This window comes from Duganella vulcania, assembly GCF_009857655.1.
GTDB classification, from domain to species: domain Bacteria; phylum Pseudomonadota; class Gammaproteobacteria; order Burkholderiales; family Burkholderiaceae_D; genus Rugamonas; species Rugamonas vulcania.
Genome location: NZ_WWCX01000018.1, coordinates 1 through 98,510, shown reverse-complemented (window position 1 = coordinate 98,510; position 98,510 = coordinate 1). Strand labels below are relative to the sequence as shown.

Annotated in this window: 93 protein-coding genes; 61 read left to right on the top strand and 32 right to left on the bottom strand. The window is 64.4% G+C overall.

Going from position 1 to position 98,510, the window contains the following annotated elements:
- Positions 1 to 224 (bottom strand): hypothetical protein (locus GTP90_RS13525; protein WP_161084032.1); only part of this gene is annotated, 224 nt, incomplete at its 3' end.
- 142 nt (positions 225 to 366) lie between these two features.
- Between GTP90_RS13525 and GTP90_RS13520 the strand changes: the two genes are divergently transcribed.
- The 25 genes from GTP90_RS13520 (at position 367) to GTP90_RS13400 (ending at position 29,372) form a co-directional block, all read left to right on the top strand.
- Positions 367 to 1,422, top strand: a complete 1,056-nt coding sequence (locus tag GTP90_RS13520; protein WP_161084031.1) for a DUF3667 domain-containing protein — start codon at positions 367 to 369, stop codon at positions 1,420 to 1,422.
- 158 nt (positions 1,423 to 1,580) lie between these two features.
- Positions 1,581 to 2,489 carry an NAD kinase gene (locus GTP90_RS13515; RefSeq protein WP_161084030.1) on the top strand — a complete coding sequence of 303 codons (909 nt, stop codon included), beginning with the start codon at positions 1,581 to 1,583 and terminating at the stop codon, positions 2,487 to 2,489.
- A gap of 15 nt (positions 2,490 to 2,504) precedes the next feature.
- Positions 2,505 to 4,157, top strand: coding sequence for a DNA repair protein RecN (gene recN / locus GTP90_RS13510; RefSeq protein ID WP_161084029.1), 1,653 nt, complete (start codon positions 2,505 to 2,507; stop codon positions 4,155 to 4,157).
- A 75-nt stretch (positions 4,158 to 4,232) separates the two neighbouring features.
- Positions 4,233 to 4,472, top strand: coding sequence for a FitA-like ribbon-helix-helix domain-containing protein (locus GTP90_RS13505; RefSeq protein WP_161084028.1), 240 nt, complete (start codon positions 4,233 to 4,235; stop codon positions 4,470 to 4,472).
- Positions 4,469 to 4,711 (top strand): PIN domain-containing protein, encoded by a 243-nt coding sequence (locus GTP90_RS13500; protein WP_371875051.1) that lies wholly within the window; start codon positions 4,469 to 4,471, stop codon positions 4,709 to 4,711. Before GTP90_RS13505 ends, GTP90_RS13500 begins: the two co-directional genes overlap by 4 nt.
- 222 nt (positions 4,712 to 4,933) lie before the next feature.
- Positions 4,934 to 6,043: a ferrochelatase gene (gene hemH, locus GTP90_RS13495; protein WP_161084027.1), complete on the top strand. Its 1,110-nt coding sequence runs from the start codon at positions 4,934 to 4,936 to the stop codon at positions 6,041 to 6,043.
- Positions 6,044 to 6,457: 414 nt separating this feature from the next.
- The gene (gene grpE / locus GTP90_RS13490) at positions 6,458 to 7,000 is read left to right on the top strand and encodes a nucleotide exchange factor GrpE (RefSeq protein ID WP_161084026.1); all 543 of its coding nucleotides are present in this window, start codon (positions 6,458 to 6,460) and stop codon (positions 6,998 to 7,000) included.
- 100 nt (positions 7,001 to 7,100) lie between these two features.
- Positions 7,101 to 9,053, top strand: a complete 1,953-nt coding sequence (gene dnaK / locus GTP90_RS13485; protein ID WP_161084025.1) for a molecular chaperone DnaK — start codon at positions 7,101 to 7,103, stop codon at positions 9,051 to 9,053.
- 133 nt (positions 9,054 to 9,186) lie between these two features.
- A complete protein-coding gene (gene dnaJ / locus GTP90_RS13480) occupies positions 9,187 to 10,314 on the top strand; it encodes a molecular chaperone DnaJ (RefSeq protein WP_117014047.1) in 1,128 nt (375 codons plus the stop codon).
- Between the two features lie 101 nt (positions 10,315 to 10,415).
- Positions 10,416 to 11,093, top strand: a complete 678-nt coding sequence (gene can / locus GTP90_RS13475) for a carbonate dehydratase (protein WP_161084024.1) — start codon at positions 10,416 to 10,418, stop codon at positions 11,091 to 11,093.
- Between the two features lie 102 nt (positions 11,094 to 11,195).
- On the top strand, positions 11,196 to 11,819 hold the full coding sequence (locus GTP90_RS13470) for an ANTAR domain-containing response regulator (RefSeq protein WP_117014234.1): 624 nt from the start codon (positions 11,196 to 11,198) through the stop codon (positions 11,817 to 11,819).
- A gap of 382 nt (positions 11,820 to 12,201) precedes the next feature.
- On the top strand, positions 12,202 to 13,374 hold the full coding sequence (locus GTP90_RS13465) for a CmpA/NrtA family ABC transporter substrate-binding protein (RefSeq protein WP_161084023.1): 1,173 nt from the start codon (positions 12,202 to 12,204) through the stop codon (positions 13,372 to 13,374).
- A 12-nt stretch (positions 13,375 to 13,386) separates the two neighbouring features.
- Complete coding sequence (gene ntrB / locus GTP90_RS13460; protein WP_161084022.1) at positions 13,387 to 14,289, top strand: nitrate ABC transporter permease; 903 nt, start codon at positions 13,387 to 13,389, stop codon at positions 14,287 to 14,289.
- A 12-nt stretch (positions 14,290 to 14,301) separates the two neighbouring features.
- Positions 14,302 to 15,108 carry an ABC transporter ATP-binding protein gene (locus GTP90_RS13455; RefSeq protein WP_161084021.1) on the top strand — a complete coding sequence of 269 codons (807 nt, stop codon included), beginning with the start codon at positions 14,302 to 14,304 and terminating at the stop codon, positions 15,106 to 15,108.
- Entirely contained in the window at positions 15,108 to 15,779 is a 672-nt protein-coding gene (locus GTP90_RS13450; RefSeq protein WP_161084020.1) for a methyl-accepting chemotaxis protein, read from the top strand. Before GTP90_RS13455 ends, GTP90_RS13450 begins: the two co-directional genes overlap by 1 nt.
- A 24-nt stretch (positions 15,780 to 15,803) precedes the next feature.
- Positions 15,804 to 16,622, top strand: coding sequence for a uroporphyrinogen-III C-methyltransferase (cobA, locus tag GTP90_RS13445; protein ID WP_254451848.1), 819 nt, complete (start codon positions 15,804 to 15,806; stop codon positions 16,620 to 16,622).
- Between the two features lie 181 nt (positions 16,623 to 16,803).
- Positions 16,804 to 18,108, top strand: coding sequence for an MFS transporter (locus GTP90_RS13440; RefSeq protein WP_161084019.1), 1,305 nt, complete (start codon positions 16,804 to 16,806; stop codon positions 18,106 to 18,108).
- A gap of 17 nt (positions 18,109 to 18,125) precedes the next feature.
- Positions 18,126 to 20,657 (top strand): nitrite reductase large subunit NirB, encoded by a 2,532-nt coding sequence (gene nirB, locus GTP90_RS13435; protein WP_161084018.1) that lies wholly within the window; start codon positions 18,126 to 18,128, stop codon positions 20,655 to 20,657.
- A gap of 10 nt (positions 20,658 to 20,667) precedes the next feature.
- On the top strand, positions 20,668 to 21,015 hold the full coding sequence (nirD, locus tag GTP90_RS13430; RefSeq protein WP_161084017.1) for a nitrite reductase small subunit NirD: 348 nt from the start codon (positions 20,668 to 20,670) through the stop codon (positions 21,013 to 21,015).
- Positions 21,016 to 21,044: 29 nt separating this feature from the next.
- Positions 21,045 to 22,226, top strand: coding sequence for an NAD(P)/FAD-dependent oxidoreductase (locus tag GTP90_RS13425; protein WP_175048083.1), 1,182 nt, complete (start codon positions 21,045 to 21,047; stop codon positions 22,224 to 22,226).
- A gap of 17 nt (positions 22,227 to 22,243) precedes the next feature.
- Positions 22,244 to 24,967, top strand: a complete 2,724-nt coding sequence (locus tag GTP90_RS13420; RefSeq protein WP_161084015.1) for a nitrate reductase — start codon at positions 22,244 to 22,246, stop codon at positions 24,965 to 24,967.
- Between the two features lie 51 nt (positions 24,968 to 25,018).
- On the top strand, positions 25,019 to 26,389 hold the full coding sequence (locus GTP90_RS13415; protein ID WP_161084014.1) for a glutamine synthetase family protein: 1,371 nt from the start codon (positions 25,019 to 25,021) through the stop codon (positions 26,387 to 26,389).
- 93 nt (positions 26,390 to 26,482) lie between these two features.
- Positions 26,483 to 27,604, top strand: coding sequence for an ABC transporter ATP-binding protein (locus GTP90_RS13410; protein WP_161084013.1), 1,122 nt, complete (start codon positions 26,483 to 26,485; stop codon positions 27,602 to 27,604).
- Between the two features lie 14 nt (positions 27,605 to 27,618).
- Positions 27,619 to 28,530: an ABC transporter permease subunit gene (locus tag GTP90_RS13405; RefSeq protein WP_161084012.1), complete on the top strand. Its 912-nt coding sequence runs from the start codon at positions 27,619 to 27,621 to the stop codon at positions 28,528 to 28,530.
- Positions 28,527 to 29,372 (top strand): ABC transporter permease, encoded by an 846-nt coding sequence (locus GTP90_RS13400; protein WP_161084011.1) that lies wholly within the window; start codon positions 28,527 to 28,529, stop codon positions 29,370 to 29,372. Before GTP90_RS13405 ends, GTP90_RS13400 begins: the two co-directional genes overlap by 4 nt.
- On the opposite strand, the gene GTP90_RS13395 is transcribed toward GTP90_RS13400, so the two are convergent.
- Both GTP90_RS13395 and pdxR read right to left on the bottom strand, forming a co-directional pair.
- Complete coding sequence (locus tag GTP90_RS13395; protein WP_161084010.1) at positions 29,369 to 30,514, bottom strand: MFS transporter; 1,146 nt, start codon at positions 30,512 to 30,514, stop codon at positions 29,369 to 29,371. The two genes, GTP90_RS13400 and GTP90_RS13395, sit on opposite strands and share 4 nt — an antisense overlap.
- Positions 30,511 to 32,010, bottom strand: a complete 1,500-nt coding sequence (pdxR, locus tag GTP90_RS13390; RefSeq protein WP_371875052.1) for a MocR-like pyridoxine biosynthesis transcription factor PdxR — start codon at positions 32,008 to 32,010, stop codon at positions 30,511 to 30,513. The genes GTP90_RS13395 and pdxR overlap by 4 nt, the downstream gene beginning before the upstream one ends.
- 87 nt (positions 32,011 to 32,097) lie before the next feature.
- Here pdxR and GTP90_RS13385 point away from each other — a divergent pair, with 87 nt between their 5' ends.
- The 9 genes from GTP90_RS13385 to GTP90_RS13345 all read left to right on the top strand — a co-directional run bounded on the left by GTP90_RS13385 (position 32,098) and on the right by GTP90_RS13345 (position 42,727).
- A complete protein-coding gene (locus tag GTP90_RS13385; RefSeq protein WP_161084009.1) occupies positions 32,098 to 32,850 on the top strand; it encodes a gamma-glutamyl-gamma-aminobutyrate hydrolase family protein in 753 nt (250 codons plus the stop codon).
- A 14-nt stretch (positions 32,851 to 32,864) separates the two neighbouring features.
- Positions 32,865 to 34,235: a glutamine synthetase family protein gene (locus tag GTP90_RS13380; RefSeq protein WP_161084008.1), complete on the top strand. Its 1,371-nt coding sequence runs from the start codon at positions 32,865 to 32,867 to the stop codon at positions 34,233 to 34,235.
- A gap of 22 nt (positions 34,236 to 34,257) precedes the next feature.
- The gene (locus tag GTP90_RS13375) at positions 34,258 to 35,709 is read left to right on the top strand and encodes an aspartate aminotransferase family protein (protein WP_161084007.1); all 1,452 of its coding nucleotides are present in this window, start codon (positions 34,258 to 34,260) and stop codon (positions 35,707 to 35,709) included.
- Between the two features lie 18 nt (positions 35,710 to 35,727).
- Positions 35,728 to 37,215 carry an aldehyde dehydrogenase gene (locus GTP90_RS13370; protein WP_161084006.1) on the top strand — a complete coding sequence of 496 codons (1,488 nt, stop codon included), beginning with the start codon at positions 35,728 to 35,730 and terminating at the stop codon, positions 37,213 to 37,215.
- Positions 37,216 to 37,220: 5 nt separating this feature from the next.
- Positions 37,221 to 38,576 carry a type III glutamate--ammonia ligase gene (gene glnT / locus GTP90_RS13365; RefSeq protein WP_254451846.1) on the top strand — a complete coding sequence of 452 codons (1,356 nt, stop codon included), beginning with the start codon at positions 37,221 to 37,223 and terminating at the stop codon, positions 38,574 to 38,576.
- An 8-nt stretch (positions 38,577 to 38,584) separates the two neighbouring features.
- Positions 38,585 to 39,922, top strand: coding sequence for a glutamine synthetase family protein (locus tag GTP90_RS13360; protein WP_161084004.1), 1,338 nt, complete (start codon positions 38,585 to 38,587; stop codon positions 39,920 to 39,922).
- A 2-nt stretch (positions 39,923 to 39,924) separates the two neighbouring features.
- On the top strand, positions 39,925 to 41,286 hold the full coding sequence (locus GTP90_RS13355; RefSeq protein WP_161084003.1) for an aspartate aminotransferase family protein: 1,362 nt from the start codon (positions 39,925 to 39,927) through the stop codon (positions 41,284 to 41,286).
- Positions 41,287 to 41,367: 81 nt separating this feature from the next.
- Positions 41,368 to 42,435, top strand: coding sequence for a helix-turn-helix domain-containing protein (locus tag GTP90_RS13350; protein ID WP_161084002.1), 1,068 nt, complete (start codon positions 41,368 to 41,370; stop codon positions 42,433 to 42,435).
- A complete protein-coding gene (locus GTP90_RS13345) occupies positions 42,416 to 42,727 on the top strand; it encodes a PIN domain-containing protein (RefSeq protein WP_161084001.1) in 312 nt (103 codons plus the stop codon). The genes GTP90_RS13350 and GTP90_RS13345 overlap by 20 nt, the downstream gene beginning before the upstream one ends.
- Here GTP90_RS13345 and panB read toward each other — a convergent pair.
- The 6 genes from panB to GTP90_RS13315 all read right to left on the bottom strand — a co-directional run bounded on the left by panB (position 42,724) and on the right by GTP90_RS13315 (position 48,156).
- Positions 42,724 to 43,575 carry a 3-methyl-2-oxobutanoate hydroxymethyltransferase gene (gene panB / locus GTP90_RS13340; protein ID WP_161084000.1) on the bottom strand — a complete coding sequence of 284 codons (852 nt, stop codon included), beginning with the start codon at positions 43,573 to 43,575 and terminating at the stop codon, positions 42,724 to 42,726. The two genes, GTP90_RS13345 and panB, sit on opposite strands and share 4 nt — an antisense overlap.
- A gap of 95 nt (positions 43,576 to 43,670) precedes the next feature.
- Positions 43,671 to 44,222 carry a 2-amino-4-hydroxy-6-hydroxymethyldihydropteridine diphosphokinase gene (gene folK, locus GTP90_RS13335; RefSeq protein WP_175048080.1) on the bottom strand — a complete coding sequence of 184 codons (552 nt, stop codon included), beginning with the start codon at positions 44,220 to 44,222 and terminating at the stop codon, positions 43,671 to 43,673.
- A 16-nt stretch (positions 44,223 to 44,238) separates the two neighbouring features.
- Positions 44,239 to 45,657, bottom strand: a complete 1,419-nt coding sequence (gene pcnB / locus GTP90_RS13330) for a polynucleotide adenylyltransferase PcnB (protein ID WP_161083999.1) — start codon at positions 45,655 to 45,657, stop codon at positions 44,239 to 44,241.
- On the bottom strand, positions 45,650 to 46,321 hold the full coding sequence (locus tag GTP90_RS13325) for a histidinol-phosphatase (RefSeq protein WP_161083998.1): 672 nt from the start codon (positions 46,319 to 46,321) through the stop codon (positions 45,650 to 45,652). The genes pcnB and GTP90_RS13325 overlap by 8 nt, the downstream gene beginning before the upstream one ends.
- Before the next feature lie 11 nt (positions 46,322 to 46,332).
- Positions 46,333 to 47,019 (bottom strand): DnaA regulatory inactivator Hda, encoded by a 687-nt coding sequence (gene hda / locus GTP90_RS13320; RefSeq protein ID WP_161083997.1) that lies wholly within the window; start codon positions 47,017 to 47,019, stop codon positions 46,333 to 46,335.
- Positions 47,020 to 47,067: 48 nt separating this feature from the next.
- Positions 47,068 to 48,156, bottom strand: coding sequence for an AI-2E family transporter (locus tag GTP90_RS13315; protein ID WP_161083996.1), 1,089 nt, complete (start codon positions 48,154 to 48,156; stop codon positions 47,068 to 47,070).
- A gap of 161 nt (positions 48,157 to 48,317) precedes the next feature.
- Between GTP90_RS13315 and purM the strand changes: the two genes are divergently transcribed.
- The 3 genes from purM (at position 48,318) to hepT (ending at position 50,298) form a co-directional block, all read left to right on the top strand.
- Positions 48,318 to 49,361 carry a phosphoribosylformylglycinamidine cyclo-ligase gene (purM, locus tag GTP90_RS13310; protein ID WP_161083995.1) on the top strand — a complete coding sequence of 348 codons (1,044 nt, stop codon included), beginning with the start codon at positions 48,318 to 48,320 and terminating at the stop codon, positions 49,359 to 49,361.
- A gap of 126 nt (positions 49,362 to 49,487) precedes the next feature.
- Entirely contained in the window at positions 49,488 to 49,895 is a 408-nt protein-coding gene (mntA, locus tag GTP90_RS13305; RefSeq protein ID WP_161083994.1) for a type VII toxin-antitoxin system MntA family adenylyltransferase antitoxin, read from the top strand.
- A complete protein-coding gene (gene hepT, locus GTP90_RS13300) occupies positions 49,885 to 50,298 on the top strand; it encodes a type VII toxin-antitoxin system HepT family RNase toxin (protein ID WP_161083993.1) in 414 nt (137 codons plus the stop codon). Before mntA ends, hepT begins: the two co-directional genes overlap by 11 nt.
- Positions 50,299 to 50,362: 64 nt before the next feature.
- Here the strand turns inward: hepT and GTP90_RS13295 are convergent, their stop codons facing one another.
- The 4 genes from GTP90_RS13295 to GTP90_RS13280 form a co-directional block, all read right to left on the bottom strand.
- Complete coding sequence (locus GTP90_RS13295) at positions 50,363 to 51,310, bottom strand: family 43 glycosylhydrolase (RefSeq protein ID WP_161083992.1); 948 nt, start codon at positions 51,308 to 51,310, stop codon at positions 50,363 to 50,365.
- Positions 51,311 to 52,825: a glycoside hydrolase gene (locus tag GTP90_RS13290; RefSeq protein WP_217431964.1), complete on the bottom strand. Its 1,515-nt coding sequence runs from the start codon at positions 52,823 to 52,825 to the stop codon at positions 51,311 to 51,313.
- Complete coding sequence (locus tag GTP90_RS13285) at positions 52,822 to 54,345, bottom strand: tryptophan halogenase family protein (RefSeq protein ID WP_161083991.1); 1,524 nt, start codon at positions 54,343 to 54,345, stop codon at positions 52,822 to 52,824. Before GTP90_RS13285 ends, GTP90_RS13290 begins: the two co-directional genes overlap by 4 nt.
- Before the next feature lie 74 nt (positions 54,346 to 54,419).
- Positions 54,420 to 57,275: a TonB-dependent receptor gene (locus GTP90_RS13280; RefSeq protein ID WP_161083990.1), complete on the bottom strand. Its 2,856-nt coding sequence runs from the start codon at positions 57,273 to 57,275 to the stop codon at positions 54,420 to 54,422.
- A 472-nt stretch (positions 57,276 to 57,747) separates the two neighbouring features.
- Here GTP90_RS13280 and GTP90_RS13275 point away from each other — a divergent pair, with 472 nt between their 5' ends.
- Entirely contained in the window at positions 57,748 to 58,044 is a 297-nt protein-coding gene (locus GTP90_RS13275; RefSeq protein ID WP_161083989.1) for an SEL1-like repeat protein, read from the top strand.
- A 5-nt stretch (positions 58,045 to 58,049) separates the two neighbouring features.
- On the opposite strand, the gene GTP90_RS13270 is transcribed toward GTP90_RS13275, so the two are convergent.
- The 9 genes from GTP90_RS13270 to GTP90_RS13230 all read right to left on the bottom strand — a co-directional run bounded on the left by GTP90_RS13270 (position 58,050) and on the right by GTP90_RS13230 (position 68,818).
- Positions 58,050 to 58,334, bottom strand: coding sequence for a hypothetical protein (locus tag GTP90_RS13270; protein ID WP_161083988.1), 285 nt, complete (start codon positions 58,332 to 58,334; stop codon positions 58,050 to 58,052).
- A 9-nt stretch (positions 58,335 to 58,343) separates the two neighbouring features.
- Complete coding sequence (locus GTP90_RS13265) at positions 58,344 to 59,558, bottom strand: 6-phosphofructokinase (protein WP_161083987.1); 1,215 nt, start codon at positions 59,556 to 59,558, stop codon at positions 58,344 to 58,346.
- 52 nt (positions 59,559 to 59,610) lie between these two features.
- Positions 59,611 to 61,593 (bottom strand): S9 family peptidase, encoded by a 1,983-nt coding sequence (locus GTP90_RS13260; RefSeq protein ID WP_161084035.1) that lies wholly within the window; start codon positions 61,591 to 61,593, stop codon positions 59,611 to 59,613.
- Entirely contained in the window at positions 61,593 to 63,611 is a 2,019-nt protein-coding gene (locus GTP90_RS13255) for an alpha/beta hydrolase family protein (RefSeq protein ID WP_161083986.1), read from the bottom strand. Before GTP90_RS13255 ends, GTP90_RS13260 begins: the two co-directional genes overlap by 1 nt.
- Positions 63,612 to 63,684: 73 nt before the next feature.
- Positions 63,685 to 64,257: a hypothetical protein gene (locus tag GTP90_RS13250; protein ID WP_161083985.1), complete on the bottom strand. Its 573-nt coding sequence runs from the start codon at positions 64,255 to 64,257 to the stop codon at positions 63,685 to 63,687.
- Positions 64,258 to 64,313: 56 nt separating this feature from the next.
- A complete protein-coding gene (locus GTP90_RS13245) occupies positions 64,314 to 66,368 on the bottom strand; it encodes a sodium:solute symporter family protein (RefSeq protein ID WP_161083984.1) in 2,055 nt (684 codons plus the stop codon).
- Positions 66,365 to 66,631, bottom strand: coding sequence for a DUF4212 domain-containing protein (locus GTP90_RS13240; protein WP_161083983.1), 267 nt, complete (start codon positions 66,629 to 66,631; stop codon positions 66,365 to 66,367). The genes GTP90_RS13245 and GTP90_RS13240 overlap by 4 nt, the downstream gene beginning before the upstream one ends.
- Positions 66,624 to 68,141 (bottom strand): sensor histidine kinase, encoded by a 1,518-nt coding sequence (locus GTP90_RS13235; RefSeq protein ID WP_161083982.1) that lies wholly within the window; start codon positions 68,139 to 68,141, stop codon positions 66,624 to 66,626. Before GTP90_RS13235 ends, GTP90_RS13240 begins: the two co-directional genes overlap by 8 nt.
- The gene (locus tag GTP90_RS13230; protein WP_161083981.1) at positions 68,138 to 68,818 is read right to left on the bottom strand and encodes a response regulator; all 681 of its coding nucleotides are present in this window, start codon (positions 68,816 to 68,818) and stop codon (positions 68,138 to 68,140) included. Before GTP90_RS13230 ends, GTP90_RS13235 begins: the two co-directional genes overlap by 4 nt.
- A 181-nt stretch (positions 68,819 to 68,999) precedes the next feature.
- Between GTP90_RS13230 and recA the strand changes: the two genes are divergently transcribed.
- From recA to GTP90_RS13195, 7 genes are all read left to right on the top strand, one after another.
- Entirely contained in the window at positions 69,000 to 70,103 is a 1,104-nt protein-coding gene (gene recA, locus GTP90_RS13225; protein ID WP_161083980.1) for a recombinase RecA, read from the top strand.
- A gap of 73 nt (positions 70,104 to 70,176) precedes the next feature.
- Positions 70,177 to 70,629, top strand: coding sequence for a recombination regulator RecX (recX, locus tag GTP90_RS13220; RefSeq protein ID WP_161083979.1), 453 nt, complete (start codon positions 70,177 to 70,179; stop codon positions 70,627 to 70,629).
- A 255-nt stretch (positions 70,630 to 70,884) separates the two neighbouring features.
- On the top strand, positions 70,885 to 71,469 hold the full coding sequence (locus GTP90_RS13215) for a DUF2889 domain-containing protein (protein ID WP_117014001.1): 585 nt from the start codon (positions 70,885 to 70,887) through the stop codon (positions 71,467 to 71,469).
- A gap of 77 nt (positions 71,470 to 71,546) precedes the next feature.
- Entirely contained in the window at positions 71,547 to 72,716 is a 1,170-nt protein-coding gene (gene sucC / locus GTP90_RS13210) for an ADP-forming succinate--CoA ligase subunit beta (protein WP_161083978.1), read from the top strand.
- A gap of 13 nt (positions 72,717 to 72,729) precedes the next feature.
- On the top strand, positions 72,730 to 73,611 hold the full coding sequence (sucD, locus tag GTP90_RS13205) for a succinate--CoA ligase subunit alpha (protein WP_008452531.1): 882 nt from the start codon (positions 72,730 to 72,732) through the stop codon (positions 73,609 to 73,611).
- Between the two features lie 70 nt (positions 73,612 to 73,681).
- Positions 73,682 to 74,257 (top strand): FHA domain-containing protein, encoded by a 576-nt coding sequence (locus GTP90_RS13200; RefSeq protein ID WP_161083977.1) that lies wholly within the window; start codon positions 73,682 to 73,684, stop codon positions 74,255 to 74,257.
- Positions 74,258 to 74,450: 193 nt separating this feature from the next.
- On the top strand, positions 74,451 to 74,918 hold the full coding sequence (locus GTP90_RS13195) for a pilin (protein WP_161083976.1): 468 nt from the start codon (positions 74,451 to 74,453) through the stop codon (positions 74,916 to 74,918).
- A 91-nt stretch (positions 74,919 to 75,009) separates the two neighbouring features.
- Here the strand turns inward: GTP90_RS13195 and GTP90_RS13190 are convergent, their stop codons facing one another.
- The 4 genes from GTP90_RS13190 to moaC form a co-directional block, all read right to left on the bottom strand.
- Positions 75,010 to 75,720, bottom strand: coding sequence for a flagellar brake protein (locus tag GTP90_RS13190; protein WP_117013997.1), 711 nt, complete (start codon positions 75,718 to 75,720; stop codon positions 75,010 to 75,012).
- 134 nt (positions 75,721 to 75,854) lie between these two features.
- Positions 75,855 to 76,298, bottom strand: coding sequence for a PIN domain-containing protein (locus GTP90_RS13185; RefSeq protein WP_161083975.1), 444 nt, complete (start codon positions 76,296 to 76,298; stop codon positions 75,855 to 75,857).
- The gene (locus GTP90_RS13180) at positions 76,289 to 76,483 is read right to left on the bottom strand and encodes a hypothetical protein (RefSeq protein ID WP_161083974.1); all 195 of its coding nucleotides are present in this window, start codon (positions 76,481 to 76,483) and stop codon (positions 76,289 to 76,291) included. Before GTP90_RS13180 ends, GTP90_RS13185 begins: the two co-directional genes overlap by 10 nt.
- 113 nt (positions 76,484 to 76,596) lie before the next feature.
- The gene (gene moaC, locus GTP90_RS13175; protein ID WP_161084034.1) at positions 76,597 to 77,100 is read right to left on the bottom strand and encodes a cyclic pyranopterin monophosphate synthase MoaC; all 504 of its coding nucleotides are present in this window, start codon (positions 77,098 to 77,100) and stop codon (positions 76,597 to 76,599) included.
- A gap of 143 nt (positions 77,101 to 77,243) precedes the next feature.
- On the opposite strand from moaC, the gene GTP90_RS13170 reads away from it, so the two are divergent.
- A complete protein-coding gene (locus GTP90_RS13170) occupies positions 77,244 to 78,881 on the top strand; it encodes a M48 family metallopeptidase (protein ID WP_161084033.1) in 1,638 nt (545 codons plus the stop codon).
- On the opposite strand, the gene GTP90_RS13165 is transcribed toward GTP90_RS13170, so the two are convergent.
- Genes GTP90_RS13165 through GTP90_RS13150 form a run of 4 tightly spaced genes read right to left on the bottom strand, consistent with a single transcriptional unit; the run spans position 78,856 to position 81,084 of the window.
- Entirely contained in the window at positions 78,856 to 79,440 is a 585-nt protein-coding gene (locus tag GTP90_RS13165; RefSeq protein ID WP_161083973.1) for a DUF2946 family protein, read from the bottom strand. The genes GTP90_RS13170 and GTP90_RS13165 overlap by 26 nt on opposite strands.
- The gene (locus tag GTP90_RS13160) at positions 79,433 to 80,401 is read right to left on the bottom strand and encodes a YheT family hydrolase (RefSeq protein ID WP_161083972.1); all 969 of its coding nucleotides are present in this window, start codon (positions 80,399 to 80,401) and stop codon (positions 79,433 to 79,435) included. The genes GTP90_RS13165 and GTP90_RS13160 overlap by 8 nt, the downstream gene beginning before the upstream one ends.
- A gap of 8 nt (positions 80,402 to 80,409) precedes the next feature.
- Positions 80,410 to 80,835 (bottom strand): YybH family protein, encoded by a 426-nt coding sequence (locus GTP90_RS13155; RefSeq protein ID WP_161083971.1) that lies wholly within the window; start codon positions 80,833 to 80,835, stop codon positions 80,410 to 80,412.
- 42 nt (positions 80,836 to 80,877) lie between these two features.
- Positions 80,878 to 81,084, bottom strand: coding sequence for a zinc-finger domain-containing protein (locus GTP90_RS13150; RefSeq protein WP_117014229.1), 207 nt, complete (start codon positions 81,082 to 81,084; stop codon positions 80,878 to 80,880).
- Positions 81,085 to 81,221: 137 nt separating this feature from the next.
- Here GTP90_RS13150 and GTP90_RS13145 point away from each other — a divergent pair, with 137 nt between their 5' ends.
- The 12 genes from GTP90_RS13145 to GTP90_RS13090 all read left to right on the top strand — a co-directional run bounded on the left by GTP90_RS13145 (position 81,222) and on the right by GTP90_RS13090 (position 94,144).
- Positions 81,222 to 81,968, top strand: a complete 747-nt coding sequence (locus GTP90_RS13145; protein WP_161083970.1) for an AzlC family ABC transporter permease — start codon at positions 81,222 to 81,224, stop codon at positions 81,966 to 81,968.
- Positions 81,961 to 82,293: an AzlD domain-containing protein gene (locus GTP90_RS13140; RefSeq protein WP_161083969.1), complete on the top strand. Its 333-nt coding sequence runs from the start codon at positions 81,961 to 81,963 to the stop codon at positions 82,291 to 82,293. Before GTP90_RS13145 ends, GTP90_RS13140 begins: the two co-directional genes overlap by 8 nt.
- Positions 82,294 to 82,358: 65 nt before the next feature.
- Positions 82,359 to 83,573 carry a phosphoglycerate kinase gene (locus tag GTP90_RS13135; protein WP_117013991.1) on the top strand — a complete coding sequence of 405 codons (1,215 nt, stop codon included), beginning with the start codon at positions 82,359 to 82,361 and terminating at the stop codon, positions 83,571 to 83,573.
- A gap of 178 nt (positions 83,574 to 83,751) precedes the next feature.
- A complete protein-coding gene (gene pyk, locus GTP90_RS13130) occupies positions 83,752 to 85,203 on the top strand; it encodes a pyruvate kinase (RefSeq protein WP_161083968.1) in 1,452 nt (483 codons plus the stop codon).
- Positions 85,204 to 85,281: 78 nt separating this feature from the next.
- Complete coding sequence (gene fba, locus GTP90_RS13125; protein WP_117013989.1) at positions 85,282 to 86,346, top strand: class II fructose-bisphosphate aldolase; 1,065 nt, start codon at positions 85,282 to 85,284, stop codon at positions 86,344 to 86,346.
- A gap of 121 nt (positions 86,347 to 86,467) precedes the next feature.
- The gene (locus tag GTP90_RS13120) at positions 86,468 to 87,361 is read left to right on the top strand and encodes a phosphoribosylaminoimidazolesuccinocarboxamide synthase (RefSeq protein WP_161083967.1); all 894 of its coding nucleotides are present in this window, start codon (positions 86,468 to 86,470) and stop codon (positions 87,359 to 87,361) included.
- A gap of 1 nt (position 87,362) precedes the next feature.
- Positions 87,363 to 87,863: a 5-(carboxyamino)imidazole ribonucleotide mutase gene (gene purE, locus GTP90_RS13115; RefSeq protein ID WP_161083966.1), complete on the top strand. Its 501-nt coding sequence runs from the start codon at positions 87,363 to 87,365 to the stop codon at positions 87,861 to 87,863.
- Positions 87,864 to 87,895: 32 nt separating this feature from the next.
- On the top strand, positions 87,896 to 89,068 hold the full coding sequence (locus GTP90_RS13110; RefSeq protein WP_371875050.1) for a 5-(carboxyamino)imidazole ribonucleotide synthase: 1,173 nt from the start codon (positions 87,896 to 87,898) through the stop codon (positions 89,066 to 89,068).
- Entirely contained in the window at positions 89,065 to 90,141 is a 1,077-nt protein-coding gene (locus GTP90_RS13105; RefSeq protein WP_161083964.1) for an L-threonylcarbamoyladenylate synthase, read from the top strand. The genes GTP90_RS13110 and GTP90_RS13105 overlap by 4 nt, the downstream gene beginning before the upstream one ends.
- Positions 90,142 to 90,285: 144 nt before the next feature.
- A complete protein-coding gene (locus GTP90_RS13100) occupies positions 90,286 to 91,830 on the top strand; it encodes an alpha/beta hydrolase family protein (RefSeq protein ID WP_161083963.1) in 1,545 nt (514 codons plus the stop codon).
- A 181-nt stretch (positions 91,831 to 92,011) separates the two neighbouring features.
- Positions 92,012 to 93,388: an SGNH/GDSL hydrolase family protein gene (locus GTP90_RS13095; RefSeq protein ID WP_161083962.1), complete on the top strand. Its 1,377-nt coding sequence runs from the start codon at positions 92,012 to 92,014 to the stop codon at positions 93,386 to 93,388.
- Between the two features lie 75 nt (positions 93,389 to 93,463).
- Entirely contained in the window at positions 93,464 to 94,144 is a 681-nt protein-coding gene (locus GTP90_RS13090) for an OmpW/AlkL family protein (RefSeq protein WP_161083961.1), read from the top strand.
- A gap of 64 nt (positions 94,145 to 94,208) precedes the next feature.
- Here the strand turns inward: GTP90_RS13090 and GTP90_RS13085 are convergent, their stop codons facing one another.
- Together GTP90_RS13085 and GTP90_RS13080 are read right to left on the bottom strand one after the other, a co-directional pair.
- Entirely contained in the window at positions 94,209 to 95,393 is a 1,185-nt protein-coding gene (locus GTP90_RS13085) for an acyl-CoA dehydrogenase (protein WP_117013981.1), read from the bottom strand.
- A 97-nt stretch (positions 95,394 to 95,490) separates the two neighbouring features.
- Positions 95,491 to 95,994, bottom strand: a complete 504-nt coding sequence (locus GTP90_RS13080; RefSeq protein ID WP_161083960.1) for a flavin reductase family protein — start codon at positions 95,992 to 95,994, stop codon at positions 95,491 to 95,493.
- Between the two features lie 109 nt (positions 95,995 to 96,103).
- On the opposite strand from GTP90_RS13080, the gene msrA reads away from it, so the two are divergent.
- The 3 genes from msrA to GTP90_RS37435 form a co-directional block, all read left to right on the top strand.
- A complete protein-coding gene (gene msrA, locus GTP90_RS13075) occupies positions 96,104 to 96,655 on the top strand; it encodes a peptide-methionine (S)-S-oxide reductase MsrA (RefSeq protein WP_161083959.1) in 552 nt (183 codons plus the stop codon).
- 16 nt (positions 96,656 to 96,671) lie between these two features.
- Positions 96,672 to 97,730: an HD domain-containing phosphohydrolase gene (locus tag GTP90_RS13070; RefSeq protein ID WP_161083958.1), complete on the top strand. Its 1,059-nt coding sequence runs from the start codon at positions 96,672 to 96,674 to the stop codon at positions 97,728 to 97,730.
- A 7-nt stretch (positions 97,731 to 97,737) separates the two neighbouring features.
- The coding region (locus GTP90_RS37435; protein ID WP_308937305.1) for a GGDEF domain-containing protein at positions 97,738 to 98,510 on the top strand (773 nt) is incomplete at its 3' end.

Here is a 98,510-nt window from a genome sequence, read left to right as displayed (position 1 = left end):
TGGGCGGTGCCGGCGCGCGGCCCCGGTGCGCGCGCCTGCTGCACGCCGGGCTGGTTGTGCAGGTCGGTGTCGACCAGGCCGCGCTCGATGTCGCTGGCGGCCTGCTGCATCACGCTGCGCGGCTTGGGGTGCTGGGCGTCCGGCGACTCGTCGCGTTCGTGCGGCATGCGCTTGGCGCCGTCGTTCTTGACCTGGGCTTTGGTGTTGATGTGTGCGTCCTTCATGGCTGCCTCCTGTTCTTGTGGCCGCAACCATCTTAACCAGTTGTTTTTAGCACGGTCGCCACATTGAATTTTGACAACTCCCAGCCGAAGTCGTTTATCATTTGGACACTTTTTCCACGCCCTTAACGATCAGGATGTTTGCATGAGCACTGCCGTGAATCTGGAACACGACGCCCACGCGCCGTCGGCCAACTGCCCCAATTGCGAGGCGGTGGTCAGCGGCCACTTCTGCGCCAACTGCGGCCAGGAAGCCATCCTGCACCACGCCAGCACGCGCGAATTCCTGCACGAGTTCATCGGCCACTACGTGGCGCTGGAGGGCAAGCTGTGGGGCACCGTGATGCGCCTGCTGTTCCGGCCCGGCGCGCTGACCCTGGAATACATCCGCGGCCGCCGCGTGCGCTTTGTGCAGCCGCTGCGCCTGTACCTCACGCTGAGCCTGGTGTTCTTCGCGCTGATGAAGCTCACCAGCGGCTTCGACCCCGGCACGGAAGAGAGCAAGCCTGAACCCGCCGTCGCCACCACGGCGGCGGACGCGGCGCGCAAGGCCGCCAAGGTGCCGTCGGCGGCGCCCGGACAGCCCGAGGCCTCCACGCCCGAGGAGGCGGACAGCAGGCGCGCCGCCGAAGCGGCGATCGCGGCCATGCAAAAAGATTTCAAGCTGGAGGAATCCGCCAGCGCGCAAGCCAAGAAGGCGAAAGGCGGCACCGACGTCGATTTCACGCTGCTCGACAAGGACGGCGACTTCCTCAACCGCTGGCCGACGCTCCGGCACAAATGGCAGGCCTTCGAAGACCTGCCCGGCGGCGAGAAGGGCAAGGTCTTCACGGAAGGCTTCTACCACTACGCGCCGTACGCGATCTTCTGCCTGATGCCGGTGTTCGCGCTGATGCTCAAGGTGCTGTACCTCGGCTCGGGCAAGCGCTTCGGCGAGCACCTGCTGTTCGCGCTGCACACCAACGCCTTTGCCTTCTTCATCTACAGCGTGATCCTGGTGATGCCGTTCGGCCCCGTGAATTTCGTGCTGTGGTGCTGGCTGCTGGGCTACCTGCCGTGGGCCATGCGGCGCGTGTACGGCGGCAGCCGCTGGGGCGTGTTCCTGCGCTGGGGCACGCTGATGACGTTTTACTCGATCGCCATCGGCGTGGCGGTGTTCCTGTCGATGATGGCCGGGATCATGAGCATCGGCGCCCACTGAGCCGCCGCCGGGGTCCTTGCAGTCTGGCGGCGCGCACACTATACTGCGCAAAATACTGTTTAAACGTACAGTCGTGAGGCGGGCGGGCGATGGCACAAGCCTGCGTTATGGGTTACCCTGCTGCGTGTCGCCGACCTCACCCCCTAGCCGAGATTTTTATGACCGCCACGCACGCCGTATATCAAACCATCGCACTGGTCGTGCGCCAGAACACCGACGGCATCGCCGAATCGGTGCGCAGCGTGGTCGACCTGCTGCAGCGCGACGGCTACACCGCGGTGTTTGAAGAGCAGACCGCCGCCCATCTGGGCTTCGCGATGGACCGGGTGCGGGTGATGAGCGCCACCGAAATCGGCGCCCACTGCGACGCCGCCATCGTCATGGGCGGCGACGGCACCATGCTGGGCATCGCGCGCCAGCTGGCGCCGTTCGACGTGCCGCTGATCGGCATCAACCAGGGCCGCCTGGGCTTCATGACCGACATCCCGCTCGACGCCATGCTCGACGTGCTGCCCAAGATCCTGGCCGGCCGCTACAAGGCCGAGCGCCGCACGCTGCTCGAAGGGCGCGTGGTGCGCAACGGCGCCACCATCCACGTCGGCCTGGCCGTCAACGATGTCGTGGTCTCGCGCGGCGCCGGCGCCGGCATGGCCGAGCTGCGGGTCGACGTCGACGGCCACTTCATGTACAACCAGCGCTCCGACGGCTTGATCATCTCCACGCCCACCGGCTCGACCGCCTACGCGCTGTCGGCCGGCGGCCCGCTGCTGCATCCGAGCCTGGGCGGCGTGGTGCTGGTGCCGATCGCGCCGCACGCGCTGTCGAACCGGCCCATCGTGCTGCCCGAGTCCAGCGAGATCGTGGTGGAGATCGTGCGCGGGCGCGACATCAGCGTCAACTTCGACATGCAGACCTTCGCCAGCCTGACGGCGCAGGACCAGATCTTCATCCAGCGTTCGCCGCACTCGATCACCTTCCTGCACCCGGAAGGCTGGAGCTACTACAACACGCTGCGCGAAAAGCTGCACTGGAACGAACATCCTTCCGTTGAAGGCAAACTCAATTAACCTCACCAGGCTTCCATGCTCCGCACCTTGTCCATCCGCGATTTCGTCATTGTCGACACCATCGAACTGGAATTCTCCGCAGGCTTCACCGTCTTCACCGGCGAGACCGGCGCCGGCAAATCGATCCTGATCGACGCGCTGACGCTGGCGCTGGGCGGCCGCGGCGACGCCAGCGTGGTGCGCGAGGGCGCGGCCAAGGCCGACATCACGGCGGACTTCGCGCCCAGCGAGCAGGCGCGCGACTGGCTGGCCGCCAACGAGTTCGCGGCGGAGGAGGGCGGCGCGCTGCTGCGCCGCGTGATCGACAACGCCGGCCGCAGTAAGGCCTACATCAACGGCATCGCGGCCACGGCGGCGCAGCTGCGCGAGCTGGGCGACATGCTGGTCGACATCCACGGCCAGCACGCGCACCAGTCGCTGATGAAGACCGAGGCGCAGCGCGTGCTGCTCGACGGCCAGGCCGGCGCAGGCGGCGACGTCAAGGCGGTGACGCTGGCGTACAAGGCATGGCGCGCGCTGGCGCGGCAGCTGGAGGAGTTCGAGACCAACGCCGCCAACGTGCTGTATGAGCGCGAGCGGCTGGAGTGGCAGGTCAACGAGCTGGAAAAGCTGGCCGTCAAGCCGGGCGAGTGGGCCGAGGTGACCAATGAGCAGAGCCGCCTGTCGCACGCGGCCAGCCTGCTGGAGGGCGCGCAGGAGGCGCTGGCGGTGATCTCGGAGGCGGAGGAGCATCCTATCCTGTCGCAGCTGTCGTCGCTGAACCAGAAGCTGGGCAAGCTGGCCGGCATCGACACCGGCCTGCAGGCCATCGTCGACCTGATCGAGCCGGCGCGCATCCAGTTGCAGGAGGCCGTGTATGCGCTCAACGATTACCTCGACCGGGTCGACCTCGATCCCGAGCGGCTGCGCAGCGTGGAGGCGCGCATGGACGCGATCCATTCGGCGGCGCGCAAGTTCCGCGTCGGCGAGGAGCAGCTGCCGGAGGAGCATGCCAAGCTGGCCGAGCGCCTGTCGCGGATCGCCGACGCCAGCGACATCGAAGGCCTGCGCAAGCAGGAGGAAAAACTCAAGGCCGCGTACATGGAGCAGGCGCGGCGCCTGTCCGCCACGCGCGCCACGGCGGCCCGCCAGCTGAGCGACGCCGTCACCAAGGCGATGCAGGAACTGAACATGACGGGCGGCCGTTTCGAGGTCGCGCTCAACGCCGGCGAGCCTGGCGCGCATGGGCTGGAGCAGGTCGAGTTTCTGGTGGCCGGCCACGCGGGCGTGGCGCCACGGTCCTTGGCCAAGGTGGCGTCGGGCGGCGAACTGGCGCGCATCTCGCTGGCCATTTCCGTGATCACCTCGAACGCCACCACCACGCCGACACTGATCTTCGATGAAGTCGACAGTGGCATCGGCGGCGGCGTGGCCGAAGTGGTGGGGCGCCTGCTGCGCCGCCTGGGCCAGGAGCGCCAGGTGTTGTGCGTGACGCACTTGCCGCAGGTGGCCAGCCAGGCCGGCCAGCACTTCCAGGTGGCCAAGGGCACGCTGGAAAACGGCAAGACCGCCTCGCGCATCGACGTGCTGGACGCCAAGGCCCGCGTCGAGGAAGTGGCGCGCATGCTGGGCGGCCTGGAAATCACCGCCACCACCCGCAAGCACGCGCGCGAGCTGCTGGCCTCTTGATTCCCCTCAGCCGCGGCGCGCGGCTGGCGGTGATAAAACGCGCTATGATATTCAATGCCTGTCCAAGGTGAATATATGAGCGCGATTACTGTTCTCGATTTATCGGAAGAAATGCATCGTGCGCTGCAGGCGCGCGCGTCGCAGAATGGCCGCAGCGCCGAGGCTGAGGTGCTGGATATTCTTGAGAAGGCATTACGGTCTGACACGCGCCTGAAAATCGGCTCCGAACTGGCGGCCTTCGGGAAATCGTTCGGGGGAGTGGTATTGGCCGATGCGCGTGATCAGGCTCCGCTAAAGCCGGCAGAATACGAATGATCATCCTTGATACCAATGCCGTTTCGGAACCGATGAAGCCGAGCGGCAGCCCGGCTGTGCAGGCATGGCTAGACCGGCATCCCGCCGAAAATCTTTATTTAACCGCCACCAGCCTGGCAGAACTATTGGTTGGAATTGAGATTGCGGATCTTGCCGTTCGATCAGGCTGCTACGGCGCTTACCTATGCGTCACTGATGGCCCGCGCTCGCGCCACTGGACGCATCCTGTCTTTGGCTGACGGCCAAATTGCAGCGATTGCCGAATCGCGGCACTTTGTCGTTGCGACACGCGATACCGCACCATTTAACGCTATCAGCCTTCAAGTGATAAACCCTTGGACGGCCTGAATCTCGGTGGGCGGCTTCGAGTTTGACATGGGCGCCGGCGCTGATTTCCAACCACCGCCGCGCCAGGCTATCTATAATGGCAAGCTGTCCTATACACGCTGCCATTGGCCGACATGACCTTCTTAAAAGAACCTCCCCACAAGCACGGCACCGTTGGCCGTAGCGCCATCGTGCTGGTCAACCTGGGCACGCCCGACGCGCCCACCCGTTCGGCGGTGCGCCGCTACCTGAAGGAATTCCTGTCCGATCCGCGCGTGGTGGAAATTCCGCGCGCGGTCTGGTGGTTCATCCTCAACCTGATCATCCTGCCGTTCCGTTCCGGCCAGTCGGCGAAGAAATACGCGTCGATCTGGACCCGCGAGGGCTCGCCGCTGAAGGTGCACACCGCCGCCCAGGCCCTGCTGCTGCGCGGCGCGCTCGGCGAACGCGGCCACGAGAACCTGACCGTGGCCATGGCCATGCGCTACGGCTCGCCGTCGCTGCCGGAGGTGCTGTCCAAGCTCAAGGCCGACGGCGTCGGGCGCATCGTCGTGCTGCCCGCCTATCCGCAGTATTCCGGCACCACCACCGGCTCGATCTACGACGCCGTGTTCGAGCACTATGGCACGGTGCGCAATATTCCCGAGCTGCGCTTCGTGCGCAACTACCACGACCACGACGGCTACATCCGCGCGCTGCGCGACTCGGTGCAGGCGCACTGGGACGCGCACGGCCGTCCGGACAAGCTGGTGCTGAGCTTCCACGGCGTGCCCAAGCGCACGCTGATGCTGGGCGACCCCTACCACTGCGAATGCCTGAAGACCGCGCGCCTGCTGGCCACCGCGCTGAAACTGACGCCGGATCAATATGTGGTCACTTTCCAGTCGCGCTTCGGCAAGGCCGAGTGGCTGCAGCCCTACACCGCGCCCACCATCGCCCAGCTGGCGCGCGACGGCGTCCGGCGCGTGGACGTGCTGTGCCCCGGCTTTACCAGCGACTGCCTGGAAACGCTGGAGGAAATCTCGATGGAGGTGCGGCACGACTTCGAGCAGGCCGGCGGCAAAGAGTTCCACTACATCCCCTGCCTGAACGAAACCCCGGCCTGGATCGCCGCGATGGCGGAAATTGCCGAGCAGCACATGATCGGCTGGCCGACCCAGATGGCGCCGGCCCAGCACGATGAATTGAGGAAAGACGCGGAAACCGGCCGCGCGGCCGCCCTCAAACTGGGCGCCGCCGACTGAAAAGAGGCAAACTTGCCACAATTGCCCGCTTACGCCATCATCAGCACTTGCGGTCGATGAGTGCCAGCCTGTTAAAATACCCGACTGACGGGATCGGCTGCGTAGCAGATCCATGCCGTCGCCAGGACGATGTAGACCAGGATGGATGCTGCGATCAGTGGCAACTTCATGATGGATGCACTCCCTGAAAACCTGCCGCGACGGTTGTCTTTAGTACATCTTAGACGCTGCGCTGCAAAAGAGTAGAGCCTGCACAGACGAAGTTTTGTAACGCTTGATACATCAGGCCGCTTGCGGGGCAGCGGCGGCAAATGGCGCCAGGAATAACCCTTGAAAAGGTAGGTTATCGCCCCATTTGCTGCTGGTGCAGTATGAAAAGTAATGTCAAACAAATACGATAGTAGGAGTCTATAGATGCAAGATCAGGAAAACCAAGCCGTACCTAATCCAGAGGCGGCAGCTGCCGCTGCGTCGGCCCCGCCATCGACTCCTGACCAGCCTTCGCTGGAGGAGCAGCTGTCGGCCACCGAAGCGAAACTGGCCGAGATGCACGACGCCTTCATGCGCGCCAAGGCCGACGGCGAAAACATCCGTCGCCGCGCCCAGGAAGACGTGGCCAAGGCCCACAAATTTGCCGTCGAGAGCTTTGCCGAGGCCATGGTGCCGGTCAAGGACAGCCTGGAAATGGCGCTCAAGGTGGAAACGCCGTCGGTCGAATCGCTGAAGGAAGGCGTGGAAATGACGCTCAAGCAGCTGACCTCGGCGTTCGAGAAGAACCGCCTGCTGGAAATCTTGCCGGCCCAGGGCGAGAAGCTGGACCCGAACAAGCACCAGGCCGTCGCCGTGGTGCCTGCCGACCAGGAAGCCAATACGGTAGTTTCCGTATTGCAAAAAGGCTATATGATCGCGGACCGCCTGCTGCGTCCCGCCATCGTGACCGCGGCACAGGCGAAATAAGAAAATATTTTTGCCCGCGCGCCGAACTAAGCACTTGAAAACATACAGCTTTTCCACATATTAGTACCATCTGAACTTTAGCAAATAAGGAAGAAAAATCATGGGTAGAATTATCGGTATCGATCTGGGAACCACGAATTCCTGCGTTTCCATCATGGAAAACGGTCAGCCAAAGGTAATCGAAAACGCCGAAGGCGCGCGCACGACGCCCTCGATCATTGCTTACCAAGAAGATGGTGAAATCCTCGTCGGCTCGCCGGCCAAGCGCCAGGCAGTGACCAATCCGAAAAACACGCTGTTCGCCGTCAAGCGCCTCATCGGCCGCAAGTTCGACGAAAAAGAAGTGCAGAAGGACATCGGCCTGATGCCTTACTCGATCATGAAAGCCGACAACGGCGACGCATGGATCGGCGTGCGCGACAAGAAACTGGCCCCGCCGCAAATCTCGGCTGAAGTGCTGCGCAAGATGAAGAAAACGGCGGAAGACTACCTCGGTGAAGAAGTCACCGAAGCCGTCATCACCGTGCCTGCGTACTTCAACGACTCGCAGCGCCAGGCCACCAAGGACGCCGGCCGCATCGCGGGCCTGGACGTCAAGCGCATCATCAACGAACCAACCGCTGCCGCGCTGGCATTCGGCCTGGACAAGACCGACAAGGGCGACCGCAAGATCGCCGTGTATGACCTGGGCGGCGGTACCTTCGACGTGTCGATCATCGAGATCGCCGACGTCGATGGCGAAAAACAATTCGAAGTGCTGTCGACCAACGGCGACACCTTCCTGGGCGGCGAAGACTTCGACCAGCGCATCATCGATTACATCATCGACGAGTTCAAGAAGATCAACGGCCTGGACCTGAAAAAAGATCCGATCGCCCTGCAGCGCATCAAGGCCTCGGCCGAGCGCGCGAAGATCGAACTGTCGTCGTCGCAGCAGACCGAGATCAACGAGCCGTACATCGCCATGGCGAACGGCGCGCCGGTCCACCTGACGCTGAAGATGACCCGCGCCAAGCTGGAATCGCTGGTGGAAGAGCTGATCAACGCCACCATCGAGCCATGCCGCACCGCGATCAAGGACGCCGGCGTCAAAGTGTCCGACATCGACGACATCATCCTGGTCGGCGGTATGACCCGCATGCCGAAGGTGCAGGAAAAAGTTAAGGAGTTCTTCGGCAAGGACCCACGCAAGGACGTGAACCCGGACGAAGCCGTCGCTGTCGGCGCCGCGATCCAGGGCTCCGTGCTGTCGGGCGAGCGCAAGGACTTGCTGCTGCTGGACGTGACGCCTCTGTCGCTGGGTATCGAAACCCTGGGCGGCGTGATGACCAAGATGATCCACAAGAACACCACGATTCCTACCAAGTTCTCGCAAGTGTTCTCGACCGCCGACGACAACCAGCCTGCGGTGACCATCAAGGTCTACCAGGGCGAGCGTGAAATCGCGGCCGGCAACAAGGGCCTGGGCGAATTCAATCTGGAAGGCATCCCGCCGGCAGCACGCGGCACGCCACAGATCGAAGTGACCTTCGACATCGACGCCAACGGCATTCTGCACGTCGGCGCGAAAGACAAGGCCACCGGCAAAGAGAACAAGATCACGATCAAGGCCAACTCCGGCCTGACCGAAGCCGAGATCCAGAAGATGGTGAAGGACGCCGAAGTCAACGCCGAAGAAGACAAGAAAGTGAAAGAGCTGGCCGAGTCGCGCAACCAGGCCGACGCGCTGGTGCACTCGACCCGCAAGTCGCTGACCGAATACGGCGACAAGCTGGAAGCGGGCGAGAAGGAGAAGATCGAAGCGGCGATCACCGACCTGGAAGGTTCGATCAAGGCCGGCGACAAGGCCGAGATCGACGCCAAGGTGGCCGCGCTGTCGACCGCTTCGCAGAAGCTGGGCGAGAAGATGTACGCTGACATGCAGGCGCAGCAAGCCGCTGCCGGCGGCGGCGCCGAAGGCGGCGCTGGCCAGCAGGGCGCGGGCGCCGAGCAGGCCAAGCCACAGGACGACGTGGTGGACGCCGACTTCAAAGAAGTCAAAGACAGCAAGTAATCGGCAAGTAAGATCGCCATCCCCGCGCAGGCGGGGAGGACGAGCGCCGAGCCGTGCGGCCGTGGAAACGGCACCGGCTCGGCTTTTTAGCATAAACAGTACATCAGTATAAATACAGCAAGGTGCCGACAATATGGCAAAGCGAGATTTCTACGAGACACTTGGTGTCGCCAAAAACGCGTCGGAAGACGAGATCAAGAAGTCGTATCGCAAACTGGCGATGAAGTACCATCCGGACCGCAATCCGGATAGCAAAGAGTCGGAAGAAAAATTCAAGGAAGTCAAAGAAGCCTACGAGATGCTGACCAATCCGGAGAAGCGCGAGGCGTATGACCGCTATGGTCACGCCGGCGTCGACCCGAACATGGGCGGCGGAGGCGGCTTCGGTGGTGGCGCGGGCGGCTTCGGCGACGCCTTCGGCGACATCTTCGGCGACATCTTCGGTGGCGGCCGCGGCCGCAGCCAGGGCCCGCAGGTGTACCGCGGCGCCGACCTGCGCTACAACCTGGAGATCACGCTGGAGCAGGCCGCGCACGGCTTCGACACCACCATCCGCGTGCCGTCCTGGGACAAGTGCGACACCTGCCACGGTACCGGCGCCAAGCCGGGCACCTCGCCGGTGACGTGCTCGACCTGCGCGGGCCACGGCCAGGTGCGCATGCAGCAGGGCTTCTTCAGCATCCAGCAGACCTGCCCGAAATGCCACGGCACCGGCAAGATCATTCCGGAGCCATGCGCCGCATGCTCGGGCCAGGGCCGCATCAAGCGCAACAAGACGCTGGAAGTGAAGATCCCGGTCGGCATCGACAACGGCATGCGCATCCGCTCGTCCGGCAACGGCGAGCCGGGCACCAACGGCGGGCCGTCGGGCGATTTGTATGTGGAGATCCACATCAAGCCGCACAGCGTGTTCCAGCGCGAGGGCGACGACCTGCATTGCGAGATGCCGATCTCGTTCGCCAAGGCGGCTTTGGGCGGCGACATCGAGGTTCCGACATTGTCTGGTAAAGTATCGTTCACGATTCCCGAAGGCACCCAGTCGGGCAAGACCTTCCGCCTCAAGGGCAAGGGCATCAAGGGCGTGCGTTCCGGCTTCGCGGGCGACCTGTTCTGCCACGTGGCGGTCGAGACCCCGGTCAAGCTGACCGAGAAGCAGAAGGACATGTTGCGCGATTTCGAGAAGCTGACCACCGAGGGCGGCGCCAAGCACAGCCCGCAAAGCAAGACCTGGCGCGACAAGGTAAAGGATTTTTTTGAGTAGCCAGTTGAGTAACTGCGACGTCACGCAGTCTTGGTAATATCGGACCGCCGCGCCACCTTTCCGGGTGGACCGGCGGTCTTCTTATGTACGAGAGGAGCATCATGAGTGATCTGGACAACAGCAATTCCCCGTTGCGCGACCTGCTGGACAACAACCGCCGCTGGGCCGAATCCGAAGTCGAACGCGACCCGGACTTCTTCAACCGCCTGGCGCAACAAGCCTCGCCGGAGTACCTGTGGATAGGCTGCTCGGACAGCCGGGTGCCGGCAAATGAGCTGCTGGGCCTGGCGCCTGGCGACGTTTTCGTCCACCGCAACATCGCCAACGTGGTGGTGCATTCGGACCTGAACGCGCTGTCGGTGCTGCAGTTCGCCATCGACGTGCTGAAGGTGAAGCACGTGATCATCGTCGGCCACTACGGCTGCAAGGGCGTGCACGCGGCGATGACCGGCACCCGCGTCGGCCTGGCCGACAACTGGCTGCGCCATGTGCAGGACGTGCACCAGAAGCACGAGCGCTATCTGGGCGATGTCCTGACCAGCAAGCTGCGCGCCGAGCGCATGTGCGAGCTCAACGTGGTGGAGCAGGTGTCCAACGTCTGCCAGACCACCATCGTGCAGGACGCGTGGGACCGTGGCCAGGACGTGACGGTGCACGGCTGGGTCTACGGCCTGAAGGACGGCAAGCTGCACGACCTGGAGATGACCGTCGCCGCCGCCCACGAGCTGCAGCCGCGCGTGGCCAAGCGTCTGAGCGCGTATGAGGCGGACCTGGGCTGATCCGCGTTGCCGCTGGCAGAGAGTTGGCTTTGTGCCGTAGAATGGATTGATTCTTGCTTGCAGTAAGGCCATGAACTCTCTTCCATACTCCGCATGACGGCCATGAAACATTTACGTATCGTGGTCGTCAACACCATCATCCTGGCCGGCGACGAGGATGACGAGGCGCTGCGCGCGCAGGCCGAGCGGGCCCGCGCGCTGCGCATCGGCCTGCTGGAGGCGGGCTACGACATCGTCGCCTCGCTGCCGCCGGACATGTACCTGCCCGAGCGCATCGCGCAACTGCAGCCCGACATGATCATCGTCGACGCCGAATCCGACGCGCGCGACGTGCTGGAACACATCGTCATCGCCACCCGTGACGAGCGCCGCCCCATCGTCATGTTCACCGAGAGCGACGACACCGAGAGCATGGAGGCCGCCATGGCGGCCGGCGTGTCGGCCTACATCGTGGCCGGCCTGCAGAGCGACCGCATCAAGCCGGTGCTGCAGGTGGCGCTGGCGCGCTTCAAGCGCGAGCAGAAGCTGCTGGACGAACTGTCCGACACCAAGAGCAAGCTGGCCGAGCGCAAGATCATCGAGCGCGCCAAGGGCCTGTTAATGGAGCGCCAACGTTTCAGCGAAGAGCAGGCCTACCAAAAGCTGCGCAGCATGGCCATGAGCAAGAACCTCAAGCTGTCCGAGGTGGCCCAGCGCATCATCGACGTCGAAGATTTACTGGGCTGACGCCCGTCCAAAATGATGCACCGCGCAATCGCGGTGCGTTTTCCGCCCCACCGCACGGCACTCCGATCCGCCCCATCCCCCTGGCTTTCCCCTGCAAACTTGCTGGCATGGACATTGCATAGCCTGTAAGCAAGCGCAACGGTGCGCTTGATGTACCTCGCCAACGGCGGTGAGGTCCACCAGACAACGACGTCTACACACGTGAATCCGTTCACGTTGGGTAGACTTTTTTTTTGCCGTTTTGTTCTGCTGACTACATAAGGGATTTGCGATGGAATATGAAAAGCCACGAGCAGGGAACGACCTGCCATCCGATGCGAACACTGTAAACACCAAGCGTCGGCAAATCATTCATGGCGCAGGTCTTGTAGCAGGGGGAAGCATGTTGGGATTGGCAACGGGTGGGGTGTGGGCGGCGGGTTCGGACAAGCCGGAGAAGGAAGAAATCAAGATCGGCTTCATTCCGCTGACCGACTGCGCGTCGGTGGTGATGGCCTCGGTGCTGGGCTTCGACAAGAAATACGGCGTCAAGTTCGTGCTGAGCAAAGAGGCCTCGTGGGCCGGCGTGCGCGACAAGCTGGCCAACGGCGACCTGGACGCAGCCCATGTGCTGTATGGCCTGCTGTACGGCGTGCAGATGGGCATCGGCGGCCAGAAGAAGGACATGGCGGTGCTCATGGGCCTGAACAACAACGGCCAGGCCATCACGCTGTCGAAGAAGCTGGCCGACAAGGGCGCGGTCGATGGCGCGTCGCTGGCCAAGCTGATGCAGACCGACAAGCGCGAATACACCTTCGCCCAGACCTTCCCGACCGGCACCCACGCGATGTGGTTGTACTACTGGCTGGCCGCCAACGGCATCAATCCGATGAAGGACGCCAAGGTCATCACCGTGCCGCCGCCGCAGATGGTGGCCAATATGCGGGTCGGGAACATGGACGGCTTCTGCGTGGGCGAGCCGTGGGGTCACCGCGCCATCATGGACGGCGTCGGCATCACCGCCACCACCACCCAGGACATCTGGAAGGACCATCCCGAGAAGGTGCTCGGCTCGACGCTGGAATTCGCGAAGAAGCATCCGAACACCTGCCGCGCGATGATGGCCGCCATCCTTGACGCCAGCAAATGGATCGACGCCTCGCTGGCCAACAAGAACAAGATGGCCGAGGTGATCGCCGACAAATCCTACGTCAACACCAGCAAGGACGCGATCGACCAGCGCATCATGGGCCGCTACCAGAATGGCCTGGGCAAGACCTGGGACGACCAGAACTACATGAAGTTCTACAACGACGGCGCGGTCAACTTCCCTTACCTGTCGGACGGCATGTGGTTCATGACGCAGCACCGCCGCTGGGGCCTGCTGAAGGACGATCCGGATTACCTGGCCGTGGCCACCTCGGTCAACCAGATCGATTTGTACAAGGAAGCCGCGGCGATGACCAAGACACCGGTGCCGAAAAGCCCGCTGCGCACGTCGAAGCTGATGGATGGTTCCGTTTGGGACGGCAAGAACCCGAAAGCGTTCGCCGCCTCGTTCAAGATCAAAGCCTGATGAGGGAATGCCATGAACGCCATGCTCCAACCTGAAAGCGCCGCGCCCGTGCCGGCGGTTGTAGAAGTTGATGCGGCGCCGGTCCGCCGTCCACGCCGCCCGCTGGCCGCCAACGCGTCGACGCGCGCGCGGCAGCAGGTGTCCGCCACCGCGATGAAGATCGTCGCGCCGTTGCTGGGCGCCGCGCTGCTGGTGCTGGTCTGGCAGATCATCACCATCAACAACAGCAGCTTCCCGACGCCGCTGGTAACCTTGCAGGAAGCGGTCAAGCTGTTCTCCGATCCGTTCTACAGCAAAAGCCCGAACGACCAGGGCATAGGCTGGAACGTGCTCGCTTCGCTGCAGCGCGTGGCGGTGGGCTTCGGATTGGCGGCGCTGGTCGGCATCCCGCTGGGCTTTGTGATCGGCCGCGTGCAGTTCATCGGCAGCATGTTCGGGCCGATCATCAGTTTGCTCAAGCCGGTGTCGCCGCTGGCCTGGCTGCCTATCGGCCTGCTGGTGTTCAAGTCCGCCAACCCGGCCGCCATCTGGTCGATCTTCATCTGCTCGATCTGGCCGATGATCATCAACACCGCCGTCGGCGTGCAGCGCGTGCCGCAGGATTACATGAACGTGGCGCGGGTGCTCAACCTGACGGAGTGGAAGGTGCTGACCAAGATCCTGCTGCCGTCCGCGCTGCCCTACATCCTGACCGGCGTGCGCCTGTCGATCGGCACCGCGTGGCTGGTGATCGTCGCGGCCGAGATGCTGACCGGCGGCGTGGGCATCGGCTTCTGGGTGTGGGACGAGTGGAACAACCTCAATGTCCCGCACATCATCATCGCCATCGTCGCCATCGGCGTGGTCGGGCTGATGCTGGAGCAGGCGCTGATGGCGCTGGCCCGCGCCTTCACCTACGAACAAGTATCCAACTAAAGGAGCGCGATCATGGACGAGCCAAAATTCATCGATATCGAAGGCGTGGAGATGGTGTTCCACACCCGGAAGGGCGTATTCCACGCGCTGCGCGAGATCGACCTGACGGTGCGCAAGGGAGAGTTCATCACGCTGATCGGCCATTCGGGCTGCGGCAAGTCGACCTTGCTGAACCTGATCGCCGGCCTGCTCAAGCCCACGGACGGCGTGCTGTTGTGCGCCAACCGCGAGATCGCCGGGCCGTCGCCGGAGCGCTCGGTGGTGTTCCAGAACCACTCGCTGCTGCCGTGGCTGACCTGCTACGAGAACATCCACCTCGGCGTGGAGCGCGTGTTCGGCAAGACCGAAACGCGCAGCCAGCTGCGCGAGCGCACCTTGCAGGCCTTGGCGCTGGTCGGCCTGACGGCGGCGGAAGGCAAGCGTCCGCACGAGATCTCGGGCGGCATGAAGCAGCGTGTCGGCATCGCCCGCGCGCTGGCGATGGAGCCCAAGGTGCTGTTGATGGACGAGCCGTTCGGCGCGCTCGACGCGTTGACGCGCGCGCACCTGCAGGACGAGCTGTTGAAGATCGTCGCCGCCACCAAGTCGACCGTGGTGATGGTCACGCACGATGTGGACGAGGCGGTACTGCTGTCCGACCGCATCGTGATGATGACCAACGGCCCGGCCGCCACCATCGGCGAGATCGTCGACGTGCGGCTGGATCGTCCGCGCGACCGCGTGGCGCTGGCGCAGGATGCGCGCTACGGCGAGTACCGCACGGCGGTGCTGGAGTTCTTGTACCGCAAACAGGCGCATCCCGCGAAGGAAGCCGCCTGATGGATATGACCACGCCCCCACTGGCGCCGGAGAGCGCCGACACCAAGGCGCTGTCCGGTGAAGTGTTCGGCGCGTTGATCAATCTGTCGGGCCGCCGGCGCTTCCTGTCGCAGCGCATCGTGCTGTACGCGCTGCTGGCGTCGCAAGGGCAGCAGGACGCTGCCGCCATCGCGCAGGAGGCGCTGGCGGTGTTCCGTGGCGCGAACAAGTCCCTGCTGGCCGAGAAGGATGGCCTGCCGGGTGTGTTCTGTACCGAACTGCGGGAGGCTTACTTCGGCAAGCTGGATGGCGACCGGCAGATCACCGCCTTCGCCGACTTGGGCGAATGCACCCTGAAGTCGATCGCACTGGGATCGCCGCAGACGGCGGAACTGCTGGCGGAGCTGGTGCGCATCACCACGCCGACGCTGGCGATCCTCAACACCATCACCAGCATCTACGAAGAGCAGGCGAAGAAGCACGCCCGCATGGTGCGCAAGCAGCTGCGTGGCGTGATCACCGATATCGACACCATCAACCGCCAGGCGCGGATGGTGGCCTTCAACGCACGCATCGTCGCGGCGAGGGCGGGGCACGCGGGCAAGGAATTTTCGGTGGTGGCGGGCGTGCTGTCCAACATCACCGGCGAGATCGATGAAATGGTCAACGCGGCGCTGGCCGCGGCAGGATAGTTAGAACTTCATGAGGAGAACATCATGGGCAGCGTAACCCTGGTAGGCGCCGGTCCCGGCGATCCGGAACTGTTGACGTTAAAGGCCGTCCACGCCATCGAACGCGCCGACGTGGTGTTGATCGACGATTTGGTCAATCCGGAGATACTCAACTTCGCGCCATCGACGGCGCGGGTGATCCAGGTCGGCAAGCGAGGCGGCTGCGCCTCCACGCCGCAGGAATTCATCGAGCGCCTGATGATCGCCGAGGCGCGCGCGGGGCACCGTGTGGTGCGCCTGAAGGGCGGCGATCCATATATGTTCGGGCGTGGCGGCGAAGAGCGGGCATCGCTGCGCGCGCATGGCATCGAGGTGGACGTGGTACCGGGCATCAGCAGCGGCCTGGCCGCGCCGGCCAGCATCGGCATCCCTTTGACGCACCGCTCGTGGAGCCAGGGCGTGACCTTCGTCACGGGCCACGGCAAGGATGCAGAATCCGAACCCGAATGGAAAGCGCTGGCGCAGAGCGGCCTGACGCTGGTGATCTACATGGGCGTGGCCCGTGTGGACGCAATCCAGGCCGGCCTGCTGGCAGGCGGCGCGGCGGCCGACACGCCGGTGGCGGTGGTGCAATCGGCCACGCGCGACAACCAGCGCCAGTTGATCACAACCCTGGGCCAGCTGCCGCAAGCGCTGCGCGCCAGTGGCCTGGGCAGCCCAAGCATCATCGTCGTCGGCGACGTGGTGCGCTGCGCCGACGACATCCATGCACCGCTGGTGCGCACCGATAGCGTGCAATCGTGCACCGCAACATCGCACCGTGGCGGCGTAATCCAGGCCCGTCGCGGCCATCTCCCTCTGTAAACACGTGGCGAGCGGGCTGGCACAGCTCTTGCAATACAAAGGCTAAGGGATCAACGGCGATCCCCCCGAATACATCAGCCGACCCAATGGCGGGTTGGCAGGACAACGGCGTCCGCCCAACCCGGTCTTAGGTGACCTTGGTTGTGCGGGCGCCTTTTTGTTTTCTGAACGGGATAAAAAAATGGCCACCAAAGCTACCAGCATCAAGCTCTTTTCCATCTCGACGCCGCAGATGCGCGCGTTCCACCTGACCTGGATGGCGTTCTTCGTCTGCTTCTTCGCGTGGTTCGCCTGCGCGCCGCTGATGCCTGTGATTAAAGGTGAATTCGGCCTGAGCGTCGCGCAGATCGCCAACATCAATATCGCCGCAGTCGCCATCACCATCCTCGTGCGGCTGGTGGTCGGCCCGCTGTGCGACCACTTCGGCCCGCGCAAAACCTATACCGGCTTGCTGCTGCTCGGCTCCATCCCGGTGATCGGCGTGGCTTTCGCGCAGAGCTACGAGAGCTTCCTGTTCTTCCGCCTCGGGATCGGCGCGGCCGGCGCCAGCTTCGTCATCACGCAGTACCACACCTCGGTGATGTTCGCGCCTAAAGTGGTCGGCACCGCCAACGCCGCTGCCGCAGGCTGGGGCAATGCAGGCGGCGGCGTGGCACAAGCGACGATGCCCCTGCTGATGACCGCCATGATCATGCTGGGCGTGAGCGAAACCTACGGCTGGCGCGCCGCGCTGATCGTGCCGGGCGTCCTGATGATCATCATGGCCGGCGTCTACTACCGCTTTACGCAGGACTGCCCGCAAGGGAACTTCACCGAACTGCGCGCGGCCGGCATCGCCATCGAAGGCGGTAAAAAAGGCGGCTGGGAGAGCTTCAAGCTGGCCTCCGTCAACTACCGCGTATGGATGCTGTTCATTACCTACGGCGCCTGCTTCGGCATCGAGATCTTCATCCACAACATCGCCGCGATCTACTACGTCGACCACTTCAAACTGACGCTGGCCCAAGCCGGCATGGCGGCGGGCAGCTTCGGCCTGCTGGCGTTGTTCGCCCGTGCGCTGGGCGGCTGGGTGTCGGACAAATTCGCCGCCGCCGGCAACCTGAATAACCGCGTCACGTTGCTGTTCGTGCTGATGCTGGGCGAAGGCGCCGGCCTGCTGATGTTCGCCAACGCCGGCAGCGCCGCGCTGGCGATCGGCGCCATGCTGGTCTTCGGCCTGTTCACCCACATGGCCTGCGGCGCCACCTACGCCATCGTGCCTTTCGTCGACAAGCGCGCCCTGGGCGGCGTGGCCGGCATCATCGGCGCGGGCGGCAACGTCGGCGCCGTGGCCGCGGGCTTCCTGATGAAAGGCCTGGGCAATACGCAGCAGACGCTGAGCATCCTGGGCATCGTCGTCGGCGCATCCGCATTGTGTGCACTGGCGGCGCGCTTCAGCAGCAGCGCCGTCGAAGAAACCGCAACCGCCACCAAGCTGGCAGCTTAAGAGCTTAAGAGGACATCATGAAGATCATCGTTATCGGCCACGGCATGGTTGGCCACAAATTCCTGGAAAGCCTGGCCAACAGCGGCGCCGCCAACCTGCAGGTGACGGTGCTGTGCGAAGAGCCTCGCCCCGCCTACGACCGCGTGCACCTATCCGAATTCTTCTCCGGTAAATCGGCGGAAGACCTGTCGCTGGTGAAGCCGGGCTTCTTCGAGCGCGACGACATGGTGCTGCGGCTGAACACCCGCGCCACCCAGATCGACACCGCCGCCAAGACCGTCACCACGGCAGACGGCAATGTGCTGGACTACGACAAGCTGGTGATCGCCACCGGTTCCTTCCCGTTCGTGCCGCCGCTGCCGGGCAAGGAGCGCAAGGACTGCTTCGTCTACCGCACCATCGAAGACCTGGAAGCGATGCTCGAATGCGGCAAGCGCTCCAAGACCGGCGTCGTCATCGGCGGCGGCCTGCTGGGCCTCGAATGCGCCAAGGCGCTGCGCGACATGAACCTGGACACCCACGTGGTCGAATTCTCGCCGCGCCTGATGGCGGTGCAGGTGGACGACGGCGGCGCGCGCGTGCTGCGCCGGAAGATCGAGCAACTGGGCGTGACCGTCCACACGGGCAAGAACACCACCGCCATTGTCGATGGCGTCGACGGCACCCACCGCATGGAGTTCGCCGACGGCGGCCACCTGGACGCGGACATGATCGTGTTCTCGGCCGGTATCCGCCCGCGCGACATGCTGGCGCGCGAGAGCGGCCTGGCCATCGGCCCACGCGGCGGCATCGAGATCAACAACAACTGCGTCACCTCCAACCCGGACGTCTACGCCATCGGCGAGTGCGCGCTGTGGGGCGGTTTGATCTTCGGCCTGGTGGCGCCTGGCTACGAGATGGCGCGTGTCGCGGCCAAGCATATCCTTGGCGAGGCGGCGGAATTCGCCGGCGCCGATATGAGCACCAAGCTGAAACTGATGGGCGTGGACGTGGCCAGCATTGGCGACCCGCACGGCAAGGTCGAAGGCAGCCGCTCCTACCAGTTCACCGATGAGCGCAAGCAGATCTACAAGAAGATCGTCGTTTCCGATTGCGGCAAGTACCTGCTGGGCGGCGTGATGGTGGGCGACGCCAGCGAATACGGCACGCTGCTGCAGATGATGCTGAACAAAATCGAACTGCCGGAATCGCCGGAGTTCCTGATCCTGCCGCAGTCGGACGGCGCGGCCAAGCCGGGCCTGGGCGTGGACGCGCTGCCTGAAAGCGCGCAGATCTGCTCCTGCAACGACGTGTCCAAAGGCGCGTTGTGCGGCGCGGTGGCCGGTGGCGCCACCACCATCGGCGAACTGAAAAGCTGCACCAACGCCGGCACCTCCTGCGGCGGCTGCGTGCCGCTGGTGACGCAGGTGATGAAGGCCGAGATGAAAAAGCTCGGCATGGCCGTGAACAACCACGTGTGCGAACACTTCGCCTACTCGCGCCAGGAGCTGTTCCACCTGATCAAAGTAGGCCAGATCAAGACCTTCGGCGACCTGCTGGCCAAGCATGGCAAGGGCCTGGGCTGCGACGTCTGCAAACCGCTGGCCGCCAGCATCCTGGCCTCGGTATGGAACGACTTCGTGCTGAAGAAGGAACACGCCAGCCTGCAGGACACCAACGACTACTTCCTCGGTAACATCCAGAAGGACGGCACCTACTCGGTGGTGCCGCGCATGCCGGGCGGCGAAGTCACGGCCGATGGCCTGATCGCGGTCGGCATGGTCGCCAAGAAGTACCAGCTGTACACCAAGATCACCGGCGGCGCCCGCGTCGATTTGTTCGGCGCCCGCGTCGAGCAGCTGCCGCTGATCTGGGAAGAGCTGATCGCCGCCGGCTTTGAATCCGGCCACGCCTACGGCAAGTCGCTGCGCACGGTCAAATCCTGCGTCGGCTCGACTTGGTGCCGTTACGGCGTCGACGATTCCATCGGCCTGGCGATCGAACTGGAAAACCGCTACAAGGGCCTGCGCACGCCGCACAAGATCAAGTTCGGCGTATCGGGCTGCACCCGCGAGTGCGCCGAGGCGCAGGGCAAGGACGTCGGTGTGATCGCCACCGAAAAGGGCTGGAACCTTTACGTGTGCGGCAACGGCGGCATGAAGCCACGCCACGCCGAGCTGTTGGCCACGGACCTGGACAAGGCCACGCTGGTCAAGTACATCGACCGCTTCCTGATGTTCTACACCCGCACCGGCGACCGCCTGCAGCGCACCAGCGTATGGCGCGAAAACCTGGAAGGCGGTCTGGATTACCTGAAGCAGGTCGTCGTCAACGACAAGCTGGGCATCGGCGCCGAACTGGAAGCCGATATGCAGCACGTCGTCGACACCTATGCATGCGAGTGGAAGGAAGCTGTCGAGAATCCTGAAACCCGCAAGCGCTTCCGCCACTTCGTCAACAGCGAGAAGGGCGACGAGAACGTGTTGTTCATGGAAGAACGCGGACAGATTCGTCCGGCCACCGTGGAAGAGCGCAAGCGCGTGATTCCGATCGCAGTCAAGGCAGCTTGAGGAGAACATTATGCATCGCGATATTCAAACCGATAACTGGATCGCCGTCTGCAACCTGGACGAGATTGTGCCCAACACCGGCGTGTGCGCGCTGTTGAACAAGCAGCAGGTCGCCGTGTTCCATGTGGACGACGGCAGCGCGCGCGTATTCGCCATCGATAACTACGATCCGAATTCCGAAGCCGCCGTGCTGTCGCGCGGCCTGGTGGGCAACCTGGGCGAGCGCATCGTGGTCGCCTCGCCGATCTACAAGCAGCACTTCGACTTGCAAACGGGCGAATGCCTGGAGGCGCCGCACCATTCGGTCGGTACCTATCCCGCCCGCATCGACGGCGGCAAAGTCTGGGTCGGCCTGTGAAACCCGCGCTGGTCGTGATCGGCAACGGCATGGCCGGCATGCGTACGGTGGAGGAGCTGTACAAGCTGGCGCCGGACATGTACGACATCACCGTGTTCGGCGCCGAGCCGCACGGTAACTACAACCGCATCCTGCTGTCGCCTGTACTGGCCGGCGAGAAGAGCATGGAAGACATCATGCTCAACACGCGCGAATGGTACGTCCAGCATGGCATCACGCTGCACGCTGGCGATCCGGTCGAGCACATCGACCGCCGCAAGCGCATCGTGCGCGCCCGCTCCGGGCTGGAAGTGCGCTACGACCGGCTGCTGATCGCCACCGGCTCCAAGCCCTTCATCATTCCCGTGCCGGGCCACGAGCTGTCCGGCGTGCTGGCCTTCCGCGACATCCAGGACGTGGAGAGCATGCTGGCGATGGCGCGCAACCACCGCCACGCCGTGGTGATTGGCGGCGGCCTGTTGGGCCTCGAGGCGGCCAACGGCCTGCAACGGCAAGGCATGTCCGTCACCGTGGTGCACGTGACCGATGCGCTGATGAACCAGCAGCTCGACAAGCCCGCCGCGCTGCTGCTGCAAAAGGCGCTGGAAGCCAAGGGGTTGAAGTTCATGATGAACGCGCAGACCGCCGAAATCGTCGGCCCGGACCGCGCGCGCGCGGTGCGCTTCAAGGACGGCAGCGAGATTCCGGCGGACCTGGTGGTGATGACCGCCGGCGTGCGTCCCAACATCGACCTGGCCAAGGCGGCCGGCCTGCACTGCGAACGCGCCATCGTCGTCGACGACACGCTGCAAACCTACGATCCGCGCGTGTACGCCGTCGGCGAATGCGTGCAACATCGCAGCGCCACTTTTGGCCTGGTGGCGCCGATCTGGGACCAGGCGCGCGTCTGCGGCGCCCACCTGGCCGGCGCCGGCGTGCGCCGCTACGTGCAGCAAACGTCGCCGACGCGCCTGAAGGTGACCGGCGTGGACCTGTACTCGGTCGGTGACTTCATCGGCGGCGAGGGCAGCGAGGACCTGGTGCTGCGCGACGCGCGGCGCGGCGTCTACAAGCGGCTGGTGTTGAAGGACGGCCGCGTGACCGGCGCCGTGCTGTATGGCGACGTCAAGGACGGCCCGTGGTACTTCAACCTGATTCAAAACCGCACCGACATTACGCCGATCCGGCAAAACCTGTTGTTTGGCGAAGCGCTGTCCGCGCGCGCCGCATGATTTGAGCGAGAAGCATCTTGAACCTGTCCACTGACCATCTTGCGGTACGCACCACCTGCGCTTATTGCGGCGTCGGTTGCGGCGTGCAGGCCACGCCCATGGCCGACGGCACGTTCGCCATCGCCGGCGACAAGCTGCATCCCGCGAACAAGGGACGCCTGTGCGTCAAGGGTTCCGCGCTGGGGGAGACGACCGGCCTCGAAGGCCGCCTGCTGTATCCGCAGGTGCGCGACGCGGACGGCCTGCGCCGCGTGTCGTGGGACGCCGCGCTGGACAAGGTGGCCGGCGCCTGGCGCTCCATCATCGCCGAGCATGGTCCGGACGCGGTGGCGCTGTACGTCTCCGGCCAGCTGCTGACCGAGGACTACTACGTCGCCAATAAGCTGATGAAGGGCTACATCGGCAGCGCCAACATCGACACCAACTCGCGCCTGTGCATGTCGTCGGCGGTGGCCGGCTACAAGCGCGCCTTCGGCGAGGACCTGGTGCCGCTCTGCTACGACGACCTGGAACTGGCGGACATGGTGGTGCTGGTCGGTTCCAACACCGCGTGGTGCCATCCGATCCTGTTCCAGCGCCTGCTCAAGGCCAAGGAGAGCAGGCCGGAGATGAAGATCGTCGTCATTGATCCGCGCCGCACGGCCACCTGCGAGCTGGCCGACCTGCACCTGCCGGTCAAGGCGGGCACCGATGTCTGGCTGTTCAACGGCTTGCTGAGCTACCTGGCACGCATCGGCGCGGTCGATCCTGAGTTCATCGGCCATCACACCAACGGCCTGGATGCGGCGCTGGACACGGCCAACATCGATTGCAGCGATCCCGCCGCCGTGGCGAAAATCTGCCGCATCGAGCTGCCGGTGCTGATGGAGTTCTACGAATCCTTCGCCAACACGGGCAAGACCATCACCGCCTTCTCGATGGGCGTGAACCAGTCGTCGGCCGGCACCGACAAGGTCAACGCCATCATCAACTGCCACCTGATTGGCGGCCGTATCGGCAAGCCGGGCATGGGCCCGTTCTCGATCACCGGCCAGCCTAACGCCATGGGCGGGCGCGAAGTGGGTGGCCTGGCCAACATGCTGGCCGCGCACATGGACCTGGACCGCGCCGACCACCGCGAGGTGGTGCAGACCTTCTGGCGCTCACCCGCCATCGCCGCCAGGCCTGGCCTGAAGGCGGTCGACCTGTTCCGCGCGATTGAAGAGGGCAAGGTCAAGGCGGTATGGGTGATCGCCACCAATCCGATGGTCAGCCTGCCGGACGCGGACCAGGTGCGGCGCGCGCTTGAGAAGTGCGAGCTGGTGGTGGCCACCGACATCATGCAGAACACCGACACCAACGCCTACGCCGACGTGCTGCTGCCGGCGCTGGGCTGGGGCGAGAAGGACGGCACCGTCACCAATTCCGAGCGCCGCGTGTCGCGCCAGCGCGCCTTCCTGCCCGCGCCGGGCGAGGCGCTGCCCGACTGGAAGATCCTGTCGCTGTTCGCGCAGCGCATGGGCTTTGGCGGTTTCGATTTCAGCGGCGCCCAGAGCGTGTTCGACGAGCATGCGCGTCTGAGCGGTTTCCGCAACGCCGTCGGCGACGTGCCGCGCGCGTTCGACATGTCCGGCCTGGCGGGCCTCGATCAGCGCCAGTACGACGATCTGGAACCGACCCAGTGGCCGGTGCGCCGCATCGCGTCGGGCGAGTTGCAGGTTGAAGCCCGCCTGTTCAAGGACAAGGTCTTCGCCCACGCCGACGGCAAGGCGCGCTTCATCGCCACCGCCACGCGCGCGCCGGCCAACGCCATCTGCGAGGACTTCCCGCTATCGCTCAACACCGGCCGCGTGCGCGACCAGTGGCACACCATGACCCGCACCGGCAAGTCCGCCACGCTGGCAGACCACATCGCCGAATCCTTCGTCGACATCCACCCGCAGGACGCGTTGCTGCACGGCGTGCGCGAGGGCGAGCTGGCGCGCGTGAGCTCCCAGTGGGGCGCGATGGTGGCGCGCGTGCAGCACGGCGGCGGCATCCCGCGCGGCAGCGTGTTCATTCCCATCCACTGGTCGGGCCAGACCTCGTCCGATGCGCGCGTGGGTGCGCTGGTCAATCCGGTGGTCGATCCGGTCTCCGGGGAGCCGGAATTCAAGCACACACCGGTGCGCATCGAGCAGTTCCGCGTGAACTGGCATGGCTTCATCCTGAGCCGCACCGAGATGAACCTCGACAGCGTGGCCCACTGGACGCGCATCCAGGGCCGCGAATTCGCCCGCTACGAGCTGGCCGGCCGCAATACCATCAAGGATTTCGGCGCCTGGGCGCGCGAGCTGCTGGGCGTGGCCGACCTGGACGCCGACTGGCTCGAATACGAGGACCGCACCGCCGGCGTGTACCGCGCCGTGCACGTGGTGAACGACCGCATCGACCAGTGCATCTTCCTGTCGCCGCGCCAGGACATGCCGTCGCGCGCCTGGCTGGCCAGCCTGTTCGTCAAGGTGGAGCTGAGCGAGATAGACCGCGTCGGCCTGCTGGTCGGCATGCCGGTCGAGAAGGGCGCCGACACCGGCCCCACCGTGTGCTCCTGCTTCGGCGTTGGCCGCAACACCATCTGCAGCGCCATCGTCGAAAAGGACCTGAAGACGGTGCCCGAAGTCACGGCCTGCCTGAAGGCCGGCGGCAATTGCGGCTCCTGTGTACCTGAAATCAAAAAGATTCTTGTGCAAACCCGCGTGGAGGCAGAGGAAGAAAGGTTGTAAACATGGTAAATTAGACTATCGATCGCTTGATCATGACCACAGAGAGCGAACATGTCTATCCGTGAAAACTTCTCCGATGCCGATATGGACCAGTGGCTCAACGAGAACCGAGTCACTGAAATCGAATGCCTGGTGCCCGACCTGACGGGTGTGGCGCGCGGGAAGATCCTGCCGCGCGCCAAATTCACCCAGGAGCGCGGCATGCGCATCCCCGAGGCGGTGCTGGGCATGACCGTCACCGGCAACTACCCGATCGAGAACGCGGCCTATGACCGCGCCATCTCCTCCACCGACCGCGACATGATCCTGCGCGCGGATCCCGGCAGCATCACCAAGGTCCCCTGGGCCATCGACCCCACCGCGCAGGTGATCCACGACTGCTACTTCGCCGACGGCACGCTGGTCGATTTCGCCCCGCGCTCGGTGCTGCGGCGCGTGCTCAAGCTGTATGCGGACCGTGGGTGGAAGCCGGTGGTTGGCCCGGAGCTGGAGTTCTACCTGACCGAGAAGAACATCGACCCCGACCTGCCGCTGAAGGCGCCGGTGGGCCGCAGCGGCCGCGCAGAAACCAGCCGCCAGGTCTACAGCATCGACGCCGTCAATGAATTCGATCCGCTGTTCGAGGACATCTACGACTACTGCGCGCTGATGAACCTCGACGTCGACACGCTGATCCACGAGACCGGCGCCGGCCAGATGGGCCTCAATTTCCAGCACGGCGATGCACTGGCCCTGGCCGACAACGTCTTCTACTTCAAGCGCACCTTGCGCGAGGCGGCGCTCAAGCACGACATGTACGCCACCTTCATGGCCAAGCCGATGGCGGGCGAGCCGGGATCGGCGATGCATGTGCACCAGAGCGTGAGCGACGCCGCCACCGGCCGCAATATCTTCAGCGCGGCGGACGGCTCGCCGTCGGCCCACTTCCGCCACTACATCGGCGGCCTGCAGCGCTACACGCCGGCGGTGATGGCGATCATGGCGCCGTATGTGAACTCCTACCGCCGCATCGTGCGCCACACGGCCGCGCCGATCAACATCCAGTGGGGCATCGACAACCGCACCGTGGGCTTCCGCATTCCCATCTCCGGCGTCGAGCAGCGGCGGGTGGAGAACCGCATCATCGGCGCGGACGCCAATCCCTACCTGGCGATGGCGGTCACGCTGGCCTGCGGCTACCTGGGCATGGTGGACCAGCTGGAGCCGACGCCGATGACCACCGCCAGCGCCTACGACCATGTGTTCGAGCTGCCGCAAGGGCTGCCGCAGGCGCTGGAGCTGATGCGGCGCGAGGACCGGCTGCGCGATGTGCTGGGCGAGCGCTTCATCGACGTCTACACGGCGATCAAGGAGCTGGAGCACCAGGAGTTCATGACCGTCATCAGCCCGTGGGAGCGGGAACACCTGCTGTTGCATGTGTGATTTCGTCATTTATAATCACGGGTTCGACTAAGCGCGCGGCCTGCGGTCGGCCCGTATTCAGTATATTATTAATATCATTTATATTTTAATAACATGACCCAAGAGCGAGAACCCTTTCTGCTGATCCGCAACCTGGTGAAGGAATTCGACGGCGTCCGCGCCGTCAACGATGTGTCGGTGGCGATCAACAAGGGCGAGATCTTCGCGCTGCTGGGGAGTTCCGGCTGCGGCAAGTCCACGCTGCTGCGCATGCTGGCCGGTTTCGAAACGCCGACCCAGGGCCAGATCACGCTGGGCGGCAAGGACATCGTCGGCGTGCCGCCGTACGAGCGCCCGATCAATATGATGTTCCAGTCGTACGCGCTGTTCCCGCACTTGTCTGTTTGGGACAACATCGCCTTCGGCCTGCGCCGCGACGGCCTGCCGAAGGACGAAATCGCCGCGCGCGTTGAGCAGATGCTGGCGCTGGTGCAGCTCACCGCCTACGGCAAGCGCAAGCCGCACCAGCTGTCCGGCGGCCAGCAGCAGCGCGTGGCGCTGGCGCGCAGCCTGGCCAAGCGTCCGCAATTGCTGCTGCTGGACGAGCCGCTGGGCGCATTGGACAAGAAGCTGCGCGAACGCACGCAGATGGAACTGGTCGGCATCATCGAGGAAGTGGGCGTGACCTGCGTGATGGTCACGCACGACCAGGACGAGGCCATGAGCATGGCGACCCGCATCGCCGTGATGAGCGAAGGCCGCATCCTGCAGGTGGGCGCGCCGGGCGAAATCTACGAGACACCGAACTGCCGCTTCGTGGCGGACTTCATCGGCAGCGTCAACATGTTCGAGGGCAGCGTGACGGTCGATGAGCCGGACCACGTCATCATCGAAACGCCGGAATGCCGCCACTACGTCACCCACGGCATCACCGGCACGGTGGGCATGCCGGTGTCGGTCGCGGTGCGGCCCGAGAAGATCGCCGTGCAGGCCGAGGCGCCGACCGCGGCGCAGCGCGCCAAGGCCAGCGAGGACGGCTACAACTGCGTGCAGGGCGTGATCACCGCCATGGCCTACTTCGGCAACGAGACGCTGTACCACCTGCGCCTCGACAGCGGCGCGACGCTCAAGGTCTCGCGCACCAACGCCGCCCGCCATGACGAATCGGCGCTCAAGCGCGACCAGCGCGTCCACGCCTGGTGGGACGGCGCCGACGTCGTCGTGCTGACCAGCTAAGGCGGAGCGCAGCCATGAAAACTCTCAAGTACCTGCTGGGCGGGCGCTGGCTCTCCGGCCGCAACCTGGTGATCGCCGTGCCTTTCCTGTGGCTGACGATGGCCTTCCTGGTGCCGTTCCTGATCGTGATGCGCATCAGCTTCACCGAGGCCGACACCGGGGGCAATCCCTTCGGCACGTTGATGACGATGGCCGACGGCGTCATCACGCTCAAGGTCAAGATCGCCAACTACCTGTTCATCGCGCAGGACGACCTGTACGCGATCACCTACCTGAACTCCCTCAAGTTCGCCGCCATCACGGCCTCGCTGTGCCTCCTGATCGGCTACCCCTTTGCCTACTTCATGGCGCGCGCCAAACCGACCGTGCGCCCGGTGCTGCTGATGCTGGTGATGATGCCGTTCTGGACCTCCTTCCTGCTGCGCATCTACGCGTGGAAGGGCATCCTGGCCAACAACGGCATCCTGAACCACTTCCTGATCAGCATAGGCGCGATCAGCGAGCCGCTGCACCTGATGAACACCCAGTTCTCGCTCATCATCGGCATGGTCTACGCGTACCTGCCGTTCATGATCCTGCCGCTGTACGCCAACCTGGTGAAGATGGACCTGCGCTTCCTGGAGGCCGCGGCCGACCTGGGCGCGACGCCGATGCAAGCGTTCTGGCGCATCACCGTGCCGCTGTCGAAGTCCGGCATCATCGCCGGCACCATGCTGGTGTTCATTCCTGCGGTGGGCGAGTACGTGATCCCGGAGCTGCTGGGCGGCCCGGAAACGCTGATGATCGGCCGCCAGCTGTGGGACGAGTTCTTCACCAATAACGACTGGCCGCTGGCGTCTGCGGTGACGGTGGTGGTGATCCTGCTGATCCTGGTGCCGATGGCGATCTTCAATAAATACAAGGCAGAGCAGGAGGCCCGTCCATGAAGGGACATTCCAATTTCGTGCAGCGCTGGTTCGGGCGCGGCTGGCTGTCGCTGGGTTACCTGTTCCTCTACCTGCCCATCGTGGTGCTGGTGGTGTTCTCGTTTAACAGCTCGCGCCAGGACATGGTGTGGAGCGGCTTCTCGACGCAGTGGTACGCGGCGCTGATGAACGACTCGGAGATCATCGGCGGCTTCGGGCTGTCGCTGCGCATCGCGTTGCTCACGGCTTGCAGCTCGGTGATACTGGGGACGTTCGCGGCGTTTGTGCTGAACCGCTACCAGCGCTTCGCCGGCCGCACGCTGTTCTCGGGCATGGTCAGCGCGCCGCTGGTGATGCCGGAGGTGATCATCGGCCTGTCGCTGCTTCTGATGCTGGTGTCGGTGCAGAAGGCCTTCGGCTTCCCGGAGCGCGGCCTGGTGACGATCTGGCTGGGCCACACGCTGCTGGGCATGGCCTACGCGGCGGTGGTGGTACAGTCGCGCCTCCAGGAGATGAACAAGTCGCTGGAGGAAGCGGCGATGGATCTGGGCTGCCGTCCGTTCCAGGTGTTTTTCCTGGTGACGCTGCCGAACATAACGCAGGCGCTGGGCTCCGCGTGGCTGCTGACGTTCACGCTGTCGCTGGATGACGTGGTGCTGTCGGCCTTCCTGTCCGGCCCCGGCTCGTCGACGATGCCGATCGTGATCTTCTCGCGCGCCCGCCTGGGCCTGGATCCGCGCGTGAACGCGGTGGCCGCGTTGACCATTCTTGTGGTGTCGATCGGCGTGATTGGATCGAGCCTCTACATGGCGCGCAACGAGCGCCTGCGCCAGAAGCAGGTCGCCGCCGCGGCCAAGGGTTAATCCACGTAGCCCTGTTTGTACTCCCACCAGGCGCAGGCGACGAAGATCGCCGCGCCGCACCACAGCACCGCCGGTAGCGCATTGATGCCGGCGGTCTGCATCAACAGGCCAGTCAACAGCGGCCCGCCGCTGCTGGTGATTCCCCAGCTGGCATTGACCACCGCGCTGGCCGCGACCAGCGACTGACCCTGGAAGCGCGCGCCGCACGCCACCAGCGACAGCATGTAGATCGCCCCCGCCGCCGCGCCCAGCATCAGCAGCAATATCCACCACAGCCACGGCGTGCCAGCGGCGAAAGGCAGCAGCGGCAGCAGCACGCACACCGCGATGCCGCAGCCGGTGTGCACGCGGCGCCGTCCCACGTGGTCCGCCAGCCAGCCGAAGGCGAATTGCAGCGCGGTGTCGCCGACCAGCACCACCGTGGCCGACAGCAGCGCCAGTTCCGTGACGATGCCCTGCCGGATCGCGTACAGCGGCAGCAGGCTCAGTGCCAGCGTGTCGAACAGCGCGAAGAAGGCCGCGCCGACGGCGATCATCGGCATGCGCGGCAGCACCGCGCGCCAGGAGACGTGCGGCTCGTCCTCCTCGGCCTGGCCATCGTTGGAGATCAGCGCCATGCCGGGTAGCGCAAGCAGGAACAACGCTCCGCAGGCGACGAACGGCCACGCGACCTTGCCTTCCAGCCCCGCCACCAGCGCGGGGCCGATCAGCTGGAACAGCGTGAACGCGGTGGTGTACATCGCCACCACGCGGCCGCGCGAGTTGACCGGCGCAAGGTGGTTGACCCACGCCTCGCCGATGGTGAACAGCACGCCCATGCAAGCGCCGAACACGAAGCGCAACACGCCCCACAGCAGCACATTGTCCGTCGCCTCCATCAAGGCGGTGGACAGCGCGCCGATGGCGATGGCGCCGATCATGCAACCGCGCGGCCCATGGCGCGCCACCCAGCGTGAGACGAAGGGCGTCGCCGCGAGGATGCCGAAGGCGCTGGCGGCGGTGACGATGCCGATGATGTCGGTGCCGATGCCGCGCTGGTCCAGCCGCAGGGCCGTCAGCGGGATGGTGGCCCCCAGCCCCAGCCCGACCACGCCTATGCTGCTCACCAGCGCGCAGAAGTCCTTCCATGGCATGTGCTTCATGCTTGGACTCCCGCCGTGATCAGGTCCGCCAGGATGCGGCCGTAGTGTGCGATCTTCTCCGGCGTGCAGTAGGCATAGCCGACCAGCAGGCCGCGCCGCGCCGGCTGCGCGAGGTAGTAGGTGGACAGCGCCTTGACGCGGATCTCCGCCGCCGCGGCAGCCGCTTCCAGCGCCACGTCGTCGGCGTCCTCGGGCAGCTGCACCACCAGGTGCAGGCCCGATTCCTCGCTGGAGATGGTCACCCGGCCGCCCAGGCGTGGCGCGAGCTGCTGCACCAGCGTGCGGCGCAGCAGCTCGCGGCGCGCACCGTAGGTTTGGCGTATCTTGCGGATGTGGGTGGTGAAGTGGCCCAGTGCGATGAAGTCCGCCAGCACCGCCTGCACCGTCAGTTGGCCGGGCCGCTGGAGATCGTACAGCGTGGTCTTGAAGCCATCGACCAGCGCCGGCGGCACCACCAGGTAGCCGATCTTGATGCCGGGGTAGAGCACCTTGGAGAAGGTGCCCATGTAAAGCACGCGGTCGTCGGTGTCCAGCCCTTGCAGCGCCGCCAGCGGGCGGCCGGTGTAGCGGAATTCGCTGTCGTAGTCGTCCTCCAGTATCCACGCGTCCTTGCGCACGGCCACGTCGAGCAGCTCGCGCCGGCGCGCCAGGCTCATGACGGAACCGGTCGGATACTGGTGCGACGGCGTGGCGTAGATCAGGCGCGGCCTGGTCGCCAGGTCGGTCTCCGTCAGCACCATGCCGTCGTTGTCCACCGCGACCGGATGCAGTTTCAGCTCGCGCGACTGGAACACGCGGCGTGCGCCCCAGTAGCCGGGATCTTCGACCCAGGCGGTGTCGCCGGCGTCGGCCAGCAGCATCGCGCACAGGTCCAATGAATGCTGCGTGCCGGCTGTGATCATCACCTGGTCCACCGTCACCTTCACGGAGCGCGACAGGCGCAGATACTCGGTGATGGCCTGGCGCAGCGGCAGGTGCCCGCCGGACTGGCCGTAGTCCAGCAGGTCGGCGCGACCCTCGCGCCAGATGCGGTTCTGCAGCCGCTGCCACAGCTTGAACGGAAAGGACGAGAAGTCGTCCTCGCCCGGCGCGAAAGGCTGAATCTCGAAGCGCGGACCGGCGCCAAAGGCGGTCAGCTCGCGCCCGCGCCGGGACAGCCGCGCCGCGCGGCCCTGCGGCGAGCCGCGTGGCGCCGGTCCCGTGCCGCGCATGCTGGCGCGCTGCGCCTGCAAGTCCGCCACGTAGGTGCCGCTACCCAGCTGGCTGGTGACATAGCCCTCCGCCGCCAACTGCTCGAACGCCGCGATCACCGTGTTGCGCGAGATGCCCAGGTCGCGCGCCAGGTCGCGGCTGGACGGCAGCTTGCTGCCCGCGCCCAGTTGCTGGCGGTGGATCGCACCCTTGGCCGCCTCGTACAGGCGCCGCTGCTGCGGCAGGCGCGGATGGAAGCCGGAATGCGACAAAGTCTGGGCCAGCAGATCGGAAGTGGGGGACAGGGGATGCGGCGTGATACTCAAAGTGGTTCCATTAAATTTAAACAAGTGGCACTGACAATGATACCAAAATAGGCATATGATAAAGCTATGCATAGCCCAATTGTCATCGTTCCCGCCTGTGTGAACCAGATCGGCGCCCATGCCAATCACACGGCCCAGTTCAAATATGTCGCCGCCGTGGCCGACGGGGCGGGCTGCACGCCGCTCATCATGCCGGCCCTGGGCGCGTCCACCGATTTCGAAACGCTGCTGGCGCTGGCCGACGGCGTCATGCTGACCGGCTCCCCATCCAACGTGCACGCCGGCCTGTATGGACAGGAAGTGCTGGAGCCCTCGCTGCCGCAGGATACGGCGCGCGACGCCACCACGCTGCCTTTCATCCGGGCGGCGCTCAAGCGCGGCATACCGCTGCTGGCGATATGCCGCGGCTTCCAGGAAGTGAACGTGGCGCTGGGCGGCACGCTGCACCAGGCGGTGCACAACGTGGCCGGCATGGCCGACCACCGCGAGCGCAAGGACCTGCCACTGGAGCAGCAATACGCCGCTTCGCACCGCGTGCTGCTGGAGCCCGGCGGCCAGCTAATGCGCATCCTGGGCGGCGCTTCCGAAATCATGGTCAATTCGCTGCACGGCCAGGGCATCGCCCGACTGGCGCCATCGCTGGCGGTGGAAGCCCGCGCCGACGACGGCCTGGTGGAAGCCTACCGCGTGGCGGACGCCAGGAGTTTTGCGCTGGCGGTACAGTGGCATCCAGAGTGGCGCCTGGCGGAGAATCCAGATTCCGTCAGATTGTTCAAGGCTTTCGGCGAGGCCTGCCGCACATATAAAAACCAACGCTAAAAAGAGAGAGAACCATGGCAATCCGCGAGAATTTTACTTATACCGACATGGACCTGTGGCTCAACGAGAAGCACGTCACCGAAATCGAATGCCTGGTTCCCGACTTGACCGGCGTGGCGCGCGGGAAGATCCTCCCGCGCGGCAAATTCACCCAGGAGCGCGGCATGCGCATCCCCGAGGCGGTGCTGGGCATGACCGTGACCGGCAACTACCCGGTGGAAGACGCAGGCTACGACCGCGCCATCTCCACCACCGACCGCGACATGATCCTGAAGGCCGATCCGACCACCATCACCATGGTGCCGTGGGCCACCGACCCGACCGCGCAGGTCATCCACGACTGCTACTTCTCCGACGGCCGCCTGGTCGACTTCGCGCCGCGCTCCGTGCTGCGCCGCGTGCTGAAGCTGTATGCCGACAAAGGCTGGAAGCCTGTCGTGGCGCCGGAACTGGAGTTCTACCTGACCGCGAAGAACAGCGATCCAGACCTGCCATTGAAACCGCCCATCGGCCGCAGCGGCCGCGCGGAAACCAGCCGCCAGGTCTACAGCATCGACGCCGTGAATGAATTCGATCCGCTGTTCGAAGACATCTACGACTACTGCGACATGATGAACCTCGACGTCGATACGCTGATTCACGAAATCGGCGCCGGCCAAATGGAGATCAACTTCCTGCACGGCGATCCGCTCGGCCTGGCCGACAAGGTGTTCTTCTTCAAGCGCACCTTGCGCGAGGCGGCGCTCAAGCACGACATGTACGCCACCTTCATGGCCAAGCCGATGGCCGGCGAGCCGGGATCCGCGATGCACGTGCACCAGAGCGTGGTCGATCTCAAGACCGGCAAGAACATCTTCAGCTCCGACGACGGTTCGGCCGCGCCGATCTTCAAGCACTACATCGGCGGCCTGCAACGCTACATGCCGTCGGCGATGGCGATCGTCGCGCCGTATGTGAATTCATACCGCCGCATCGTGCGCCACACGGCCGCGCCGATCAACATCCAGTGGGGCATGGACAACCGCACCGTCGGTTTCCGCGTGCCGGAATCGGGTGTGCAGGACCGCCGCGTGGAGAACCGCATCATCGGCGCGGACGCCAATCCCTACCTGGCGCTGGCGGTCACGCTGGCCTGCGGCTATCTCGGCATGACCGAGCAGCTGGAGCCGACCCCGATGACCGTCGGCAGCGCCTATGACCTGATGGTCGAGCTGCCGCAAGGCTTGCCGGAAGCGTTGCAACTGCTGCGCGGCGAGGACAAGTTGCGCAGCGTGCTGGGCGACCGCTTCATCGACGTCTACGCCGCCATCAAGGATCTGGAGCACCAGGAATTCATGACCGTCATCAGCCCGTGGGAGCGCGAGCACCTGCTGCTGCACGTCTGACCTTTTTGAGATAGGAACCATCATGTCGAACAACCCATTGGCGCCCAGCGCCGCATTGGTCGCGTCGGTGAAGGCCGCCGCGCGTCCGGAAGTGTATGACACCGCCGCCATCCAGAAGCTGGACACGGCCCACTACATGCACCCCTTCACCGACCACAAGGCGCTCGGCGAAAAGGGCGCGCGCGTGATGGTGCGCGGCGAGGGCATCTACCTGTGGGATTCGCAGGGAAAGAAGGTATTGGATGGCATGTCCGGCCTGTGGTGCGTCAACGTCGGCTACGGCCGCACCAGCATTTCCGAGGCGGTCTACAAGCAGATGGAGACGCTGCCGTTCTATAACAGCTTCTTCAACACCACCAATATCCCGGCGGTGGAGCTGGCGGCCAAGCTGGTGAAGATATCGCCGCCGCAGTTCAACCACGTCTACTTCACCGGCTCCGGCTCGGAAGCCAACGACACCAACCTGCGCATGGTGCGCCGCTATTGGGACGTGTTGGGCTACAAGGAGCGCCACACCATCATCAGCCGCCACAACGCCTACCACGGCAGCACGGTGGCGGGTGCGTCGCTGGGCGGCATGGACGGCATGCACGCGCAGGGGGGCTTGCCGATACCGGGCATCGTGCATATCGGCCAGCCGAACTACCTGGAATCCGGGCGCGGCATGACGGAGGACGAATTCGGCATCGAGGCCGCATCGTGGCTGGAGAAGAAAATCCTGGAGGTCGGCCCGGACAAGGTCGCGGCCTTCATCGGCGAGCCGATACAGGGCGCGGGCGGCGTGGTGATTCCGCCGGCCACCTATTGGCCTGAGATCCAGCGCATCTGCGACAAGTACGGCATCCTGCTGATCGCCGATGAGGTGATCTGCGGCTTTGGACGGCTGGGCACGTGGTTCGCGTCGGAGCTGTTCGGCATCAAGCCGGACCTGATCACTTTCGCCAAGGGCGTCACCTCCGGCTATGTGCCGCTGGGCGGCGTGCTGGTTGGCGACCGCGTGGCCAATGTGCTGATCGAGAAGGGCGGCGAGTTCAATCACGGCTTCACGTACTCCGGCCACCCGGTTGCTTGCGCGGCGGCGCTGGAGAACATCCGCATCATCGAGGAAGAGAAGCTGGTCGAACGCGTCGGCAACGAGACCGGGCCTTACCTGAAAAAGCGCTTTGCCGAGCTGGCGGACCATCCGCTGGTTGGCTATGCTGACAGCTGTGGCTTTGTCGCGGGCCTGAACCTGGTGCGCGTCAAAGGCGCGACCGTGCACGAGAACGTGCCGTTCGACGAAGAGCTGGCGGTGGGTATGATCTGCCGTGGCTACATGTTCAACAATGGCATGATCATGCGCGCCGTCGGCGACCGCATGATCATCGCGCCGCCTCTGGTGATGACCTGCGCGCAGATCGATGAGATGGTGGCGCTGATCCGCCACTGCCTCGACCTGACCTACGCGGACCTCCAGCAGCGCGGCTGGGTGTAAATCAAGGAGGAGACGAATATGACTACAACATCCTGGCACGAGCGGGCGGGCAGCCTGCAAATCGACGGCCGCGCCTTCATCGGCGGTGAGCGCGTCTGGTCCAAGTCCGAACAGCAGTTCGAGAACCTGTCGCCGATCGACGGCCGCAAGCTGGGCATGGTGGCCCGTTGCGATGGCGCCGATGTCGACCTGGCGGTGACCGCCGCGCGCGCCGCCTTCGAGGACCGCCGCTGGGCCGGAAAATCGCCGGCGCAGCGCAAGCGCACGCTGATCAAGTTCGCGGACCTGGTGCAGAAATACGGCCCCGAACTGGCGCTGCTTGAAACACTGGACATGGGCAAGCCGATCAAATACAGCCAGAGCGTGGACGTGGGCGCGACCGCAAACTGCCTGCGCTGGTACGGCGAGGCGATCGACAAGATCTACGACGAGATCGCGCCGACGGCGGCCAACAGCCTGGCCCTGATCACGCGCGAGCCGGTCGGCGTGGTGGCGGCCATCGTGCCGTGGAACTACCCGATGATCATGGCCGCGTGGAAGATCGCGCCGGCGCTGGCGGCCGGGAACAGCGTGGTGCTCAAGCCGTCCGAGAAATCGCCGCTGACGGCGCTGCGGCTGGCGGAGATCGCGCTGGAGGCGGGCATTCCGCCGGGCGTGTTCAATGTGCTGCCGGGTTACGGCCACGAGGCCGGCGCCGCGCTGGGCCTGCACATGGACGTGGACTGCATCGGCTTCACCGGCTCCACCCGCGTCGGCAAGCAGATTTTGCAGATGGCCGGACAGTCCAATCTGAAGCGGGCTTGGACTGAGTTGGGCGGCAAGTCGGCCAACATCGTCTGTGCCGATTGCCCGGACCTGGACAAGGCGGTGCAGGCGGCCATCGGCTCCATCTACTTCAACCAGGGCGAGAGCTGCAACGCGCCATCACGGCTGTTTGTGGAGGCGTCGATCAAGGACCGCTTCCTTGAAAAGGCGATGGCGATGATGCCGGACTTCCAGCCCGGCGATCCGCTCGACGAGAACACCGTCATGGGCGCCATCGTCGATGCCACGCAATTGAAGACGGTGATGGGTTACATCGAAGCCGGCAAGTCGGGCGGCGCCAAGCTGCTGTCCGGCGGACGCCAGGCGCGCACCGATACCGGCGGCTACTACGTCGAGCCGACGCTGTTCGACCAGGTGGACAGCGGCATGACCATCGCGCGCGAGGAGATATTCGGGCCAGTGCTGTCGGTGCTGAGCTTTACCGACGTGAAGGACGCCGTCAAGCAGGCCAACGCCACGCCCTACGGCCTGCAGGCCGCCGTATGGACGGCCGATATCAGCAAGGCGATCCAGACCTCGCGTGCGCTGCGCGCCGGCACCGTGCACGTGAACCAATACGATGGCGACGACATCACCGTGCCGTTCGGCGGCTACAAGCAGTCAGGCAATGGCCGCGACAAGTCGCTGCACGCATTCGATAAATACACCGAGCTGAAAACCACATGGATACAAATCGGCTAGACAGCATGACCGCCCGCTCGACGGAACAATTGCAGCGCGAGCTTGCGGCGAAGGGCGTGAACTTCGTGTTCGCGCAGTTCACGGACATCCACGGCGCAGCGAAAGGCAAGCTGATACCGCTGGCGCACCTGGACGATATCGTATCCCCGGGTGCGGGTTTTTCGGGGCCGTCGATCTGGGGCACGGGTTTGCCGCGCACCGGACCGCGCTCCGAATATTACGGACGCGCCGACCTGTCCACCTTGAAGATCATGCCCTGGCTGCCCGGCTACGCGCGCGTGGCGCTGGACGGCCATGTGGCCGGCGAGCCGTTCGACGCCTGTCCGCGCCAGGTATTGCGCAAGCAGGTGGACCGACTGGCGCAGCGCGGCTGGACCCTGAACGCTGGGCTGGAGCCGGAATTCTTCCTGCTACAAAAAGGCGCCAACGGCTACGACGCCGAAGCCGCCGACACGCTGGAAAAACCATCCTACGACACCAAGAGCCTGCTGCGCCGGCGCGGCTTCATCGAGAAGCTGACGGCGTCGCTGGACCAGTGCGGCCTAGGCGTGTTCCAGATCGACCATGAGGATGCGACCGGCCAGTTCGAAGTCAATTACAGGTATGCCGACGCGCTCAGGGCGGCGGACAATTTCATGCTCTTCAAGATGGCGGCGCAGCACATCGCCGAGGAAGAGGGCATGCTGTTCTCGATGATGCCCAAGCCGTTCGCCGAGCGGCCCGGCAGCGGGCTGCATTTCCATTTGTCGCTGGCGAATGTCGCCGGCAAGCCCCTGTTCGCGCTGGGCGAAGAGAAGGAGCAGGGCGGACACGATCTCGGCCTGTCCTCGCTGGCCTACCACTTCCTGGCCGGCCTGCTGCGGCATGCGCCCGCGCTGGCGGCGTTGTGCGCGCCGACGGTCAATTCGTATAAACGATTAATGTGCGGGCAGTCGCTATCCGGCACCAGCTGGGCGCCGGCCTTTATCGGCTATGGCGACAACAACCGCACCACGGTTGCGCGCGTGGTCTACCAGCGCATCGAATGGCGCTTGCCCGACAGTTCGGCCAATCCCTACCTGGCACTGGCCGGCGTGATCGCAGCGGGGCTGGATGGCATCGATCACGCGCTGGAGGCTGGAGCGCCGGTCAACCAGGACGTGTATGAAATGTCCGATGCTGCGCGCGCGGAGTTGGGCCTGAAACTGCTGCCGCAGAACCTGGGCGAAGCCGCCGCCGCGCTGCAGGCCGACACCGTGCTGGCCGCCGCGCTGGGTACGAACATTGTCAAGGAATTCGCGGCACTGAAAAGCGCCGAATGGATCGAATACAGCCAACATGTCAGCGCGTGGGAGACCAGGCGCTATCTCGACCGCTTCTAGGAGCAACGATGACCCAGGCCATGAAAGACTTCCTGCGCGAGCGCAGCATCCACGAGGTGGAGTGCGTCATCGCCGACATGACCGGCATCGCGCGCGGGAAGATACTGCCCAAGGATCTCTTCCTCAGCGAGGGCGAGATGCGCTTGCCCAAGAGCGTGCTGCTCAACACCGTCAACGGCGAGCAGCCCAACAATATGCCCTACGTCGGCGCCACCGATCCGGACATGATCTGTGTGCCGGACCTGAATACGCTGCGGCAGGTGCCATGGGCAGCCGAGAATGTCGCGCTGGTGATTCACGACTGCCAGAACTTCGACGGCTCGCCGGTTGGCCTGTCGCCGCGCGCGGTGTTGCGCAAGGTGCTCAAGCTGTATGCGGAGCGCGGGTGGCAGCCGGTGGTGGCGCCGGAGATGGAGTTTTACCTGGTCGCGCGCAGCAGCAATCCGCACGAGCCGCTCACGCCTCCGCTTGGCCGCAGCGGCAAGACGGAGTCCGGCCGCCAGTCGTATTCGATCGACGCCGTCAACGATTTCGATCCCTTTTTCCTTGAGCTGTCCACCTTCTGCAAGCAGCATGAACTGGGCGTGGAAACGCTGATCCACGAAGCCGGCGCCGGCCAGATGGAAATCAACTTCACGCACGGCGAGGCGCTGGAGCTGGCCGACCGCGTCTTCCTGTTCAAGCGCGCGGTGCGCGAGACGGCGCTGCGGCACGGGATCTTCGCCACCTTCATGGCCAAGCCGATGGAGACGGAGCCGGGCAGCGCGATGCACATCCACCAAAGCGTGCTCGATGCGGCGACCGGCCAGAATATCTTCAGCCGCGCCGATGGCACGGCCAGCGATTTGTTCTTCAACTATATCGCAGGGTTGGAGCAGTACGCGGCGGCGGCCACGCTGCTGTTTGCGCCGCACGTGAATTCGTACCGCCGCCTGTCGCGCTTCATGTCGGCGCCGACCAACGTCCATTGGGGCTACGACAACCGCACCTGCGGCATCCGCATTCCGAACTCCACGCCGGTCAACCGGCGCGTGGAGAACCGCGTGCCGGGCGTGGATGTCAATCCCTACCTGGCGATGGCTGCCACGCTGGCCTGCGGCTATCTCGGCATGACGCAAGGGCTGACACCATCGCCGCCAACCGCCGACAGCGCGGAGCACGTACACGACCAGCTGCCGCGCAACCTGGAGGACGCCATCCTGCGCTTGCGCGAATGCAAGCCGCTTAGTGAAATCCTGGGTGAGTTGTTCGTGCAGGCGTTCTGCGAAGTGAAGGAGCTGGAATTCGCCACCTACAGCCGCGTGATCAGCTCCTGGGAGCGCGAGCACCTGATGCTGCTGGTGTAATCATGGCCGGCACCCGCGACGGATTGAACTGGCCACGCGCGCAAGCGCTGGCCGCCGCCGAACGCGCCAGCTACATCGCGCGCAATCCCGAGTCGGCGCGGCTGGCGGGGCAGGCCGCTCAGCATCTGCTGTTTGGCGTGCCGATGCACTGGATGAACGACTGGTCCACGCCGTTCGCGTTGACGGTGAGCGAAGCCTCGGGTGCGCGCTTCCGCGACGCCGACGGCCACGAATACATCGACTTCTGCCTGGGCGACACCGGCGCCATGTTCGGCCACGCGCCGCAGCCGGTGGCGCAGGCGATAGCGCGACAGGCCGCGCGCGGCTACACCGCCATGCTGCCGTCGGAGGATGCGGCACCGGTGGCGGTGGAGCTGGCGCGGCGTTTCGGCCTGCCGTACTGGCAGTTCGCGCTGTCCGCATCGGACGCCAACCGATTCGTGCTGCGCTGGCTGCGCGCCGCCACGGGCCGCAGCAAGGTACTGGTGTTCAACGGCTGCTACCACGGCACGGTGGACGACGTGTTCGTCGATCTGGTCGGCGGCGTGCCGACGCAGCGCGACAGCCTGCTAGGACAAGTGCGCAAGCTCACGGATCATACGGTGGTGGTGGAGTTCAACGACCTGCCGGCGCTGGAGGCGGCGCTGAAGCAGGGCGACATCGCCTGCGTGCTGGCCGAGCCGGTGATGACCAACATCGGCATGGTGCTGCCGCAGCCGGGCTACTGGGAGACCGCGCAGCAGCTCATCAAGCGCCACGGCAGCTTGCTGGTGATCGACGAGACGCACACCATCAGCAGCGGCCCCGGAGGCTACGCGCAAGCGCACGGCATGCGGCCGGACGCGCTGGTGGTCGGCAAGCCGATTGGCGGTGGCATTCCTTGCGCTGTGTATGGATTTACAGAGGAGTTGGCGCGGCGGGTGGAGCAGGCCAAGCGCAGCGCGCCGCCGGGCCACTCCGGCGTCGGCACCACGCTAAGCGCCAACATGTTCGCCATGGCCGCGATGCGGGCCAATCTGGAACAGGTGATGACGGAAGATGCCTACCGGCACATGTTCGCGCTGGCGGCCCAACTGGCGGAAGGCCTGCGCGCCGTGATCGCACGCCACAAGCTGCCATGGTGCGTCACCCAGATCGGCGCCCGCACCGAATTCCAGTTCACCCCCACCGCGCCGCAAAACGGCACGCAGGCGCAGGCGATACTGGACGGCGAGCTTGAACAGATCATCCACCTCTACCTGCTCAACCGCGGCCTGCTGATCACACCGTTCCACAATATGCTGCTGGTGTGCCCGGCCACCAGAGAGAGCGACATCAAGCAACTGCTAGCGGCGTTTGACGCCTGCCTGTCTAAATTCGTTTGACGCAGATTAAGCGGTGGTTTACAAAATGGTATATTATAAATGAAAATGTAAACCGCAATCGTACGGTTCTGGAGGTAGATCATGATTGGGCAACGGCTGTTCCGGGCGCGTAAGGCGGCCGGCTTATCGCTGCGTGAGCTGGCGGCCAAGGTCGATCTGTCTCATGCCGCAATCAAGAAGTACGAAGACGAGTTGGCCGTGCCAACTTCCGCCACGCTCCTTAAACTCGCTCAGGTGCTGCAGGTTCGGACTGAATATTTCTTTCGGCCAGAGACGGTCGCATTGGAGACTGTCGAGTACCGCAAGCGCAGTTCCTTGCCCAAGAAGCGTCTGGAAGCCATCGAGCATGAGGTCATCGATCATATCGAGCGGCGCATCGAGTTGGAAGCATTGTTCCCCACGCCTCCGTTGAAGGAGTTCTCTCCTGTGGCCGGGTTGCCGAAGAAGATATCTGATCTATCGCAGATCGAAGACGCAGCCGAGCAAGTACGCAATGCGTGGGCACTGGGCTATGCGCCGATTCCTGAGTTGATTGATGCGCTGGAGACGCATGGCATCAGAGTGTTCATGATCGATGCGAATGCGGACCCTAAATTTGATGGCCTTGCGGCTGCCGTCCACAAGATGCCCGTGATCGTGGTTGGCCGTAACTGGTCGGGGGACCGGCAGCGGTTCACGTTGGCGCACGAGCTGGGGCACTTGATGCTGGCGGGGCGTCTGGCCGGGAACATTGACGAGGAAGTGGCATGCAATCGGTTTGCAGGTGCTTTCCTGGTGCCGCGCCAGTCCGCGTTGCAGGAGTTGGGCGCGCGCCGCAGCTTCATCGAGCTTAAGGAGCTGGCTTTGCTGAAGGAGGAGTTTGGCCTCAGCATGGGCGGCCTGCTGTATCGCGCCCGCGATCTTGGCATCGTTAGTCCGGCATGGCGTGATGAGCAGGCACGCCAGTTCCGTCTGAAGGGCTGGCATCTGACGGAGCCTGGCGCACCATATCCGGTAGAGCAGCCCCACGTCTTCGAGCAGTTGATATTCCACGCGCTGGCGGAGGACTACATCGGTGAATCCAAGGCGGCGGAATTGATGCGTATGCCGATTGGCGCCTTTCGCAAAATGCGGTCGCTAGAAAGCGGCAATGCTGCTCCTTATCAGTGACACCGTGCGGCGCTACCCGCGACCCGGGCGCAACGATCTCCTTGAGCTGGCGTTGGCGGCTGCGGAAGCATGCCCGCTGCTGACTGGGGACAAGGATTTGCGCGCAGCCGCCGAAGCGGAGGGCGTGGAAGTGTGCGGAACGCTCTGGCTGGTGACGGAGATGGTTCGTGCAGGGAAAATCTCAACGATGGTGGCGCGGGCCGCATATCAGCGCATGCGCGATAGCGGCCGCAGGCTGCCTTGGGATCAGGCCGAGCTGCTTCTGGCCGGCCTGGATCCCCCAAGACCTTAGAAGCAGTGCTCCAGCGCCGGGAAGCTGCCGTCCTTGACGGCGGTGACGTAGGCGGTGACGGCGGCGTCGATGCTGGTCTGGCCTTCCATGAAGTTCTTCACGAAGCGCGCCTTCCGGCCTGGGAATACGCCCAGCAGGTCGTGCATCACCAGCACCTGGCCCGAACAATCCGGACCCGCGCCGATGCCGATTGTCGGAATCGCCAGCAGGTCGGTCACTTCCTTGCCCAGCTGCGTGGGGATCGCTTCAAGCACCAGCAGCGCCGCGCCGGCAGCCTGCATCTTCAACGCGTCGGCCTTCAGCAGGTCGGCGCTTTCGGTGGTCTTGCCTTGCACCTTGTAGCCGCCCAGCTGATGCACCGACTGCGGCGTCAGGCCGAGGTGGGCGCAGACCGGCACCGCGCGGTCGGTCAGGAAGCGCACGGTGTCGGCCAGCCAGGCGCCGCCTTCCAGCTTGACCATGTGCGCGCCGGCCTGCATCAGCTGCACGGCGTTGGCGTACGCGGTTTCCGGCGTGCCGTAGGCGCCGAACGGCAGGTCGGCCACGATCATCGCCGACTTGCTGCCGCGCGCCACGGCGGCCGTGTGGTAGGCCACTTCGGCCACCGTCACCGGCAGCGTAGATTGGTGGCCGTTGCAGACCATGCCCAGCGAATCGCCGATCAGCAGGATTTCGACGCCGCAGCGGTCCATCAGCGAGGCGAAGCTGGCGTCGTAGCAGGTCAGCATGGTGATCTTTTCACCGGCCGCGCGCAGGTTCGCCAGCGCGGGTATGGTGACTGCCTTGTTGGCGGCCGCTTTGGCCGGTGCAGGTGCGGTGGTGGCGGCAGGCTTTTGGCTCGCAGCCATTTCGTTTCCTTGCAAATAACCAGACATGGGAAATCCTTTAAAGATGTGATGACACGGCGATAGTGTAGTCCCGAATGCTATCGCGTGCAGGGGAGTCAAATAATGGGGCTGATGCCCTGGCCTGCGACCAAGGCGGCGTACTGCTGCGCCGCGCCCTTGCCGGGGATGTGGATGGCCGGCGCCAGTTCCAGCAGCGGCACCAGCACGAAGGCGCGTTCGGTCATGCGCGGATGCGGCACGGTCAGCGTGGCGCTGGCGATCTGCTGGTCGCCGTACAGCAGCAGGTCCAGGTCCAGCGTGCGCGGGGCGTTGCGGTAGGGCCGTTCGCGGCCGTGCGCCTGCTCGATGCCATGCAGCGCCTGCAGCAGCGCTTCGGCGTCCAGCGTGGTGGCGATGCGGGCCACGGCGTTGATGTAGTCGTCGCCGCTGGAGTCGATCGGCGCGGTGCGGTACAGGCCCGACGCCGCCATCAGCGTGCAGCCGGGCAGGCGTCGCAGGCGCTCCAGCGCGTCGGCCACGTTGCCGCGCGCGTCGCCCAGGTTGGCGCCGATGCCGATGTAGGCGATGGTAAAGGCGAACGGCGCGCCGTCATCCGGCTGCGTGGTGAGCGCGGCCGAGGGGCTGCCGCCGGTGCTGATATCGTTCATGTTGCGATGGCGCTGCTTAGTCGCCGCCGCCCTGGCCGCCGTCGCCGGAACCGCCGGCATGGCCGCCAGCGCTGCCGCCTGCGTTGCCACTTTCAGCGCCACCCTTGTTGCGGCCACCACGGCGCGGTGCGCGTTTGCGCTTGGCGCCGCCGGCGCCCGCTGGCTGGTTGGCCGATGCGATCAGGTCTTCGCGGGTGGCTTCGTCGCCTTCATAGAACGCGGTCCACCATTCGCCCAACTCGGCGTCGATCTCGCCCGAGGCGCAGCGCAGCAGCAGGAAGTCGTAGCCGGCGCGGAAGCGCAGGTGCTCCAGCAGCTTGTGCGGCGACTTGCCGGTGCGGCGCTCGAAGCGCGGCTGCATCGACCAGATGTCGCGCATGTCTGAGCCGATCTTGCGCTGCAAGGCCAGCTTCTCGGTCTGCGAATCGAGCACGTCGTCTGCCGCCAGGTGCAGCGCGGGGATGGTCTGCTCGCCGGCCGCGCGGTAGGCGGTCCACTTCTCCAACACCTGGTGCCACAGCAGCGACGCAAACAGGAAGCCCGGCGACACCGTCTTGCCGGCGTGGATGCGGGCGTCGGTCGAATCCAGCGCCAGCGTCACGAACTTGGCGCCCAGCGGCTGTTCCAGCACCACGTCCAGCAGCGGCAGCAGGCCGTGGTGCAGGCCTTCCTTGCGCAGCTGCTGCAGGCAGGCCAGCGCCTGGCCGCTCATCAGCAGCTTGAGCATCTCGTCGAACACACGCGCCGCAGGCACGTTGTCGATCAGAGACGCCATCACCGGAATCGGCGCACCGGTATTCGGCTCGATGGTGAATTTGAGCTTGGCCGCGAAGCGCACCACGCGCAGCATGCGCACCGGGTCTTCGCGGTAGCGCGCTTCCGGCTGGCCGATGATGCGCAGCGTCTTGGCGCGGATGTCCTCGATGCCGCCGTGGTAGTCCAGCACCTGCTGGTTGGCCGGGTTGTAGTACATGGCGTTGATGGTGAAGTCGCGCCGCACCGCGTCCTCCGCCTGCGAGCCGAAGGTGTTGTCGCGCAGGACGCGGCCATGTTCGTCCTTGGGCGCGTTGTCCAGCGTGGTGCCGCGGAAGGTGGTCACCTCCAGCAGGTCCTGGCCGAACATCACGTGCACGATCTGGAAGCGCTTGCCGATGATGAAGGCGCGGCGGAACAGGCGCTTGACCTGCTCCGGCGTGGCGTTGGTGGCGATGTCGAAGTCTTTCGGCTTCACGCCCAGCAGCAGGTCGCGCACGGCGCCGCCGACCACGAAGGCTTCGTAGCCGGCTTCCTGCAGGGTGCTGGTGACGCGCACCGCGTTCGACGACAGCAGGCGCGGATCGATGCCGTGGGCTTCGGGGCCCAGCACCACCGGCGTGCTGGTGTCGCGTGCCTTGCTCTTGGTGCCGAGGATTTTGCGGATCAGTTTCTTAATCATTGAATAGGTCAATTAATGGCCAGCCTTGGGCTGTGGCGTGCGTTTTCAGTGCGGCGTTGGGGTTGGTCGCCACCGGGTGGCTGACGATGGACATCAGCGGCAGGTCGTTGTGCGAATCGCTGTAGAAGTGGACGGTGCCGAAGTCTTCCAGCTTCTTGTCCATCTTCGCCAGCCAGGCCTTGGTGTGCGTGACCTTGCCCGCGCCCTGGGTCGGGGTGCCGAGCAGCTTGCCGGTCAGCTTGCCGTCGGCGTCGGTCTCCGGCATGGCCGCGATCAGGTGCTCCACGCCCAGCGCCTTGGCGATCGGCGCGGTGACGAAGTGGTTGGTGGCGGTGACGATGGCCACCAGGTCGCCGGCGTCGATGTGCTTTTGCAGCAGCGCGCGCGCCGACGGGCGGATCGCCGGCAGCACCACTTCGGCCATGTACTGCTCCTGCATGGCCTTCAGGCGCTCCTGCGGGAACGAGGCCAGGGTGCCGAGCGAGAACTCCAGGTATTCCACCGGGTCCAGCGTGCCGGCCTGGTACTGGGCGAAGAATTCATCGTTGCGGCGGGCGAATTCGGCGGCGTCCACGGCGCCGATGCGCACTAAAAACTGCCCCCACTCGTAGTCGGAGTCGATCGGCAGCAGCGTGTGGTCGAGGTCAAACAAGGCTAAGTTCATGCAGGATTTCGTCATTCTTTAGCTTCCGCCTGCAACCACTCGCGCAGCAGCGGCAGGGTGATCGGGCGTTGGGTTTCCAGGGAATATTGGTCCAGCGAGTCCAGCATCGTCGACAGCGACCGCATGTCGCGCTGAAAATGGGACAGCAAGTAGGGTATCACGCCGGGCGACAGCGTCAAGCCGCGGGCGGTGGCGGCGGCCGTCAGCGCGGCCACCTTTTCGTCGTCGGTCAGGCCATGGATCTGGTAGATCAGGCCCCAGCCCATGCGGGTGCGCAGGTCTTCGCGCACCGGCAGCACGGCCGGCGCCACCGCGCCGCTGCACACCATGAAGGCGTGGTTGGCGCGGATTTCGTTGAACAGCGCGAAGGCGTCGATCTGCGCCAGCGGCGACAGCTTCTCGCAGTCGTCCAGCAGGTACAGGTCCACTTCCGGCGAGTAGACGAATTCGGACTCGATGGAAAACGGCGAGATGTAGCGTGCGCGCAGCTGATCGGCCTCGCTGCCGGCGCTGGCCAGGGCCTTGAGCAGGTGGGTCTTGCCGACCCCGCCCGCGCCCCACAGGTAGGCAAAGTGCTCGCGCGACGTGCGGTCGGCGAACTGCGCCATCAGCGCTGCCGCCTCGGCATTCTGTCCCACCTCGAACGATGCGAGGCTGTGCGCCTGGTCCGCGCCTAAATCGAGCACCAGCTGTTTCATGGCGTTCGCCTGTTTATGATCTTTTGCATAACGTTTTTCTGTTTCACGTCACGCATTATAGAAGCTGCTGCTCAGGTAGTGGCGGCGGAGATGCTTAAATGCCACCATCAGCACCGCCGAAGCGGGCAGCGCCAGCAGCACGCCGACAAAGCCGAACAGCTGGCCGAAGGCCAGCAAGGCGAAGATCACCGCCAGCGGATTGAGGCCGATGCGCTCGCCCACCAGGCGCGGCGTGAGGAAGAAGCCTTCCAGCACCTGGCCGGCGCCGTAGATCACGGCCACCGCGATCACGCCGCTCCAGTCGCTAAACTGCAGCACGGCCGAGATCAGCGCCAGCACCAGGCCCAGGCCGAAGCCCAGGTAGGGAATGAACACCAGCAGGCCGGTGATGATGCCGACCGGCAGGGCGACGTCGAAGCCGGCGATCGCCAGCGCTACCGAGTAGTACACCGCCAGCACGAACATCACCAGCAGCTGGCCGCGCAGGTACTGGGCCAGCAGCGTGTCGACCTCCTCGGCCATGTTCATCGTGGCGGCGATCCAGCGGCGCGGCACGGCGCCGGCGATACGGGCCAGCATCGGGTGCCAGTCCAGCAGCAGGTAGAACAGCACCACCGGGATCAGCACCAGCGTGGCGATCCAGCCCAGCACCGCGGTGCCGCCGGCGCGCGCCGAATTGAGCACGGCGCTCCAGATCTCCTCGCCGCTGGTGGCCATCTGCTGCGACACCAGCTTCTTGATGCCGTCGCTGTCCAGGCGCACCTTGACGCCCATTTCCTGCAGCTTGGGCACCAGCAGGTCGTTGGCTTTGGCCAGGAAGGCGGGGATCTGCGCCTGCAGCAGCGGGATTTCCTTCTGCAGCACCGGCACCACGATTAGCACCAGCGTGGCGATGGCGGCGAAGAACAGCACCACCACCACCAGCACGGCCAGCGCGCGCGGCACCCGCATCTTCAGGCGGCCGACGCGCAGGTGGTCGAGGAAATCGACGCCCGGATTGAGCGCGTAGGCGATGATGGCGGCGGCCAGGAAGGGCGTCAGCACCGGTCCCAAAGTGACCAGCAAGAGCAAGAATGCCGCCCAGATCGCTACCCAGAATGCCGTTTGCTTTTGCTCTACCGAGAGGGGAAATGGCATGGAAAGTGATTTAGATGGTTAAAAACGGCTGTTGGACGGGGCATTTTGATAAAATAGCGGATTGACCGGGTTGTTGCGTCGCTTTTTGCGCATTTTCGTGGCTTTTTGCTACGAAACAGGTCTCCGCCTTCTATTTTACCGCCTCCGCTGCGAAATACACCATGAGCCAAACTTCTAATGTTTCCCTGTCCTACCGTGACGCCGGCGTCGATATCGACGCGGGCGACGCTTTAGTCGAAGCGATCAAGCCTTTTGCCAAGCGCACCATGCGCGAAGGCGTGATGGGCGGCTTGGGCGGTTTCGGCGCCATGTTCGAGATCAGCAAGAAGTACAAGGAACCGGTGCTGGTCTCCGGTACCGACGGCGTGGGCACCAAGCTGAAACTGGCGTTCGAGCTGAACCGCCACGACACGGTCGGCATCGACCTGGTCGCCATGAGCGTCAACGACATCCTGGTGCAGGGCGCCGAGCCGCTGTTCTTCCTCGACTACTTCGCCTGCGGCAAGCTGGACGTGGCCACCGCGACCGACGTCATCAAGGGCATCGCCCAGGGTTGCGAACAGGCCGGCTGCGCGCTGATCGGCGGCGAGACGGCGGAGATGCCGTCGATGTACCCGGCCGGCGAATACGACCTGGCCGGCTTCGCGGTCGGCGCGGTGGAAAAATCCAAGATCATCGACGGCACCAAGATCGCCCCGGGCGACGTGGTGCTGGGCCTGGCCTCGTCGGGCGTGCACTCCAACGGCTACTCGCTGGTGCGCAAGATCATCGAAGTGGCCAAGCCGGACCTGGAAGGCGACTTCCACGGCCGCAAGCTGGCCGACGTGCTGATGCAGCCGACCCGCATCTACGTCAAGCCGCTGCTGGCGCTGATGGCCTCGATGGAAGTGAAGGGCATGGTGCACATCACCGGCGGCGGCCTGGTCGAGAACATCCCGCGCGTGCTGCAGCCTGGCCTGGTGGCCGAGCTGGACTCGAAGGCGTGGACCATGCCTCCGCTGTTCACCTGGCTGCAACAGCACGGCGGCGTGGCCGACGCTGAAATGCACCGCGTGTTCAACTGCGGCATCGGCATGACCGTGATCGTGTCGAAGGAAAACGCGGCGGCCGCCATCGCCCAGCTGGAAGCGGCCGGCGAAACCGTCTACACCATCGGCGCCATCCGCGCCCGCGTCGGCGACGAGCACCAGACCATCGTCGTTTAAGCGATACCCTTTTGGAGAAGCGGACCACGCCTCGGCGTCGTCCGCTTTTTTTACGCCTGGGCCCTGACCAGCCGGCGCGCGCGTCATGGTGTAAGCTGTAGCCACACACCGACAGCAGGAGTGGCGATGAGCGCGAGTTTTTTTGAGCAGGCTATCGTATCCGTATTGCGCCAACGGCTGCCCGCGCTGCTGGCTGTCTACCTGTTCGGCAGCCGCGCGACGGGGCAGGTGGGCACGGACAGCGATCTTGATCTGGCGGTGCTGGTTGAGGGCAAGCTTGAGCCGTTTGCGACATGGGAGCTGGCGCAGTCCTTGGCCGATATGGTTGGTTGCGACGTTGACTTGATCGATTTTCGTACCGCGTCCACGGTCATGCAATATCAAATCCTCACTACGGGTTCCCGTCTGTGGAGCAAGGACGTGCAGGCCTCGCTGTATGAGTGCGCCATCCTGAGTCAAAAAACTGAACTCGACGCCGCCCGCGCTGGTCTCTTGGACGATATTGAGCGCGAAGGACGAGTATATGGCCGATGACGTCGTCCTGAATAAGGCCGCCACGATAGAGCGCTGCGTGGCCCGCGCCCGCGAGGAGTATCTGAAGAATCCCGCGACGTTCGGTAGCGATCACACGCGGCAGGATGCAGCGATCCTGAATATTCAGCGCGCTTGTGAAGCCGCGCTGGATATGGGCCAGCATCTGATACGCCGGGAGCGGCTGGGTATCCCCCAAAGCGCACGGGATGTATTCAGCTTATTGGCGGACGCTCCATGGATAGATGTGGCACTTGCGGACGTCATGAAGCGTATGGTTGGTTTTCGCAACGTCGCCGTGCATAACTATCAAGCACTTCAACTGCCGATCACAGTCGCCATCATCGAAACGCATCTCGACGATTTTCTTGAACTTAGCCGAAAAATCATTCTGCACGACGCTTAGGCAAAGTCACAAATCGCGCACGGCTACGAGATGGCTGCCATCTTCATCGCCGCCGGCCTGGCTCTTAATGATTTTCCTTCGAACCAAGCTGGGAGGGATCGAGCCCGATTTTTCGGATGCTGCCATCAGATGCGTATTCCAGCGGAGCGGTTGTGATCGAGCGACGATATGAACTCCCGCCGGGCAGCAGGCTGTCGTGATAGAACACCAGGCTTTTCCCATCGTGCTCGACGATCGAGTGGTGATTGGTCGAGATTTTCAGATAATCGATGATCACACCCCGGTAGGTGAATGGTCCCAATGGAGACGCGCCCGTCGCATAGGCTATCTGCCCCGGCCACCCCGTTGAGAAACTGAAGTAATAAACGCCGGCGTGCTCGTGCAAAAACGGCGCTTCGCCGTATTGGCTACCTGCCGGCATATTCTGAATGACCACATTTTTGATCGCTCCATCGGTACTGGTCATATCCGATCCGAGTTTGACCACCTTGGGAACACGCGTGCCAAAGTACATATAGGCTTGCCCGGCATTGTCGACGAACACAGCGGGATCGATCGGTTCATCCCCGGCGTTTGAATCGCGTGCCTTGTCGACCAGCGGGGTCGTTCTCGCATCACTGTACCCGCCATCAGGACGGTCTGAAACTGCCACACCGATCTTGTCCCCTCCAACCGGGGCATAAAAATAATACTTTCCATTGCGATGGGCTACTTCGGGAGCCCACGCCTTGGCATCCGGCCGGGCCCATTTGAACACCGTCACGGATAAGGGAATGCCGGCATCTGTCCAGCTCAAACTGTCCGGCGAAGTGTACAAGCGCCAAGTGGTGGAGTCCCAATATTTTCCGGAGTTGGATGCGTCGTCCGTGGCGTACACGTAGTACTGGCCCCGGCCTTTATCGCTGAAAAAATGCGCGGACGGATCGGCACTGAAGCGCGGCGATATAGGCTGTGCTGCGATCGCAACCGCCGGGATCGCACACACGAGCATCAACATAGCGGAATACCTCATTTATTTCCTCCTCAGGACGTTAGGCGTCGCCACGACAGTCACCACTGACATCGGGCGCGAATGGATGGTCAACCTGCCGGAGCATGAAGCAGGTTGCGAAGTCGCGAGGCTATCTTCCGCCTGCGTGATAAAGGTTTGGCATGTCAGTTTGCCGCGTTTTGCATCGGGCAGCCGGATGTCCAGCATCCGCGAAACGATGCCTGGATTGACTGCCACGATGGCGACTTCATTCGTCGTCGGATTCTCAGCCACCAACGTATCCGGGTTATCGGATTTCAAGAACCGATATCCTGGCCTGATGAATTTGGTGAAATTGGCAAACGCCCAGAATTTCTTCGTGACCTGATATTCGGGCCGCTCCAGATTTGAATAGTCAGCCTTGATTAATCCCCAGTTCGAGCTGTTCTTGGGATCGGAAGACCTGTTTTCTACCGCTTGCCACAGAACCCAGGCGCGCGGGCTCATGCTGTTAATGTCGGTGATGATCTGCTGCGCCAGCGCGATGGCTGGACGCATGTCGTTGCTGTCTTCACGTACATTGGCGGGCGATAAATCGGTTTCGGACATCCACAACCTTTTCCCGGAAGTTTCCGCGATATCCTTGACGCCACTTTTTCCTATCCATTCGTAACTGTGGACGTTGATTTGCTGGATGACAGCTTTCGCCTCGGTGGACATGCCAGCCCAATCAACAAAAAGCGTCTGCGGATTTGTTTCGTCCGGTCCGGAGATTTCTGTCCGCATTCCGTTTTCCCGCAACACCTGGGCCAGCGCAATGTACATGCGCGACTGCGCTTCCGGCGACCAGTGGGCGCCTTCCTGCGTGTTCGTGGAAAACCAATAGGGCGTGTTGGGTTCGTTGATCGGAGACAGTGTTCTGAAACGGATACCATGCCGCCGCTCGAGCTCAGTTGTTACGCGCGCCAGATACCTTGAAAATTGAGTTTCAAAACCTGGAGCAAGATTGTCCTCCAATGCATTGACGTGCCCCGAAACCCTGCCGCTGCGGGTCATGAAATAGGGCGGAGAGTTTGAAAACGCCTCCAGGATCAAGTCCCGCGGCGCTACGCGGGCTTTGATCGCATCAAGCCACCAGCGCTGTCCTGCATCCGCAGACCAGTCCCAGGCATCGTCGGAGTCCGGATGCCACCCCTCACCCGGCTTGCGCCAGAATCCAGGAACGTCCGCACCGAGCCGCAAATACGAAGCTGTCTCGGGCGCATTGCCGCCGCCAATGTTGTACCGCGCGATATTGAGTGCAAGACCGTCCCGTCCATAGAGCAAGTCGGCCAGCTCGGTGCGATGTGGCTCGGCGAATCTCCCGGTCACATGGGCAAACCAGGCCAGGGCGGTTCCCCATCCTTCGAACGGAAGACCCGGATGCCGCCAGTCGACGTTAACCACGGCGGACACATACACCGGCTTTTCGTCCTTGTTCTCGGCATGCGCACCGCTGCGAAGAAGACACAGTCCCATTAAAACCATGCACGGTAACGATAGTGAACGGGACTTCATAAGCGGGTTTCCATTTCCGAGGTAAGCTTGTTTTCTTTTATGTAGGCGGCATGATCCGACAGCCTCGAAACGATCTGTTTAAAGTTGCGCTCGAGCTTGCTGTACGCAGCTGCGAGCACCGCGTCATCTTGCAGGGCCATCGTCGGCATGTAGGTTCTCGGTCGAATTCCCTGCCCCAAAAGGACGGCATGCCACGACGTGCTTGGGAACAGTTCTTCGGCTGCCAGGTTCAGTTGTCCACGCTCACGGAACAGCTCAATTCTTTCCCGCAGACTGTCCGGTATCCGCATGGCTTTTACGTAGCGCCATAATTCCGAGTCTTCGCGTTCAGTGGCGTGGTAATGCAAGATGAGGAAGTCCCGGACATCTTCGATTTCCCGCATGGCGTCTTTGTTGAAGGCCTGTGCGCACAACGGAGAAAACCCCGCATCCGGAAAATATCGAATGAGCCGCTGGATGCTGGATTGAATCAAATGAATGCTGGTAGACTCCAGCGGCTCGAGAAACCCGCTGGCAAGTCCGATGGATACCACGTTCTTGTGCCAAGGCGTTCTTCGCCTTCCTGCGGTGAACTTGAGGCGGTTGACCGGGGCCAGTGGTTTCCCTTCCAGTCCATCCAGCAGACACCGCTCTGCCGCTTCGTCCGTGGCAAATTCGCTCGAGTACACCACGCCGTTACCAACGCGATGTTGCAAAGGGATTCGCCATTGCCAGCCAAAAGGTCGGGCCGTGGAAATCGTATAGGGCGTCAGTGCCAGCTTCAATTCGCAAGGCACCGCACACGCGCGATTCATCGGCAGCCAACGCGACCAGTCTTCATATTCGACACCCAACTCCTGTCCAATAAGCATTGCACGCATTCCGGAGCAGTCGATAAACAAGTCGCCGGAAACCAGCTCACCCGACTTGAGCTTCAGGGCGGTGACATGCCCATTCTCTGCGTCACGTTCCGCCGTCAGCATGTCGCCAAGCTTGTGCGACACCCCGCGCGCCAGGCAGAGCCCTTTCAAATATTTCGCATAGCGGCCAGCGTCGAAGTGATAGGCGGACTGCAGATGCTGCAGCGGATCGCCGGGCCGTTCAGACGTGGGCGCAAATACATTGCTTCGCGCTGCCAAGGTACAAAGCGAGAATTCGGAAAAGTCGGGAACTTGTCCCTTGTCCTTCAAGCGCAGCCAGTATTGGAAGAAGTAGCCAATGTCGCGTTCCACCCCATACGAGCCGAACGGGTGGAAGTACTTTGAACCTTCCTTCAGCCAGCCGCGAAATTCGATGCCCAGTTTGAATGTCGCCCCGGTGGCGCGCATGAACTCGGCTTCATTGACGCCTATCATTTGATGGAACATGCGGATCGGCGGTATCGTCGCCTCTCCAACACCCACCGTGCCGATGGCGTCGGACTCGACCAGGACGATCTGGACGGCCCGGCCAAACGTGTGGGACAACGCGGCCGCTGTCATCCATCCGGCGGTACCACCGCCGAGTATCACCACTTTTGCAATCCATCTACCCTTGTCCATCACACTCCTTCACGCGGAAAACGCGCCGCGGAAAGGCGTGCGGCGCGTTGGTTCATGTCAGTCTTGCGTGGATGTTAGAAGTTTGCTTTCAGGGTCACGCTATACCGGCGGTCGTTGAGTTGCCACAGCAAGCCGCCTGAAGGGCGCTCGACATACGTCTGGTACATCGAGTTTTTCAAATTAACGGCATCCGCTGAAAGCGTGAAGGTTTTATTGATCTGATAGCTCACCGAGGCATCGAGCGACGAATAGGGCGTTGCATATTGGTTTGCACCGGAAACGCCGCTACCATTGATTTGGTCAAGGTAAGCGGAACGCCAGTTGTACGCAATCCGGGCTTGCACCGGGCCGCGTTCATACAGTGCGATCAGGTTGTAGCTGTTCTTGGATAACTTCGGCAAGGGAATGAGGACCCCAGGGGTGAGCTCAACTTTTGAGTCGACATAGGTGTAGTTGGCCTGTACGCCAAACCCTTTGAACGGATCTGGCAGGAAGTCAAAGAACTGCGTAAAGCCAGCTTCAAGGCCTTTTACCGAACCCTTACCCAGATTGATGTTGGTTCCAATATCGTAGATGACTCCGCCGAAGTTCATCGGTTCGATGCCGCTGGCGAGGTAACCCTTGATATCCTTCTTGAACGCGCCCAGGAACGCCATGTTGGACGTGCCCCAGTAGTCTTCCGCCGTCACATCATACGAAGTCGCAGTCATCGGCTCCAGGAACGGATTACCGGAACTGCCGGTAGGACGTCCGTTGGCGTTGAGCTGCGAGGGGATGTTCGGATTCAGCTGAACATGGGCGGCCATGTCGCCAAAGTTTGGCCGCGTCATCGTCTTGCCATAGCCGAAGCGGATCTGCAAATCTTCGTTCAGGTGCAGACGTGTGTTGAGGCTGGGGAGGATATTCGAGTAGCGGTTATTGAGGGCGACCGCATGGGACCCGGTGCTATCCTGGATAAAGCCTATCGATGTCTGATCGGTCCTGACAGCCCGGACACCCGCGGTGCCATCGAGTTCGTAGCCGAATACACTTGTGGCGAAGTCGCCCGTCACGAACAGGGACTGCGTCTTTTCGTGTTGCTCATTGATGTCCCCCGGAGCAAACGATGTATCAAACGTATAGGAGTTTGGCTTGCCGGCGAATAATTGCGCGTAAGTCGCGACGGTTCGGTCGAAAACGCTTGCGTTGGGATTGGCGTACTCCGGGAACACCGCAACAGGGAAACCAATGCCCGGCTTCATGAAGTTGCTGGCAGGCCCGGCGTAGGCGAGATCCGGATGCTGCGCCACTGGAATCAGCGGGCATGCTCCCCAGCTGGGATTGGTGCCCGTATCGTTACAGGCGCCGGTGCTGTTCCAGTTGCCCCGCAAGTTCACCTTGGTGTCCGCCAGGCGTACGCCGGCGTGCAGCTTGGTGAAGAAGTGGTCGCCAATGTCGTAGTCGAAATCCTGGCTAAGCGCCGACATTTTCAGATTGTCGCGGTCCACCCCATTGGCAAGCCACTCGTAATTCCAGTTCTTCGGATTGCCAAAATAGGCGTAGGGATTGCTTGGGTTGGCGGGATCGACGATGGAGAATTTTGGAATCTTGCCGCGCACATCGAAGGCCAGATTGAGATTGGGAATATTGGCGACGCTTCTGCTTTCGTTATCGTAAAGCTTGATGGAGTCGCCATTGCGTTCAGTGTCGTAGTGCGCGGTTTCATAGGCGAAATCAGTCTTCGACTTGAGCCTGTCCGAGATGCGCCACTTCAGGTTCACGGCGGACAAGTTCGTGCGATTGCGAACTTCCTGGTCAAACCGGGAGGACGAGAAAATTTGCGAGCCCAAAGTGCCGCTCGTGGCGCTGCCATCCGCTCCCCAAGTCCAGGTGGAACCAGCCGCTGCGCGCGGGTCGCTATTCTTGTCGTCGCCGTAGATGTATTCTCCGCGGCGGATAAATTTATAGTTCGAATAGAGATTTTGTGCCGTGAACAGCATGTCGTCGTTCACCTGCCATTGGTAGGCGACCGACAGGCCCTCGCGCTTCCGGCTCCCCGAGTCCTGGTACATCTCAAACGAAGTCGGCACATAGAGTTCGGTGAGAGCCCCCTTGTTTGGCATCGAATTAAAGGCCGCAGCCTTTGCCGCCGAGGGAGCTTTCGTCGGGTCGCTCGAGCATTTCCCAACCGTTGCGGTAAGACAGTGCTGCTGTTGCTGAAGAACGGCGTCCTGGCGATAGTAGGTCTCGCTTCCCGTTGCATTCACCAGGATGCCCATGCGGCCAGCACCCGTATTGAATTGCCGGCTCAACAGGCCCGAAACCGACGGCGAAGACTTACGAACCCGGTCATAGTAATTCGACTTGAGCGTAATAACGTTGAGGTCTTCTTTCGAATCGAATGGCAGCCGCGTGCGGATGTTGACCACGCCGCCGACGCCGCCTTCGATCAAGTTGGATGCCGCGTTCTTGTAGACATCAACGCCGGCCATGAGTTCAGAGGGCAGCCCTTCCAGGTCCGGTGCCCGGCCACCGTTGGCCGTAAAGAAGTCTCGTCCGTCGATCAGGTTGCGCACTTGGGTAATGCCACGGATGGTGATCGCGGGTTCGGTGCGGTGGTCGTAATCCGTGCCGCCCTCGCCGTACCGGCGCTGGATCTGGACCCCGGCGACCCGCTGCAGCGACTCGACCGTATTCACGTCCGGCAGCTTGCCGATGTCGGTTGCCTGGATCGAGTCGACGATCTGATTGGAGTCCTGCTTGAGATCGCGCGCCGACTTCAACGCCGCTCGCTGACCGGTGACGACAACGGCGATCGGGGTGTCCGTGTCCTTGCCTGCAACGGCAGTCCCGGCTTCCTGCGCAGTCGCGGTCATTGGCCCGGCCATTAAAAGTGCACAAGCCTGGGCCACCATGGTTTTTCTAATCGTTTTTGTATTTCCGTCTCTCATCTAACTGTCCCCTTAATCGTTTTTTTGGGAAGTGCTCCTCCAATGCTGCCGGCCCGATATTTCGGGTCCAACAGGTCTCCGACGCCCGTTTCGACGGGATCGCCATATTTCTGCTTCTTCTCGCCCGCCTTCTCCAGGCGATTGAAGTAGTGCAATAAAGTCTATTACTGTCAACCATTAAACTGGTATAAGGTTTTTGACGCCAGCTATGGCGTTTTCGCATAGCGAAGCCACCTGCGGGAGCGCCAGCGCGACATGCCTGCGATAATCGGCCCGCTGATCGCACGGCCGCCGTCCTGGTCCGAGACCTCAGCAAGGGGCAAGCCGGTATAACTCGGGTGATATGGCGCTTGAGGTGGACGGTGCTTCGACAACCATTCGATAGGCAATAAGCAGTCCGTTATCGCCAAAGGAAAAGCCAAGACCTTGGTCGAGGCGAAGAGGTCGGCTGAAAGATCCGCGAAAGAGAATCTTGAAGACGTCTGTCGAGCCGGGTTACGCGCCGGCTCTATACGCCCTAGGCGTTTGCTGCGATATCGGAGACTTGGTCGGCAAGGATGAACTCAAGGCGGGGTATTTTTTTGAGCGCGCGGCCAAGCTGGGTTATTCCAAGGCGAAATTCGAACATGGCCGCAATCTCTTTTACGGCTCCCACGGGTTCGATAAGAAATCCCAGCTGGGCTGGCAGCTGGTTCAGGACGCCGCGAATGAACATGTGGAGGACGCAAAGGAATTCATCCGGAACGTCGCGCCTCCACACAGAACATAAAGCCTTTACTTGCGCTGGTCCGGCGGTGGTGGCGGCATGCCGCCTTCGGGGACGGCCACCACGCCTTCGCGCATCTTCTTGCACACGCCTTTGACGTCCTCGCCGCGCCGGCCCTTGAAGGTGACCTTGACGCCTTCGGCCTTGCCCTTGCAGGCGTCGATCGCTTCCTGCGGCGGGCCGCGTTTGCCGTCGTGTTGCGGCGGCGGTGGCTGGTTGCCGTTTTGCGCAGAGGCGCTCACTGCGGCGCTTGCCAGCATCGCCAGCACCAGGCTGCGGGGGAATATGCTCATCTTCATCTCCTATTTCTTTAAAATTTTTTCCACCGGCGACGGCCGCAGGCGGAAGGCGTCGGGCATGCCCGAACCCAGCAACGGGCGCAGGTACAGCCGGAAGGCGTCGGTCACGTCGGTGCCGCTGGCGCTGATGAACTCGTCCTCCATCACCCGCGTCTTGCCGGCCACGTCGGCCAGCGCCATCAGCTCGTAGTCGACCGAGTAGAAGCCGGTGCGCTTGATCGCCACCGAGCCGTCGCGCCCGCCCCACATGGCGAACTGCACCGCCTTTTCGCCCACCTCGCGCGCCTCGCGCTGGTCCACGTCCGACACGCAGCCGATGAAGGACCGTTGCAGGTAGCCGAAGGTGTCGCCGCGCACGCGCTTGATGCCCAGTTTGGCCTTGATCTCGTCGCACAGCAGGTCGGCCAGCGCGCCCGTGCCCGACAGCTGCACGTTGCCGTGCGCGTCGCGCTCGACCTCCTTGGCCAGCAGGCTGGCGATCGGCTCGCCCGACGCGTCATGGATGCCCTCGGACACGGCGATCACGCAGCGGCCATAGCGCGCGTAGGTGGCCTTGACGTCGGCCAGGAACTGCTCCAGCGAGAACACGCGCTCGGGCAGGTAGATCAGGTGCGGGCCGTCGTCCGGGAACTTCTTGCCCAGCGCCGAGGCGGCCGTGAGGAAGCCGGCGTGGCGGCCCATCACCACGCCCACGTACACGCCCGGCAGCGAGGCGTTGTCCAGGTTGGCGCCGGCGAAGGCCTGCGCGACAAAGCGCGCCGCCGACGGGAAACCCGGCGTGTGGTCGTTGCCGACCAGGTCGTTGTCGATGGTCTTGGGGATGTGGATGCTGCGCAGCGGATAACCGGCCTGCTGCGCCTGCTCGCTGACGATGCGTACCGTGTCGGACGAGTCGTTGCCGCCGATGTAGTAGAACTGCTCGATCTCGTGCGCGCGCAAGACCTTGAAGATTTCCGTGCAATAGGCCAGGTCCGGCTTGTCGCGCGTCGAGCCCAGCGCCGACGACGGCGTGGCCGCCACCAGCTCCAGGTTGTGGCTGGTCTCGCGGGTCAGGTCGACCAGGTCCTCGTTGATGATGCCGCGCACGCCGTGCAGCGCGCCGTAGACGCGGGTGACGTCGCGGAAGCGGCGCGCCTCCAGCACCACCCCCGCCAGCGACTGGTTGATGACGGCGGTCGGACCGCCTCCCTGTGCGACCAGAATTTTTCCCGACGACATGCGCGCTCCTCCGTAGACGTTGAACAGGCCTGCCGCAACTATAGCGCGACTTTCAGCGCGCGCCGATATTCTTGTCGAGGAATTTCTCCACCCGGGTCCAGAAGTCGATGCGGTTTTTCGGCAGCGCCCAGCCGTGGCCTTCCTCGCCGTACTTGAGCCATTCGACGTTCCGATTGCCGGCCTTGACGGCCTGATAGAATTTTTCGCCGTGCACCAGGGGCACGCGCAGGTCGGCGCCGCCGTAGGCCATCAGCAATGGCTGCTTGAGGCGCGCGGCTTGCAGCAGCGGCGACGTGGCGCGCAACTGCTCGGCGTCCTTGACGGCGTCGCCGATCAGCTCCGGCATGCCGAAGCGCTTCCAGCTGGCCGGCAGGTCGGACTCGGAGAACCAGCCGCTGTCGTACAGCAGGTGGATGTCGGTCACGCCCACCCATTCGATACCGCAGCGGTACAGCTCGGGATCGTTGATCAGGCCCATCAGCGTGGCATAGCCGCCGTAGCTGGCGCCGGCGATGCAGATGCGCCGCGGGTCGGCGGTGCCCTGCGCGATGGCCCAGCGCGCGCCGTCGGCGATATCGTCCTGCATCTTCAGGCCCCATTGCTTCCAGCCCGCGCTGGCATGGGCGGCGCCGTAGCCTGTGCTGCCGCGAAACTCCGGTTCCAGCACGGCATAGCCGCGCGACGTCAGGAACTGGGTTTCCGCATTCCAGGACCAGTCGCCGCCACGTATAAACGGTCCTCCGTGCACCAGCACCACCATCGGCCGGTTCTTGCCGGGGGCGCCGGCCGGCAGCGACAACCACGCCGGGATGCGCAGGCCGTCGCGTGCCTTGTAGTACACCAGCTCCTTGCTGCCCATCCGCGCCGGATCGATGGCCGGCGCTTCGCTGCCGAGCTCGGCCAGGCGGCCGCTGGCCGTGTTGAACACCTGGTAGGTGTGCGGCTGGCGCGCCGAGTAGGAGGTGACCAGCACCCATGGCGATGCCGGCCGCAGCGGCGGTGTGAGCAGGTTGACGGTGTGCGGCAGCAGCGCGTCGATCTTGTCCTGCAGGGCCTGCATGGCGGGATCGAACCATACCGTGCCCCAGGCGTCGCTGCGCACGCGCGCGCCCAGCAGCTTGTTGTTGCTGACGATCAGGCTGCCCTCGAAGTCGAAGCCATCCAGGTCCACCAGCGGCTGGGCGTCCATTTTCTGGGTGGCCGGATCGTAGCGGTACAGTGCGCTCGTGTCGCGGCCGGCGTGGCTGACCACATACAGCATGCCGTCCGGGCCGAAGGCCAGCGGCGAGAAATCGCCGGCCTGGGCGATATAGCGGCCCTTGGTCGCCAACTGGCGCCATTGCTGGCTGGCCGTATCCCGGTACCAGATCGTGGTGTCATTGTCGTTGTCGGCCAGGGTGTCGAGCAGGCGCGGCGCGCCGTTCTGGTCCAGCAGCCAGTCGCTGCCCTGTCCGGGGTGGGGCACGGCTTGCGTCTTGCCGGTCACCGTATCGAGCTGCAGCAGGTCGATGTACTGCGGCTCGCCGGGGCGCCCCATGTTGACGTCGTAGACGTAGACCGAGTCGCCGTCCTGGGCGCCGTCCTGCGTCATCATGTAGGTGTGCCAGGGCAGCGGCTCGACCGCGAGATCGCCGTCCTCCAGCAGCGGCTGCGACCGGTTGGCGAGGCGGCGGAAGCCCTTGCCGTCGCGGTTGACCGCGTACAGGCCGGGGGCATAGCGGCGGTCGCGCTCGCCCACGCTCTGGTCGGTGACGTTATAGATCAGGCGGTCGTTGTTCACCCAGCGGAAACGGCCGATGTCGGCGTCCTTGAACTGGGCGACCACCTTGGCCTGGCGGTCATCGAGGGTGATCACCATGAGGCGGTCGCGCTTGCCGTCGGTACTGCTCTTGACGGCCAGGTATTTTCCGTCCGGCGACAGCTGCGGTGTGCTGAAGGCCGGGTTGGCAAAGAATTGTTCGGCCGGCGGCGTCGCCGAGGCAGCCAGGCTGCACGCCGCCAGAACCAGCGCGGCCGACAGGCGGTACGGCGACATCAATGCTGCGCTCCGGCGCCGATATGCTTGTCGAGGAATTTCTCGACCCGGGTCCAGAAATCGAAGCGGGTCTTGGGCAGCGCCCAGCCGTGGCCCTCGTCCGGGTACTCGATCCACTCGACGTCGGGGTTGGTCTGCTTGACCGCCTTGTAGAACTTGGTGCCGTGCGGCAGCGGCACGCGCTGGTCGGCGCCGCCGTAGGCCAGCAGCAGCGGCTGCTTGATGCGCGCGGCCTGCAGCAGCGGCGACGTGGCCTTCAGCTGCTCGGCATCCTTGACCGGATCGCCCACCAGCTCAGGAATGCCGTACTGCTTCCAGCCTTCCGAAAAGTCCGACACATAGGCCCAGTGGCCGTCGTGCATCAGGTTGATGTCGGTGACGCCGGCCCAGTCGATGCCGCACTTGTACAGGTCGGGATCGTTGATCAGGCCCATCAGCGTGGCGTAGCCGCCGTAGCTGGCGCCGGCGATGCAGATGCGCCTGGCGTCGGCCGTGCCCTGGGCGATGGCCCAGCGCGCGCCGTCGGCGATATCGTCCTGCATCTTCAAGCCCCATTGCTTCCAGCCGGCGCGGTAGTGGCGCTGGCCGAAGCCGGTGCTGCCGCGGTATTCGGGCTCCAGCACCGCGTAGCCGCGCGAGGCCAGGAATTGCGCCTCCGGTTCCCACTCCAGGTCGCCGCCGCGGACGTACGGGCCGCCGTGGACCAGCATCACCATCGGCAGGTTCTTGCCGGCGCCCTGCGGCACGGTCAGCCAGGCCGGGATGTCGAGGCCGTCGCGTGCCTTGTAGTGCACCAGGTTCTTGTGCGCCATCTGGTTCGGATTGATGGATGGATAGCTGGCGCCGACGGCGTTCAGCTGCTGGGTGTCGCGGTTGTACAGGAAGCTGCGCGAAGGCCACACGTCGCTGAACGCGCGCACCAGCACCCACGGCGCCTGCGGCTGTGCAGGCGGCGTCAGCAGGTTGATGGTGTTGGGCAGCATGGTGTCGACCTTGTCCTGCATCGCCTTCATGCCCTGGTCGAACCATACCGTGCCGGCGGCGTCGGTCTTATAGCGCACGCCGAGGATCTTGTCGCGCTCCATGATCAGGCGGCCGCGGAAGTCATAGCCGTCCAGCTTGACGATGGGCTTGTCGGAGATGGTGTTGGTGGCCAGGTTGTAGCTGTGGATCGCCATGAGGTCGCTGTGCCTGTTCGTGATCACGTACAGCATGCCGTCCGGCCCGAACGCCAGCGGCGTGAAGGCGTTCTTGCCGCCGGTGTAGCTGTCGAAGCCGGTCAGCTTGCGCCAGTCGTTGGTGGCCGGATCGCGGTACCAGACCTCGCTGGTGCGTTCCTTCACGGTTTCCGTCAGGCGCGGTTCGCCCTTGCTGTCGAGCAGCCAGCTCATGCTGTTGCCGGGGCGGGGAATGGTGGCCGCCACGCGTCCGGTCAGGGTGTTGATGCGCTGCAGGTCGACACGGTCCACCTGGCCGGGGCCGCTGATGCTCATGTTGAGCACGTACATGTATTCCGAGTCCTGGGCGCCGGGCTGGTCCAGCATGTAGGTGTGCCACGGCAGCAGGTCGCGCGTCAGCGAGCTGCCCGAGCCGCCGGTGATGAAGGGCTGGCCGTTGCGCTTGGCCAGCTGGCGGAAGTTGGTGCCGTCGCGGTTGATCGCGTACAGGCCGGGCGCGTAGCGCTGGTCGCCCTGGGCCAGCTGGTGGTCGGCGGCGGTGAAGGCCAGGCGCTCGTCGCTGATCCACTGGAAGCGGCCGATGTCGGCATCGCTGAAGTTGCCCACCACCTTGACCGTGTTGGTTGCCAGTTCCACCACGGCCAGGCGGTCGCGCTTGTCCCTGGAGCCGACCCTGACGGCCAGGAATTTGCCGCTGGGCGAGAGCTGCGCCTCGTTGAATTCCGGATTGCCGAAGAAGTCTTCGACCGATGGGCGGGGCGGCGGCGCGTCGGCGGCCTGGACGGTGTGGAAAGCCTGGCTGGCGGCAAAGGCCAGCAGCAGGAGAGGGCGCAGGTTCATGGTCGTATTTGAAATGGACGGTGCCCGCACAATAGCACTAAGTTATCAAATCCGCCATGCCCTCATGTTCCGCTCAGTTCAACGGACAGGCCTGCGCCGGCGGCGGCACGATGACCCAGTGGGCGGCGGTGGCGCCCACGGTGGTCTGGAAACGCGCCAGTTCCATGCCGGGAACCACGGTGGTCACCACCGCGTGGGACGGCGCCGGCCGCGGTCCGGCGACCGGGTCCGGGGCCGACGCCAGCGTGCCGGGCAGGGGATGGGCGATCAGGTCGAGGCGCCACACCCGGACCGATTCCGGATTGCCGGTGCCGTTCCAGTTGCCGCCGGCGGGGCGGGCGAAGGGCGGCAGCTGGCAGGCGTCGGCGTCGGTGTCCGACCAGATCACCGACATGCCTTGTCCGTGGCCGTGGCCGTCGGTGGGCTGCACCAGCGCGCCGGCGTCCGGATGGGCGACATCGCCAGGCCGCACCGTCAGGCCCAGCGCGGAGACCTGGAGCACTGGCTGGCCGGGCGTGGCCGGGTCGGCGGCCATGCCGCGGTACAGGTACTGCTGCGCGCGGGCGCCGCCGGCCAGCGTGGCGGCGAGCAGCGCGCAAGCCGCGATGCGGCGGCGGAGGATGGCTTGTCTGCTTGGGGGTGTCATCGGTTCTTCCTGGTCGTTGCCGCTTAGTTTACCGCGGATGCCGGCCGCGCCGCCAATCACGCTTCCGGCGCCCGGATGTAGTCGACTAGCGCGCCGGTCTGGGGCGCCGGCGCCGGCGTCAGCAGGCTGACTGCGACCAGCGTCAGCAGGCCAGCCGGCACGCCGAAGATGCCGGCCGAGATGGGCGCGATGTGGAACCATTGCCCGGCCACGCTGCCGCCCAGCGTCGGATTGGCGTGCAACATGTAGTACAGGCAGACCGCGAAGCCGGTCGTCATGCCGGCCAGCGCGCCCTGGTAGTTGGCGCGCTTCCAGAACACGCCCAGCACCAGCGCCGGGAACAGCGCCGACGCCGCCAGCGAGAACGCCGCGCCCACCAGCGACAGGATGTCGCCCGGTTTCTGCGAGGCGGCGTAGGCGGCGATGAAGGCCACGCCCAGCAGCAGCAGCTTGGAGATGGTCACCCGCTTCTGGGTCGAGGCGCCGCGGTCGACGATCTTGTAGTACACGTCGTGCGACAGCGCGTTGGAGATCGCCAGCAGCAGGCCGTCGGCGGTCGACAGCGCGGCGGCCAGCCCGCCCGCCGCCACCAGGCCGGACACCACGTACGGCAGGCCGGCGATCTCCGGCGTGGCCAGCACCAGCACGTCGGCGTCGATGGTGATCTCGGCCAGCTGCACCACGCCGTCGTGGTTGATGTCGCTGATGCTGAACAGCGGATTGGCCTTGTCCACATTGGCCCAGTACGAGACCCAGTTGGGCAGGTGGGCGTAGTCGCTGCCGACCAGCGCGCTGTAGATGTCGTACTTGACCAGCACCGCCAGCGCCGGAATGGTCAGGTAGATCAGCAGGATGAAGAACAGCGTCCAGAACACCGACACGCGCGTCTCGTGCACCGACGGCGTGGTGTAGGCGCGCATCAGGATGTGCGGCAGCGCGGCCGTGCCCAGCATCAGGCAGAACACCAGCGCCAGGAAGTTGTTGCGCTTGATGTCCGAGGTCTCGGCGTCGCCGGGGTAGGGCGTGGCGTGCGGCGTGATCGGCTCGGCGCGCGCCAGGTTCTGGTCGCGCGCCTCGCTCCAGCTGCGCGCGGCCTCGTCGGCGTTTTTCGGATAGGCGATCAGCGCCCGCTCGGCGTTGCGGATCTCCAGCAGCGAGGCGTTGCGCAGCTTGACGCGGTCGAGCTTGCGCTGGAGCTCGATGCGGCCCGCCTCCCACGCGGCCGGCAGCGCGCGCAGGCGGGCGTCGAGCTCGTCGGCGCGCTGGCGGAAGATGGCGCGCACCTCGGCCTCCTTCGGATCGTTCTGCAGCACGTTTTCGCGCGCGCCCAGCTTGGGCAGCAGCTTGCCGTAGGCCAGTTGCGGGATCGGGTTGTCGGTGTGCTTGCCGGACAGCCAGATGGCCGGCATCAGGAAGGCCACCAGGATGATGATGTACTGCGCCACCTGGGTCCAGGTGATGGCGCGCATGCCGCCGAGGAAGGAGCACACCAGGATGCTGGCCAGGCCGAGGAAGATGCCGACCGAGAAGTCGACGCCGGTGAAGCGCGAGGCGATCAGCCCGACCGCGTAGATCTGCGCCACCACGTAGGTGAAGGAGACGATGATGGTGGCGGCCACCGCCAGGATGCGCACCGCGCGCCCGCTTGGCCCCTCGCCGTCGCCGCCGCCGTAGCGGGCGGCCAGGAAGTCGGGGATGGTGTACTGGCTGAACTTGCGCAGGTAGGGCGCGATCAGCAGCGCCACCAGGCAGTAGCCGCCGGTCCAGCCCATGATGTAGGCCAGGCCGTCAAAGCCGTGCAGGTACAGGCCGCCGGCCAGGCTGATGAAGCTGGCGGCGGAGATCCAGTCGGCGGCGGTGGCCATGCCGTTGAACATGGCCGGCACGCGCCGTCCGGCCACGTAGTATTCAAGCACGTTGGAGGTGCGGCTGAGCACGCCGATCGACGCGTACAGCACGATGGTGGCGAACATGAACAGGTAGCCGATCCAGGTGCGCGACATGCCTTCCTGCTCCAGCACCGAGAGCGCCACCAGGAAGCAGGCGAAGCCGCCGGTGAACAGCAGGTAGTAGCTGCGCAGGCGCTGGAAGAATGTGCGGGAGGCCTTCATGCGCGCGGCTCCGTTGCCTCTGCCGCCGCCCGGTCCAGCTTGCGCATGCGCCAGGCGTACACCGCCAGGATGGCCAGGTAGACCAGCGACGCGCCCTGCGCCGCCAGGTAGAACGACAGCGGCCAGCCGAACACGCTCAGGCCGGCCAGCTCGCGGGCGAAGAAGGCGGCGCAGAAGCCGGTCGCCAGCCAGGCCAGCAGCAGCAGCGCGGTCAGGCGGCGCGTGCGTTCCCAGTGCCGGGCGCGGATCACGGTCTTATCCATAGTACGGCGGCTCGCTTTCCGGTTCCTGCGGACGCGGCGGCAACGGGAAGGTCAGCCGGAACAGTGCGCCCGGCAGCTTCGATTGCTGCGCGCGCGGATTGTTGTAGATGTCGACCTCGGCGCCGTGCTGCTGGGCGATCTCGCGCACGATGGCCAGGCCCAGGCCGCTGCCCTCGGCCTTGTTGCCGAGGATGCGGTAGAAGCGCTCGAACACCCGCCCGCGTTCGGCCTGGGCGATGCCGGGGCCGGTGTCCTCGACCTCCAGGAAACCGTGCTCGGCATCGCCGCGCACCCGCACGGTGACGCTGCCGCCGGCCGGCGTGTAGCGCAGCGCGTTGTCGATCAGGTTGGACAGCAGCTCGCGCAGCATGGTCGGGTTGCCGACGATGTGCACCGGCTCGGCCGGCGCCTCGTAGCCCAGGTCGATGCGCTGCGCGAACGAGGCCGGCACCCAGTCCTGCACCGCGCTGCGCGCCAGCTCGGACAATTCCAGCGGCAGCATGGCGGTGCCGGCCTGCGGCTGGTTCTCGGCGCGGGCCAGGGCCAGCAGCTGGTTGACCAGGCGGGTGGCGGCCTCCGAGCTCTTGGCCAGCTGCTCCAGCGAGCGGTGGATTTCGCCGCTGTCGGTCTGGCGCAGCGCCAGCTCGGACTGCATGCGCATGCCCGCCAGCGGCGTGCGCATCTGGTGCGCGGCGTCGGCGATGAAGCGCTTCTGCATCTCGATCGACAGCGACAGCCGCGCCAGCATGTCGTTGAGCGACGTGACCAGCGGCGAGATCTCCTCCGGCACCTGGTTGGAGGCGATGGGGCTGAGGTCGTCCGAGCTGCGCGCGCGGATGCGCTCCTGCAGCTGCGCCAGCGGCGACAGCCCGCGCGCCAGCGCGAACCACACCAGGGCCAGCACGATGGGCAGGATGATGAACTGCGGCAGGATCACGCCCTTGATGATGGCGTTGGCCAGCTGGCCGCGCTTCTCCAGCGTCTCGGCCACCTGCACCAGCGCCAGCTGCGGATCGTCGACCGCGTCGCGCTCCAGCCGCACGTAGGCGTAGGCCACGCGCACCGGCGTGCCGTGCATGGTGTCGTTGCGGAAGCGCACGCTGCTGCGCGGCTTGTCGTCCTCGTCGATGACCGGCGGCGGCAGGTCGCGGTCGCCGTCCACATGTTCGCCGTGCGGCCCCTGGATCTGGAAGTAGACGTTGTCGACGTCGTCGGCGCGCAGGATGTCGCGCGCCGGGCCGGACAGGCCCTTGATGACCTTGCCGTCCACCGCGCGCACCTGCTGGGCCAGCACGGTCACGCTGTCCTCCAGCGCGTGGTCGAACGGCTGGTTGGCGATGGACTTGGCCACCAGGTAGGTGATCGCGATGCTCATCGGCCACAGCAGCAGCAGCGGCGCCAGCATCCAGTCCAGGATCTCGCCGAACAGCGAATGCTGGATCTCGTCGTCCGCCTCGGCCGCCGGCGGCTGGTACTCCAGATCCTGCGGTGGCGAGGCCGGCGGCGTCACTTGGCGGCGTCCGAGAATTTCTCCAGGCAGTAGCCCAGGCCGCGCACGGTGGCGATGCGGATGCCGCCCACCTCGATCTTCTTGCGCAGCCGGTGCACATAGACCTCGATGGCGTTGTTGCTCACTTCCTCGCCCCATTCGCACAGGTGGTCGACCAGTTGTTCCTTGGACACCAGCCGGCCGCTGCGCGCCAGCAGGATTTCCAGCAGGCCCAGCTCGCGCGCCGACAGGTCCAGCATCTGGTCGTTGATGTAGGCGCTGCGGCCGACCTGGTCGTAGCTCAGCGGCCCGTGCTTGACCACGGTGGCGCCGCCGCCGGCGCCGCGCCGGGTCAGCGCGCGCACCCGCGCCTCCAGCTCGGACAGCGCGAAGGGCTTGGCCATGTAGTCGTCGGCGCCCAGGTCGAGGCCGTTGACGCGCTGCTCGATCGAGTCGGCCGCGGTGAGGATCAGCACCGGCAGCAGCGAGGAACGGGCGCGCAGGCGGCGCAGCACCTCCAGCCCGGACAGCTTGGGCAGGCCCAGGTCGAGGATCAGCAGGTCGAATTCCTGGGTCGAGAGGGCGGTGTCGGCCTCCTGGCCGTTGCCGACGCAATCGATGGCGTAGCCGGACTGGCGTAGCGAGCGGGTCAGGCCGTCGGCCAGCACGCTGTCATCCTCGGCAAGTAAAATACGCATGTAAAACACTCCGGCTGCAGAAGCTTGTATTGTGTTGCATTTCGCGCAGGGTGGCGAGTTTTTGTGCGATCTCAAAATTGTTTAAAAATCGTGCTTGCATTAAGCACTGTTTTTTTATACAGTGCTGCCTGTACCGACGAATTCAGCGAATTTGCACCCACTCACTGGTTGAAAGAACATTATGGACGATAAAAAAGCTGTTGTACCTGCATCTGAAAAGGCTAAGGCGCTGGCTGCCGCGCTGGCCCAGATTGAAAAGCAATTCGGCAAAGGCTCCGTAATGCGCATGGACGCCAACGCGCCGATCGAGGACGTGCAAGTGGTGTCGACCGGCTCGCTGGGCCTGGACATCGCGCTGGGCGTCGGCGGCCTGCCGCGCGGCCGCGTGGTGGAAATCTACGGTCCTGAATCGTCCGGTAAAACCACGCTGACGCTGCAAACCATCGCGGAAATGCAAAAACTGGGCGGCACCTGCGCCTTCATCGACGCCGAGCACGCGCTGGACGTGGGCTATGCGCAGAAGCTGGGCGTCAACCTGCACGAGCTGCTGATCTCGCAGCCGGACACGGGCGAACAGGCGCTGGAAATCTGCGACGCGCTGGTGCGTTCCGGCTCGGTGGACATGGTCGTGGTCGACTCCGTCGCGGCGCTGACGCCGCGCGCCGAGATCGAGGGCGACATGGGCGATTCGCTGCCGGGCCTGCAAGCCCGCCTGATGTCCCAGGCGCTGCGCAAGCTGACCGGTTCGATCAACCGCACCAACACCCTGGTCATCTTCATCAACCAGATCCGCATGAAGATCGGCGTCATGTTCGGCAGCCCGGAGACCACCACCGGCGGCAACGCGCTGAAGTTCTACGCTTCCGTGCGCCTGGACATCCGCCGCACCGGCTCGATCAAATCGGGCGACGAGGTGATCGGCAACGAGACCAAGGTCAAGGTCGTCAAGAACAAGATCGCGCCGCCGTTCAAGGAAGCGCACTTCGACATCCTGTACGGCGCGGGCACTTCGCGCGAGGGCGAGATTCTTGATCTGGGCGTGGAAGCGAAGATCGTCGAGAAGTCCGGCTCGTGGTACAGCTACAACGGCGAGCGCGTCGGCCAGGGCAAGGACAACGCCCGCATCTTCCTGCAGGAGCGTCCGGAGCTGGCGTGGGAAATCGAAAACAAGGTCCGCGAATCGCTGGGCGTGCGCGCACTGCCGCCGCTGGCCGCCGACAGCACCGTGGTCAAGCTGAAATCCGTCGACAAGGCGGACAAGGGCGACAAGGCCGACGCCGCGTAAGCCGCGTCCGCTTCATCCCGAACCACCGCGCTGTTGATGCAGCCGGTGGTTTTCTCATTGTGCGGAGGATTTTATGGCAGCACCGCAACTCAGCCTGAAGGGACGCGCGCTGCGCTTCCTGTCGATGCGCGAGCACAGCCGCATGGAGCTGGGCCGCAAGCTGGCGCGCTACGCGGAGGAGGGCGACGACGTCGAAGCCCTGCTCGACCTGCTGGAAAAGAACAACTGGCTGTCGCAGGAGCGCTTCTCGGAGGCGCTGATCCACCGCCGCTCGGCCCGCTTCGGCAACAGCCGCATCGTCGCCGAGCTGCAAAGCCACGGCATCAAGGGCGAAGAGCTGCAGGAGCTCAAGGCCGGCCTGGCCGAGGGCGAGACCGAACGCTGCGTGGAAGTGTGGAACCGCAAGTTCGGCACCGTGGCGGCCGATCCGCAGGAACGCAACAAGCAGATGCGCTTCCTGCTGCAGCGGGGGTTTTCCCAGCGCGCCGTGCAGACCGTGCTCAAGGGCGCGCCGGAAGACGATTGAGCCGCTGCCGCGCCGCACCATGCAATGTTTCCATGACTGAAATAAGACCTATGAATTTCTTGTAATAAAACTCTCAAAACGCCCATATTTCCGTCCAAAAGATATGTTCTGACGCAACTGACGGTCTTGATGTGCTACACTTTTGGGGTTTTTGCAGCGCCGCAGGTGCGGTAGTTGTCCGTAGAAGCTGCGGACACGTGCGATTCAGCACATGGCTGCTTACTAAATTTCTGTCGCGAGAGCGGCATCGGTCTTATGTCCCTGTCAACCCCAGTTACCCGACGTGCGCTGCGGCACACGCGTGCAATTGCCGTCCAAGCGTACGCGCGCGATGACGGCCTGTGGGATCTTGACGCCCATATTACCGACATCAAAGTCATCGACACCATGCTGGCCTCCGGCCCGCGCGCTGCCGGCACGCCCCTGCACGACCTGCACCTGCGTTTGACCGTCGATCTGCAACTGACCATCGTCGATGCCGAAGCCGCATCCGATGCCGTGCCGTATCCCGGTTACTGCGACACCATCGCCCCCGATTACAAGAAACAGCTCGTCGGCCTGAACCTGATGAAGGGTTTCCGCCACGAGCTCAAGCAACGCCTGGCCGGCACCGCCGGCTGCACCCACCTGACCGAACTGGCGCAGATCCTGCCCACGGCCGCGGTGCAGGCGTTCGCCAACGATGTCTGGTCGACCAACGACGCGGCTACCGAAGACCAAGGCGTGCCGCGCCACAAGCCGTTTCAACTCGACAAATGCCATGCCCTGCGCACCGACGGTGGGGCAGTGGCGCAGTTTTACCCGCGCTGGGTGGCCAAAGCAGCACCAGGTGGCGCGTAGCAATCCCTGCTTACCAGTTTCACACATTTCGCAGTATCAACCGATTTTTACACATCAGCATCAGAAGGGAAGCCAGCATGAAAATCCATGAGTATCAAGGCAAAGAAATCCTCCGAAAATACGGAGTGACGGTTCCGCGCGGTATTCCGTGCATGTCCGTTGAAGAAGCAGTCAAAGCTGCTGAAACCTTGGGCGGCCCGGTCTGGGTTGTGAAAGCACAGATCCACGCAGGTGGCCGTGGTAAAGGCGGCGGCGTGAAAGTTGCCAAGTCGCTGGAACAAGTCAAGGAATACGCCGAGCAAATCATGGGCATGCAGCTGGTCACGCACCAGACCGGCCCTGAAGGCCAGAAAGTACGCCGCCTGCTGATCGAAGAAGGCGCGGACATCAAGAAAGAACTGTACGTGTCGATGGTTACCGACCGCGTATCGCAGCGCGTCGTGCTGATGGCTTCCTCCGAAGGCGGCATGGACATCGAAGAAGTGGCTGAAAAGCACCCAGAGCTGATCCACTCGATCGCCATCGACCCATCGGTCGGCCTGACCGACGCTGAAGCGGCCGGCATCGCCGCCAAGATCGGCGTGCCGGAAGCTTCGATCGCCGACGCCGTCGCCAACCTGAAGGGCCTGTACAAAGCCTACTGGGAAACCGACTCGTCGCTGGCCGAAATCAACCCGCTGATCCTGACCGGTTCGGGCAAGGTCATCGCTCTGGACGCCAAGTTCAACTTCGACGCCAACTCGCTGTTCCGTCAACCGGAAATCGTCGCTTACCGCGACCTGGACGAAGAAGATCCAGCTGAAGTCGAAGCATCGAAATTCGACCTGGCCTACATCTCCCTGGACGGCAACATCGGCTGCCTGGTGAACGGCGCCGGCCTGGCCATGGCCACCATGGACACCATCAAGCTGTTCGGCGGCGAGCCAGCCAACTTCCTGGACGTCGGCGGTGGCGCCACGGCTGAGAAAGTGACCGAAGCCTTCAAGATCATGCTGAAAAACCCAGGCCTGAAAGCCATCCTGGTCAACATCTTCGGCGGCATCATGCGCTGCGACGTGATCGCCGAAGGCGTGATCACCGCGGTCAAGGCCGTGTCGCTGAACGTGCCGCTGGTGGTCCGCATGAAGGGCACCAACGAAGACCTGGGCAAGAAGATGCTGGCCGATTCCGGTCTGCCTATCATCGCAGCCGACACCATGGAAGATGCAGCGAAGAGCGTAGTCGCCGCCGCTGCCGGTCAAGCTTAATTAAGGAATCAACATGTCCATTCTGATCAATAAAGATACCAAAGTCGTTACCCAAGGTATTACCGGCAAGACCGGTCAATTCCACACCCGCGGTTGCCGCGACTACGCGAACGGCAAAGCTGCCTTCGTCGCAGGCGTGAACCCGAAGAAAGCCGGCGAAGATTTCGAAGGCATCCCTATTTTCGCTAACGTCACCGAAGCGAAAAAAGAAACCGGCGCCAACGTGTCCGTGATCTACGTCCCGCCAGCAGGCGCGGCCGCCGCGATCTGGGAAGCTGTCGAAGCCGAAATGGATCTGGCCATCTGCATCACCGAAGGCATCCCTGTCCGCGACATGATGGCCCTGAAGGACCGCATGGCCAAAGCAGGTTCCAAGACCCTGCTGCTGGGCCCTAACTGCCCAGGCCTGATCACTCCTGACGAAATCAAGATCGGCATCATGCCAGGCCACATCCACAAGAAGGGCCGTATCGGCGTGGTTTCGCGTTCGGGCACCCTGACCTATGAAGCAGTCGGCCAGCTGACCGCGCTGGGCTTGGGCCAATCGTCGGCAGTCGGCATCGGCGGCGACCCGATCAACGGTCTGAAGCACATCGACGTCATGAAGATGTTCAACGACGATCCTGATACCGACGCGGTCATCATGATCGGCGAAATCGGTGGTCCTGACGAAGCCAACGCGGCTTACTGGATCAAAGACAACATGAAAAAACCGGTCGTCGGCTTCATCGCCGGTGTAACCGCTCCTCCGGGCAAGCGCATGGGCCACGCCGGCGCGCTGATCTCCGGCGGCGCTGACACCGCACAAGCCAAACTGGAAATCATGGAAGCTTGCGGCATCACCGTCACCAAGAACCCGTCCGAAATGGCGCGTCTGCTGAAAGCCATGCTGTAATAACAGCCGGCTTGATTGTGGAATAATGAAGGGGAGCCCAGCGCTCCCCTTTTTTGTTTTGGAGACCAGATTGGCGAAGATCATCATCTCGCGGGATGGGCAAGTCGAACAGCAAGTACAACTGAGCAAAGAACGGATGACCATCGGCCGTCACCCGCGCAACGACATCGTGCTGACGCATCCGGCCGTCAGCGGCGACCATGGCGTCATCGTCACCATCCTGGACGACTCCTTCCTGGAAGACCTGCACAGCACCAACGGCACCTTCGTCAACGGCCACCGCATCGGTAAGCATTTCCTGCAACACCGGGACGTGATCAAAATGGCCAAGTTCCAGATCGAATTCATCGCCGACGGCGTGCGGCCGATGATGGCGGCAGCGCCGCTGCTGGCGCAAATCGAAGTATTAAATGGCAACAATGCCGGCAAACAAATGGCGTTGACCAAGCCGCAGACCACCCTCGGCCGCGCCGGCGGGCAGGTGGTGGTGATCCACCTCCATCCGGACGCCTACACCATCACGCATCAGGAAGGCGCTCAGCCGCCGCTGGTCAACGGCATCGCGCTTGGCAAGCAGGCGCAACGCCTGAATCATGGCGACGTGATCGAGCTCGGCGGAACGCAAATGGCCTTCCGCATCGCCTGACAATAATTGTCAGGACGCCGCCGGCTGACAAATTGCGGCGTAGCGAGTGACAAAAAACGGCAGTCCGGATAGCCAAAAGCGACAGTTTTTGGCAGGTTTCGACGGTTTCGGGGGCAAAAACGGGGTGGCACACCAATTGCACTTAGCTCACTGTCCCACCCAATTTGTAGTTCAACACACCCAGGAGTCGAAAATGAAATCCATGAAAATGATGAAGAAACAAGCCCAGGCCGGCTTTACCCTGATCGAACTGATGATCGTGGTTGCCATTATCGGCATCCTGGCCGCTGTTGCGATTCCTGCGTACAGCGACTACACCATCAAAGCCAAGATGGCCAACGCCCAGGGCGCGGTCGACTCGATCAAAACCGCCGTGGCGCTGTGCGCCCAGGAAGGTGGCGGCGACTTGACCGGCTGCGACTCTGGCGCCAAAGGCGTGCCGACCTTTACCCCGACTAAGGAAGTGGCCACCGCCACCGTCAAGGACGGCATCATCACCGAAACCTTCGCCACCAACGTCGGCAAAGACATCGACGGCAAGACCGCCATCTTCACTCCAAACATCGCCGCCGGCGCAGCCAACGTGAACTGGACCGTGACCACCACCGCCACCAACCCCGTAGCAATTGCAGCGTTGACCAAAAATAACGCTACGCCTTAATGAAGTAGTGGCGGCGTAAAAAACCGCCTGCCTGGACGCGTCAAGATCGCGTTCAGTGCAGGCGGTTTTTTTTTCGTCCGTGGCGCGCGAATCAGACGATCTTCTGGCGGTCGGCGATCAATGCCTCGTAGGTCAGGTTTTGCAGCATCGTGTAGTGGACCGGATCCAGGTCGATGAACTGCACGCCGTAGGTGAACACCTCGGGCTTGTCGCCGGCGGCGGGCTTGACCACGTTGATGTTGCGGATGGTCGCATTCGGATTGATCCGCACCTGGCGGTTGCCGGGCTGGGCGATCAGGTAGAACGACAGGCCGACCTGGGTCTCGTCGTCCGACAGCTTCTTGGACGACTCGATCAGCGCGCCGGACACGCTCAGGTTCACCAGGAACACCGAGGTGGTGCCGATGGGCGAGGTGACCTGGGCCGGGATATCGACCTTGACCCGCATCGCCGCGCGCAGGCTGGTCCCCTGGATGGACACCGGGAAAGACAAGTGGACATAAAACAACGGACGCGGGAAAACCCGCTGCACCACGCAAGAGAACGAGCACACATTTACGCCGGAAAACACGCGGATGGTCAGCTTGTCGCCATCGTTGAGGGCGATCGGAGCGCCGTTCTCGAAGGGTACCTTGACGATCATATACTCGTCCTTCATCCAGCCAATCAGCGTGGAGAAGTGCTGGATCGGCTTGATGGTACGGTGCGTAATGAACTGAATCCTGCCGCCTACCTGCAGGTTCATCTGCTCGAATTCGTATTCCTGAGTCTTGGCTTCGCTCGGTGGAGGGTTGCTGCTCATTCAAATTCTTTCTCGTATGCGCGAGGCGGGTACGGTGAGGCCTACGTCAAAAATTACTTCTGTGACATTGATTATATACGCGCCAATCAAAGGTAACAATCAGACAATAGGGCGGGTTGCTAATCGATGGCAGACTAGGCTGCTGGGGGCGGGGCAACGTTGAAAACCGTTGCATTTTGGAGTTCGTAAGGGACGCGAAGGTTGCTGCCCCTGAAGTCTTTCTTGTTGCGGGTAACGAGCAAGCGCCCGGTCACATTGGCCGTACCTTGGATGACGGCGTCGGGCAGGCGAATCTTGGGTGGGTTGATCAAGCTGCTTGCGCGTACTCTGGCCGCCTCGGCCACGATGGCATCGCTGGTATGAATGACTGTAAATGTTGCCAGGAAATCGCGGATTGTCTGCATTTCTTGAGGGGTAATCTTCCCCCAACCAGCCTTGGCAATAGGCTTCGATATGACTTCCATCCAGGTGATCGCGCTGATCCCTATGTCATCAAAATAAGCAATTTCGGTTACCGCTTGTTGGCTTCCATTCAGCGCGTCGATCAGGATATTACTGTCGAAAAGGGCTAATCCCATTCTGCCCGGACCTCTAGCTGATACTCCAGCCCGTCCTCGGGGAACACATCCTTGCCCTTCAATATGCCGAAAGCAGCAGCGATAGCTTTGTTGCGCGCTTCAAGCTTGGCTGCAATATCGAGCTGCACCGCCTGTTCATCCGGCACGGCCGGCTTTTGAACTTGCTCTTCTGGTAGATGCTGCATTTCAACCTCCAGAGTGGGCTTTGAAAGGGAAATTATAGGCCGGTGCACGCTCACTGGCGCAGCTGCGCACAATTGTTTGATCTGGATCTACCTCACTCCTGATATTTGGCTGATTAGCTCGTCACGCTCCAGTCGCCCGACTTGCCGCCATGCTTCTCCATCACCCGGATATCGGTCATCACCATGCCCCGGTCGACAGCTTTGCACATGTCGTACACGGTCAGCAGGCCGACTTGCACGGCGGTCAGCGCTTCCATTTCCACGCCGGTCTTGCCGTAGGTTTCGACCTGGGCGCGGCAATGCACGCTGGAATTGGCCTCATCCGTCTCGAAATCCACCGCCACCCGGGTCAGCGCCAGCGGGTGGCACAGCGGCACCAGGTCGCTGGTGCGCTTGGAGGCCATGATGGCGGCGATGCGCGCGATACCCAGCACGTCGCCCTTCTTGGCCGTGCCGCCGGTGATGATGGCCAGCGTCTCCGGCTTCATGCGGATGGTGCCGCTGGCCACGGCGATGCGGTGGGTCTCGGTCTTGGCGCCGACGTCGACCATGTGGGCCTGGCCGGAGCCGTCGAAGTGGGTCAGTTGGTCGGCGGGCGCGGTGTTTTCGGTGGTCATGGTGTGGGCGAACGTAACAAAATAATTCATTGGCGGGCACCGTGCGTCGGCGCCCAAGTTGCGGGTATCATATCACCGTGAATGCAAAACGATCCCCCCGCTCCCTGCGCCAGCGCGTAGTCGCCGCCGCGCTGCTGATCGCCATGCCGCTGGCCATGGCCCAAGACGTGCTGGCGCCCGCCAAGATCCCGAACCTGCCCGCGCTCGGCGATACCGAACGCCAGGACCTGTCGCCGCTGATGGAGCGCAAGCTGGGCGAGGAGATCATGCGCGATATCCGCCGCGACCACGATTTCCTCGACGACGGCCCCATCCTCGAATACCTGAACAACTTCGGCAATGCCTTGGTGGCGGCCCGCCCCGGCGCGCGCGGCGAGGCCAATTTCGATTACTACTTCTTCGCAGTGCGCGATCCGCAGCTGAACGCTTTCGCGCTGCCGGGCGGCTTCATCGCCGTGCACTCGGCGCTGCTGCTGGCGGCGCAGTCCGAGTCCGAGCTGGCCTCGGTGCTGGGCCACGAGATCGGCCACGTGGCGCAGCGCCACATCGCCCGCTCCATCGGCCAGCAGAAGCAGGACGCGCTGATCCCGCTGGCGGCCATGATCCTGGCGGCACTGGCCTCCAAGGCAGGCGGCGACGCGGCCATCGGCGTGTTCTCGGCCGGGCAGGGCCTGGCGATCCAGCGCCAACTCAATTTCGGCCGCGACGCCGAACGCGAGGCCGACCGCATCGGCTTCCAGATCATGGGCGCGGCGGGTTTCGACACCTCGGGCATGGTGGCCTTCTTCCAGCGCATGCAGGCGGCCACCCGCAACTACAGCGACCTGGTGCCGGCCTATCTGCAGAGCCACCCGCTGACCACGGAGCGCATCGCCGACATCCAGGCCCGCATCCGCGAACAGCCGTACAAGCAGCGCCAGGACAGCCTGGATTTCTACCTGGTGCGTTCGCGCGCGCGCGTGCTGCAAGACCCGAGCACGGCCGGGCTGGCCGAGGCGAAGACTTTTTTTGAAACCCAGATGCAGCAGGAGAACCGCCAGCAGGTCACGGCCGGCCAGTACGGCATGGCCTTCCTGTCGCTGAAAAAAGGCGACACCGCCCAGGCCCAGGTCTGGCTCGACAAGGCGCGCGCGACCTTCGACAAGCCGCTGGCCGCCGGCACCTTCGGCGTGGCCGCGCGGCCGGCGCCGGATTCGATCTTCGTCAGCACGTCGATAGAAATCAAGCTGGCGCAGCCGGACAACAAGGCCATGATCGCCAAGGGACTGGCCGAGGCGGAAGCGGCGCACCTGCAGTTCCCGCTGTCGCGCGGCATCGCGCATCAGTATGGCGAGGCGTTGATCGCGGCCGGCAAGCTGGAGGAGGCGGCCGCCTATCTGCGCGACCAGGTGCAGCTGTACCGCGAGGATCCCGACGCCTACGACCTGCTGGCGCAAGCGTATTCCAAGCAGGGCAAGCTGGCCTTGCAGCATATCGCGCTGGCGGAATCGTATGTGTTGCAGGGCGGCGTGCTGTCCGCGCTGGACCAGCTGAACTACGCGCGCAAGGCGCCCGACGCCTCCTTCTACGACCAGGCCGTGATCGACGCGCGTGAGCGCGAGTTGCAGGCACGCCGCCGCGAGGAGATGGGCGAGAAGGGCAAGAAGGATTTACGCGAGGCCGAAGTGCGCCCGGCGTTCAAGGCGGAGTTGCGCAGCGGCCCGGAAGGCGCGCAGTCGACCAATCCCTTCGATCGCCTGCGCCAGAACACCGACCCTACGCAGGGGCGGACGGCTCGCTGACATAGCCGAAGCGCGCCGGCAGTTCGGCCGCATCCACGCGCTGCACGGCCACGCCGTCCAGCGTCAACGCGCCCGACATCGATCCTTCGATCCACGCCAGCAGCGTTTCATCGGCCACTTCGGCGCCGTTCATTTTCAGCCGCGGCAGCACGTGCGCGAAGTCGCGGTCGTCCAGCTGCGCCACCACATCGCCGCTGCGCAGGACCAGCGCGCCAGTCTCCGTCAGCACCGCTTCCTCGACCGGCCCCAACGCCGCGCCCGTGTGCAGCACCCAGCCCAGCGCCGGATCGGTGCGGACGATGTAGGGCGTGGCCTCCAGCCGCACGTACACGCGCTGCGGACCGTTCTGGAAATACCAGCAGCCGCGCTCGTCGGCCGCGTAGTTGCGGACGATGAAGGCCACCAGCGCCGCGTGATTCAGTTTGTCGCCGGGCAGGTTCAGATGCTGGGCGCGTTCGTCGCGCATGCGCCAGTTGCCGCGCGCGTCCAGTCCCAGCCAGCCGTAGCAGTAGGGGACGTTGGGCCACTTGGCCAATGCTTGCTTGACGATGTCATCCATGTTGTTCGGCCAGTGCGTGATGGGTGGCGCCTTGCAGGAAGTGGATCAGGCGCTGCGGCAGCCACGGCCGCGCGCCCGGCAGGCCGGGGGCGACAAAGCCCGCGTGGCCTCCTTCGTCAGGATAATCCAGGATCACGTTCGACGCCGCACGTTGCGGCAGGTGGCGGCCGGGCAGGAAGGGATCGTTGCGGGCATTGAGCACCAGCGTCGGCACGGTGATGTCGCTCAACACGTGTTTGGCGCTGGCGCGGTCCCAGTAGTCGTCGGTGTTGCGGTAGCCGTGCAGCGGCGCCGTCACCACGTTGTCGAAGGCGTACAGGTCGCGCACGGCGCGCAGCGCGTCGAGGTCGTACAGGCCGGGGAACTGCTTGAGCTTGGCCTCGCACTTGGGCTTGAGCGTTTGCAGGAACATGCGCGTGTAAAACATGTTGAGGCCGCTCGACAGCGAGATGCCGCCCTGCGCCAGGTCCAGCGGCGCCGATATCGCGCAGGCGGCGTCGACGAAGTCGGCCTGGTGTTGTGACTCGCCCAGCCAGCGCAGCAGCGCGTTGCCGCCCAGCGAGACGCCGGTGGTGTAGAACTTGCCGCTGCTGCGCGCGTGCAGGCGGCGCACGATCCAGTCGATCTCGGCGGAGTCGCCGGAGTGGTAGAAGCGCGGCGCACGGTTGGCCTCGCCGGAGCAGCCGCGGAAATGCGGCACCGCGCCCGACCAGCCGCGCGCGGCCAGGTCGGCCATCAGCGCCCGCGCGTAGTGGCTGTCGGACGAACCCTCCAGGCCGTGGAACAGCACCACGAAGGGCTGGCCTGGCTGGCCGTCGACGAAATCGACGTCGATGAAGTCGCCATCCGGCGTGTCCCAGCGCTCGCGCCGGAACGGCACCGCCTGCTTGGCGAGGCAGGTGGCCGGGTAGATGGTTTGCAGGTGGCCGCTGGGCAGCCAGATGGGCGCGCTGTACTTCACGGCGAAACTTAGTGCAGGATCTGGCTGTGCGTATCGGCCGGCGCCGGACCCGGCGCCACCGACACGTGGTGCAGCACGATGCGCCAGCCGCGCGGCGTCTTGACATAGACGTTGGTGGCGACCAGGTGCGCGGCCTCGCCGCCGGCCGCCGTGCCCTCGACCACGGTGTGCACGGAACTCATCAGGTTGTGCGTCTCATGCAGCTGCGACGGCATGATGTGCAGGCCGCCATGCTCCAGGACCGCCGCCCACGAGCTGCGGATCGCCGCGTGCCCGATCAGGCGCGGCCCGCCCGGATGCACGCAGACGATCTCGTCGTCGTCGGCCCACAGGGCCATCAGGGCATCGAGGTCGGCGCGGTTGAGCGCGTCGTAAAACGCCGATTCGGTCTCGGCGGCACTGCCGTTCAACTGCTTGACTCGCTTGGTGGGCATGCTGGCTCCGTGGCGCTGGCTGGCGGTGGTGTGGCGGTTATTTTAGTGGTGGCCGACGACGGTGCCCGGCTTCAGGCGGTAGGCGGTGCCGCAGTACGGGCACTTGGCGATGCCGTCGTGGTTGAACTCCAGGAACACGCGCGGGTGGGACGACCACAGCGGCATGGCCGGATTCGGGCAGTGGGCCGGCAGGTCCTTGCCTTCGAGCTCGACTGCGTTGGTGGCGGCGGACGTGTGGGCGTTGGTCATATTCGTGTGCTCCGGAAGGCTGAGGAAAACCACGATTTTAACGGATTCGCGCATTGAGCAAAAATCATCGGTAAAATAGCGCCTCTACAACCCCGGTGCGGCCTGCTATGTGGCAGGAATGCCACACGAAGACGCACATGACCGAATTGAGCAGCGCACCCCCTCCACCCTACGTCGCGGAGCACCACGAACCCTCGTGGCGCGAAGGCCTCAAGACCGGTACCCCCACCTTGTTCGGCATCGGCGCCTGGGGTCTGGTGGTCGGCATCGCCATGGTCAAGAGCGGGCTGACGGTGCCGCAGGCGCTGGGCATGACGCTGCTAGTGTTTGCCGGATCGGCCCAGCTGGCGGCCTTGCCGCTGATCGCCTCCCACTCGCCGATCTGGGTCATCTTTGCCACCGCCTTCGTGGTCAACCTGCGTTTTGTGATCTTTTCAGCCCTGCTGGCGCCGCACTTCGCCCAGCTGCCCTGGCGCAAGCGCTTCCTGCTGGGCTACGTGGCCGGCGACATGACGGTCGCCATGTTCCTGCAAAAATACCCCAGCGAGGCGCCCCAGGTCGGCAAGCTGTCCTATCTGAAGGGCCTGCTGTACCCGAACTGGGGCGCCTGGCAGGTCGGCTCCATCGCCGGCATCTTCCTCGGCAGCACCGTGCCCACCGAATGGGGGCTGGGCTTTGCCGGCACGCTGGCCATCATCTGCGTGATGGTTCCGCTGGTGGCGGGGCGGCCGGCGCTGTGCGGCGTGCTGGTGGCCGGCTTGGTGTCGGTGCTGGCGGCCGGGCTGCCGTACAAGCTGGGCCTGCTGCTGGCCGTGCTGGTCGGCATGCTGACGTCGATGGCGATCGAAGAGGGCATCGACAAATGGAGGAAAACCCATGGCTGACTGGGAAATCTGGCTCATCATCGGCGTGCTGGCGCTGGCCACCGCCGCCACCCGCAGCTCGTTCTGGCTGATCGGCCAGCACATCACCATTCCCAAGCGGGTGCAGGAAATGCTGCGCTACGCGCCGGCCTGCGCGCTGGCGGCCATCGTCGCGCCCGACCTGGTGCTGGTGGATGGCCACGCGCTGCTGGACCTGAGCAACCTCAAGCTGGTGTCGGGAATTGTCGCCACGATCTTTTATTTGCTGCGACGCAATATGTTGCAGACTATCGTGTTCGGCATGGCGTTTTATACGGCTTTGCGCTTGCTCCCTGTATTTCAATAACAGATAAATCACACCGCGCTTGCGGTAAAATAGCGCTCTTTCTTCAACTCGACCCTTGGGTAGCCATGTCAGCTGTTCTGAACTTCATCCGTCTGCAAGATCTCATCGCCCAGAATGCGCTGCAAGGCAAGCGCGTCTTCATCCGCGCCGACTTGAACGTGCCGCAGGATGATGCCGGCAATATCACCGAAGATACGCGCATCCGCGCGTCCGTTCCCGCCATTAAGGCAGCTGCGGCCGCCGGCGCCAAGGTCATGGTCACGTCCCACCTGGGCCGCCCGACCGAGGGCGAGTTCAAGCCGGAGGACAGCCTGGCGCCGGTCGCCGCGCGCCTGGCCGAGCTGCTGGGCCAGCCGGTCGAGCTGAAACAGAACTGGGTCGACGGCGCCGGGCTGGAAGGCCTGCAGGCCGGCCAGGTGGTGCTGCTGGAAAACGTCCGCGTCAACAAGGGCGAAAAGAAGAACAGCGACGAACTGGCGCAGAAAATGGCCGCTTTGTGCGATATCTACGTCAATGACGCTTTCGGCACCGCGCACCGCGCGGAAGCTTCCACGCACGGCATCGCCAAGTTCGCGCCGATCGCCTGCGCCGGCCCGCTGCTGGCCGCCGAGCTGGACGCGCTGGGCAAGGCGCTGGGCGCCCCGGCCCGTCCGCTGCTGGCCATCGTGGCCGGTTCCAAGGTCTCGTCCAAGCTGTCGATCCTGAAGGCGCTGGCCGACAAGGTCGACAACCTGATCGTCGGCGGCGGCATCGCCAACACCTTCATGAAGGCCGTCGGCCTGAACATCGGCAAGTCGCTGGTGGAGAACGAGCTGGTCGATGAAGCCAAGGCCATCATCGAGATCATGGCCAAGCGCGGCGCGCAGGTGCCGATCCCGGTCGACGTGGTGTGCGCCAAGGAATTCTCGCCAACCGCGGCCGCCACCATCAAGGCCGTGGCCGACGTGGCGGACGACGACATGATCCTGGACATCGGCCCGCAAACCGCCGCCATCCTGGCCGCGCAGATCGGCGCCGCCGGCACCATCGTCTGGAACGGCCCGGTCGGCGTGTTCGAGTTCGACCAGTTCGGCGAAGGCACCAAGACGCTGGCGCTGGCCATCGCCAACTCCAAGGCGTTCTCGATCGCCGGCGGCGGCGACACGCTGGCGGCCATCGCCAAGTACGACATCACCGCGCAGATCGGCTATATCTCGACCGGCGGCGGCGCCTTCCTGGAGTTCCTGGAAGGTAAGACCTTGCCGGCCGTGGAGATCCTGACCCAGCGCGCCGCGAAGTAAGTGAAAAAGCACGGTCGTGCGTTGTAGCAAATTGACAGTAAAATCCAGGTAATGCCTGGGAATGGCCTGATTTTTGTAGCTTTGCTACATTTCATCGGGCCGCCACACAAACAGCGCAGCTTTTCCTGGTCCCCGCCTGGCGGGGACTGTTCGCTAGCCCAAACGCTCAAGGATTACTATGTCCCGTGGTACTAAAATTGTCGCAACGATCGGCCCAGCCTCCACTGATTTCAATGTCCTGGTCAAAATGATACGTGCCGGTGTCGACGTCGTGCGCCTGAATTTCTCGCACGGCAAGGCACAGGATCACATCGACCGCGCCCGCCTGGTGCGCGAGGCGGCAGCCGAATGCGGCCGCGAAGTGGCGATCATGGCGGACATGCAGGGTCCTAAAATCCGCGTTGGCAAGTTTGAAAATGGTAAGATTGACCTCGCGAACGGCGATAAATTCATCCTGGACGCGAAATGGGGTGAAAACGGCGAACTGGGCAACCAGGACCGCGTCGGTCTGGACTACAAGGCGCTGCCGCAGGATTTGCGCGCCGACGACAAGCTGTTGCTCAACGACGGCTTGATCGTGCTGGTGGTCGACAAGATCGTCGGCCATGAGATTTACACCACCGTGAAAATCGGCGGTGAGCTGTCCAACAACAAGGGCATCAATCGCCAGGGCGGCGGCCTGACCGCGCCGGCGCTGACCGCCAAGGACATGGAAGACATCAAGACGGCAATGAGTTTCCAGTGCGATTACCTGGCGATCTCGTTCCCGAAAAGCGCGACCGACATGGAAATGGCGCGCCAGCTGGCCAATATCGCCGGCGAGCCGTTCGGCCACAAGCCGATGATGATCGCCAAGATCGAGCGTGCCGAAGCGATCCCTGTGCTGCAGGAGATCCTCGACGCCTCGGACGGCATCATGGTCGCGCGTGGCGACCTGGCGGTGGAAGTGGGCAACGCGGCGGTGCCGGCGTTGCAGAAGCGCATGATCAAGATGGCGCGCGAGTCGAACAAGCTGGCGATCACCGCGACCCAGATGATGGAGTCGATGATCTTCAACGCCGTGCCGACCCGCGCCGAAGTATCGGACGTGGCCAACGCGGTGCTGGATGGCACGGATGCGGTGATGACCTCGGCGGAAACCGCCTCGGGCCGCTATCCGATCGAAACGGTAGAGATGATGGCCGCCATTTGCGTGGAAGCCGAGCAGTCCGAGTACAACAAGCTCGACGCCGACTTCCTCAACGCGACCTTCACCCGGATCGACCAGTCGATCGCCTACGGCGCGCTGTTCACCGCGCACCACCTGGCGGTGAAGGCCATCGTGGCGCTGACCGAGTCCGGTTCGACCGCGTTGTGGATGAGCCGTCACAACATCGATACGCCGATCTTCGCGCTGACGCCGAGCGTGACGACCCAGCGCAAGGTGGCGCTGTACCGCAATGTGAAGGCCTACAATTTGCTGCAGAAGGCCGGCAGCGCGGAAGTGTTGAAACAGGCCGAGGATCTGCTGGTCGAGTACGGCATCGCGAAGAAGGGTGACATGATCGTCGTCACCTGGGGCGAGCCGATGGGCCAGGTCGGCGGCACCAATGCGCTGAAGATCGTCAAGGTTGGAGAATTTACCAAGTAAGTCCGGTAGCGCCGCCCTCGCGGAACGAGGGCGGCATTGCTCCGGCAACCAGGTTTTTTTATTGTTTGGAGTATTACCATGTCCCTCGTATCCATGCGTCAACTGCTGGACCACGCCGCTGAAAACGGCTATGGCATCCCTGCGTTCAACGTCAACAATCTGGAGCAGGTGCAGGCCATCATGGCCGCCGCCGACGCCCTGAACGCCCCGGTCATCATGCAGGCCTCGGCCGGCGCCCGCAAATATGCCGGCGAAGCCTTCCTGCGCCACCTGATCGACGCCGCCGTCGAAGCCTACCCGCACATCCCGGTCGTCATGCACCAGGACCACGGCCAGTCGCCGGCGGTCTGCATGGCCGCGATCCGCTCCGGCTTCACCTCGGTGATGATGGATGGCTCGCTGGAAGCGGACGGCAAGTCGGTCGCCTCGTACGACTACAACGTCGAAGTGTCGCGCGAAGTGGTCAAGTTCTCGCACGCGATCGGCGTGACCGTTGAAGCGGAACTGGGCGTGCTCGGTTCGCTGGAAACCATGAAGGGCGACAAGGAAGACGGCCACGGCGCCGACGGCACCATGACCCGCGAGCAGCTGCTGACCGACGTGGCCCAGGCCGCCGACTTCGTGCAGCGCACCCAGTGCGACGCGCTGGCGATCGCCATCGGCACCTCGCACGGCGCCTACAAGTTCACCCGCAAGCCGACCGGCGACATCCTGGCCATCGACCGCATCAAGGAAATCCACGCCCGCATCCCGAACACCCACCTGGTGATGCACGGTTCGTCGTCGGTGCCGCAGGAACTGCTGGCCATCATCCGCGAATTCGGCGGCGACATGAAGGAAACCTACGGCGTGCCGGTGGAAGAGATCCAGGAAGGCATCCGTCACGGCGTCCGCAAGATCAACATCGACACCGACATCCGCCTGGCCATGACCGCCGCCGTGCGTCAGTTCATGTTCCAGAACCCATCGAAATTCGATCCACGCGACTTCCTCAAGCCGGCCCGCGCCGCTGCCGAGCAGGTCGTGCGCGCCCGCTTCCAGGCCTTTGGCTGCGAAGGCCAGGCGTCCAAGATCAAGGTCATCCCGATGGAAAAAATGGCCGAGCGCTACAAGGCCGGCGAGCTGTCGCAGATTGTGAAGTAAAATTCTGTTTTGGAACGGACTGGTTCTTTCGGGAACCGGTCCAACTCTCTTGACCGGCTAGCAAGGTTTTCCCTGCGCCGGTTTTCGCTTTTCTATACCGCTAGTCTATCCACCTCCCGCTATGAACAGCCTTTACCAGACCTCCATCAAGTCCCTGCCACTCCTCGGCCACGGCAAAGTCCGCGACAACTACGCTGTCGGCGACGACAAGATTTTGATCGTCACCACCGACCGCCTGTCGGCCTTCGACGTCGTCATGAACGAGCCGATTCCCGGCAAGGGCATGGTCCTGAACCAGATGAGCGATTTCTGGTTCGAGAAGCTCGGCCACATCGTGCCGAACCACCTGACCGGCGTGGCGCCGGAATCCGTGGTGGCCGCCGACGAAGTCGAGCAGGTCAAGGGCCGCGCCGTGGTCGCCAAGCGCCTGAAGCCGATCATGGTCGAGGCGGTGGTGCGCGGCTACATCATCGGTTCGGGCTGGAAGGATTACCAGGACACCGGCAGCATCTGCGGCATCAATCTGCCAGCCGGCCTGCAACAGGCCGAGAAGCTGCCCGAGCCGCTGTTCACCCCGGCCGCCAAGGCCGACCTGGGCGAGCACGACGAGAACATCAGCTACGCTGAAATGGAAAAGCGCATCGGCGCCGAACTGGCCGCCAAGATGCGCGACGTCAGCATCGCGCTGTACAAGGCCGCCGCCGACTACGCCGCCACGCGCGGCATCATCATCGCCGACACCAAGTTCGAATTCGGCCTGGACGAAAACGGCGTCATGCACCTGATGGACGAAGTGCTGACCGCCGACTCGTCGCGCTTCTGGCCTGCCGATTCGTACAAGCCCGGCATGTCGCCACCGTCGTTCGACAAGCAGTTCGTGCGCGACTACCTGGAAACCCTGACCTGGGGCAAAACCGCACCAGCGCCGGCGCTGCCTGCCGACGTGATCGACAAGACCCAGGCCAAGTACTTCGAAGCCATCGAGCGCCTGACCGGCCAGAAGCTGAAGGCATAACATGGCAGATCAGAACAAGCCACTGGTCGGCGTCATCATGGGTTCGTCGTCGGACTGGGACGTGATGCAGAACGCGGTCGCCATCCTCAAGCAGTTTGGCGTGCCGTTTGAAGCGCAGGTCATTTCCGCGCACCGCATGCCGGACGAGATGTACGCCTATGCCAAGAGCGCCCGCGCGCGCGGCCTGCGCGCCATCATCGCCGGCGCCGGCGGCGCCGCCCACCTGCCTGGCATGGTGGCCGCGATGACCATCGTGCCGGTGCTGGGCGTGCCGGTGCCGTCCAAGTACCTGCGCGGCGAGGATTCGCTGCTGTCCATCGTGCAGATGCCCAAGGGCGTGCCGGTGTCGACCTTCGCCATCGGCGAAGCCGGCGCTGCCAACGCCGCGCTGACGGCGGTCGCCATGATCGCCGCCACCGACGGCGCGCTGGCCGACCGGCTGGAAGCGTTCCGCGTCTCGCAAACCGATGCCGCCAAGGCCATGACTTTACCGCTTGAATAATGAGTAAACAGTTTTCACCTCAGTTGTCACCCATGCTGCCCGCCGCCAATCCGCCAGCCTGGCTGGGCGTGATGGGCGGCGGCCAGCTCGGCCGCATGTTCGCCCAGGCCGCGCAAAGCATGGGCTATCAGGTGGCCGTGCTGGAACCATCCGATGATTGCCCGGCCGGCCAGGTCGCCCAACGCCTGGTCAACGCCGGCTACAGCGACGCCGCCGGCCTCGACGCGCTGGCCGCGCAATGCCTGGCCGTCACCACCGAATTCGAGAACGTGCCGGCCGACAGCCTGTCGCGCCTGGCGCAGCAGGTGTTCGTCGCGCCCAACGCGCATGGCGTGTCGGTGGCGCAGGACCGCATCGCCGAGAAGCGCTTCTTTGTCGACTGCGCGCCCAAGTCGGGCGTGATGCCGGCGCCGCACAAGGTGATCGCCTCGCATGCGGACATCGACGCCATCGGCGACGAGCTGCTGCCCGGCATCCTGAAGACCGTGCGCATGGGTTACGACGGCAAAGGGCAAGTGCGCGTGCGCAGCCGCGAGGACGTGCGCGCCGCCTTCGACAGCATGGACGGCGTGACCTGCCTGCTGGAGAAAATGCTGCCGCTGGCCTATGAGGTTTCGGTGCTGACCGCGCGCGGCGCCGACGGCGAATCGGTGGTCTATCCGATCGCCGAGAACGTCCACCGCGACGGCATCCTGTTCACCACCACCGTGCCGGGCCCGAACGTGTCCGACGCCAGCGCGAAGAAGGCGCAGCAGGCGGCGCAAGCCATCGTGGCCGAGCTGGGTTATGTCGGCGTGCTGTGCATCGAATTCTTCGTGCTCACCGACGGCAGCCTGGTGGTCAATGAGATGGCGCCGCGCCCGCACAACAGCGGCCACTACACGATGGACGCCTGCGTCACCAGCCAGTTCGCGCAGCAGGTGCGCGCGATGGCGCGGCTGCCGCTGGGCGACGTGCGCCAGCATTCGCCGGCCGTGATGCTCAACATCCTCGGCGATGTCTGGTTCACCGACGACAGCGATGCCACGCGTGAGCCGGCGTGGGACCAGGTGCTGGCGCTGCCGGGCGCCTGCCTGCACCTGTACGGCAAGGACGATCCGCGCCGCGCCCGCAAGATGGGCCACCTGACCTTCATCGCGCCGACGCTGGAGCAGGCGCAGCAGCAGCTCGCCGCCGCTTGCGCCATCTTGGGCATCGCGCCGTGAAGCAGCAGCCAGCAACGGTAGCCGGCCCCGCCGCCATCGCGGCGGCGGCGGCGATCCTGGAGGAGGGCGGCCTGGTGGCCTTCCCCACCGAGACCGTCTACGGCCTGGGCGCGGACGCCGAGAACCCGGCGGCCGTGGCCCGCATCTATGAAGCCAAGGGCCGGCCCAACGACCATCCGGTGATCGTGCACGTCGCCCCCGGCGCCGACCTGGACTACTGGGTCACCGACATCCCGCAAGAGGCGCGCCAGCTGGTGGCGGCCTTTTGGCCGGGACCGCTCACGCTGATCCTGAAACGCGCCAGCCACATTCCCGACGCCGTCTCCGGCGGCCAGGACACGGTCGGCATCCGCTGTCCGTCGCATCCGGTGGCGGTGGCCTTGCTGAGCGCCTTCAAGGGCGGCAAGGGCGGGGTGGCGGCGCCGTCCGCCAACAAGTTCGGCAACGTCAGCCCGACCACCGCCCAGCACGTGCGCGACGAGTTCGGCCTGGACGAGCACGACGACGGCGCCACCGACGGCGAAGGCTGCAGCGGTGCGCTGCTGAGCACGGTCCTCGAAGGCGGCGCCAGCCAGGTCGGCATCGAATCGACCATCGTCGACCTGTCGCGCCTGGCCACGCACGGCCCGGTGCTGCTGCGTCCCGGCCACATCAGCGCGCAGCAGATTGCCGACGTCATCGGCGCCATGCCGGCCGCGCCGGACCAGGCCGCGCCACGCGCCTCCGGTACGCTGGAATCGCACTACGCGCCGCGCACGCCGGTCACCATGCTGGATCCGGCCGAGCTGACCGCCGCGCTGGCGCAGTTGCAGGCGCGCGGCGTCAAGGTCGCGGTCATCAGCCACGCCCTGCCGGCCCTGCCGGCCGGGATGCCGCAGCAACGGTTGCCCGCCGATCCGGCCGGCTACGCCTACGGCCTGTACGCCGCGCTGCGCGACATGGACCAGACCGGCTCCGGCCTGATCCTGGTGGAGACCCCGCCGCAGGGCGCGGAGTGGCTCGGCGTCAACGACCGCCTGCGCCGCTCGGTGTTCGGCTCGGCCGGCGTGATCGCCGCGCTGCTGAAAAAATAGGCGATGCGGCATCGCAACAGATTGATGCGATGCCGTTGCTTATCTGCTAAGATAAAGTGTTGCCGATCGTCATAGAACGCTCGGCCACCTTGACCTTTCAGCAGCGGCCGCCTTGGCGCCCTGCACCTTTTCCAGGGATGCGCCATGCACACCACCGCTCGTTGCTCATTGATTTCCCTTGCCGTCCTGCTGGCCTCCTGCGGCGGCGGCGGCGGTTCGCCCGCCAACCACACCGGCGGCGATATCGTGGTGCAGCCACCGGCCACCCAGTTGCGCGGCATCCCCATCGGCGGCGCCACGCTGGTGCCGGCCGTGCTCGACGGCGGCGCCAAGTCCGGCACGATCGAACCGGCCGCCATGCAGAAACTGGTGGAGTCCTCCGTCACCCTCGGCACCGCCGTCACCGGCACGCCGACCTGCGCCGTGACCACCTACACGCTCAAGTACCACACCATCGATTCGCTGGCGGCCGACACCGACGCCAGCACCGCCATCATGGTGCCGTCCGGCGGCAATGCGGCGTGCCAGGGCGGCCGCCCGGTGATGCTGTACGCGCACGGCACCTCGGCGCTCAAGACCACCGACATGGCCAACCTGTCCGGCACCGAGGCGCGGCTGGTGGCGGCCATGTACGCGGCCCAGGGCTACATCGTGGTGGCGCCGAACTACGCCGGCTACGCCGGTTCCTCGATGGCCTACCACGCCTACCTCGACGCCGGCCAGCAGGCCGATGACATGATCGACGCGCTGCGCGCCGCCCGCGGCGTGTTCGCCAGCATCGGCGCGGGCGCGTCCAGCCGGCTGATGGTGAGCGGTTACTCCCAGGGCGGCTTCGTGGCGCTGGCCACCCAGCGGGCCATGCAGACCAGATACGCGGGGGAATTCACGGTCACGGCGGCGGCGCCGATGTCCGGCCCCTACGCCTTGCTGCAATTTGGCGACGCCATCTTCAACGGCGCGCCGACGGTCGGCTCCAGCGGCTTCATGCCGATGCTGATCAACGCCGGCCAGCGCGCCGGCGCCGGCATCTACGCCAGCCTGGGTGACGTCTACGAGGCCAAGTACGCCACCGGCATCGACACGCTGCTGCCGGGCACGCAAAGCCTGGGGGCGCTGGTGAGCGCCGGCAAGCTGCCGGACGACGTGCTGTTCGCCCAGGATTCGCTGCCGCAGACAGCTGGCTACGCCTCCTATTTCGGCGCCGACCATCTGATCAAGACCAGCTACCGCAACACCTACCTGGCCGACCTCAAGGACCACCCCTGCAACGTCAGCGACAGCGCGCCGCTGGGCTGCGCGCCGGTCCAGCCGCTGCGCAAATGGCTGCAGAGGAACGACCTGCGCACCTACACGCCGAGCGTGCCGCTGTTCCTGTGCGGCGGCAACCGGGATCCGGTGGTGCCGTTTTCCAACACCGACGCCGCCGGCGCGTATTTCCGCGCCCACACCATGGCGCCGGGCCTGTTGACGGTGCTGGACCTGGACGATTCGTCGCTGTTGGGCGCCTACCGCGACACCCGCCTGGAATTCGGCCTGGCCAAGCAGGCCTTGCGCCTGGGCGTGCTGCACGACACCGGCTCGGGCGGCGCGGCCGACAAGGCGGTCAACGACGCCTATCACGCCGGCCTGGTGGCGCCGTTCTGCCTGCGCGAGGCGCGCAAGTTCTTTGATTCTGCACCATCGAGGTGAGAACCCTTTGATGTAGATTAACTCCTAAGATAATACGGCCGAGCAAACGTTCTTTTTTGCCACAAACTTGTACGATTTCTTGTGCTGCGCTATACAGCCGCGAATAACGCTGGCATATTAGTTGGGTTGCGAATAGCACGGCCGTTCGTATCAAATAAATAAAAATTTCTTAGGAGACAACATGCGTCATACCAAATTTGCACTTGCTGCAATGACCCTGGCCGTCCTTGCGGGTTGCGGCGGAACCGATCCCAAACCCGGCGATCAAACCATCAAAGTCAAATACAGCAGCCAGGTATCGTTTGGCGACAGCCTGTCCGACGTCGGCTCCTACGCCGTCGGCACGGTGGCCCTGCTCAAGGGCGGCAAATTTACCATCAACGGTGACAACACCGCGGTCGCGTCCACGCTGACCGGCAAGAACTGGACCGAACTGATCGCCGCCCAGCTGGGCGTGGCCGCCCCGTGCGCGGCCGTGACCGGTCTGGACGGCGACGCCACCAAGGGCTTCTCGGTGCCGCAGGTGGCCCACGCCGGTTGCTACGGCTACGCCCAGGGCGGCTCGCGCGTGACCAACCCGGTCGGCCCCGGCAACAAGCTGACCGGCAACCCGCTGGGCGCGCTGACCATCCCCGTGGTGACCCAGATCGCCAACCACCTGAAAGCCGTCGGCGGCAAGTTCAAGGGCGATGAAATGGTGTTCGTCATGGCCGGCGGCAACGACGCATTGTTCCTGCTCACCAAGCTGGGCGACGACGCCACGGCTGCCGGCACCGCCGCCGGCGGCGCCGCCTACGTGACCAGCCTGGTCGGCCAGCTGGCCGCCGGCGCCACCGATCCGGCCAGCGCCGCCGCCGCCATCGGCCTGGCCGCGCAAACCGAAGCAGCCAAGCCGGGCAGCACCCAGACCTCGATCACCATGGCGGCAGTTGGCGCCGCCGCCATCCAGCCGGGTAATTCGGCTGTGGCGTCGCAGGCTGTCTGGGGACCGATGACCGTCAAGGCCGGCGCTGACGCCACCGCCGCCGGCACCAAGGCCGCCACCGACTTTGCCGCCGCCCATGGCCCGGAACTGGTCGCCGCCATGACCACCGCCGGCAACGAACTGGTCAACCTGGTCAAGACGCAGCTCGTCGCCAACGGCGCCAACTACGTCACCGTCAACAACCTGCCGGACGTGGCCACCACGCCGAAGGGCCGCCTGCTGCCGACATCGACCCAGGCGCTGATCAACGCCATGGTCAGCGCCTTCAACGGCGCGCTGTCCACCGGCCTGGCGTCGGAGTCCAAGGTGCTGATCGTCGACGTGTTCTCCGTCAGCCACGACCAGGCCACCAATCCCGGCCCGTACGGCCTGACCAATGTGTCGGAGACCGCGTGCGACCTGAACGTGGCGAAGAATCCGCTGGCCAGCTCGCTGACCTGCAACGCCGGCAACCTCAAGTCGGGCGACGTCAGCCACTGGTCCTTCGCCGACGACGTCCATCCGTCGCCGTTCAACAACCTGCTGCTGGCGCGCTACGTGGCCGAGAAGCTGGTGGTCAAGGGCTGGCTGTAATTCAGTCGTCGCAGGCGGCAGCCGCCCTTGGGCGGGCGGCCGCCGGACTCACAACATAAAACATCAGGAGACGATATGAAGAACACGGTAAAACTGCTGGCGCTGGCCGCCGCACTGACGGTGGCCTCGGCCGCATCGGCGCAACAAAGCGCCGGCACCTGGCTGGGCACGCTGGGCATCAACAAGATCACGCCGAAAGTGGATTCGGGCGACGTCTCGGCGCCCGCGCTGCCGGGCACCAAGGCCGACGTCGGTTCGGACACCAAGCCGCGCTTCGCGATCGCCTACATGGTGACCGACAACATCGCCGCCGAACTGGACCTGGGCCTGCCGTACAAGCACGACCTGATCGGCTCGGGCGCGATCCAGGGCACCGGCAAGGTGGGCACGTCGGAGGTGCTGCCGCCGACCGCCTTCCTGCAGTACCGCTTCCTGCCGGCCAACTCGAAGTTCCGTCCTTACGTGGGCGTGGGCGTGACCTACGCGATGTTCCAGAAGGAGACCGGCTCCGGCCAGCTGACCGCGCTGCTCAACACCGGCGGCCCCGGCACCACCTTCAAGCTGGACGACAAGTGGGCGATGAGCTACCAGATCGGCGGCACCATGAAGATCAACGAGAAATGGTTCATCGACGCCACCGTCATCAAGACCAAGCTCAAGACCGTGGTGCATTTCTCGACCGGCCAGGTGCAGGATGTGCGGCTCGATCCGCTGGCCGTCAGCGTCAGCGTCGGCTATAACTTCAAGGGCTTCTAGCCGTTTGGACGTAAAAAAACCGCCGAGGCCAAAAGCCCGGCGGTTTTTTTTATGCCCGTCCCGATTACTGGAAGGCCTGGATGCCGGTCTGTGCGCGGCCCAGGATCAGCGCGTGGATGTCGTGCGTGCCCTCGTAGGTGTTGACCACCTCCAGGTTGACCATGTGGCGGATGATGCCGAACTCGTCCGAGATGCCGTTACCGCCCAACATGTCGCGCGCGACGCGGGCGATGTCCAGCGACTTGCCGCAGGAGTTACGCTTCATCATCGAGGTGATTTCCACCGCCGCCGTGCCGGCGTCCTTCATGCGGCCCAGCTGCAGGCAGCCCTGCAGGCCCAGCGTGATCTCGGTCTGCATGTCGGCCAGCTTCTTCTGCACCAGCTGGTTGGCGGCCAGCGGACGGCCGAACTGGTGGCGGTCCAGCACGTACTGGCGCGCGGTGTGCCAGCAGGCTTCGGCCGCGCCCAGCGCACCCCAGGCGATGCCGTAGCGCGCCGAGTTCAGGCAGGTGAACGGACCCTTCAGGCCGCGCACGTCCGGGAAGGCGTTCTCTTCCGGGCAGAACACATTGTCCATCACGATCTCGCCCGTGACCGAGGCGCGCAGGCCGAACTTGCCGTGGATGGCGGGGGCGCTCAGGCCGGCCATGCCTTTTTCCAGCACGAAGCCGCGGATCGCGCCTTCGTCGTCCTTGGCCCAGACCACGAACACGTCGGCCACCGGCGAGTTGGTGATCCACATCTTGGCGCCGGTCAGCGCGTAGCCGCCCGGCACTTTCTTGGCGCGGGTGATCATCGAGCCCGGATCGGAGCCGTGGTTGGGTTCGGTCAGGCCGAAGCAGCCGATCCACTCGCCGGTGGCCAGCTTGGGCAGGTATTTCTGTTTCTGCGCCTCGGTGCCGAACTCGTAGATCGGCACCATCACCAGCGACGACTGCACGCTCATCATCGAGCGGTAGCCGGAGTCGACGCGCTCGACTTCGCGCGCGATCAGGCCGTAGGCCACGTAGTTCAGGCCGGGACCGCCGTACTGTTCCGGGATGGTCGGGCCCAGCAGGCCCAGTTCGCCCATCTCGCGGAAGATCGAGGTGTCCATCTTCTCGTGGCGGAACGCCTCCAGGATGCGCGGCGCCAGCTTGTCCTGGCAATACGCGGCGGCGGCGTCGCGCACCATGCGTTCGTCGTCGGTCAGTTGCTGGTCCAGCAGCAGGGGATCGTCCCAGTGGAATTGCGCGCGGGCTTGGCTCATGTGTGGTCTCTCATTATGAAAATGTGGGAAGTCTGCCCGGCATTCTATGCCGCGGCCGCCGTCACGGCTTTTCAAATGGCGACACCAATTTCCGTTTTTAGCCCAGGCTGCCGAACTGGCCGCCGTGGAAAATCAGCGGCGGCGACGGCGAGAACTCGCACAGCTCGACCTCGCCGACGAAAATCACGTGGTCGCCCTCCGGGTAGCGGCTGCGGTTGTGGCATTCGAACCAGGCCGAGGCGCCCTTGAGGATGGGCTGGCCGGTGCGCGACAGCTCGTATTCGGTGTTTTCCCACGGATCGATGCCGCGCGTGGCGAACTGCTTGGCCAGGTGCGCCTGGCCGGCCGACAGCACGTTGATGACGTAGTGCGAGTTGCCGGTGAAGATGGGCATGCTGTTGGCCGTGGTGGCCAGGCTCCACAGCACCAGCGGCGGATCGAGCGACACCGAATTGAAGGAACTGGCCGTCAGGCCACGGAAGGTGCCGTCCGCCAGCCGGGTGGTGATGACGGTGACGCCGGTGGCGAACTGGCCCAGCGCCTGGCGGAAATGGCTGGTGTCGAAGGGGCGCTGGTCGGCGCGGGGGGAACGAGTGTGCATGGTGGGCCTGTGAACTTTCAGCCATTATGCCAAAGTTTACCGCGCCATAGCGGATTGCCCTGGTTTGCGTTACAGTGACCCCATAGGCATTCTTCTACGCGGGGGAATCATGACGAGTCAGTCCGCGCCGGGCACGGCGCTTGAAACAGCGTATCTGGGCGGCGGCTGCTTCTGGTGCACCGAGGCTGTGTTTGCGCGGGTCAAGGGTGTTGTTGATGTCGAGTCCGGCTATGCAGGCGGCCACCAGCCCGACCCCACCTACGAGCAAGTCTGCGCCGGCGGCACCGGCCACGCCGAAGTGGTGAAATTGCAATTTGATCCTTCCGTCATCGGTTTCCGCGACCTGCTGGAAATCTTCTTCACCATCCACGATCCCACCACGCTGAACCGCCAGGGCAACGACGTCGGCACCCAGTACCGCTCGGTCATCTTTTACCAGTCGCCGCAGCAGGAAGCCACGGCGCGCCAGGTGATCGCACAGATGGCCGGAGTGTGGGACGCGCCCATCGTCACCGAGCTGGCGCCGCTCACGGCCTACTATCCGGCCGAGCCCTATCACCAGGATTATTTTACCCAGCATCCGCTGCAGAGCTATTGCGCCTTCGTGGTGGCGCCCAAGGTGGCCAAGTTCAAGAGCACCTACGCGCAGCGCCTGAAATGACGACCGGAGAACGCGGATGAAGGTAGTGCTGGTCGACGATACCCACATCAACCTGGTGCTGATGTCGCGCCTGGTCGACAAGCTGCAGGGCGTGAGCACCATCGGCTTCCAGTCCGCGCGCGAGGCGCTGGCCTGGTGCAACGCCCATCCCTACGACCTGCTGATCGTCGACTACATGATGCCGGATATGAACGGCCTGGAGTTCATCGCCCGGCTGCAGGCGCCGTCCGACCAGCGCCCGCCGGTGCTGATGGTCACCGCCAGCGTCGACCTCGACGTGCGCCACCGCGCGCTGGAGAACGGCGCCAGCGACTTCCTCATCAAGCCGATCGACAAGGTCGAGTTCCTGGCGCGCACCCGCAACATGCTGGCGCTGCGCAGCGCCACGCTGAGCCTGCAGCACCGCGCCAGCTGGCTGGCCGACGAGGTGGCCAAGGCCACGGCCGAGCTGTGCGCGCGCGAGCAGGAAACCATCATGCTGCTGTGCCGCGCCTCCGAGTACCGCGACCCCGAGACCGGCGCCCACATCCAGCGCATGGCGCGCTACTCGCGGCTGATCGCGGCCGGGCTGGGCCTGTCCGACGAGCAGCAGAGCGACCTGCTGAACGCCGCGCCGATGCATGACATCGGCAAGGTCGGCACGCCCGACCACATCCTGCTCAAGCCCGGCCGCCTCACGCCCGAGGAGATGGCCGTGATGCGCCAGCACGCGGAGATCGGCTACAACATCCTCAAGGACTGCAAGGCGCGCACGCACAAGCTGGCCGCCGAGATCGCGCTGACCCACCACGAGCGCTACGACGGCCAGGGCTATCCGCGCGGCCTGGCGGGCGAGGCCATTCCACAGGCCGGCCGCATCGTCGCCGTGGCCGACGTGTTCGACGCGCTGACCAGCGTGCGCCCGTACAAGCCGGCGTGGAGCATGGAGGCCGCGCGCCAGCACCTGCTGGACCACAGCGGCGCGCATTTCGATCCGCGCTGCGTCGCCGCGCTGCTGCAGCGCTGGGACGAGGTGCTGGACATCCGCGCCCGCTTCCAGGACGAGCAGGGCGGCCCCGCCGCCGTCACACCCTGAGCCCGCCATGGACCAGGACAGCCAGGTCGACCAGATCCGCCTCGCGCTGGCGGCGCAGGGCGCGCACGAGCTGGCGCGGCTGCTGGAGCCGCAACTGGCCGCGCTGGCCGAGCTGGAGCTGTCCGGCGTCGACGACCTGGGCCGCTACCTGCAGGCCAACGCCAGCCAGCTGCGGCGCCTGGCCGGGCTGGTGCGCATCGTCGACGTCAACGCCGCCGCGCTGGCGCAGGTGGGCGCGGCGCCGGGGCGCCACGGGGCGCCGCAACTGACGCTGGCGCAAAACTTCGACGAGGCCGCCATGCCCAGCTTCGCGCTGGCGCTGACCGCGCTGGCGCAGGGCCAGCACTTCTTCGCCTGCGAGGGCAGCTTCGAGCGGCTCGACGGCACGGTGCGCCTCAACGAGCTGACCCTGCTGGTGATGCCGGGCCACGCGCACAGCCTGGACTTCGTCATCGTCTCGACGCTGGACGTGACCGAGCGGCGCCGCCTGCACGACGAGCTGCGCGTGCTGGCCACCACCGACTTCCTGACCGGCCTGCCGAACCGGCGCGAGTTCATGCGCCGGCTGGAGGACGAGCACGCGCGGCTGCGGCGCGACGCCGGCGGCTGCGCCGCCGTGCTGCTGCTGGACGTCGACCACTTCAAGCGCATCAACGACGCGCACGGCCACGCGGCCGGCGACGCCGTGCTGCGCCAGCTGGGCGCGGCGCTGCGCGAGGGCCAGCGGCAGATCGACGTGGTCGGCCGCATCGGCGGCGAGGAGTTCGCGCTGCTGTTGCC

Coding starts and splice junctions, on each gene's coding strand:
- GTP90_RS13170 (WP_161084033.1), top strand. CDS start 77,244: ATGCCGCTGGCCATGGCCCAAGACGTGCTGGCGCCCGCCAAGATCCCG.
- GTP90_RS13500 (WP_371875051.1), top strand. CDS start 4,469: ATGATCATCCTTGATACCAATGCCGTTTCGGAACCGATGAAGCCGAGC.
- GTP90_RS13455 (WP_161084021.1), top strand. CDS start 14,302: ATGGACGAGCCAAAATTCATCGATATCGAAGGCGTGGAGATGGTGTTC.
- mntA (WP_161083994.1), top strand. CDS start 49,488: ATGAGCGCGAGTTTTTTTGAGCAGGCTATCGTATCCGTATTGCGCCAA.
- GTP90_RS13290 (WP_217431964.1), bottom strand. CDS start 52,825: ATGAAGTCCCGTTCACTATCGTTACCGTGCATGGTTTTAATGGGACTG.
- GTP90_RS13190 (WP_117013997.1), bottom strand. CDS start 75,720: ATGAGCAGCAACCCTCCACCGAGCGAAGCCAAGACTCAGGAATACGAA.
- GTP90_RS13520 (WP_161084031.1), top strand. CDS start 367: ATGAGCACTGCCGTGAATCTGGAACACGACGCCCACGCGCCGTCGGCC.
- moaC (WP_161084034.1), bottom strand. CDS start 77,100: ATGACCACCGAAAACACCGCGCCCGCCGACCAACTGACCCACTTCGAC.
- GTP90_RS13100 (WP_161083963.1), top strand. CDS start 90,286: ATGCACACCACCGCTCGTTGCTCATTGATTTCCCTTGCCGTCCTGCTG.
- GTP90_RS13155 (WP_161083971.1), bottom strand. CDS start 80,835: ATGCCCACCAAGCGAGTCAAGCAGTTGAACGGCAGTGCCGCCGAGACC.
- GTP90_RS13150 (WP_117014229.1), bottom strand. CDS start 81,084: ATGACCAACGCCCACACGTCCGCCGCCACCAACGCAGTCGAGCTCGAA.
- GTP90_RS13185 (WP_161083975.1), bottom strand. CDS start 76,298: ATGGGATTAGCCCTTTTCGACAGTAATATCCTGATCGACGCGCTGAAT.
- GTP90_RS13085 (WP_117013981.1), bottom strand. CDS start 95,393: ATGAGCCAAGCCCGCGCGCAATTCCACTGGGACGATCCCCTGCTGCTG.
- folK (WP_175048080.1), bottom strand. CDS start 44,222: ATGAACGATATCAGCACCGGCGGCAGCCCCTCGGCCGCGCTCACCACG.
- GTP90_RS13505 (WP_161084028.1), top strand. CDS start 4,233: ATGAGCGCGATTACTGTTCTCGATTTATCGGAAGAAATGCATCGTGCG.
- GTP90_RS13180 (WP_161083974.1), bottom strand. CDS start 76,483: ATGCAGCATCTACCAGAAGAGCAAGTTCAAAAGCCGGCCGTGCCGGAT.
- GTP90_RS13385 (WP_161084009.1), top strand. CDS start 32,098: ATGCATAGCCCAATTGTCATCGTTCCCGCCTGTGTGAACCAGATCGGC.
- GTP90_RS13265 (WP_161083987.1), bottom strand. CDS start 59,558: ATGTCGTCGGGAAAAATTCTGGTCGCACAGGGAGGCGGTCCGACCGCC.
- sucC (WP_161083978.1), top strand. CDS start 71,547: ATGAAAATCCATGAGTATCAAGGCAAAGAAATCCTCCGAAAATACGGA.
- purM (WP_161083995.1), top strand. CDS start 48,318: ATGAGCCAAACTTCTAATGTTTCCCTGTCCTACCGTGACGCCGGCGTC.
- GTP90_RS13140 (WP_161083969.1), top strand. CDS start 81,961: ATGGCTGACTGGGAAATCTGGCTCATCATCGGCGTGCTGGCGCTGGCC.
- GTP90_RS13325 (WP_161083998.1), bottom strand. CDS start 46,321: ATGAACTTAGCCTTGTTTGACCTCGACCACACGCTGCTGCCGATCGAC.
- ntrB (WP_161084022.1), top strand. CDS start 13,387: ATGAACGCCATGCTCCAACCTGAAAGCGCCGCGCCCGTGCCGGCGGTT.
- GTP90_RS13415 (WP_161084014.1), top strand. CDS start 25,019: ATGTCTATCCGTGAAAACTTCTCCGATGCCGATATGGACCAGTGGCTC.
- GTP90_RS13095 (WP_161083962.1), top strand. CDS start 92,012: ATGCGTCATACCAAATTTGCACTTGCTGCAATGACCCTGGCCGTCCTT.
- GTP90_RS13120 (WP_161083967.1), top strand. CDS start 86,468: ATGAACAGCCTTTACCAGACCTCCATCAAGTCCCTGCCACTCCTCGGC.
- hepT (WP_161083993.1), top strand. CDS start 49,885: ATGGCCGATGACGTCGTCCTGAATAAGGCCGCCACGATAGAGCGCTGC.
- hemH (WP_161084027.1), top strand. CDS start 4,934: ATGACCTTCTTAAAAGAACCTCCCCACAAGCACGGCACCGTTGGCCGT.
- nirD (WP_161084017.1), top strand. CDS start 20,668: ATGCATCGCGATATTCAAACCGATAACTGGATCGCCGTCTGCAACCTG.
- GTP90_RS13145 (WP_161083970.1), top strand. CDS start 81,222: ATGACCGAATTGAGCAGCGCACCCCCTCCACCCTACGTCGCGGAGCAC.
- GTP90_RS13410 (WP_161084013.1), top strand. CDS start 26,483: ATGACCCAAGAGCGAGAACCCTTTCTGCTGATCCGCAACCTGGTGAAG.
- GTP90_RS13465 (WP_161084023.1), top strand. CDS start 12,202: ATGTTGGGATTGGCAACGGGTGGGGTGTGGGCGGCGGGTTCGGACAAG.
- GTP90_RS13345 (WP_161084001.1), top strand. CDS start 42,416: ATGCTGCTCCTTATCAGTGACACCGTGCGGCGCTACCCGCGACCCGGG.
- GTP90_RS13400 (WP_161084011.1), top strand. CDS start 28,527: ATGAAGGGACATTCCAATTTCGTGCAGCGCTGGTTCGGGCGCGGCTGG.
- GTP90_RS13080 (WP_161083960.1), bottom strand. CDS start 95,994: ATGCACACTCGTTCCCCCCGCGCCGACCAGCGCCCCTTCGACACCAGC.
- GTP90_RS13215 (WP_117014001.1), top strand. CDS start 70,885: ATGTCCCTGTCAACCCCAGTTACCCGACGTGCGCTGCGGCACACGCGT.
- GTP90_RS13270 (WP_161083988.1), bottom strand. CDS start 58,334: ATGAGCATATTCCCCCGCAGCCTGGTGCTGGCGATGCTGGCAAGCGCC.
- GTP90_RS13165 (WP_161083973.1), bottom strand. CDS start 79,440: ATGGATGACATCGTCAAGCAAGCATTGGCCAAGTGGCCCAACGTCCCC.
- GTP90_RS13515 (WP_161084030.1), top strand. CDS start 1,581: ATGACCGCCACGCACGCCGTATATCAAACCATCGCACTGGTCGTGCGC.
- GTP90_RS13370 (WP_161084006.1), top strand. CDS start 35,728: ATGACTACAACATCCTGGCACGAGCGGGCGGGCAGCCTGCAAATCGAC.
- GTP90_RS13260 (WP_161084035.1), bottom strand. CDS start 61,593: ATGTCGCCGTACCGCCTGTCGGCCGCGCTGGTTCTGGCGGCGTGCAGC.
- GTP90_RS13405 (WP_161084012.1), top strand. CDS start 27,619: ATGAAAACTCTCAAGTACCTGCTGGGCGGGCGCTGGCTCTCCGGCCGC.
- GTP90_RS13255 (WP_161083986.1), bottom strand. CDS start 63,611: ATGAACCTGCGCCCTCTCCTGCTGCTGGCCTTTGCCGCCAGCCAGGCT.
- purE (WP_161083966.1), top strand. CDS start 87,363: ATGGCAGATCAGAACAAGCCACTGGTCGGCGTCATCATGGGTTCGTCG.
- sucD (WP_008452531.1), top strand. CDS start 72,730: ATGTCCATTCTGATCAATAAAGATACCAAAGTCGTTACCCAAGGTATT.
- GTP90_RS13440 (WP_161084019.1), top strand. CDS start 16,804: ATGGCCACCAAAGCTACCAGCATCAAGCTCTTTTCCATCTCGACGCCG.
- GTP90_RS13110 (WP_371875050.1), top strand. CDS start 87,896: ATGCTGCCCGCCGCCAATCCGCCAGCCTGGCTGGGCGTGATGGGCGGC.
- nirB (WP_161084018.1), top strand. CDS start 18,126: ATGAAGATCATCGTTATCGGCCACGGCATGGTTGGCCACAAATTCCTG.
- GTP90_RS13355 (WP_161084003.1), top strand. CDS start 39,925: ATGGCCGGCACCCGCGACGGATTGAACTGGCCACGCGCGCAAGCGCTG.
- GTP90_RS13395 (WP_161084010.1), bottom strand. CDS start 30,514: ATGAAGCACATGCCATGGAAGGACTTCTGCGCGCTGGTGAGCAGCATA.
- fba (WP_117013989.1), top strand. CDS start 85,282: ATGTCCCTCGTATCCATGCGTCAACTGCTGGACCACGCCGCTGAAAAC.
- GTP90_RS13450 (WP_161084020.1), top strand. CDS start 15,108: ATGGATATGACCACGCCCCCACTGGCGCCGGAGAGCGCCGACACCAAG.
- GTP90_RS13280 (WP_161083990.1), bottom strand. CDS start 57,275: ATGAGAGACGGAAATACAAAAACGATTAGAAAAACCATGGTGGCCCAG.
- GTP90_RS13285 (WP_161083991.1), bottom strand. CDS start 54,345: ATGGACAAGGGTAGATGGATTGCAAAAGTGGTGATACTCGGCGGTGGT.
- GTP90_RS13245 (WP_161083984.1), bottom strand. CDS start 66,368: ATGAAGGCCTCCCGCACATTCTTCCAGCGCCTGCGCAGCTACTACCTG.
- GTP90_RS13315 (WP_161083996.1), bottom strand. CDS start 48,156: ATGCCATTTCCCCTCTCGGTAGAGCAAAAGCAAACGGCATTCTGGGTA.
- grpE (WP_161084026.1), top strand. CDS start 6,458: ATGCAAGATCAGGAAAACCAAGCCGTACCTAATCCAGAGGCGGCAGCT.
- dnaJ (WP_117014047.1), top strand. CDS start 9,187: ATGGCAAAGCGAGATTTCTACGAGACACTTGGTGTCGCCAAAAACGCG.
- GTP90_RS13070 (WP_161083958.1), top strand. CDS start 96,672: ATGAAGGTAGTGCTGGTCGACGATACCCACATCAACCTGGTGCTGATG.
- recX (WP_161083979.1), top strand. CDS start 70,177: ATGGCAGCACCGCAACTCAGCCTGAAGGGACGCGCGCTGCGCTTCCTG.
- pyk (WP_161083968.1), top strand. CDS start 83,752: ATGTCCCGTGGTACTAAAATTGTCGCAACGATCGGCCCAGCCTCCACT.
- GTP90_RS13090 (WP_161083961.1), top strand. CDS start 93,464: ATGAAGAACACGGTAAAACTGCTGGCGCTGGCCGCCGCACTGACGGTG.
- GTP90_RS13380 (WP_161084008.1), top strand. CDS start 32,865: ATGGCAATCCGCGAGAATTTTACTTATACCGACATGGACCTGTGGCTC.
- dnaK (WP_161084025.1), top strand. CDS start 7,101: ATGGGTAGAATTATCGGTATCGATCTGGGAACCACGAATTCCTGCGTT.
- recN (WP_161084029.1), top strand. CDS start 2,505: ATGCTCCGCACCTTGTCCATCCGCGATTTCGTCATTGTCGACACCATC.
- cobA (WP_254451848.1), top strand. CDS start 15,804: ATGGGCAGCGTAACCCTGGTAGGCGCCGGTCCCGGCGATCCGGAACTG.
- GTP90_RS13360 (WP_161084004.1), top strand. CDS start 38,585: ATGACCCAGGCCATGAAAGACTTCCTGCGCGAGCGCAGCATCCACGAG.
- GTP90_RS13425 (WP_175048083.1), top strand. CDS start 21,045: ATGGCCGGCATGCGTACGGTGGAGGAGCTGTACAAGCTGGCGCCGGAC.
- GTP90_RS13295 (WP_161083992.1), bottom strand. CDS start 51,310: ATGAGGTATTCCGCTATGTTGATGCTCGTGTGTGCGATCCCGGCGGTT.
- GTP90_RS13250 (WP_161083985.1), bottom strand. CDS start 64,257: ATGACACCCCCAAGCAGACAAGCCATCCTCCGCCGCCGCATCGCGGCT.
- GTP90_RS13240 (WP_161083983.1), bottom strand. CDS start 66,631: ATGGATAAGACCGTGATCCGCGCCCGGCACTGGGAACGCACGCGCCGC.
- GTP90_RS13230 (WP_161083981.1), bottom strand. CDS start 68,818: ATGCGTATTTTACTTGCCGAGGATGACAGCGTGCTGGCCGACGGCCTG.
- msrA (WP_161083959.1), top strand. CDS start 96,104: ATGACGAGTCAGTCCGCGCCGGGCACGGCGCTTGAAACAGCGTATCTG.
- GTP90_RS13135 (WP_117013991.1), top strand. CDS start 82,359: ATGTCAGCTGTTCTGAACTTCATCCGTCTGCAAGATCTCATCGCCCAG.
- pcnB (WP_161083999.1), bottom strand. CDS start 45,657: ATGATTAAGAAACTGATCCGCAAAATCCTCGGCACCAAGAGCAAGGCA.
- can (WP_161084024.1), top strand. CDS start 10,416: ATGAGTGATCTGGACAACAGCAATTCCCCGTTGCGCGACCTGCTGGAC.
- hda (WP_161083997.1), bottom strand. CDS start 47,019: ATGAAACAGCTGGTGCTCGATTTAGGCGCGGACCAGGCGCACAGCCTC.
- GTP90_RS13470 (WP_117014234.1), top strand. CDS start 11,196: ATGAAACATTTACGTATCGTGGTCGTCAACACCATCATCCTGGCCGGC.
- panB (WP_161084000.1), bottom strand. CDS start 43,575: ATGGCTGCGAGCCAAAAGCCTGCCGCCACCACCGCACCTGCACCGGCC.
- glnT (WP_254451846.1), top strand. CDS start 37,221: ATGACCGCCCGCTCGACGGAACAATTGCAGCGCGAGCTTGCGGCGAAG.
- GTP90_RS13350 (WP_161084002.1), top strand. CDS start 41,368: ATGATTGGGCAACGGCTGTTCCGGGCGCGTAAGGCGGCCGGCTTATCG.
- GTP90_RS13195 (WP_161083976.1), top strand. CDS start 74,451: ATGAAATCCATGAAAATGATGAAGAAACAAGCCCAGGCCGGCTTTACC.
- GTP90_RS13375 (WP_161084007.1), top strand. CDS start 34,258: ATGTCGAACAACCCATTGGCGCCCAGCGCCGCATTGGTCGCGTCGGTG.
- recA (WP_161083980.1), top strand. CDS start 69,000: ATGGACGATAAAAAAGCTGTTGTACCTGCATCTGAAAAGGCTAAGGCG.